Origin of the sequence: Robiginitalea aestuariiviva (assembly GCF_029537735.1) — a bacterium.
GTDB lineage: Bacteria > Bacteroidota > Bacteroidia > Flavobacteriales > Flavobacteriaceae > Robiginitalea > Robiginitalea aestuariiviva.
On record NZ_JARPUQ010000001.1, the window covers coordinates 172919 to 288261 of the forward strand.

At 56.7% G+C, this 115343-nt stretch carries 105 protein-coding genes and 2 riboswitches (2 of these 107 running past the window's edge); of the genes, 35 read left to right on the forward strand and 70 right to left on the reverse strand.

The annotated features are described in order from the left end of the window. From OZ410_RS00830 to OZ410_RS00840, 3 genes are all read left to right on the forward strand, one after another. On the forward strand, positions 1-477 hold the 3' portion of the coding sequence (locus tag OZ410_RS00830) for a hypothetical protein (RefSeq protein ID WP_277706013.1). It extends 33 nt beyond the left edge of the window; the window shows 477 of its 510 coding nt (coding positions 34-510); its start codon lies beyond the left edge, outside the window; the stop codon is at positions 475-477. Positions 478-594: 117 nt separating this feature from the next. Further along, the gene (locus tag OZ410_RS00835) at positions 595-2301 is read left to right on the forward strand and encodes a GMC oxidoreductase (RefSeq protein ID WP_277706014.1); all 1707 of its coding nucleotides are present in this window, start codon (positions 595-597) and stop codon (positions 2299-2301) included. Then, on the forward strand, positions 2301-2894 hold the full coding sequence (locus tag OZ410_RS00840; RefSeq protein ID WP_277706015.1) for a gluconate 2-dehydrogenase subunit 3 family protein: 594 nt from the start codon (positions 2301-2303) through the stop codon (positions 2892-2894). Before OZ410_RS00835 ends, OZ410_RS00840 begins: the two co-directional genes overlap by 1 nt. A gap of 67 nt (positions 2895-2961) precedes the next feature. On the opposite strand, the gene OZ410_RS00845 is transcribed toward OZ410_RS00840, so the two are convergent. Continuing rightward, the gene (locus OZ410_RS00845) at positions 2962-5175 is read right to left on the reverse strand and encodes a xanthine dehydrogenase family protein molybdopterin-binding subunit (RefSeq protein WP_277706016.1); all 2214 of its coding nucleotides are present in this window, start codon (positions 5173-5175) and stop codon (positions 2962-2964) included. A 35-nt stretch (positions 5176-5210) separates the two neighbouring features. Next, positions 5211-5678, reverse strand: coding sequence for a (2Fe-2S)-binding protein (locus OZ410_RS00850; protein ID WP_277706017.1), 468 nt, complete (start codon positions 5676-5678; stop codon positions 5211-5213). 203 nt (positions 5679-5881) lie between these two features. On the opposite strand from OZ410_RS00850, the gene OZ410_RS00855 reads away from it, so the two are divergent. From OZ410_RS00855 to OZ410_RS00865, 3 genes are all read left to right on the forward strand, one after another. After that, positions 5882-7180 carry an NAD(P)/FAD-dependent oxidoreductase gene (locus tag OZ410_RS00855; RefSeq protein ID WP_277706018.1) on the forward strand — a complete coding sequence of 433 codons (1299 nt, stop codon included), beginning with the start codon at positions 5882-5884 and terminating at the stop codon, positions 7178-7180. 111 nt (positions 7181-7291) lie between these two features. After that, a complete protein-coding gene (locus tag OZ410_RS00860; RefSeq protein WP_277706019.1) occupies positions 7292-8581 on the forward strand; it encodes a prolyl oligopeptidase family serine peptidase in 1290 nt (429 codons plus the stop codon). A 40-nt stretch (positions 8582-8621) separates the two neighbouring features. Next, a complete protein-coding gene (locus OZ410_RS00865) occupies positions 8622-9482 on the forward strand; it encodes a DMT family transporter (RefSeq protein WP_277706020.1) in 861 nt (286 codons plus the stop codon). A 93-nt stretch (positions 9483-9575) separates the two neighbouring features. Here the strand turns inward: OZ410_RS00865 and OZ410_RS00870 are convergent, their stop codons facing one another. Next, a complete protein-coding gene (locus OZ410_RS00870) occupies positions 9576-10457 on the reverse strand; it encodes an MBL fold metallo-hydrolase (RefSeq protein ID WP_277706021.1) in 882 nt (293 codons plus the stop codon). Between the two features lie 142 nt (positions 10458-10599). On the opposite strand from OZ410_RS00870, the gene OZ410_RS00875 reads away from it, so the two are divergent. Further along, a complete protein-coding gene (locus tag OZ410_RS00875; RefSeq protein ID WP_277706022.1) occupies positions 10600-11106 on the forward strand; it encodes a (2Fe-2S)-binding protein in 507 nt (168 codons plus the stop codon). Further along, on the forward strand, positions 11096-13252 hold the full coding sequence (locus OZ410_RS00880; protein ID WP_277706023.1) for a xanthine dehydrogenase family protein molybdopterin-binding subunit: 2157 nt from the start codon (positions 11096-11098) through the stop codon (positions 13250-13252). Before OZ410_RS00875 ends, OZ410_RS00880 begins: the two co-directional genes overlap by 11 nt. A 12-nt stretch (positions 13253-13264) precedes the next feature. On the opposite strand, the gene OZ410_RS00885 is transcribed toward OZ410_RS00880, so the two are convergent. The 14 genes from OZ410_RS00885 to mraZ form a co-directional block, all read right to left on the reverse strand. Further along, on the reverse strand, positions 13265-13714 hold the full coding sequence (locus OZ410_RS00885; protein ID WP_277706024.1) for a GatB/YqeY domain-containing protein: 450 nt from the start codon (positions 13712-13714) through the stop codon (positions 13265-13267). A gap of 88 nt (positions 13715-13802) precedes the next feature. Then, complete coding sequence (gene ftsZ / locus OZ410_RS00890) at positions 13803-15719, reverse strand: cell division protein FtsZ (protein WP_277706025.1); 1917 nt, start codon at positions 15717-15719, stop codon at positions 13803-13805. 50 nt (positions 15720-15769) lie between these two features. Beyond that, positions 15770-17101, reverse strand: a complete 1332-nt coding sequence (gene ftsA, locus OZ410_RS00895; protein WP_277706026.1) for a cell division protein FtsA — start codon at positions 17099-17101, stop codon at positions 15770-15772. 6 nt (positions 17102-17107) lie between these two features. Beyond that, a complete protein-coding gene (locus OZ410_RS00900; protein WP_277706027.1) occupies positions 17108-17827 on the reverse strand; it encodes a cell division protein FtsQ/DivIB in 720 nt (239 codons plus the stop codon). Further along, positions 17808-19169 (reverse strand): UDP-N-acetylmuramate--L-alanine ligase, encoded by a 1362-nt coding sequence (gene murC / locus OZ410_RS00905; RefSeq protein ID WP_277706028.1) that lies wholly within the window; start codon positions 19167-19169, stop codon positions 17808-17810. Before murC ends, OZ410_RS00900 begins: the two co-directional genes overlap by 20 nt. Then, positions 19159-20259: an undecaprenyldiphospho-muramoylpentapeptide beta-N-acetylglucosaminyltransferase gene (murG, locus tag OZ410_RS00910; protein ID WP_277706029.1), complete on the reverse strand. Its 1101-nt coding sequence runs from the start codon at positions 20257-20259 to the stop codon at positions 19159-19161. Before murG ends, murC begins: the two co-directional genes overlap by 11 nt. Further along, positions 20246-21445, reverse strand: a complete 1200-nt coding sequence (locus OZ410_RS00915; protein WP_277706030.1) for an FtsW/RodA/SpoVE family cell cycle protein — start codon at positions 21443-21445, stop codon at positions 20246-20248. The genes murG and OZ410_RS00915 overlap by 14 nt, the downstream gene beginning before the upstream one ends. A gap of 2 nt (positions 21446-21447) precedes the next feature. Further along, the gene (gene murD, locus OZ410_RS00920) at positions 21448-22836 is read right to left on the reverse strand and encodes a UDP-N-acetylmuramoyl-L-alanine--D-glutamate ligase (protein ID WP_277706031.1); all 1389 of its coding nucleotides are present in this window, start codon (positions 22834-22836) and stop codon (positions 21448-21450) included. Further along, complete coding sequence (gene mraY, locus OZ410_RS00925) at positions 22837-24060, reverse strand: phospho-N-acetylmuramoyl-pentapeptide-transferase (RefSeq protein ID WP_277706032.1); 1224 nt, start codon at positions 24058-24060, stop codon at positions 22837-22839. Positions 24061-24084: 24 nt separating this feature from the next. Further along, entirely contained in the window at positions 24085-25578 is a 1494-nt protein-coding gene (locus tag OZ410_RS00930) for a UDP-N-acetylmuramoyl-L-alanyl-D-glutamate--2,6-diaminopimelate ligase (protein WP_277706033.1), read from the reverse strand. Then, positions 25575-27581, reverse strand: a complete 2007-nt coding sequence (locus OZ410_RS00935) for a penicillin-binding protein (RefSeq protein WP_277706034.1) — start codon at positions 27579-27581, stop codon at positions 25575-25577. The genes OZ410_RS00930 and OZ410_RS00935 overlap by 4 nt, the downstream gene beginning before the upstream one ends. 3 nt (positions 27582-27584) lie before the next feature. Then, positions 27585-27902: an FtsL-like putative cell division protein gene (locus OZ410_RS00940; protein WP_277706035.1), complete on the reverse strand. Its 318-nt coding sequence runs from the start codon at positions 27900-27902 to the stop codon at positions 27585-27587. A gap of 13 nt (positions 27903-27915) precedes the next feature. Continuing rightward, entirely contained in the window at positions 27916-28830 is a 915-nt protein-coding gene (rsmH, locus tag OZ410_RS00945; RefSeq protein ID WP_277706036.1) for a 16S rRNA (cytosine(1402)-N(4))-methyltransferase RsmH, read from the reverse strand. Further along, positions 28808-29272: a division/cell wall cluster transcriptional repressor MraZ gene (gene mraZ, locus OZ410_RS00950; RefSeq protein ID WP_277706037.1), complete on the reverse strand. Its 465-nt coding sequence runs from the start codon at positions 29270-29272 to the stop codon at positions 28808-28810. The genes rsmH and mraZ overlap by 23 nt, the downstream gene beginning before the upstream one ends. Positions 29273-29543: 271 nt before the next feature. Between mraZ and OZ410_RS00955 the strand changes: the two genes are divergently transcribed. The 7 genes from OZ410_RS00955 (at position 29544) to glgP (ending at position 37426) form a co-directional block, all read left to right on the forward strand. Next, a complete protein-coding gene (locus OZ410_RS00955) occupies positions 29544-30308 on the forward strand; it encodes an alpha/beta fold hydrolase (protein ID WP_277706038.1) in 765 nt (254 codons plus the stop codon). Between the two features lie 30 nt (positions 30309-30338). Then, positions 30339-30962, forward strand: coding sequence for a ribosome biogenesis GTP-binding protein YihA/YsxC (gene yihA, locus OZ410_RS00960; protein ID WP_277706039.1), 624 nt, complete (start codon positions 30339-30341; stop codon positions 30960-30962). Continuing rightward, on the forward strand, positions 30959-31999 hold the full coding sequence (locus OZ410_RS00965; RefSeq protein WP_277706040.1) for a TRM11 family SAM-dependent methyltransferase: 1041 nt from the start codon (positions 30959-30961) through the stop codon (positions 31997-31999). The genes yihA and OZ410_RS00965 overlap by 4 nt, the downstream gene beginning before the upstream one ends. A gap of 206 nt (positions 32000-32205) precedes the next feature. Then, the gene (locus OZ410_RS00970) at positions 32206-32925 is read left to right on the forward strand and encodes a pirin family protein (protein ID WP_277706041.1); all 720 of its coding nucleotides are present in this window, start codon (positions 32206-32208) and stop codon (positions 32923-32925) included. Positions 32926-33043: 118 nt separating this feature from the next. Then, on the forward strand, positions 33044-33829 hold the full coding sequence (locus OZ410_RS00975; RefSeq protein WP_277706042.1) for a universal stress protein: 786 nt from the start codon (positions 33044-33046) through the stop codon (positions 33827-33829). Positions 33830-33839: 10 nt separating this feature from the next. Continuing rightward, entirely contained in the window at positions 33840-35681 is a 1842-nt protein-coding gene (locus OZ410_RS00980) for an SLC13 family permease (RefSeq protein ID WP_277706043.1), read from the forward strand. A 92-nt stretch (positions 35682-35773) separates the two neighbouring features. After that, positions 35774-37426: an alpha-glucan family phosphorylase gene (glgP, locus tag OZ410_RS00985; RefSeq protein ID WP_277706044.1), complete on the forward strand. Its 1653-nt coding sequence runs from the start codon at positions 35774-35776 to the stop codon at positions 37424-37426. On the opposite strand, the gene OZ410_RS00990 is transcribed toward glgP, so the two are convergent. From OZ410_RS00990 to gldB, 3 genes are read right to left on the reverse strand one after another with little or no spacing between them, the layout of a single operon-like run. Continuing rightward, on the reverse strand, positions 37423-38745 hold the full coding sequence (locus OZ410_RS00990; RefSeq protein WP_277706045.1) for an ATP-dependent 6-phosphofructokinase: 1323 nt from the start codon (positions 38743-38745) through the stop codon (positions 37423-37425). The genes glgP and OZ410_RS00990 overlap by 4 nt on opposite strands. Before the next feature lie 27 nt (positions 38746-38772). Continuing rightward, positions 38773-39114 (reverse strand): gliding motility protein GldC, encoded by a 342-nt coding sequence (gene gldC / locus OZ410_RS00995; RefSeq protein ID WP_277706046.1) that lies wholly within the window; start codon positions 39112-39114, stop codon positions 38773-38775. A gap of 1 nt (position 39115) precedes the next feature. Then, positions 39116-40087: a gliding motility lipoprotein GldB gene (gldB, locus tag OZ410_RS01000; protein WP_277706047.1), complete on the reverse strand. Its 972-nt coding sequence runs from the start codon at positions 40085-40087 to the stop codon at positions 39116-39118. 76 nt (positions 40088-40163) lie between these two features. On the opposite strand from gldB, the gene nadE reads away from it, so the two are divergent. Next, positions 40164-40961 (forward strand): NAD(+) synthase, encoded by a 798-nt coding sequence (gene nadE / locus OZ410_RS01005; RefSeq protein ID WP_277706048.1) that lies wholly within the window; start codon positions 40164-40166, stop codon positions 40959-40961. 178 nt (positions 40962-41139) lie between these two features. Next, complete coding sequence (locus OZ410_RS01010; RefSeq protein ID WP_277706049.1) at positions 41140-41769, forward strand: response regulator; 630 nt, start codon at positions 41140-41142, stop codon at positions 41767-41769. Between the two features lie 51 nt (positions 41770-41820). Here the strand turns inward: OZ410_RS01010 and dnaG are convergent, their stop codons facing one another. Beyond that, entirely contained in the window at positions 41821-43797 is a 1977-nt protein-coding gene (gene dnaG, locus OZ410_RS01015) for a DNA primase (RefSeq protein WP_277706050.1), read from the reverse strand. Positions 43798-43913: 116 nt separating this feature from the next. On the opposite strand from dnaG, the gene OZ410_RS01020 reads away from it, so the two are divergent. Beyond that, positions 43914-44165, forward strand: coding sequence for a zinc ribbon domain-containing protein (locus tag OZ410_RS01020; protein WP_277706051.1), 252 nt, complete (start codon positions 43914-43916; stop codon positions 44163-44165). A 54-nt stretch (positions 44166-44219) separates the two neighbouring features. Here OZ410_RS01020 and OZ410_RS01025 read toward each other — a convergent pair whose 3' ends face one another. The 4 genes from OZ410_RS01025 to OZ410_RS01040 all read right to left on the reverse strand — a co-directional run bounded on the left by OZ410_RS01025 (position 44220) and on the right by OZ410_RS01040 (position 47831). Continuing rightward, positions 44220-45284 carry a hypothetical protein gene (locus OZ410_RS01025; protein ID WP_277706052.1) on the reverse strand — a complete coding sequence of 355 codons (1065 nt, stop codon included), beginning with the start codon at positions 45282-45284 and terminating at the stop codon, positions 44220-44222. A gap of 47 nt (positions 45285-45331) precedes the next feature. Then, positions 45332-46120, reverse strand: a complete 789-nt coding sequence (locus OZ410_RS01030; protein WP_277706053.1) for a hypothetical protein — start codon at positions 46118-46120, stop codon at positions 45332-45334. After that, on the reverse strand, positions 46107-46667 hold the full coding sequence (locus tag OZ410_RS01035; protein ID WP_277706054.1) for an RNA polymerase sigma factor: 561 nt from the start codon (positions 46665-46667) through the stop codon (positions 46107-46109). Before OZ410_RS01035 ends, OZ410_RS01030 begins: the two co-directional genes overlap by 14 nt. 186 nt (positions 46668-46853) lie before the next feature. After that, entirely contained in the window at positions 46854-47831 is a 978-nt protein-coding gene (locus OZ410_RS01040; RefSeq protein WP_277706055.1) for a polyprenyl synthetase family protein, read from the reverse strand. 134 nt (positions 47832-47965) lie between these two features. Between OZ410_RS01040 and OZ410_RS01045 the strand changes: the two genes are divergently transcribed. Continuing rightward, positions 47966-48856, forward strand: a complete 891-nt coding sequence (locus tag OZ410_RS01045; protein WP_277706056.1) for a hypothetical protein — start codon at positions 47966-47968, stop codon at positions 48854-48856. A gap of 24 nt (positions 48857-48880) precedes the next feature. Here OZ410_RS01045 and rlmN read toward each other — a convergent pair whose 3' ends face one another. Together rlmN and queA are read right to left on the reverse strand one after the other, a co-directional pair. Next, the gene (gene rlmN, locus OZ410_RS01050; protein ID WP_277706057.1) at positions 48881-49939 is read right to left on the reverse strand and encodes a dual-specificity RNA methyltransferase RlmN; all 1059 of its coding nucleotides are present in this window, start codon (positions 49937-49939) and stop codon (positions 48881-48883) included. 42 nt (positions 49940-49981) lie between these two features. Beyond that, on the reverse strand, positions 49982-51031 hold the full coding sequence (queA, locus tag OZ410_RS01055) for a tRNA preQ1(34) S-adenosylmethionine ribosyltransferase-isomerase QueA (protein WP_277706058.1): 1050 nt from the start codon (positions 51029-51031) through the stop codon (positions 49982-49984). Between the two features lie 148 nt (positions 51032-51179). On the opposite strand from queA, the gene OZ410_RS01060 reads away from it, so the two are divergent. Further along, positions 51180-51644: an META domain-containing protein gene (locus tag OZ410_RS01060; RefSeq protein ID WP_277706059.1), complete on the forward strand. Its 465-nt coding sequence runs from the start codon at positions 51180-51182 to the stop codon at positions 51642-51644. Between the two features lie 19 nt (positions 51645-51663). Further along, positions 51664-52017, forward strand: a complete 354-nt coding sequence (locus tag OZ410_RS01065) for a VOC family protein (protein WP_277706060.1) — start codon at positions 51664-51666, stop codon at positions 52015-52017. A 79-nt stretch (positions 52018-52096) separates the two neighbouring features. Here OZ410_RS01065 and OZ410_RS01070 read toward each other — a convergent pair whose 3' ends face one another. From OZ410_RS01070 to rsgA, 6 genes are all read right to left on the reverse strand, one after another. Then, entirely contained in the window at positions 52097-53326 is a 1230-nt protein-coding gene (locus tag OZ410_RS01070; RefSeq protein ID WP_277706061.1) for a 3-phosphoshikimate 1-carboxyvinyltransferase, read from the reverse strand. Between the two features lie 37 nt (positions 53327-53363). Beyond that, on the reverse strand, positions 53364-53690 hold the full coding sequence (locus OZ410_RS01075; RefSeq protein ID WP_277706062.1) for a nucleotide pyrophosphohydrolase: 327 nt from the start codon (positions 53688-53690) through the stop codon (positions 53364-53366). Continuing rightward, a complete protein-coding gene (locus tag OZ410_RS01080) occupies positions 53656-55698 on the reverse strand; it encodes a transglutaminase domain-containing protein (RefSeq protein ID WP_277706063.1) in 2043 nt (680 codons plus the stop codon). Before OZ410_RS01080 ends, OZ410_RS01075 begins: the two co-directional genes overlap by 35 nt. 5 nt (positions 55699-55703) lie before the next feature. Further along, on the reverse strand, positions 55704-57635 hold the full coding sequence (locus tag OZ410_RS01085; protein ID WP_277706064.1) for a DUF3857 domain-containing transglutaminase family protein: 1932 nt from the start codon (positions 57633-57635) through the stop codon (positions 55704-55706). A gap of 78 nt (positions 57636-57713) precedes the next feature. After that, positions 57714-58166: a D-aminoacyl-tRNA deacylase gene (gene dtd / locus OZ410_RS01090; protein WP_277706065.1), complete on the reverse strand. Its 453-nt coding sequence runs from the start codon at positions 58164-58166 to the stop codon at positions 57714-57716. A 10-nt stretch (positions 58167-58176) separates the two neighbouring features. Beyond that, the gene (gene rsgA / locus OZ410_RS01095) at positions 58177-59106 is read right to left on the reverse strand and encodes a ribosome small subunit-dependent GTPase A (protein ID WP_277706066.1); all 930 of its coding nucleotides are present in this window, start codon (positions 59104-59106) and stop codon (positions 58177-58179) included. Positions 59107-59193: 87 nt separating this feature from the next. Between rsgA and OZ410_RS01100 the strand changes: the two genes are divergently transcribed. After that, on the forward strand, positions 59194-59634 hold the full coding sequence (locus tag OZ410_RS01100; RefSeq protein ID WP_277706067.1) for a hypothetical protein: 441 nt from the start codon (positions 59194-59196) through the stop codon (positions 59632-59634). Between the two features lie 65 nt (positions 59635-59699). On the opposite strand, the gene OZ410_RS01105 is transcribed toward OZ410_RS01100, so the two are convergent. Continuing rightward, a complete protein-coding gene (locus OZ410_RS01105) occupies positions 59700-60377 on the reverse strand; it encodes a head GIN domain-containing protein (protein ID WP_277706068.1) in 678 nt (225 codons plus the stop codon). A gap of 145 nt (positions 60378-60522) precedes the next feature. On the opposite strand from OZ410_RS01105, the gene OZ410_RS01110 reads away from it, so the two are divergent. Further along, positions 60523-61173 carry a hypothetical protein gene (locus OZ410_RS01110; protein ID WP_277706069.1) on the forward strand — a complete coding sequence of 217 codons (651 nt, stop codon included), beginning with the start codon at positions 60523-60525 and terminating at the stop codon, positions 61171-61173. Positions 61174-61248: 75 nt separating this feature from the next. Here the strand turns inward: OZ410_RS01110 and OZ410_RS01115 are convergent, their stop codons facing one another. The 4 genes from OZ410_RS01115 to OZ410_RS01130 are packed head-to-tail and all read right to left on the reverse strand — an operon-like array spanning position 61249 to position 65209. Next, positions 61249-62331, reverse strand: a complete 1083-nt coding sequence (locus OZ410_RS01115) for a bifunctional 3-deoxy-7-phosphoheptulonate synthase/chorismate mutase type II (protein ID WP_277706070.1) — start codon at positions 62329-62331, stop codon at positions 61249-61251. A 3-nt stretch (positions 62332-62334) separates the two neighbouring features. Further along, entirely contained in the window at positions 62335-63201 is an 867-nt protein-coding gene (locus OZ410_RS01120) for a prephenate dehydrogenase (RefSeq protein WP_277706071.1), read from the reverse strand. Beyond that, on the reverse strand, positions 63198-64382 hold the full coding sequence (locus OZ410_RS01125; RefSeq protein ID WP_277706072.1) for a pyridoxal phosphate-dependent aminotransferase: 1185 nt from the start codon (positions 64380-64382) through the stop codon (positions 63198-63200). The genes OZ410_RS01120 and OZ410_RS01125 overlap by 4 nt, the downstream gene beginning before the upstream one ends. Next, positions 64379-65209 carry a prephenate dehydratase gene (locus tag OZ410_RS01130; protein WP_277706073.1) on the reverse strand — a complete coding sequence of 277 codons (831 nt, stop codon included), beginning with the start codon at positions 65207-65209 and terminating at the stop codon, positions 64379-64381. Before OZ410_RS01130 ends, OZ410_RS01125 begins: the two co-directional genes overlap by 4 nt. Before the next feature lie 359 nt (positions 65210-65568). On the opposite strand from OZ410_RS01130, the gene gldA reads away from it, so the two are divergent. Then, a complete protein-coding gene (gene gldA, locus OZ410_RS01135) occupies positions 65569-66477 on the forward strand; it encodes a gliding motility-associated ABC transporter ATP-binding subunit GldA (protein ID WP_277706074.1) in 909 nt (302 codons plus the stop codon). Between the two features lie 3 nt (positions 66478-66480). Here gldA and OZ410_RS01140 read toward each other — a convergent pair whose 3' ends face one another. The 18 genes from OZ410_RS01140 to metK all read right to left on the reverse strand — a co-directional run bounded on the left by OZ410_RS01140 (position 66481) and on the right by metK (position 89006). Continuing rightward, positions 66481-67191 (reverse strand): SIMPL domain-containing protein, encoded by a 711-nt coding sequence (locus tag OZ410_RS01140; RefSeq protein WP_277706075.1) that lies wholly within the window; start codon positions 67189-67191, stop codon positions 66481-66483. Between the two features lie 72 nt (positions 67192-67263). Continuing rightward, positions 67264-68028: an SOS response-associated peptidase gene (locus OZ410_RS01145; protein WP_277706076.1), complete on the reverse strand. Its 765-nt coding sequence runs from the start codon at positions 68026-68028 to the stop codon at positions 67264-67266. Between the two features lie 97 nt (positions 68029-68125). Further along, positions 68126-68827: an SIMPL domain-containing protein gene (locus tag OZ410_RS01150; protein WP_277706077.1), complete on the reverse strand. Its 702-nt coding sequence runs from the start codon at positions 68825-68827 to the stop codon at positions 68126-68128. 238 nt (positions 68828-69065) lie between these two features. Next, positions 69066-70142 carry a serine hydrolase domain-containing protein gene (locus tag OZ410_RS01155; RefSeq protein ID WP_277706078.1) on the reverse strand — a complete coding sequence of 359 codons (1077 nt, stop codon included), beginning with the start codon at positions 70140-70142 and terminating at the stop codon, positions 69066-69068. Then, positions 70139-70897, reverse strand: a complete 759-nt coding sequence (locus tag OZ410_RS01160) for a head GIN domain-containing protein (RefSeq protein WP_277706079.1) — start codon at positions 70895-70897, stop codon at positions 70139-70141. Before OZ410_RS01160 ends, OZ410_RS01155 begins: the two co-directional genes overlap by 4 nt. After that, entirely contained in the window at positions 70894-71988 is a 1095-nt protein-coding gene (locus OZ410_RS01165; protein ID WP_277706080.1) for an acyloxyacyl hydrolase, read from the reverse strand. Before OZ410_RS01165 ends, OZ410_RS01160 begins: the two co-directional genes overlap by 4 nt. Before the next feature lie 41 nt (positions 71989-72029). Then, positions 72030-72980: a methylenetetrahydrofolate reductase [NAD(P)H] gene (metF, locus tag OZ410_RS01170; RefSeq protein WP_277706081.1), complete on the reverse strand. Its 951-nt coding sequence runs from the start codon at positions 72978-72980 to the stop codon at positions 72030-72032. Positions 72981-72995: 15 nt separating this feature from the next. Beyond that, complete coding sequence (gene metH / locus OZ410_RS01175; protein WP_277706082.1) at positions 72996-75686, reverse strand: methionine synthase; 2691 nt, start codon at positions 75684-75686, stop codon at positions 72996-72998. Positions 75687-75690: 4 nt separating this feature from the next. Then, a complete protein-coding gene (locus OZ410_RS01180) occupies positions 75691-76710 on the reverse strand; it encodes a homocysteine S-methyltransferase family protein (RefSeq protein WP_277707153.1) in 1020 nt (339 codons plus the stop codon). A 102-nt stretch (positions 76711-76812) separates the two neighbouring features. Next, positions 76813-76922: riboswitch (SAM riboswitch) on the reverse strand. Between the two features lie 138 nt (positions 76923-77060). Beyond that, the gene (locus tag OZ410_RS01185) at positions 77061-78122 is read right to left on the reverse strand and encodes an NAD(P)/FAD-dependent oxidoreductase (protein ID WP_277706083.1); all 1062 of its coding nucleotides are present in this window, start codon (positions 78120-78122) and stop codon (positions 77061-77063) included. Continuing rightward, positions 78119-78712: a precorrin-2 dehydrogenase/sirohydrochlorin ferrochelatase family protein gene (locus tag OZ410_RS01190; protein WP_277706084.1), complete on the reverse strand. Its 594-nt coding sequence runs from the start codon at positions 78710-78712 to the stop codon at positions 78119-78121. Before OZ410_RS01190 ends, OZ410_RS01185 begins: the two co-directional genes overlap by 4 nt. Then, the gene (cobA, locus tag OZ410_RS01195; RefSeq protein ID WP_277706085.1) at positions 78709-79497 is read right to left on the reverse strand and encodes a uroporphyrinogen-III C-methyltransferase; all 789 of its coding nucleotides are present in this window, start codon (positions 79495-79497) and stop codon (positions 78709-78711) included. Before cobA ends, OZ410_RS01190 begins: the two co-directional genes overlap by 4 nt. Further along, positions 79487-81580 carry a HEPN domain-containing protein gene (locus OZ410_RS01200; RefSeq protein ID WP_277706086.1) on the reverse strand — a complete coding sequence of 698 codons (2094 nt, stop codon included), beginning with the start codon at positions 81578-81580 and terminating at the stop codon, positions 79487-79489. Before OZ410_RS01200 ends, cobA begins: the two co-directional genes overlap by 11 nt. Before the next feature lie 69 nt (positions 81581-81649). Continuing rightward, on the reverse strand, positions 81650-82273 hold the full coding sequence (locus OZ410_RS01205) for a phosphoadenosine phosphosulfate reductase domain-containing protein (protein ID WP_277706087.1): 624 nt from the start codon (positions 82271-82273) through the stop codon (positions 81650-81652). Positions 82274-82435: 162 nt separating this feature from the next. Next, on the reverse strand, positions 82436-82843 hold the full coding sequence (locus tag OZ410_RS01210; RefSeq protein WP_277706088.1) for an RrF2 family transcriptional regulator: 408 nt from the start codon (positions 82841-82843) through the stop codon (positions 82436-82438). A gap of 27 nt (positions 82844-82870) precedes the next feature. Further along, positions 82871-84052 carry a trans-sulfuration enzyme family protein gene (locus OZ410_RS01215; protein ID WP_277706089.1) on the reverse strand — a complete coding sequence of 394 codons (1182 nt, stop codon included), beginning with the start codon at positions 84050-84052 and terminating at the stop codon, positions 82871-82873. A 19-nt stretch (positions 84053-84071) separates the two neighbouring features. After that, entirely contained in the window at positions 84072-87485 is a 3414-nt protein-coding gene (gene thrA / locus OZ410_RS01220; RefSeq protein WP_420917738.1) for a bifunctional aspartate kinase/homoserine dehydrogenase I, read from the reverse strand. Positions 87486-87564: 79 nt separating this feature from the next. After that, positions 87565-87675: riboswitch (SAM riboswitch) on the reverse strand. Between the two features lie 74 nt (positions 87676-87749). Continuing rightward, positions 87750-89006: a methionine adenosyltransferase gene (gene metK, locus OZ410_RS01225; protein ID WP_277706091.1), complete on the reverse strand. Its 1257-nt coding sequence runs from the start codon at positions 89004-89006 to the stop codon at positions 87750-87752. A 307-nt stretch (positions 89007-89313) separates the two neighbouring features. Here metK and OZ410_RS01230 point away from each other — a divergent pair, with 307 nt between their 5' ends. After that, entirely contained in the window at positions 89314-89928 is a 615-nt protein-coding gene (locus OZ410_RS01230) for a deoxynucleoside kinase (RefSeq protein ID WP_277706092.1), read from the forward strand. 7 nt (positions 89929-89935) lie between these two features. Here the strand turns inward: OZ410_RS01230 and OZ410_RS01235 are convergent, their stop codons facing one another. From OZ410_RS01235 to OZ410_RS01250, 4 genes are all read right to left on the reverse strand, one after another. Then, on the reverse strand, positions 89936-90937 hold the full coding sequence (locus tag OZ410_RS01235) for an App1 family protein (RefSeq protein WP_277706093.1): 1002 nt from the start codon (positions 90935-90937) through the stop codon (positions 89936-89938). A gap of 144 nt (positions 90938-91081) precedes the next feature. Further along, positions 91082-93478, reverse strand: a complete 2397-nt coding sequence (locus OZ410_RS01240) for a sodium-translocating pyrophosphatase (RefSeq protein WP_277706094.1) — start codon at positions 93476-93478, stop codon at positions 91082-91084. A gap of 99 nt (positions 93479-93577) precedes the next feature. Next, positions 93578-96073, reverse strand: coding sequence for a DUF5686 and carboxypeptidase-like regulatory domain-containing protein (locus OZ410_RS01245; protein WP_277707154.1), 2496 nt, complete (start codon positions 96071-96073; stop codon positions 93578-93580). 164 nt (positions 96074-96237) lie between these two features. Further along, the gene (locus tag OZ410_RS01250; protein WP_277706095.1) at positions 96238-97284 is read right to left on the reverse strand and encodes a pyruvate dehydrogenase complex E1 component subunit beta; all 1047 of its coding nucleotides are present in this window, start codon (positions 97282-97284) and stop codon (positions 96238-96240) included. Between the two features lie 114 nt (positions 97285-97398). Between OZ410_RS01250 and OZ410_RS01255 the strand changes: the two genes are divergently transcribed. From OZ410_RS01255 to OZ410_RS01280, 6 genes are all read left to right on the forward strand, one after another. Beyond that, complete coding sequence (locus OZ410_RS01255; RefSeq protein ID WP_277706096.1) at positions 97399-98145, forward strand: electron transfer flavoprotein subunit beta/FixA family protein; 747 nt, start codon at positions 97399-97401, stop codon at positions 98143-98145. Positions 98146-98169: 24 nt separating this feature from the next. Beyond that, on the forward strand, positions 98170-99138 hold the full coding sequence (locus tag OZ410_RS01260; RefSeq protein ID WP_277706097.1) for an electron transfer flavoprotein subunit alpha/FixB family protein: 969 nt from the start codon (positions 98170-98172) through the stop codon (positions 99136-99138). 83 nt (positions 99139-99221) lie between these two features. Continuing rightward, complete coding sequence (locus OZ410_RS01265; protein WP_277706098.1) at positions 99222-99848, forward strand: bifunctional nuclease family protein; 627 nt, start codon at positions 99222-99224, stop codon at positions 99846-99848. A gap of 61 nt (positions 99849-99909) precedes the next feature. Next, positions 99910-101268 (forward strand): NupC/NupG family nucleoside CNT transporter, encoded by a 1359-nt coding sequence (locus tag OZ410_RS01270; protein WP_277707155.1) that lies wholly within the window; start codon positions 99910-99912, stop codon positions 101266-101268. A gap of 114 nt (positions 101269-101382) precedes the next feature. Further along, positions 101383-102207 (forward strand): thymidylate synthase, encoded by an 825-nt coding sequence (locus OZ410_RS01275; protein ID WP_277706099.1) that lies wholly within the window; start codon positions 101383-101385, stop codon positions 102205-102207. A gap of 15 nt (positions 102208-102222) precedes the next feature. Then, on the forward strand, positions 102223-103023 hold the full coding sequence (locus OZ410_RS01280) for an energy transducer TonB (protein ID WP_277706100.1): 801 nt from the start codon (positions 102223-102225) through the stop codon (positions 103021-103023). A gap of 49 nt (positions 103024-103072) precedes the next feature. Here the strand turns inward: OZ410_RS01280 and OZ410_RS01285 are convergent, their stop codons facing one another. Further along, entirely contained in the window at positions 103073-103372 is a 300-nt protein-coding gene (locus tag OZ410_RS01285) for an isoamylase early set domain-containing protein (RefSeq protein WP_277706101.1), read from the reverse strand. A gap of 162 nt (positions 103373-103534) precedes the next feature. Next, the gene (locus OZ410_RS01290; protein WP_277706102.1) at positions 103535-104644 is read right to left on the reverse strand and encodes an aminotransferase class V-fold PLP-dependent enzyme; all 1110 of its coding nucleotides are present in this window, start codon (positions 104642-104644) and stop codon (positions 103535-103537) included. 77 nt (positions 104645-104721) lie between these two features. On the opposite strand from OZ410_RS01290, the gene OZ410_RS01295 reads away from it, so the two are divergent. Further along, positions 104722-105234, forward strand: coding sequence for a dihydrofolate reductase (locus OZ410_RS01295; RefSeq protein WP_277706103.1), 513 nt, complete (start codon positions 104722-104724; stop codon positions 105232-105234). Here the strand turns inward: OZ410_RS01295 and murI are convergent. The 8 genes from murI to OZ410_RS01335 form a co-directional block, all read right to left on the reverse strand. Beyond that, the gene (gene murI, locus OZ410_RS01300) at positions 105231-106022 is read right to left on the reverse strand and encodes a glutamate racemase (protein WP_277706104.1); all 792 of its coding nucleotides are present in this window, start codon (positions 106020-106022) and stop codon (positions 105231-105233) included. The genes OZ410_RS01295 and murI overlap by 4 nt on opposite strands. 67 nt (positions 106023-106089) lie before the next feature. Next, positions 106090-106599 (reverse strand): OmpH/Skp family outer membrane protein, encoded by a 510-nt coding sequence (locus OZ410_RS01305; RefSeq protein ID WP_277706105.1) that lies wholly within the window; start codon positions 106597-106599, stop codon positions 106090-106092. Positions 106600-106647: 48 nt separating this feature from the next. After that, the gene (locus tag OZ410_RS01310; protein ID WP_277706106.1) at positions 106648-107475 is read right to left on the reverse strand and encodes an OmpH/Skp family outer membrane protein; all 828 of its coding nucleotides are present in this window, start codon (positions 107473-107475) and stop codon (positions 106648-106650) included. A 98-nt stretch (positions 107476-107573) separates the two neighbouring features. Continuing rightward, on the reverse strand, positions 107574-110186 hold the full coding sequence (locus OZ410_RS01315; RefSeq protein ID WP_277706107.1) for a BamA/OMP85 family outer membrane protein: 2613 nt from the start codon (positions 110184-110186) through the stop codon (positions 107574-107576). A gap of 22 nt (positions 110187-110208) precedes the next feature. Further along, on the reverse strand, positions 110209-110949 hold the full coding sequence (locus OZ410_RS01320) for an isoprenyl transferase (protein ID WP_277706108.1): 741 nt from the start codon (positions 110947-110949) through the stop codon (positions 110209-110211). 11 nt (positions 110950-110960) lie between these two features. Then, entirely contained in the window at positions 110961-111656 is a 696-nt protein-coding gene (porG, locus tag OZ410_RS01325; RefSeq protein WP_277706109.1) for a type IX secretion system protein PorG, read from the reverse strand. A 114-nt stretch (positions 111657-111770) separates the two neighbouring features. Then, positions 111771-112643 carry an NAD kinase gene (locus tag OZ410_RS01330; RefSeq protein WP_277706110.1) on the reverse strand — a complete coding sequence of 291 codons (873 nt, stop codon included), beginning with the start codon at positions 112641-112643 and terminating at the stop codon, positions 111771-111773. A 4-nt stretch (positions 112644-112647) separates the two neighbouring features. Next, the gene (locus OZ410_RS01335) at positions 112648-113304 is read right to left on the reverse strand and encodes a CBS domain-containing protein (protein WP_277706111.1); all 657 of its coding nucleotides are present in this window, start codon (positions 113302-113304) and stop codon (positions 112648-112650) included. Between the two features lie 94 nt (positions 113305-113398). Between OZ410_RS01335 and OZ410_RS01340 the strand changes: the two genes are divergently transcribed. From OZ410_RS01340 to OZ410_RS01350, 3 genes are all read left to right on the forward strand, one after another. Further along, the gene (locus tag OZ410_RS01340) at positions 113399-114112 is read left to right on the forward strand and encodes a pyridoxine 5'-phosphate synthase (protein ID WP_277706112.1); all 714 of its coding nucleotides are present in this window, start codon (positions 113399-113401) and stop codon (positions 114110-114112) included. Continuing rightward, a complete protein-coding gene (locus tag OZ410_RS01345; protein ID WP_277706113.1) occupies positions 114112-114882 on the forward strand; it encodes an alpha/beta fold hydrolase in 771 nt (256 codons plus the stop codon). Before OZ410_RS01340 ends, OZ410_RS01345 begins: the two co-directional genes overlap by 1 nt. A gap of 131 nt (positions 114883-115013) precedes the next feature. After that, positions 115014-115343 carry the 5' portion of an SGNH/GDSL hydrolase family protein gene (locus OZ410_RS01350; protein WP_277706114.1) on the forward strand. It continues 1173 nt past the right edge of the window, so the window shows 330 of its 1503 coding nt (coding positions 1-330); its start codon is at positions 115014-115016; the stop codon falls past the right edge of the window.

Genomic DNA, 115343 nt, shown 5'->3' on the forward strand with positions numbered 1-115343 from the left:
GGCCTGTTCGGCTCCGCCGCGGCACAACAGGGTTTTAAACTCGGATTTCACGGGTCCCTCCCCGTGAGCAGCGAAACCAACAATGCGGTTAGCCTGGCCCTGGGGCTGGATACCGGCTACCTTTTTGCCCTGGGCGAAGTGGTAGACCTGGGAGCCATGGCCGGCTTTATCCACGGTTTCCCGGAAAAATTTGACGTGGGCGGCATAGACCTGCCCAGCGTACAATTTGTTCCCCTGGCCGCCAGTGCGCGGGTATGGCCTTCCAATTCCTTTTCCTTTGGCGTAGACCTGGGGTATGCCCTGGGCCTGAGCGAGGGCAATGACGGGGGGCTGTATTACAAACCCATCCTGGGGTACCTCTTTGGGACGCAAACCGAGATTAACCTCTCCTATACCGGGATCGAGACCGGGGATGCCCCCTGGTCCACGGTCAACTTCGGCATCCTCTATACCTTTCCGGAGGACCGCTTCCACTAACCCCGTACCCGAACACGAACCCAAGCCAGGCTCTGTGGCAAACACAGGGCCTGGCTTTTTCTTTTCCCCCCGGGGCGCTTCGAAATTGTGTATCTTGTCCGGACCTAACCTTTTATTATGGCCCGATTCAATATCGATGCGAAACAAGACATGACCTACGACGCCATTGTAATCGGCTCCGGGATTAGCGGGGGCTTGGCGGCGAAAGAACTATGCGAACAGGGGTTGAAAACCCTGGTGCTGGAACGCGGGCGCATCGTGGAACACCTTGTGGACTACCCCACCATGCACGACGACCCCTGGGATATGGAACTCCGGGAAGCCCTGACCCCGGAAGAACAGACCAAACACTACAAAGGCATCCGCACGGGGTTTATCGGGAAGAGCACGGAGCACTTTTGGGCCAATGACCAGGAAAACCCCTATACGGAAACCAAACCCTTCCTTTGGGTACGCGCCCATCAGATGGGTGGCCGCAGCCTCTTATGGGGCAAACAGACCTACCGGTGGAGCGACCTGGATTTTGAGGCCAATGCCCGGGATGGCCATGGGGTAGACTGGCCCATCCGCTACAAGGACATTGAATCCTGGTACACTTATGTAGAAAAATTTGCAGGCATCAGCGGGGAAGCCCTGGGCCTGCCCCACCTGCCGGACAGCCACTTTTTGCCGCCCATGGAACTGAACTGTGTGGAACGGCATGTAAAGTCCCGGATTGAAAGCCAGTTCTCCGGGCGGCATATGATTATAGGGCGGGTAGCCCACCTGACCCAGCCCCTGAACGGGCGCGGGCAATGCCAGTACCGCAACCGCTGCAGCCGGGGGTGCCCGTACGGGGCCTATTTCAGCAGCAATGCCGTAACCCTCCCGGCGGCACAGGCCACAGGGAACCTGACCATCCGCCCGTATTCCATTGCCCAGTCCATTATCTACGACGAAGCCCAGGGCAAAGCCACCGGGGTGCGCATCATTGACGCCGAAACTTCAGAAGTCCTGGAATATCACGCCAGGGTGATCTTCTGTAACGCCTCGGCCTTGAGTTCCACCCAGATCCTGATGCAATCCACCTCCGGTCGATTTCCCAATGGCCTGGGGAATGACAGCGGGGAACTGGGCCACAACCTGATGGACCACACCTACCGCGTGGGTGCGGTGGGCCGTGTAGACGGGTTCGATGGGGAATACTACAGCGGGCGCAGGCCCAACGGGATTTATATCCCGAGGTACTGGAACCTGGACGAGGCCACCCGATCCGACAAATTTGTCCGCGGCTTCGGGTACCAGGGTGCCGGCAGCCGCGGGGGCGTACAGGCCGCTGCAAACCGGGAAGGCTTTGGCGCAGATTTTAAGGATGCCATCCTGAAACCGGGGCCCTGGGAATTCTTTATCACCGGGTTTGCCGAGTGTTTGCCCTACCATGAAAACCAGGTTACCCTGAATCCGGACCTGAAGGATAAATGGGGGCAGCCTACCCTGTCTATCGACTGTGAATTCAAGGAAAACGAGTTGGCGATGAACCGGCAAATCCGGGAAGACGCCGTAGAGATGCTGGAACAGGCGGGCCTGAAGGATGTGGAGGGCTTCGACAAGAAACACGAACCGGGGTATGGCATCCATGAAATGGGGACCGCCCGCATGGGGCGCGACCCGAAAACCTCTGTGCTGAATGGGAATAACCAGGTGCACGCCGTTAAGAATGTCTATGTAACGGACGGGGCCTGCATGACCTCCTCCTCCTGTGTGAACCCCTCCCTGACCTATATGGCACTGAGCGCCAGGGCTGCGCACCATGCCGTTTCCGAACTTAAAAAATTCAACCTCTGATGGACAGAAGAAAAGCCTTAAAAACCACCGGGTTGCTTGCCGGGGCCACGCTGGCCATGCCGGCCGCCCTTTCCCTGTTGCAGTCCTGCCAGGGGGAAGCGGGGCCCAGTTGGGAACCCCTCTTTTTTACGGGGGCGGAAGCCCGCCTGGTATCGGCCCTGGCCGACACCCTCCTGCCCCGAACCGATACCCCGGGCGCCCTGGATGTAAAAGTGGATATCTTTATAGACCGCCTGCTGGCGCGGGCGTACCCGCCGGAGGGGCAACAAACCATGCGGGAAGCCCTGGCCGGGTTTGACCAGCACTGCCAGGATACCGCGGGTGCCGTATTTGCAGACCTGGACAACGAAGCCCGGGGGCAGATTTTGCAGGCGGCAGAACAAACCGATGGCCAATTCGGAAAAAGCGTATGGGGTACTGCCGTGGGGGAGCAACAACCCATGGGCTTTTACCGCCCCTTTAAATCCACGGTCATCTGGGCCTACTTCAGCTCCGAAGAAATCGGGGAAAATGTGCTGAGTTATGATCCCATACCCGGGGCGTACCGCGGGTGCGTACCCCTGTCGGAGATCGGCAACCGCTGGAGTCTGTAACGACAAAACCCATCTAAAAAATCCCGCAGTCAGCTGCGGGATTTTTAGTTTCAGGCGCCAGGGCGGCTTATCCGATGATGCGCTGCTCCTGTTGGGAGCCCACAAAAGGCTGGCGGTAATAACGCGTACCGGTGGCGCGGTACATGGCATTGGCCAGTGCCCCTTGTACAGGGGGCAGAGAGGGTTCTCCGAGTCCTGTGGGGTCTATGCCGTTATCCACAAAGAAGGTTTCTATCTCCTCCGGGGCCTCGGAATTCCGGATCAGGCGGTAGGTGTCGTAATTGTTCTGCTCCGGCCGGCCGTCCTGGAAGGTCAGGGCGCTGTAGGTGGCATGCCCGATGCCGTCCACAATCCCGCCTTCAATCTGGTTGCGCGCACTTAAGGGGTTGATTACGATCCCGCAATCTACCGCGCACAGCACCTTTTTCACCCGGGGCTCATTACCTTCCATTTCCAGGTCAAGCACCTGGGCTACATAGGAATTGTGGCAATAGTAGGCAGCCACCCCACGAGATAAACCGCTGGGTGCCCCGGCATCCCAATTGGATTTCTCACGGGCCAGTTTCAATACGCCTGCATAGCGCTCGGGTTCGTAGTCGTTCTGCTTCGGATCGCCCACCGGATTGTTGATGGCGCGGTCAAAGAGCTCCAGCCGGAAGGCTATGGGGTCCTTGCCTGCAGCCTCGGCTACCTCGTCCAGAAAGGCGTTTTCCACCCCGGCGATAAAGTTGGAAGTGGGCGCCCTCCAGGCACCTGTGGTGACCTGGGTGGGCAGGGTATGGAACTCCGCCCGGTAGTGGTCTACCGCCCCTGCGGGGAAGCGGTTCTCGAAGACGCGCCCATCGTTGGTGCCTACACTGCGCACATGCCAGGCCAGCAGGTTGCCGTCGGCATCCAGGCCAGCCTTGTAACGGATTTTATAGCTGGGGCGGTACGTGCCCTGGCTCATGTCGTCTTCCCGGGTATACACCAGCTTAACGGGGGCCTGCATCTTTTTGGAAATCATGGCGGCTTCCACGGCAAAGGTGCCATAGAGCCGGCGGCCAAAGCCACCACCCATACGGGTCATCATGATATCGATTTTTTCCTTGGGCATTTCCAGCACGGAGGCCAGGGTATTCTCCAGGAACTCCGGGGTTTGAATCGGGCCGAGCAACTCCGCTTTCTCCGGGGTCACATGGGCGAAAAAGTTCATGGGCTCCATGGTGTTGTGGGCCAGGTAGGGGGCGCTGTAGGTCCGCTCTACTATGGTAGCCGCCCCGCGGAAGGCTCGATCCACATTGCCATCTTCCCGGGCGGGGGCCTCCGGGGCTTTGTTGAGCAGGTCTGAAAGGGCCTGCTCGTGGTAGGCGGAACTCTCCAGGAGTTCCGGGGCTTCCCACTCGGCTCGCAGCGCTTTTTTGGCCTGCATACACTGCCAGGTGCTTTCCCCGACAATGGCAACCATTTCCGGGATGGCACCCCCATCGGACCACTGCCGCTCTGCCCCTTCCGGGTAGGCGATCAGGTGGAAGGCGTCCCGGATTCCGGGCATCGCCTTCACGGCATCAAAATCCGCACTCTGAAAGGTCATTCCAAAAGCAGGCGGATGAACGATCATGGCGATGAGCATCCCCTCCCGTTGTACGTCCAGCCCAAACAGGGGCTTTCCGGTAACGATCTTGGGGCCGTCTACATTCTTGCGGTCCGTGCCGATAATGGTGAACTCCTCGGGGCTTTTCATATTGACTTCTTCCGGTACTTCCAGGGCAGCCGCGGCCGAAGCCATTTCCCCGTATCCGGCAGACTTGCCGCTGGCCTGGTGGGTGAGTACCCCGGCCGCAGTGGTAATTTCGGCTACCGGCACCTGCCAGGCCTGTGCCGCAGCGTTCTTCAGCATCTGCCGCGCCGTGGCCCCTGCCATTCGGAGGCTTTCCCATCCCTGGCGGATGGATTGGCTTCCCCCGGCGAGCTGTCGCGTAAAAATATCGGTGTTCAGGGGTGCCTGTTCCACGATTACCTTATCCCAGTCTGTATCCAGTTCGTCTGCAATGATCATGGGCATGGCCGTTTTTACATTCTGGCCAATCTCGGGGTTGGGAGACATGATGGTCACCATCCCGTTATCCCCTACCCGCAAAAAGCCATTGAGCTCAAACCACTCCTTAGGGAGGGCACTTACTTCTTCAGGGGTCATTTTACAGGAGGCCAGCCAGTTGAAACCGAGCAGTAAACCACCGCCAGCCATCCCGGTATTCCGGATAAAGGCACGTCTTCCTATTTTGGTTTTTACAAGTGTCATCTTTGCTTTTTTTTTAGGTGTTGTCAGGAAAGGCATCAGGCCATACTGCCCGAATCGGCCGCGCGCTTCACGGCTTTTTTGATCCGCACATAGGTGCCGCACCGGCAGATATTGCCGTTCATTGCCATCTCAATCTCAGCATCAGTCGGGCTCGGGTTTTGCTTCAGCAAGGCAGTGGCTGTCATGATCTGGCCGGCCTGGCAATACCCGCACTGGGGCACATCCTCTTCCAGCCAGGCTTGTTGAACAGGGTGATCTCCGTGCTCCGAAATGCCTTCAATCGTAGTGACTTCCTGGTTCCCCACGGAAGAAACCGGGAGGGAACAAGACCTGACGGCATTGCCGTTCAGGTGGACGGTACAGGCACCGCACTGTGCGATCCCGCAACCGTATTTGGTACCCACCAAACTCAGGTGGTCGCGCAAAACCCACAACAGGGGGGTTGTGGGGTCCACGTCCACTTCCCGGGTGGTACCGTTAATGTTCAGGGTGAAAGTTGCCATGGAAAAATTTTTGATAGAAGATAATGAATATCCCGCAAACTGGGTGGCGGCTGTATGGTTTTTAAGATTTCAGGGCCGTTTTGTGACAGGGGGCACCCCCTCCCCCCACCCATCCAAATAATGCACCGCCCCCGCAATCTGCCAGCAGGCATGGAAATTCACCCTTCCAAATTGTATCTTGCATGCCATAATCCCAGCTCCTTATGCCCCAGGAACCCCGCATTGTGATTGTCGGCGCCGGCTTTGGCGGAATCGAACTGGCCAAGGCCCTCAGAAAACTTCCGGTACAGGTCACCCTGATTGACCGCAACAACTACCACAACTTCCAGCCCTTACTTTACCAGGTGGCCACAGGCGGACTGGAACCCGACACCATTGCCTACCCGGTACGCCGGATTTTCCGCAGGCAACGCAACGTTGCCTGCCGTATGGCCGAGGTACACTCGGTAGACTGGGAACGCAGCCGGGTACACACCTCCATAGGGACCATCCCCTACGATTATCTGGTACTGGCCACGGGCAGCGCCACGAATTTCTTCAATTTTGAACCAGTAAAGGAGCAGTTGCTGACCCTGAAATCGGTACCGGATGCCCTGAATATCCGAAGCTATATTTACCAAAACCTGGAGAAAGCCCTGGCCAACTACAGCGGGGAGTCCCTGGAAGAAATCATGAATGTGGCCATTGTTGGCGGGGGCCCGGCCGGTATTGAAATGGCGGGCGCCCTGGCGGAAATGAAAATACACGTGATCCCCAGGGATTTTCCGGACCTGGACACCTCCCGGATGAGCATCAACCTATACCAGTCGGGGCCCAGGGTGCTTAACGCCATGTCCGAAGAAGCGTCGGCCAAGGCGCTAACCTATCTGCAGGAGCTTGGGGTACAGGTTAAGCTGAATTCCCGGGTGGCATCCTACCATGATGACCGGATTTACCTGGAAGACGGCACCTCCTTCCCCACGGACACGGTGTTGTGGACCGCAGGGGTAAGGGCCAACCCGGTCAAAGGCCTGCCTAAGCCCTGCGAGGGCAAGGGGCAGCGCATCCTGGTGGATACCTGTAACCGGGTGATAGGCGTCCCGGAAGTTTTTGCCATTGGCGATGTGGCTGCCTGCATTACCGAAGAAGATCCGCGGGGCCTCCCTATGATGGCTCCCGTGGCGCAGCAACAGGGCCGGCACCTGGCACAGAATTTCCGCCGCCTGTTGCGTAAAGAGGAACTCCTGCCATTTACCTACAACAATAAAGGGGTAATGGCCACCGTGGGGCGGGTGCGCGCCGTGGTGGACCTGCCGGGCTGGAAATTCCAGGGCGGTTTTGCGTGGTTTGTCTGGATGCTGGTCCATATCCTTTCCCTGGTAGGCTTTCGCAGCAAACTCTCTGCCCTGTATCACTGGGCCTTCAACTACATCAGTTATGACCGACCGCTGGGGCTGATTATCCGCCCATACCGCAGGGAGGAAACCTCAGGAATAAAGACAAACAGTCCAGAACGGGGCTAAGACCCAAAAAGCGTATCTTGGGGGTTGTTCCCGGCCTGAAGGGGTAACCTGCAAACGTTCCCTGGCTGAAGGTGAAGCATAGCCTGTTATTAATTCAAAACCGCCAATCCCATGAAATCTTTGTACTCCTCCCTTCTTTTCATCCTGTTGCTGACCACCAGCATCCTGCCAGCCCAAACCCAGGCGGAACCCTCAGGCGGGTATGCCCTTATTGTGGAAGGCTTCGACTGGGGGCCTGCCGTAAACAAAATCGTATTGGATTTTGAAGCTACCCTGGATTCTGTACCTCCCGGCTCCTTTAAGGTCCTGGCCTCGCGACAAACGGACCTGGCCGAACTTCCGGAAGCAACCATTTCCGGGGAAAGGGAAGTGCTGGGAGCGTATATTTCAGATGCATCCGGGAATCGTCTGCCACAGGGAAATTACCTGACACTGGTTCTGTCCGTAAATCCGCAGATGCGGTTGGCCTCCCCCTTCCATTATGCCCGAAACGAAAAAGTACGCGGGAATTTCTGGGTAGATTACCAGGTAGCGGTGACCCATATGCCCAGCCTGAGGACCTGGAAGCATAAAACGGGGAAAATCATGCCGCAGGCAGACCGCTTTAACCTGGACGGGCGTTTTGAGTACGCCCCCGGAAAGACCCTGTCCTATGCAGCTTATACGCCTGCCCCCGGCAATAAAAAGCCGCTGATTATCTGGCTCCATGGCGGGGGTGAGGGGGGCACTGACCCCACCATTGCCCTGCTGGGCAACCGGGCGGCCCATTATGCCTCCCCTGAAATCCAAAACATTTTTGGAGGGGCCTATGTGCTGGCACCCCAATCGCCCACTTTCTGGATGAACCGGGAAGGTGGCGGCTATACCCGGGGGGATGCCGAAGACATTTACCACGTGGGGCTCATGGCCCTGATCAGGGACTTTGTAGCGCGCCATCCCGGAATCGATACAGACCGGATCTACGTGGGCGGATGCAGTAACGGGGGGTATATGAGCCTGAAGCTCCTGCTGGAACATCCGGATTATTTTGCCGCGGGGTATATCAGTGCCCTGGCCTACCATTCGGAGTTTGTGAGCGATGCCCAAATCCGGAGTATCCGTAACGTACCTATCTGGTTTATACATTCCAAGGACGACCCGGTAACCGTCCCGCAGCAAACGGTTGTCCCTATATATAACCGGCTTATGGCTGCCGGGGCTCGGAATGTGCATTTCTCCTATTACGACCATGTTACGGACATCACCGGCCAGTACGGGGGCGAGGACTTCCACTACAGCGGGCACTGGTCCTGGATCTATTCCCATGCGAATACAGCCACCCTGGACTACGACGGGAAGCCGGTTACCCTGAAGGGGACCCCCGTGACGGTCATGCAGTGGCTGGCAGCCCAGAAGAACTGATTCGGATCGTACTACAGAAATCCCCCGGAGGGATAAGCCTATGGATAAAGGTGTAAAACGGGCCATAGGGTATATGCTGCTGAGTACGGCGGCCTTTGCCGTTATGAATGCCCTGCTGAAGTACCTGAACCACATCCCCGCCCTGGAACTTGTTTTTTTCCGCTCCATAGGCTCTGCCTGTATTGCAACCTCCTTCCTGCTGCGGCAACGCATCCCCTTGCTGGGGCAAACCCGGGGATTACTCCTGCTCCGGGCCGCCCTGGGGGTTACAGCCATGTCCTTGTTTTTTACGTCCCTGAAATACCTGCCCCTGGGGTTGGCGGTCTCCCTGCGGTATACGGCCCCTTTATACGCTGTGGTTTTTGCCTGGTTCCTGCTTCGCGAACGCTTCAGGTTGTTGCAAGGGATATTCCTGCTTCTCGCTTTTGCAGGGGTACTGATTATCCGCGGGTTTTCCCCGGAAGTAGATCCGTTAGGGCTCCTCCTTATCCTGCTGGCCGCCATGTTCAGCGGGATGGTCTACATTGCCATCCGCAAGATCGGCCCCCGGGAACACCCGGTGGTAGTGGTGAATTATTTTATGGTGCTTGCCACCGCAGTGGGCGGGATCGCTACCCTCTGGAACTGGAAGGCCCCGAACAACGGATGGGAATGGGGGTTGCTAGGCTGCCTTGGGATATTCGGGTACTTTGGGCAACTCTTTATGACCCGGGCCTTCCAAACCGGGAAAACCTACCAGGTAGCCCCCTTCAAATACGCAGAGGTGGTCTATGCCCTGCTGATCGGGATTTTCTTTTTCGGGGAACAGTATTCCCTTATCAGTTCCCTGGGGGTGGGGTGCATCCTGGTCGGGCTGGCGCTGTATGCCGCCACGGGCAATCGGAAACCTCAAAACGTTTGATGCCGGGAATGGAATGGCATTGCCGGGGGTACCCCCCCAACTTCAAATTAAACACACCCCCTGCAAAGGGCAATCACACGCCTTACGGGCCCCTTAATCCACAGAAGAATACACAGCTTCCAGCAGGCGCTGGGCATTGATAAAACCTTTATCGTACTGGGCATCCCATTCCGAGGTCAGGCCCATTTGCTGAACTTCTTCAAGGGTTTTTCCGGCATCCTTAGCCTGCTTTACCCGCATCCGGATGGTATCGATCATATCCCGGAAAGCCTGTAGTTCGGCCCGGCCGGCAACCCCGCCGTGCCCCCGGATGATTTTGGTCTGGTCGTCCACAATAAACAGGGCCATATTCATATTCTGCACCAACCCGTCTATGTCCCCACCCGAGGCAATATCGATAAAGGGGTAACCGCTGATAAAATTGTCCCCCATATGGATCACATTGGCCTCCGGAAAATAGACATAGGAATCCCCGTCGGTATGGGAGGGGTTTACGTGCATGATATGCATGCTGTGGCCTGCATCCAGATAGACGGTCATCTCCTCGTTAAAGGTAATCCGGGACAACGCCTCAAAGGGGGCGGGCTGGGTTTCCCGATCGGTGCCGGCCCATTGGACCGAGCCCATCCGTTTGCGGACATTCTCGTGGGCGATCAGGGTAGCCCCCTGCTGGGCCATGGGCGCATTGCCACCGGCGTGGTCTCCGTGCCAGTGCGTATTGACCACATACCGCAGTGGCTTATCCGTCAGGGCACGGATGGCCCCCAGGATTTTATCCGATAGGGGGGCAAACTGGTCGTCGATCAGGTAGGCAAACTGGTCGCCTATGGCCAGCCCCATATTCCCTCCGGAGCCATAAAGCACATACAGGTTATCGGCCAGACGCTCAGAGGTGATTTCCACGGCGTCCCAATTCCGCTGGGCCTGGGTGAGCAGCCCCACGCAAAGCATCAGGCCAAAGAGTATTTTTTTCATGTTGTATCTTTTTGTCGGAAGCAAAAGATACGAAAAAGTTCAGCCGCCTGAACCGGGAAAAGCAACGGGGCCAGGATACAGGCTTTCCCGATTTTCCATAACTTTAATGAACCTAAGGTAGCCGCTTTAAACTTCTCCCCATATGCCCGTGAAAGTTACGCTTACCGTGAACAAAACCGTTCACCACCTGGAACTTGAGGATCCGGAAATGCCCCTATTGTGGGCCATTCGTGACCTGCTGGGCCTGAAGGCCACAAAATTCGGATGTGGCAAGGCCGCCTGCGGGGCCTGTACGCTGCTGGTGGATGGCGTCCCCGTCCGCTCTTGCAGTTATCCGGCCCGTTTGGGCAAAGGAAAAACCATTACCACCCTGGAAGGCTTGGGTACACAAGCGGAGCCTCACCCCGTCCAGCAGGCCTGGATCGAGGAAATCGTACCCCAGTGCGGGTACTGCCAACCCGGCTTTATGATGGCGGCCGCAGCCCTGCTGAAGCGCGTCTCCAACCCCACGGACGACGACATAGACCAAAACATCCTGAACGTTTGCCGATGCGGCACGCACACCCGCATCCGCAAAGCAATCCATAAGGCCGCTACCCTGGCACAAACCGGGCAGGCCCAACCCAATACCCCGGAAGATGGCGCATAAAGGCAAACTTTCCCGACGCAAATTCCTGATACGCACCGGCCTGGGGACCGCCGGGGTCCTGGCCCTGGGCACCTACCTGGCCCGAAACCCGATCCGGCGTTCGGTTTTGCAAACGCTCAGTACCATGGACCTCACCTATGTGGGAGACACAGACGACCCGCTCATTTGGTTTGAACTCACAGCGGATAACCACGTCCTGCTGCTATCGCCCAAGGTGGAAATGGGGCAGGGCATCTTTACGGGCATGGCGCAACTGGCCGCAGAAGAACTGGAAATCCCCCTGGAACGGCTGCGGGTGGTACACGCTGCCACGGCAACCGGTAATATCGACGGGCTAAGTACAGGGGGCAGCACTTCCATTGCCGGGCTGTGGGAACCCCTTCGGGAGCTGGCGGCTACATTCCGGGAAATGCTGCGGACGGAAGCAGCCCGAAAACTGGGCGCTCCCCTGTCTGGGGTGCAGCTCAAAAACGGAGTCTTTCAATATGGGGATTCCCAGCTGACTTTTGCCGATACAGCAGCAGGCGTTACCGACTGGAACCTTCCGGAAACCCCAGCCTTAAAAGCCGCTGACGCTTTCCGGCATATCGGGAAACCCGTAGCGCGGGTAGACCTGGCACCCAAAGTGTACGGGGATCCTATCTTTGGCCTGGATGCGGAAATGCCGGGTATGCTTTACGGGGCCGTATTGCGGCCCACCCATATCGGGGCCAGGCTTTTGAAGGCCGACACCCAAAAGGCCGCAGGGATGCCGGGGGTGGTACAGGTAGTGGAAGCGGAAGATTTTGTAGGGGTGGTGGCCCGCTCCTACGCGCAGGCCGAACGGGCCAAGGCCCAGATCGAAGCCGAATGGGAAGCTCCTGTACACCTGCAGCAAGCCGATATCGAGGCCCGGATGACCGTAGGCAATGGCAAGCATACCATCATCCAGAAAGAAGGCGGCCCCATGGAAGGTCCAGAAGGGGAAACCCTGGAATTCCGCACCCCCATCGGGGCCCATGCCCAACTGGAACCCAACGGGGCTCTGGCCCATGTAGAGGAAGGCCGGGCCACGGTGGTTATTTCCACACAGGTGGTGGGTCTTACCCGGAAGGAAGTAGCCGAACGCCTGGGGATGAACCCCGAGCAGGTCAATATCATTCCGGCCTATCTGGGCGGGGGCTTTGGCCGCAGGCTGCACACCCCGCATGCCGTCCCGGCCGCCGTAATGTCGAAGGCTGTGGGCAGGCCGGTCAAATACATCTTCAGCCGGCAGGAAGAATTCCAGCACGACATGTTCCGCCCTCCTACCCACCACCGGATGAAGGGGCGCCTGGGTGCAGATGGCCGCCTGGAACACCTGGAACACCATTTTGTAAGCGGGGACGTGGGTAACAATTCCGCCCTGATGATTCCCGGGGTGCCCACCATCCTGGGCGCAGATATTGGCGCGGTACGCGGTGGGCTGTTGCAGTATACCGGCGTGCCCAACCTGCGGGCTGTTTACTATCATGTAGACCTCCCTTTTGCCACCAGTTGGTGGCGCAGCCTGGGGTTATTGGCCAACACTTTTGCCATTGAAAGTTTTGTGGACCATATGGCCGCAAAAGCCGGACAGGATGCCCTGACCTTCCGCCTGCAGCATATCCCGCAGGACGACGCCCTTGGGGCGCGGCTGCGGGCCGTCCTGGAACGGGCGGCAAAGGCTTCGGCATATACGGAAACCGTCCGGGCCGGGAGGGCCATGGGCCTGGCCGCTTCTGTGGATGCCGGTACCCCCTGCGCCCAGGTAGTGGAACTTTCCCTGGAGGAGGGGAAAATCAGGATTCACAAGGTTACCTGTGTGCTGGACCCCGGGCTGGCCGTGAACCCGGACCAGGTTAGGGCCCAATGCGAAGGCAGCATCCATATGGGACTCAGTGCAGCCCTGTATGAAGAAATGCAGGTGGTGGACGGGGCGTTAACCCCTGTTATCTACGGCCCCTATCGCATGCTGCTGATGAAGGACGCCCCCCGGGAAATTGAAGTGATTCTCCTGCAGGGGAAAGAAACCCCCGGGCCGGTTGGGGAACCCCCCCTGGGCCCTATAGGGGCTGCGGTGGCCAATGCCCTGTTCCGCCTCACAGGCAAACGCCCGGTGCGGATGCCGCTGGCCAAATCGATCTAATCAGGAAAGCCATCAGGAAAGCTGGGCGCGCACTGCGGCCGAAATAGCCTTCCCATCGGCCTTCCCGGCCAGTTCTTTGGTGAGCACCCCCATCACCTTGCCCATATCCTTCATGCTTTCTGCCCCCAGGGCAGTAATGGTTTTGGATACGGCAGCCTGGATTTCCGCCTCCGAAAGTTGCTCGGGGAGAAAGCGCTCCAGCACAGCTACCTGGGCCAGTTCCGGTTCGGCCAGGTCTGCCCGGCCCTGCTCGTTGTATATGGCTGCACTGTCCTTGCGTTGTTTCACCAGTTTCTGGACCAGGGCTATTTCCTCGGATTCGCCCAGGGCTGCCCCCCCGCCCTTTTCGGTTTTGGCCAGCAGCAGGGCGGATTTAATCGCCCGAAGGGATTCCAGCGCCACAGCATCCTTGGCTTTCATGGCGGTTTTCATTTCGTCCATAACACGGTCTTGCAAACTCATCGCTCGGGAATTTTAAGATGTATACAAAGATAAAAAGAAACCCCCGAAGACGGTGCTCCGGGGGTTTGCCTCGACGCCGGTAAGGCTATCAGTCCACGTTGTCGTGCAGGAAGGAATTGTTGGTGCGCAGACGCATTTCGTCATTGGCATCCTCGCTCAGGCTGGTACGGGAAACCTTCCCGTCCTCCTTTTCCGGGGCGGAGAGGTCCACCCCCTGCCGCTTGTACGCCGGCTCCTTCTCTATATCCTCGATATTGGATCGGTTGTGCTGGAATTTATAGTTGAAGTCCTTCAGCTTGCGACGGCGTTCGTCTGCCCGCTCCCGCAGGATTTCGCTGATCGGACGGTCCGTGGGGTCTGCCGTCTCCGGGGTTTCCACAGGCTTGGGAGCTTCCACGGTCTTCTTTTCAAATACGAGCTCGTCGTCCACCAATTTGGGGTCGTATTGCTCTGCCTTGGACTTGGCGCCGGTCAGGTGGCGCTCCAGTTCCATGTACTCGTCCAGGCTGTAACGGGTTTCGCCTTCCTTCTTGTATTCCAGCACGGGAGTGATCTCTACATGCTCCTTCACCTCCATCTCCCGAAGGTCGTCGTTCAGGTCGAAGGTGATGGTGTGCTGCTGCTCGTCTTCTTCCTCTTCCGCTTCGGCGCTTGCCTGCAGGGGCATGTCAAAATGCAGGCTCATTTGGTCTTCCATAGCTTCCTCGGGGCGGACCACCACGGGGTCGATCACCTCGATATTGCGCAGCAACTCCCGGGAATCTACCATGATAAACTCCTCGGCCTCGCCGGGTGCAGCAACCACCTCTTCATAAAAGACATTGAAATTCCGGATGTAATTGGTGGTGGGGATCAGGTCCGGTTCTACCTCCAAAACATCGGCATCGTACACAGGCAGGTCTTCCAGGGCCGTTTCCTCCACCTCCAGGGTGTGAACCACCGTGGGTTCGGTCAGATCATGCTGGGCCTTCTGTTCGTCTTCCAGGGTATGGATAATCTTTTTGCTTTCCGTATTGACAATATCGTCCTGCTGGTCGGTGGTAAAGCCGGTGGCAATCACGGTCACCGCAATGGCCTCGCCCAGGTTTTCGTCTTCGCCAACCCCCATGATAATGTTGGCCCCATGCCCCGCTTCGGTCTGGATGTGGTCGTTGATTTCCCCGATCTCGTCGATGGTGATTTCCTGGGATCCGGATACGATCAGCAGCAGTACGTTTTTGGCCCCGGTAATTTTGTTATCGTTCAGCAGGGGCGAATCCAGGGCTTTCATAATGGCTTCCTGGGCGCGTGCAGACCCGGTTGCCGTAGCAGAGCCCATAATGGCCGTCCCGCTGTTGGACAGCACGGTCTTGGCATCGCGCAAGTCGATGTTCTGGGTGTAGTGGTGGGTTATCACCTCGGCAATCCCCCGGGCAGCCGTAGACAGGACTTCATCGGCCTTGGAGAACCCGGCTTTAAAGCCCAGGTTGCCGTATACCTCCCTCAGTTTATTGTTGTTGATCACAATCAGGGAATCCACATTGCCCCGCAGTTTTTCAATCCCGCGCTGGGCCTGCTGGCACCGCATCTTGCCTTCAAACTGGAAAGGGATGGTCACAATACCCACAGTGAGGATGTCCATTTCCTTGGCCTGGCGCGCAATAATGGGGGCCGCACCGGTACCGGTACCCCCGCCCATCCCGGCGGTGATAAAGACCATCTTGGTGTTGGCCACCAACATGTTTTTGATGTCCTCCATACTTTCCAGGGCAGCCTGCTCCCCTACTTCGGGGTTGGCTCCGGCCCCCAGCCCTTCGGTCAGGGATACCCCCAACTGAATCTTGTTGGGGACTGCGCTGTTCTGCAGGGCCTGGGCATCGGTATTGCAGATCACAAAATCCACCCCGTTGATCCCGGCCTGGAACATGTGGTTAATGGCATTGCTTCCTCCGCCGCCCACGCCGATGACCTTGATCACGTTGCTTTGGTTTTTTGGCAGGTCGAAGGTGATGTTCTCCATTTCCATGTGTTGTTCGTTTTAATGATTTTTCAGGTTGTGGGTATGCTATGATTTCTTTATTCCGCGTTGTCCAGGAACTCCTTGAGCTTGTCCGCCCATTTGTCCAGCACTGAACGGCGTTCTTTTTTGGTACGCGGCGCAGTGGTGGCTTCGCCCACGCCTTCCAACACCATTTCCGCTTCCGGCTGGCTGCCTTCGGCATCTTCAGGCCGCTTTTTGCCCTTGTCCTTATTGTGGACGGCATTCATCAGCAGGCCCACAGCCGTGGCATAGGTGGGGCTGGCAATCTCGGCTTCGGAATCCCCGGCCAGGTGTTCGTTCGGGTAGCCGATCCGGGTATCCATCCCGGTGATATACTCCACCAGCTGCTTGAGGTGTTTCAACTGGCTGCCGCCCCCGGTAAGGACAATGCCGGCAATCAGCTTTTTCTTTTGCTCCTCATGCCCGTAATTCTTGATTTCCATGTAGACCTGCTCAATGATCTCCACCACGCGGGCGTGGATGATCTTGGAGAGGTTCTTCAGCGTGATCTCTTTAGGCTCCCGGCCCCGAAGGCCCGGGATGGAGACGATCTCGTTATCCTTGTTTTCGCCCGGCCAGGCCGATCCGAATTTGATTTTGAGGAGTTCCGCCTGTTTTTCAATGATGGAGCACCCTTCTTTGATGTCTTCGGTAATGACGTTGCCGCCAAAGGGTATCACCGCCGTATGCCGGATAATGCCATCCTTAAAAATGGCCAGGTCCGTGGTGCCACCCCCGATATCGATCAGGGCCACCCCGGCCTCCTTCTCTTCCTGGCTCAATACGGCATTGGCAGAGGCCAGGGGTTCCAGGGTGATGTTGTCCAGGTCCAGCCCGGCGCTCTTAATACAGCGGCCAATGTTTTTGATGGAGGAAATCTGCCCTACCACCACGTGGAAGTTCGCTTCCAGGCGGCCGCCATACATCCCGATAGGCTGCTTGATCTCGGCCTGCCCGTCCACCTTGTATTCCTGGGGGAGTACATGGATAATTTCCTCCCCGGGCAGCATCACCAGCTTGTATACCTGGTCGCAGAGTTTTTCCAGGTCGTCCTCCCCGATCACCTCCTCGGAATTGGGGCGGGTAATGTAATCGCTGTGCTGCAGGGAACGGATATGCTGGCCGGCAATCCCCACGGTTACAGAATCGATCTTAAGGCCGGAATTGGATTCCGCCTGCTCAATGGCCTGCTGTATGGATTGTATGGTCTGGGTGATGTTGTTCACCACGCCCCGGTGTACCCCAAGGCTTTTGGAACGCCCGGTACCCACCACCTCGATCTTGCCGTACTCGTTCTTCTTCCCGATAATGGCCACAATCTTGGTGGTACCGATGTCCAGTCCTACCGAAAAATTCGCTTCTTCCATGGGTTCTTATATTTTAGTGCACACCACCTGGTTCTCAAATTCCAGGCTTACCATCTGGTAATGCGCCAGGGTTTTATCTTGGGCGGCCTTGGCGTAAAAGGCCTTGAAATTGTCGAACTTCTGGTCCAGGTCCTCGACCCCTCCCAGACGCACTACAAAGGGCTCCAACCGGAACTTCAGGCGGTAATCGTCTTCCTCTTCGATATGGATGCCAATCACGTTCTTGCTCAGGAAGGGATCCTCGTTGATATACTTCAGGATCACATATGCGTCTTCCAGGCTTTTCCCCGTAATCTTTCCCGTAATGATAGGGACCCGCGCAGAATGCAAGGGGGAAAGCGGCATCTGTTTTCCCTGGTCGTCCAGGTAAAAATCCCGCCCCCCGGCTACGCGGCCGATAGGATGCCTTTGCGTTATTTTCGCGTTAAGTTCACCGTCAATAGTGAGATAGACCTGGGCACTTTTCACCATTTCATGGCTCCTCAGAACCGATTCTATAGCATTCAAAACTATCGCATCTTTAGGGACGTTCTGGAGGGCCCCATATTTTTGTATTAACAATTTATTAACCGTAGCCTCGGTCATGTAAAGGGCTTCGGGCTCGGTGAATTCCACCCGTATGCCGCTAATACCCCGTTGCTCATTCCGCGCCTCAGCAAAGGCGTAAAGGCCTGTGATTCCTACACATAGACCAATGAGTTTCCATTTATTCCAATTCACTCGCATGGCTAAAGGCTTGTTTTATCGCTTCTACTTCCAACCCGATGTCGCCTGCCCCTATAGTGAGCAGGATTTCCGGCATTTGCGCCCGGATCGCATCGATCAATTCACTTTTGCCCACCCGTCTTTTCCGGGGGTTGTCAATCTGTTCCAGCAACCACTGGGAGGTGATTCCCTCCAGGGGCTCCTCCCGGGCCGGATAAATGTCCAGCAACCACACCCGGTCAAAGCGGGAGAGACTGCGGGCAAAATCGGCGCCGAAGTCCCGGGTCCGGGAATACAGGTGGGGCTGGAAGACCGCAAGGATTTCTTTTCCCGGGTGCATTTCCCGTATGGCCTGGTATACCGCATCGATTTCCGCCGGGTGATGGGCGTAATCGTCGATAAAGGTGAACTCCTGCGATCGCAGTTTATATGAAAATCGCCGCTGCACCCCTTTAAAGGTGCCCAATGCCTTTACCAGGCGGTCCGGCGGGGCCCCCACCTGGACCGCCATCGTAAAAGCGGCTAATCCATTCAACAAATTGTGCCTGCCGGGCTTCCCGAACCCTACAGAGGTAAAGGTCCCTTCCGGGGTGCGGATGTCGAACTCGTACTGTCCATTACGGGTCCGCAGGTTTTCGATGCAGTACTGGGCATCGTCTTCAATCCCGTAGGTAATCCCATGCAGGGGCAAACCGTTGCGCACCACCAGCCGGCCACCGGGCCGTACCCGGGCGGCAAAGGCGCCGAAAGCCTCGGTAAGGGCCTGGGCATTACCGTAAATATCCAGGTGGTCCGCATCCATGGAGGTCACACAGGCTACCTCCGGGGTCAGCCAGAGGAAGGACCGGTCAAATTCATCGGCTTCGACTACGGAAAAAGCAGTGCCTTCCATCAGGAAATTGCTGCCAAAATCTTCACTTACCCCCCCTAAAAAGGCCATTACTTCCAGGCCAGCTTCCCGGAGCAGGTGGGCCAGGATACAGGAGGTGGTGGTCTTTCCATGGGTCCCTGCCACGGCCAGGCAGCGGGTGGCTTCGCTGATCATCCCCAGCACCTGCGACCGTTTACGCACGGTAAAGGCGCCATCCAGGAAATAGCGGTATTCCGCATGGGCTGCCGGCACGGCAGGCGTATAGACCACCAGCGTCCCTTCCGGGTTACGGAATGCTGTGGGAATGGCTTGAATATCTTCGGTGTAATGGATGGCAGCCCCTTCGGCTTCCAGGGCCCGGGTCAGGGGAGTAGGCGTACGGTCATACCCGGCTACCTGCCGGCCCTCCTTAAGGAAGTAGCGCGCCAGGCCGGACATCCCGATTCCGCCTATGCCCAGGAAATAAACCCTATGTACGCCTTCAAGCTGCATCCGCTTCCACTATTTTTTGAATTTCGGCCCCGATATGACGGGTGGCTGCCGGTCGCCCAAGCTCCTGCATTCGTGCCCCCATGCGCAACATCCCCTGCGGGTCTTCCACCCAGGCGCGGAAACGTCCTTCAAAGCCGGTATCCAGTTCTGATTCCTTCATCATCAATGCTGCCCCGGCCGAAACCATGGCCTGTGCATTTTTGGTCTGGTGGTCCTCGGCCACATTGGGTGACGGGATAAACAGAACGGGTTTCCCGATCAGGCAGAGTTCGGAAACCGACCCCGCGCCGGCCCGGGAGATGATCATATCCGCTGAGGCGTAGGCGGCATCCATCTCTGAAATAAAGGCACGGACGGCCACGCCTTCGGCTTGCCGGTCCTGATACGTCTCGTAATAGCCTTTCCCGCATTGCCACAGCACCTGCAGGCCCATCTTTTTAAAGAGTGGCAAATGGGCATCGACCAGTTGGTTGATCCGGCGCGCCCCCAGGCTTCCGCCCAGTACCAGGAGGGTGGTACGCCCCGGTTGCAACCCAAAATGCGTCAGGGATTGTGAGCGCGGGGGCAATTCCCGGGCAAGGCGTTCGCGCACCGGGTTGCCGGTAAAGACCAGGGCCCGGGCCGGAAAAAACCGCTCCATGCCATCGTAGGCCACAAAGATGCGCCGGGCCTTGCCGGCCAGCCATTTGTTGGTGATCCCGGCATAGGAATTTTGCTCCTGCAACACATAAGGGATCCCCATGGCCGAAGCCATGCGCAGGGTGGGGCCGCTGGCAAAGCCGCCCGTGCCCACCACCAGGTGGGGCTTAAAACTGCGTATGATCTTCCAGGCTTGCATCAGGCTTACCAGTACTTTAATCGGAAAAAGCAGGTTCTTCCAGGTCAGTTTGCGAACCAGCCCGCTGATCCACAGCCCCCGGATGGGGTATCCTGCCTGGGGTACTTTTTCCATTTCCATTCTGCCCCGGGCCCCCACAAAGAGGATCTCAGCCCCGGGATAACGTCGTTTCAGTTCCTCGGCAATCGCAATTGCCGGATAAATATGGCCTCCGGTGCCGCCCCCGGAGAGTAAAAACCTATAATTGTCCACTCAGTATCTCCAATGGGTGTTCTTCATTCGTATCCGTCACTTCCGTTTCGGCCTCCTGTTGTTTGCGGCTGGCGGACAGGATCACCCCGATAGCCAGGCAGGTCATCCAGATAGAGGTACCCCCGCTGCTGATCAGGGGCAGGGTTTGCCCGGTAACCGGGAAAAGTTCCACTGCAACGGCCATATTGATCAGGGCCTGGAACACAATGGGCAGGCCTACGCCTATCACCAGGAGCTTCCCGAAAATGCTGGGGTGGGCATTGGCCACCACCACAATGCGGAACAGCAGCAACAGGTAAAAAAACATCAGGCTCAGCCCGCCTACCAGGCCGTATTCTTCAATAATGATGGCATAGATGAAATCCGAACTGCTTTGGGGCAGGAAGTGTTTCATCACGCTCTTGCCGGCGCCGTTGCCCACCAGTCCGCCGCTGGCAATGGCGATCTTGGCTTTTTCGATCTGGTAATCCCCTTCGGTATCCGCCCCGTCCCAGAAGCTTTCCACCCGGCTGATCCAGGTATCGACCCGGTTGGGGAATACCCCGGGCAGGGCCTTGGCGGTCAGCACAAAAAGGGCCAGGCAAACCACTCCTGAAGCCACAATACCCATCAGGTATTTGAGGGGGTACCCGCCCAAAAAACACAACATCAGCACCATACAAAACAGCATGGCTGCCGTGGAAAAGTTGGCTGGCAGGATCAGGGCAATCACGGCAAACACCGGCACCCAAAGGGGCCAGATGCTCTCTGTAAAGCGAATCTGCCGGTCTTTGATCTTGCTCAGGTAGCGGGCGGTGTAGATCATCAGCACCACGGCTGCCAGGTTGGAGGTCTGGAAGGTGACTCCCACCAGGGGGATGCGGATCCACCGGCTGGCATTGGCCCCTTCTATGGTCGTGCCCTGGGCCAGGGTATAGATCAGGAGCACCAGCACCACTGGGATGGCAATGATGGAAAGCCCTTTGAAGAAGTGGGTGGGGATCTTGTGTACCACATAGATAATCCCGAAGCCCAGCAACAGCAAAAGGGCGTGTTTGAGCAGGTGGCCAAAGGTGGTGCCGCTGCCCACCACATACACCAGGTTGCTGCTGGCGCTGTAGACGGGCAAAAAGGAAAACAGGGCCAGCAGGGCAACCACGCCCCATATGGCTTTATCTCCTTCCAGTTGTTGCAGCAGCCGCTTCATTCCTATAGCGCTTTTACGGCAGCCTTGAACTGGTTGCCGCGGTCTTCGTAATTCTCGAACAGGTCAAAACTCGCGCAGGCCGGGGAAAGCAGTACGGTGTCTCCCCGCTCCGCGATCTTGTACGCCACCTTTACGGCCTCGGACATGGCAACGGTTTCTACCAGCAGGTCTACGGCCCGGCCAAAGGCTTCCACAATGGGGGTGTTGTCTACCCCCAGGCAGATGATCGCCTTTACCTTTTCCCGTACCAGGGGCATCAGGGCGCTGTAGTCGTTGCCCTTGTCTACCCCGCCCACTATCCAGATGGTGGGCGCCTTCATGCTCTCCAGGGCAAAATAAGTGGCATTCACATTGGTAGCCTTGGAGTCGTTGATGTACTGCACATGGTGGATTTTCAGGACGGGCTCCAACCGGTGGGGCGCCCCCTGGAAATTGGCCACGCTCTGGCGGATGGTTTCTTTACGGATGCCCAGCAAACGGGCAACCGTGGCCGCAGCCATGGTATTTTTTACGTTGTGGCGGCCCTGCAGGGCCAGAGATTCGGTGCTCATGAGCAAGGTGTCGTTTTCTGTTTGATTTGTCTTAATTGCCAGGTGCTGCCCTTCCAGCCATGCGCCTTCGGGCAACGGTTGCTCCAGGGAACAGGCCCAGCATTTGGGGGCCAGCTCTGCGGGATGCAGGTTTTCGGACAACACGGGGTCGTCCAGGTCGTAAATAAGGTGGTCCGCTCCGGTCTGGTTTTCCGCCAGGCGCAACTTGGCCTGGATGTACCGCTCCATCTGGTAGCCGTAACGGTCCAGATGGTCCGGGGTAATGTTGGTGATCACCCCGATGTGGGGGCGGAAGGCCATGATGCCGTCCAACTGGAAGCTGCTTACTTCCAGTACGTAAACCGGGTGCGGGTCCTCGGCCACCATACGGGCAAAGCTGTTGCCGATGTTCCCGGCCAAACCCGCCTGCAATCCGCCCTGGGTTAGCAGGTGGTGGGTAAGCAGGGTAGTGGTGGTTTTCCCATTGCTCCCGGTAATGGCCACCAGGGTGGCATCGCAGAACCAGGAGGCAAATTCGATCTCGGAAATGACCGGCGTACCCTGGGCCACCAGGGCCTGCACCAGGGGTACGGTATCCGGGATGCCGGGCGATTTCACACAGAGGTCTGCCTTAAGGACGCGGGCCTCGGTATGCTGCCCCTCTTCCCAGGGGATGCCAGCATCCTCCAGTAGTTTCTTATACTCCGGGGCAATGGCGCCTTTGTCCGAGACAAAGACCTCATAGCCCTTTTGTTTCCCCAAAAGGGCCGCTCCGGTCCCACTCTCCCCAGAGCCCAGGACAATAAGCCGGCCGCCTTTTTTCAGGGCCTCCACCTTCCTATGTGTTTTGGGCTGTACCATCTATCGCACTTTCAGGGTTACGATGGTTACAATGGCGAGCAGGATGCCGATAATCCAGAAACGGGTCACGATCTTACTTTCGTGGTAGCCCATCTTCTGGTAGTGGTGGTGCAGGGGAGCCATCCGGAAAATGCGCCGGCCCTCCCCGGTTTTGCGTTTGGTGTACTTGAAATAACTGACCTGCAGCATGACTGACAGGGACTCTGCGAAGAAGATTCCACACAGAATTGGGATCAGCAATTCCTTCCGTACGATCAGGGCTATTACGGCAATGACCCCGCCAATGGTGAGGCTGCCCGTATCGCCCATAAAAATCTGGGCAGGAAAGGCGTTGTACCACAGAAAACCCACCAGAGCTCCCACAAAGGCGGCAATAAACACCACCAGTTCCCCGGCCCGGGGAATAAAGAAGATATCCAGGTAATCGGAGAAAATCACGTTCCCGGAAACCCAGGCAAAAATGCCCAGGGTCAGGACGATAATGGCCGAGGTGCCTGCGGCCAGCCCGTCGATACCGTCGGTGAGGTTGGCGCCGTTGGAAACAGCCGTGACAATAAAGATCACAATGGGGATGAAGATAAGCCAGGCGTATTGCTCGGCCCCTTCCCCCATCCAGGAGATCCAGCTGGCGTAATCGAGTTGGTTGTTTTTAAAGAAGGGCACGTTGGTTTTCAGGGATTTGACCTCGGCCCCTCCGGCCTCCCCGCCCATCACCACCTCCTGTGCCACGGGCGCTACGGCTTGTTCTCTCATGGTCACCTGGGGGTGGAAATACAGTACCGCCCCAACCATCAGCCCCAGCACCACCTGCCCGGTGACCTTGAACCGACCCTTGAGGCCTTTTTTGTTCTTGCGGAAAATCTTGATGTAGTCGTCAATAAACCCGATCACCCCCATCCAGATCATAGTCACGATCAAAAGGATGACGTAAATGTTATCCAGGCGGGCGAACAACAGGGTGGGAATCAGGGTGGAGCCGATAATCAGGATCCCGCCCATAGTGGGGGTCCCGGCCTTTTGCTGCTGTCCTTCCAGGCCCAAATCCCGTATGGTTTCCCCGATCTGCCGCCGGCGCAGGTACCCGATAACGCGTTTGCCGTATACCGTGGCCAGCACCAGGGACAACAGCACTGCCATGGCCGCCCGGAACGTCAGGAAGCGGAACAGGGTGGCTCCGGGGAACTGGTAGGCTTGCTCCAGGTATTCAAACAGGTAATACAGCATAGTGTTTCTTTCTTTTCGTTGGGGTTACCGTTTCGAGTTCCGGTTTCCGGCCTCTTCCGATGCCAGGTCCTCCAATACCTCCCGGACCCTCTTGAAATCGTCAAAATCCCTGCGGACCCCGGCGATTTCCTGATAGGTTTCGTGGCCTTTGCCGGCCACCAGGATGATGTCCCCCGGGGCCGCCAGTTTACAAGCCGTGCGAATGGCCTGGGCCCGGTCCGTGATAGACAGGACTTTTCGCACATGCTGGGGCTCTACCCCTTTTTCCATTTCGGCAATGATGGTTTCCGGGTCCTCGGACCTCGGGTTGTCCGAGGTGAAGATGGTGGTGTTACTCATTTCCGATGCGATATGACCCATTACCGGACGCTTAGACTTGTCGCGATCACCACCACACCCCACTACGGTGATGACGCTTTCATTTCCAGTCCTCAATGCGCCAATGGTCGTCAGCACATTTTTTAAGGCGTCCGGCGTATGGGCATAATCAACAATAGCCGTTATACGCTGCCCGGAGATAAAATACTGGAAGCGCCCGTCTACGGTTTGCAGGCCGCTGAGCAACTTCAGGATCTCCAGGGTTTCCAGCCCCAGGAGGCTGGCTGTGGCATAGATTGCCAGAATATTGTAGGCATTAAAGGACCCGATCAGTTTGGTCCACACCTCATTCTCCTGGATTTTCAGCAACTGCCCGTCCAGTTGTTGCTCCAGGATCTGCGCCCGGAAATCCGCATAGGACTTGAGCGCATAAGTATATTTTCGGGCGCGGGTGTTCTGGATCATGAACAACCCGTTTTTGTCGTCTGCATTGGTAAGCGCAAAGGCCGTGGGCGGCAGGTCGTCAAACAACCGCTTTTTGGTATCGCGGTAGGCTGCAAAGGTTTTGTGGTAGTCCAGGTGGTCGTGGGAAAGGTTGGTAAAGATGGCCCCGTGGAACCGCAGTCCGGCCGTACGCCCCTGGGCAATCCCGTGGGAACTTACTTCCATAAAACAATACTCCACCCCTTCCTGGCTCATCTCTGCCAGGTATTTGTTGATGGACAGGGCATCCGGGGTGGTATGGGTAGCCGGGTGTTCGGTTTCGTCCACCAAGACGCGGATCGTGGAAAGCAGGCCCACCTTGAAGCCCGCCGCCTTGAACAGCTGGTAGAGCAGGCTGGTAACCGTGGTTTTGCCGTTGGTACCCGTTACCCCGACCAGTTTGAGGTTGGCAGACGGGTTGCCATACTGGTTAGACGCCATTACGGCAAGCGCCTGTTGGGAATCGGCCACCTCCACATAGGTCACCCCTTCCTGAAGGGCCTCGGGCAGGGCTTCGCAGATCACGGCCCGGGCTCCGTTTTTTACGGCCGCATCGATAAAATCATGACCATCCGAAAGGGTGCCCCGGATCGCCACAAAGGCATCGGCACTGCCGGCTTTGCGGGAGTCGAAGCACAGCCCGCCCACCGGGATGGCGGTACTTCCGCTCACTGCCCGCAGGGCTACGCCGTATAAAAGGTCTTTCAGCGGCTTCATGACAATTCCAGTACGATGCGTTTCACTTTTTTCAGGTCTGTTCCCTTGGAAACGGACTGGCGACGGACCTTGCCGTTGCCGCGGATCTCCACCTCAACCCCCAGGTTTTCCAGGATGGAAAGGGCGTCCATCCCGCTCATCCCCCGTAGGTCCGGCAGGGTCTTTAGGGGTTCGCGAACTTTTTCGAAATAGGCCTGGTATTCCTGCTCCAGTTCCGGGGTTTCCAGCCCCAGGCGCTCCAGCCGCTCTTCAATGGGCTGGTTGGCGATGATTTTCTGGGCCACGGAGCGGAATACGGGCCCGGACACATCGGCCCCGTAATACCCCCGCGCCTTATCCGGCTCGTGAATCACCACAATACAGGAATACTGCGGGTTTTCTGCCGGGAAATACCCCGCAAACGTGGAGATATAGGCCAGTTTCTCAGGGTCCCGCTGGGCGTAATTCTTCTGGGCCGTGCCGGTCTTGCCCGCCATGGACAGATAGGGGGTCTCCAGACGGTGACCGGTACCGTGGGGCATGGCTACCACATTGCGCAGCAACTGCTGCACCTTGGCCACGGTTTGTTTGGAACAGACGGCAGGGTTCAGGACTTCCTTTTCGAAGCGGCGCACCGTCCGGTCCCATTCCCGTACTTCCTTGATCAGGCGCGGGCGCACCAGCTCCCCGCCGTTGGCAATGGCATTGTAAAAAGCCAGGGTCTGCAGGGGAGTCATGGACACCTCGTACCCGTGCGACATCCAGGCCAGGGAAATTCCGGACCAGCCCTTGTCTCCGGGGCTCCGCAGCACAGGCTGTCCTTCACCCTTGATGGGCAGGCCCAGGTCTTTGTGCAGCCCCATTTCCATCAGCCGGTTTACAAACTGCTGGGGATGTTCCTTATAGCCGTTGTGGATGATTTTGGCAAAGGCGGTGTTGGAGGAAACCTCGAAGGCCTTGCCCACGCTGATTTCCCCGTAGCCCCCGTGACGGGAATCCCGCACTACCCGGTCGTAGATGCGCCAGTACCCCTTCTCGGTATCCACTACGGTTGCCGTATCTACTATCCCGTCTTCCAATGCAGCCACCAGGGACATCAGCTTAAAGGTGGAGCCCGGCTCGTGGGATTCCCCAATGGCGTAATTCAGCCGCTCGTAATAGGTACCTTCAGAGGTGCGGCCCAGGTTGCTGATCGCTTTGATCTCGCCGGTAGCCACCTCCATGACGATCACGCTCCCATGTTCGGCCTGGTAGGCTTCCAGCTGCTGCAACAAGGCGTGGTGCGCAATATCCTGGATGTTGATGTCGATGGTGGAGATCACATCGTACCCGTCCTGGGGTTCAATGATGTTGTCCAGGCCAATGGGCTTCCACTGCCCTTTGGCTATACGTTGTTTAAGGCGCTTGCCCTCCATGCCGCGCAGGTAGTTCCCAAAGGCACCTTCCAGGCCTACCCGGGTGGCGTAGCCGTTTTCATCAAAACGCTCGTACCCCACGCTGCGCTCTGCAATCTTGCCCAACGGGTGTTCCCGTACCGTGCGCTGTTCAACGATCAGCCCCCCTTTGTACGGCCCTTTGCGGAAAAGCGGAAAGTCCCTGAGCGCAGTATATTCCGAATAATCGAGGCTGCGTGCCACCAGGGCGTACCGGTTCTGGTTGGCCCGGGCTTTGCGCAACAGTTTTTCATAATGGGTGGCCGGCTGCCCCAACAGCTTGCCCAGGGCAGCCGAAAGCGGCCCCACCCCTTCGCGGAAATCGGCATCTGAAACGGTTACCGCATCGAAGCGGATGGTGTATTTGGTCACCGAGGTAGCCAGCAGGCTGCCATCGTCCGAATAGAGGTTGCCCCGGTTCGGGGCAATGGTAAACATCTTTTCGGTGCGTTGCATGGCCAGTTCCCGGTATTTATCCCCGTCTACGGTCTGTATGTTCACCAGCTTGAAAACCACGGCCAGGGCAAACACAAAGAGGCCCCCGGCAACCAGGTACAAGCGGATCAGGATATGTTTTGGGGTAATGGCCAAGGTTTATTCGGTTGGGGTGACAATGAGTTTACGCGGCGGGGTCTGGGCTGGTAACAGGCCTACTTCCTGTACCCGCTGGCGGATGGCGGACTCCAGCTTGAGTTGCTGCACCCGGGAGCGGGTTTCCACAAACTCGCTTCGCAATTCCCGCACCTGATCGCTAAGCGCGGCAATCTGGTGGACCTTGCGGTCCGCTGCATGGGAACTGGCAATCATGGCCGTGGCCAGGGCGGAGAAAAAGAGGATGAACTTCCAGTTGCGGGAAGCATCGGCGCTAACCAAAAAGCGTCCTTTCAAAATGGCGAACAAACTCTGTTTCATGCGTTTTACTTTTTTATTTCGATTCCTGCCGTTCCGCTATGCGGAGTTTGGCACTTCGGGCTCTGGGGTTGATCCGGATCTCCTCCTCGGAAGGCACAATCAGTTTACCTACCGCCTTCAGGGGCCGGATAGGGTTTCCGTAGAAATCCTTGTCCACCTCCCCTTCAAACTTGCCTGCGCGGATAAAGCGCTTGGCCAGCCGGTCTTCCAGGGAATGGTAGCTGATCAGGCTCAGCCGCCCGCCCGTGCGAAGCAGTTCCGGGGTTTGTTCCAGGAATTCACGCAGCACTTGCAATTCCTGGTTTACCTCCATCCGGATAGCCTGGTATACCTGGGCCAATCCTTTATTTTCCTTTCCCCTGGGCATGCAGGGCTGTACCACCTCGCGCAAATCTGCCGTGGTACGCAGCGGCTCGTGCTCCCGCGCATTGATCAGCGCCCGTGCTACCTGGGCGGCGTTGCGCAGTTCCCCGTAATCGCGAAACAGGTCCCGCAACTGCTCAAAGGAATAGGTGCCCACAACGTCGCGTGCCGAGAGGCTCCCCCTGCGACTCATCCGCATATCCAGTTCCCCTTCCAGGCGAGTGGAAAACCCGCGCTCGGCCTGGTCGAACTGATGGGAGGATACCCCAAAATCCGCGAGGATTCCATCAACCTTCAGAATGCCATAGAACTTTAAAAACCGTTTCAGGTACCGGAAGTTTTCGTGGATCAGCATAAACCGATCATCTTCCGGGGCGTTGGCCAGGGCATCCTCATCCTGATCGAAGGCGATCAGCCTTCCGGCGGGACCCAACCTGCGGAGGATTTCCCTGCTGTGGCCGCCACCGCCAAAGGTGACATCCACATACACCCCGTCTTCGCGGATCGCGAGCCCGTCTACGGACTCCTGCAGCAGGACGGGGTTATGGTAAGGCGTCTCCGTCATCGCCCATCACCTCTTCGGCCAGGTCTGCAAAACCTTCAGCCGTTTCCTCCAGTACTTTTTCGTATCGGTCTTTATCCCAGATCTCCATAATATTTATGGCAGAAGAGAGTACCACTTCCCGGGCAATGCCCGCCACCTCTATCAGGTTCTTAGGGATAAGCAGGCGACCGGTAGCGTCGATCTCCACGATCTTCACCCCGGCGGTAAACCTGCGGATAAAATCATTGTTCTTTTTCTTGAACCGGTTCTTCCGATGCATTTGCTGCATCAGCTGGTTCCACTCGGACATGGGATACAATTCCAGACAGGGCTGAAACACAGAGCGCTTGATCACAAAGCCCTCATTGACCACAGGGGCCATCTGGTTTTTCAACGCCACAGGGATCATGACGCGCCCCTTGGCGTCGGCCTTACAATCGTATGTTCCCACAAATGTGATCACGGAAAAGTCTGGTTGATTCCTGTTATAAAACTCAAATATATAGAAATTATTACCACATTTTACCACAAATTACCACTTTGTGGATAAAATGCCGGATTTTAACGCCCTGAAGCACGTAACGTGCTGATTAATTGCATGCTCCGGGTGGGAAGACACCGCCTTCTCCACGCGCGCGGTCCGTGTGGAAAAACACACCGCACCCAGGCCCGCGCCAAGCCTTGCCATTAGGCGGAAATGCCTATATTTGCCACCTGACGACAAACCCCCGGGGATGGAAGAACACATCATTTCGGAAGGCGGTTACCGCTATATTGAGCAAGGCGAGGGCACCCCTATGATTATCCTGCATGGCCTTATGGGCGGCCTAAGCAATTTTCAGGGTGTTTCCCGGCACTTCCCCTCCCGCGGCTACAAGGTTTTGATCCCGGAACTGCCTATTTACGACATGCCCCTGATCAAGACCAACGTCAAGAACTTTGCGCGTTTCCTGGAGCGTTTTATTGAATTTAAAGGCCTGAAAGACGTTATCCTTCTCGGGAATTCCCTGGGTGGCCACATTGGCCTGCTGCACACCAAGATGTACCCGGAAATGGTTCGGGCCCTGGTAATTACCGGGAGTTCCGGGTTGTATGAAAGCGCCATGGGTGACGGATATCCCAAGCGGGGCGACTACGAATTCATCAAGAAAAAGGCAGAAGACGTTTTCTACGACCCCAAGGTTGCGACCAAGGAAATCGTGGACGAGGTATTTGCTACGGTGAATGACCGGATGAAACTGGTCAAAACCCTTTCCATCGCCAAAAGCGCCATCCGCCATAACATGTCCAAGGACCTGCCCAAGATGAAAACGCCCACATGTATTATCTGGGGCGAAAACGATACGGTTACCCCGCCGAAGGTGGCCGAGGAATTCCACCAGTTGTTGCCGGATTCCGACCTGTTCTGGATTCCCAAATGCGGGCACGCCCCCATGATGGAACACCCGGAGGATTTTAACAAGATCCTGGAAGGCTGGCTGCAGGCCCGGGGGTTCTGACCCGACCCCTCCCCTTAACCCCATACCGCCATGACGGTAAAAAGCGCCGAATTTGTTAAAAGCAGTACCCGTGCGGACCAGTGCCCCCAGGGTCACCTGCCGGAATACGCGTTTATCGGGCGCTCCAACGTGGGGAAGTCTTCCCTGATCAATATGCTTACGGATCGGAAGCATTTGGCTAAAACCTCGGGCAGGCCGGGGAAGACGCAATTGATCAATCATTTTCTGATCGACCGCCAGTGGCACCTGGTAGACCTGCCGGGCTATGGCTATGCCCGGGCCTCCAAAAAAGACAAAGCGGCCTTCCAGAAACTGATCCAGCATTACTTCCGGGAGCGCCCACAACTGATTTCGGCCTTTGTCCTGTTGGACCTGCGCCACCCGCCCCAACCCATAGACCTGGACTTCATGGCCTGGCTGAACAGCGAGGGTATCCCTTTCGGGATGGTCTTCACCAAGGGCGACAAACTCAAGGACGGTGCGCACCCCAGGCAGGTAGCTGCCTACCTGGAAGGGATGCGGGAAGCCGGTTGGGAAGAGACTCCCCCTTATTTTGTAACCTCCTCTACTTCGGGGTTGGGCAAAGAAGACCTATTGGGCTACATTGACCAGGTAAACCGGGAGTACCAGCAAGCCCGAAACCAAGGCCTATGACCCTATTGGTATTGCAACACCCCGGGTATAACCGGGTATTCTATAATGCGGCAGCCAACCTGGCCCTGGCCGAATTGGAACTGGCCTCCCGCCACCTGTCTGTGCCCTGCCGGCCCCCGGAAGCGGTGGAACATGCCGGGATCCGGTATCTTAAACTGGACCTGTACGGCGAACCCGTTGCCGCGGACTGGCAACTCCTTGGGGAACTTTCCTTTGCTTTCGCCTTTTATATGGACAAAGGTTCCCCGGAAGCCCCGTGCCTGCAGCCCGTGACGGTTCCATCTCCCGAATACCTGGACCCCAAGATCGGGTCCCTGCTGAAATACAAGGGTAAGACCAATGAGGATTTTACCCGGATGATGATCCGCCTGGCGCGTTGGAGCACCCGCCTTGGGGAGGATACCCCCTGCCGGTTATTGGATCCGGTGGCCGGAAGGGGCACCACCCTCTTTGAGGCTGGTGTGATGGGATGCGATGCCTTTGGAGTGGAACTGGACTCCAAGGCCGTACATGAAGGCGCTGTATTTTTTAAAAAATTCCTGGAACGGGAGCGTATCCGCCACTCGGCCGGGCAACGGCGGGTTGCAGGGGGCAGCAAGGCAGACGCCGTCTATATCCGGGAGTGGGAATACCACCCCCATGGCAAAGGGCAGGGCACCCGGAGCCTGGGCATGGTCCAGGGCGAAACCGGCCAGTGTAATGCCTATTTTAAAAAGAACTTCTTTTCCGTTATAGTGGGCGACCTGCCTTATGGTATAGCCCACACCTCCCGCAAATCCCGCCAGCAGAAAAGCGGCTCGCGAAACGTCCGGGATTTTGTGCAGGCCAGCCTGCCCGCCTGGGTGGAAGTCCTGGCCCCGGGCGGGGTAATCGCGCTTTCCTGGAATACCCTGGTCACGCCCCGAAAGGCCCTGGAGGCCGAATTGGAAACAGCAGGACTGGTCGTGCTCCGCGAACCCCCATACGATACGCTTGTACACCGGGTGGACCAGTCTATTGTCCGGGACGTGGTTCTGGCGCGAAAGCCAGGGGTGTAGCAAGGGGACGCCCCCCTGAATTCAAGATACCGGCATCGCCTGCAAAATCCTGGCAGCTCCTATTCCTGCAATGGGGTTTCGGGATAGCGCCCTACCTTGGTTGTGGGCGGGAGGGCGGGCCCTTTAACCTTTCCTTAGGCCACCTGTCCCCTTCCCTTTCCTACCTTTGCCTATCCAGACAACCCAATCCCGAACCCACTAAAAACATGAAAACCCTTTTCCACAAAGCCGATAGCCGGGGAGCGGCCAACCACGGCTGGCTCCAGAGCTACCACAGCTTCAGTTTCGCCAACTACTACAACCCGGAGCGCATGCAATTCGGGGCCCTGCGCGTACTCAACGACGACCGGGTAGCCCCGGGAATGGGCTTTGGCACCCACCCCCACCGCAATATGGAAATCATATCCATCCCCCTGGAGGGCGACCTGGAGCACCAGGACAATATGGGGAACACTACCGTGATCCGGGAAGGGGACATTCAGGTAATGAGTGCAGGGACCGGGGTAACCCATAGCGAATACAACAAAAACAAAGACCGGGAAGTAGCCTTCCTGCAGATCTGGGTGATCCCCCATACCGCCAATGTGGAGCCCCGATACGGCCAAATTTCCCTGGAGCCCGGGCAGACCCGGGGGCAATGGCACCCGGTAATCGGCCCGCACGGGGGGTTCGACGGGCTGTGGATCTATCAGGATGCCTGGTTCCATTTGGGGGAATTCAAGGCAGGCACCACCTCCGAATACACCCTGAAAAACCCGAAAAACGGGTTGTATGTTTTTGTGATCACAGGCAACGTTTCGGCAGGGGGCCAAACCCTGGACCAAAGGGATGCCCTGGGCGTATGGGACACTGGGTCCGTATCCTTTGAGTTCCTGAAAGATAGCAGGGTATTGCTGCTGGAAGTTCCTTTGGAACAAGGTGCCTGATACGGTCCGGAATGGGTTCTGGGTATCGGAAAATCTCCGGCCGGGGTTTGATATTTGTCATGATTTATTCGTAATCTAGAGCCTAATTTTATCGCTCACCTTTCAATCAGGAACTCAGATGGATCGCATTGCCAAAATACTTGTACCCTACGATTTCACCGAGGTTTCACGCCGCGCGCTGGATTATGCCGTTGCCTTTGCCGGGAACCGGCCGGACAAACACCTTGTGGTTTGCTTTATGCAGGAAACCGAAGACCAGCAGGTCCTTGAGGACGAATACGCAAAAATCAAAGCGGGGTTAACCAAGGCCTTTCGTGCCGAAATGTCGTGGGTAGCCTTTGCACCCCCTTCCGTAGACGGCCTGCTGAAGAAGTGCCAATGGGTACAACCGGACCTGATTGTTATGGGTACCTCGGGTTCCGAGGATCCCGAGGGCACCACCCACACCTCCCAAACCGTACTGGCTACGGAGTGCCCGGTACTGGTTATCCCCAAAGATGTAGGGGAAGAATTCCAACTTAAAACCATTGCCCTGGTTCTGGGGTCCAAGGAAATTGACGACCCCAAGGTACTGGGTACCCTGTTGGATATTGCCCGCACCTTTAATGCCAAGGTTCATGTGCTGACCATTGAAAACAAACCGGGAACCTACGGATATTCCGAGAGCGAGGAACGCAACGAAGAGTTGCTGGAATACTACCTGGAAAGTTTTTATTCCCACCACGTATTTATCGAAAACGAAGACGTGGTGAAGGGGATTTTCGACTATGTAGTTGAAAAGGAAATCGACATGCTGGCCATCCTGCCCCGCAACCACGCCCGAAAAGGCACGCCTTCCGAAGGCCGCCTGACCCGCCTGCTCACCCTGCAGACCCGGTCGCCCCTGCTGGCCGTAGAGCACTAAGTAACCGGTGATGTCCGTCCTTATCCTGATCCTGGGCCTGACGGTCCTGCTGTTCCTTTGGGGGAAATGGCCCCCGGATGTGGTGGCCCTGATGGCCATGATGGCCCTGTATTTCAGTGGCATCCTTACCCTTGGCGAGACCCTGAGCGGTTTCAGCAACCCCACCGTGATCATGATTGCCGCCCTTTTTATTATAGGTGAAGGGCTGGCACGAACCGGCTGGACCGCCCTGGCCGGGAAAAAATTTGTGGCCCTGGCCCGCAGGAGCGCCACCCGCCTCACGGTAATCCTGAGTGCGGGGTCCAGCCTCCTCTCCGGGCTGGTGAGCAATACGGGTACGGTGGCGGCCTTGCTGCCGGTGGCCGTGGCGGCTGCCTGGAGTGCGGGCACCTTCCCCTCCAAGGTCCTGATGCCGCTGGCCTTTGGCTCCAATACCGGTGGCCTGCTCACCCTTACAGGCACGCCCCCGAACATCATTGTGAGCAACGCCCTGGAAACCTCCGGACAGGAGGGGTTTGGCTTTTTCGAATTTGGCCTGATCGGGCTACCCCTGCTCCTGATTTCCCTCCTGTATTTCCGGTTTGTGGGGTTCCGGTTGCTACCGGGGAACCGCACCGCCAACCGCCCGGCCAGCATAGACACGGAAATGCACGGCTGGATAGAACGCTTCAGCATTGCTGAAAACGTATACCGCCTGCGCATCCGCTCCATGTCGCCCATGATCAGTACCCGGCTGGGCGCCTGGAGCCTGGAGGTTCAATACGGGGTACAGGTTTTGCGTCTGAGACGCCGCCACCCGCGCCTGCTGGAATCCGGTGCTGGGTTTGTGGAATTCCCGGACCCGGATACCGAACTCCGCTACCACGATGTGCTTACCGTTAAGGGAGACCCTGCCTCTGTGGACCGCCTCATGCAGGAAACCAAGCTGGGGTTGCTCCCGCAACCTTTCAACACCGAAGAACTACGCTCCGAATTCATTACCCAGGAGGTCGGGATGGCACAGATGCTCATCACCCCAAACTCCAGTTTTGTAGGACAACGGGTGGCCATGGGGGCCTACCTGAAAAAATATGGCATTCAGTTGCTGGGCGCCTCCCGCAACAATAAACCCCTGCCCGGCGCCGAAGTGGATATCCGTGCCGGGGATGCCTTCGTAATTCGGGGGTCCTGGGAAAATATGGAGCAACTCAAAAGCGTGTATCGGAATTTGGTAATTACCGGGAGTCCGGATGCCATGGCACGGGATGTGGAACAACTTACCCCGAGGTCCTGGATGGCCCTGGGAAGCCTGGTTTTACTGGTGGTACTCCTGGTACTGAATATCGTACCAGGCGCCATTGCCGCCCTGCTTTCGGCCGGGTTGGTGATGCTCACCGGCTGTGTCCCTATCAGCCAGGCGTACCGACGCATCAGCTGGACCAGTGTAATCATGATTGCAGCCATGATCCCCATGGGCCTGGCCCTGCAGAAAACCGGGCTGGCCTCGGATGCCGCCAACGCCCTGGTGGCCTCCCTGGGTCAAACCCACCCTACCCTGCTGTTGGCTGGGATCTTTTTGCTGACTACAGGCTTTAGCCAAACCATTAATAATTCGGCCACGGCCGTCCTGATGGCTCCTATCGCCCTTATGGCAGCAGCCTCCCTGGGGCTTTCCCCCCAACCCTTTCTGATTGCGGTGGCCGTGAGCGCCTCTACGGCCTTCCTGACCCCGGTGGGCACCACCACCAACGCCATGGTCATGTCCGCCGGCGGCTATCGCTTTACCGACTACCTGCGGGTGGGCTTTCCCCTGCTCCTCCTGTTTTTTACCGCCACCCTGATCCTGGTCCCATGGATCTGGCCCTACCGCTAACGGACAGGATTACCGGTGGTCGAAAGCCTCTCCAAGCATAGCCCTCGAATTGGGATTAATGTGTATTTTCGGGCGATAACTAAACCAAGCCTATGACCGCTAAAGCCTCCCCGTATCATCAATGGCACCACCCGTATAAACCGGCCGCGGCCTTTTCCACCAGAGTGGCCTATTTCAGCATGGAATTCGGGATCGACCAGGCCCTGAAAATCTATTCGGGCGGGCTGGGTTTCCTGGCGGGCTCCCACCTGCGCTCGGCCTTCGACCTGAAACAAAACCTGATTGGCGTGGGGATGCTGTGGAAATACGGGTACTACGACCAGACCCGCAATGCGGACCGCAGCATGCGCGCAGAACATATCCTGAAACGATACGATTTCTTGGAAGACACCGGCCTGGAGGTACAGGTAACCATCAACGACAACCCCCACGTAAAGGTGCGGGCTTATGTGCTTCGCCCGGAAATTTTCGGCACCGTGCCCCTATATCTGCTCTCCACGGACCTGCCGGAGAACGATCACCTTTCCCGCACCATTACCGACCGGCTATACGACCCCAATGACGAAACCCGGATATCCCAGAGTATTGTACTGGGGATTGGGGGGGCCAAGTTAGTGGAGATGCTGGGGGGCGCCCAGGTCTACCACCTCAACGAGGGACATGCCCTCCCGGCCTTTTACTACCTCAGGGACCGGGGCGTGGACTCCTCCCGCTTGGTCTTCACCACTCATACCCCGGAAAAAGGGGGCAACGAGGTACGCAACGGGTACCATCTGAACAACAGGGGATTTTTTGGCCGTACCCTCCCCCCTCCGCAATTGCAGCAGGAGCTGGTGGGCGACGAACTCAATTTTACCGTCTCTGCCTTGCGGCACAGTAAAAAAGCCAACGCCGTTTCCCGCCTGCACGCCAAGGTAGCCCAGGGGATGTGGGAGCCCTTTGGCCTTCAGGATAAAATCATCCCCATCACCAATGCCCAGCATCCGGGGTTCTGGACAGACCCGGCCCTGCGCAAGGCCTTCGAGAAAAAAAACCTCAAGGCCGTGGCCAAACGCAAACGCGAACTCAAAGCAGGCCTTTTCAACCGGGTGCTGGACCAGACCGGCAAGATGTTCGACCCCGAGGTGCTCACCGTGGTGTGGGCAAGGCGCTTTGCCGGCTATAAGCGGGCAGACCTGCTCTTGCGGGATTTTGAACGTTTTCAAAGGCTGATGAACCACTCCGGCCAAAAAATCCAGATTATCTGGGCCGGCAAGCCCTACCCGGAAGACTACGGAGCCATCCATGTCTTTAACCGCCTGGTGGAAGTGAGCTGGCAATTCCCCAACATGGCTGTCATGACAGGGTATGAAATGGAATTATCCCGTATGCTGAAGGAAGGTTCGGATGTCTGGCTGAACAACCCCAGGATTACCCGCGAGGCCTCGGGCACCAGCGGGATGACCGCCGCCATGAACGGGTCGGTAAACCTCACGGTTAACGACGGGTGGATCCCAGAATTCGGACGGCATGGGGAAAATGCCTTTATTCTGCCGGAGGCAGACCCCAACCAACCCCATCCGGTGCAGGACGATATGGATGCCCGCAACCTGTACCGCATCCTGGAGGAAGAGGTCCTGCCCATGTACTACCAGCATCCGGACGCATGGAATGCCCTGGTCATGCAGGGAATGGAGGATGTGGTTCCTGCCTTTTCCAGCCATCGGATGGCCACGGATTATTATAAAAAATTGTACAAGGGCTAGCCGATGGCATTGGGCTGCCCGGTGCTTTGAAGGGTAGCAAACCAAAATTCGCCTTCCAGGTCTATTTTTTTCCGGCGTCCCACTACAGCGGCAATGGGCAGGTAAACCAACTGATTGTTAACCAAACCTACCACAAAACGGGTCTTCCCCGCCATCGCGCCGTGCACGGCCTGGTAGGCCAGGCGGTTACAGAAGATACTGTCGCTGGCATTGGCCGGGGCCGAACGGATAATATAGCTGGGGTCGATGTACTTGATGGTCACTTCGGTCTGGCGCTCCCGGAAGTGGTCCGCAATGCGGTCCTTGAGCAGCACCCCGATATCCTGGTGTTTGATATTGCCGGAGGCGTCCCGCAGGGTCTGGTCCGTTTCGAACAGGTATTGCCCGGCGCCCTCGGCCACCACAATCACCGCGTGTTGCTTGCGGGCCAGGCGTTCTTCCAATTGTTGGAACAGGCCGTTTTCGCCCTCCAGGCGGAAGGGCATTTCGGGCACCAGCACAAAGTTCACCTCCGGCATCGCCATAGAGGCAGAAGCAGCAATAAAGCCGCTGTCGCGCCCCATGAGCTTGACCAGGGCAATCCCGTTATATGCCCCGGTTGCCTCATTGTGGGCATCCCGAATGATGGTCGATGCCACCGCATATGACGTTTCGAAGCCAAAGGATTTATCGATCAGGTCTATATCGTTGTCAATGGTTTTGGGGATCCCGGCCACGGCAATATTAAGGCCGCGTTTCTCAATTTCAGCACCAATAGCATCGGCCCCTTTCAGGGTGCCGTCTCCCCCGATGGTAAACAGCATATTCACCTTATGGGCCACCAGGGTGTCTACCATTTCCCCAACATCCTGGGCCCCCCGGGAAGACCCCAGGATGGTGCCCCCGAACTGGTGGATATCCCGCACTTTTTCCGGGTCCAGTTCCTGATAGGGATGCGGGCAATCCCGGGTGAGGCCTTCGAAGCCATAGGGAATTCCGAGAATGCGCTTTACTCCGTAGAAATAATAGAGTCCCATCACCAGGCCCCGGATCACGTTGTTGATCCCCGGGCACAACCCGCCGCAGGTTACGATGGCCGCCGTGGTCTCTTCCGGATTGAACAGGAGGGATTTCCTGGGGCCGGCCTTTTCCAGAGTCAGGGGCTGCCCTCCGCTCTCCTGCAGGTGCTTCCACTGTGCGGCGGTTACATCAAAAAGTACACGGTGGGAATCCTCTACAAAATTAAAAAGGTCATCCCCGCTCTCGCTGCTCAGCGGCAAAGGGGAAACATGGGATGGCGTTCCCAGTCGGCGGATATCAAATCGGTTGTCAGCACTCATCGTATAGTTCTTTTCCGGTTGGGGAGTTTATTTTTTGCCCCTCAATTCGAGTTTTTCCGCAAAATAGTCGCAGAAGTCCTTCATGGTCGCGGTCATTTTTTCGTCCTGGGTAGCCTTCATAAAGGTATCGGACAGGGCCACCAGGGTCTGGTGGAAAAAGATATTCATCTCATCCACCGGCATATCTTTGGTCCACAGGTCAATTTTCAGGGATTCGCGGTTGGCGCTGTCCCAGACCGATAGCAGCATGGCCTTGGCTTCTTCTTCGTGTATGCCCCCGTCCTGGGCAGACCAGTGGAGGGATTCCGGGACGCGGTTTTCATCCAGGGTAACTTTCAGCGTAATTTCGGAGGTATGCAGTTTGGACATCTTATTTGGGGGGTTTGTAGTTGGAGGCTTTAAACAGGGCTTCCCCGGGCATACGCAGGAGCTCCTGTAGGGAAACATCGTGGTTTTGGACAAAGGCCCGCACGATTTGCCACCCCATGTACCGGCCAATCCGACCAGGGGATTCGCGGTCCAGTTCCAACCGGAATTTACTGAAGGGGGCGGGTTCCAGAAAGCGCGGCCCCAGGGCCCGGTCTGTATTATACAGCAATTCCCGTTCAATAAAATAACGCCAGATCTGGGCTTCGTTGGTCCGTGCCCATTCCAGTTGCCCGGCCGAATAGCGGACCTTAATGGAATCCGGCACCAGCGGCAGCATCAGGTCTTTCAGGTAGAGTTCCTTCCCATAATACACCATCTGGGCTACAAAGGAGCGCTCCTGGGGGTAGGGAATTACCTGTTTGGCAAAGGCACTGGCCACATCGCTCACCAGGTATTCCGGCTGCAGGTCTGCTGCAATGTAGCGGTCCAGTCCCCCGTAAAAGCGGTGATTTTCCCCCAGGTAGTTGTCCAGGCCCAGCAACAAAAGGGTATCTGCCAGCAGGACCCGGTTCTGGTAATCCACATCTGTGGTCAGGGTGACCACATGGGGTACGGGCACGTCCGGGAAATAATAGCGTGCATGGCGGAAAAACCCTTCCAGCCCGGCCTGGTAGGGCCCGAAATCAGAGAAAACGGAATCTACGGCTTCCCGGAGTTCCACCTGGAGGGTATCCTGTTGCTTGGCCAGCCAGACGCTGTCCGGGTATTGTTCCGGGAACAGGTAGGGGTAGGTCTTTTTCAGGGCGGGCAGGCCCCCGGGTTGCATCGCGCCAAAAGCCTGGTCAAATCGGTCTACCTGCAGATCCAGGGGGATTTGCTGCACAGCTTCCAGTACACGGGGCGCCGGATCTGCACAGGAAAGGGCTAAAATGAGCAGGGCAAAAGGCAGGAGGGGTTTAAGTAATCTTCCCAAGGCTTCCTTATTAAGGGTACAGGTCTTATTTTTACAGGGTAAAGGTACTTGTTTTTCCCATCAAACCGAAGTCTACATGCAAAGCGAACGCATCATAGAACACATTGTAAACTGGCTGAAGGCATATGCCACTGAAGCGGGAATGAAAGGATTTGTTGTAGGGGTATCCGGGGGGATTGATTCCGCCCTGACCTCTACGCTCTGCGCCCTCACCGGCATGGAGGTACTCTGCCTGGAGATGCCCATCCACCAATCCAAAAACCAGGTTACCCGCGCGGCCAACCACATCTATTGGCTTAAGGGCAAGTACCCGAATGTGCGTTCGGAATGGATTAACCTCACCCCCGTTTTTGACGAATTGATCGGGGTGATGCCCCCCGTGGAGGACGAGGAAAGCCGCTTTATGTCCCTGGCCAACACCCGCGCACGCCTGCGGATGACCTCCCTGTATTACTTTGCTGCCCTGGAGAAAAAGCTGGTGGCCGGCACCGGGAATAAAGTAGAGGATTTCGGGGTGGGCTTTTATACCAAGTACGGAGATGGAGGGGTAGACCTGAGCCCCATTGCGGACTTGCTTAAAACCGAAGTCTACGCTCTAGCCAAACACCTGGGCGTGAACGACGAAATCCTGGAAGCCCCGCCAACCGATGGGCTCTGGGGGGATAACCGAACAGACGAAGACCAGATTGGCGCCAGCTATCCCGAACTGGAATGGGCCATGGCCATGGACGATGCCGGAAAGACTGCCGAAGACTTCAGCGGCAGGGAACAGGAAGTCTTCCGCATCTACAAGCACCTGAATACCGTTAATCGGCATAAAATGCTTCCCATCCCCGTGTGCGAGATTCCTAAAGCGCTGAAAAAGACATCTTAACTAAGATTCAGCACCTTAGCACGATTTTTAAACGTGTTATAGACACTTTATAGGATTTTTTTGGCAACTTTGTAAAGGATTTAATTATTTAAACCTTACTTTTCATGTCAGTAATTCAGCACAGGAACTTTTGTGCCTACTGACAGCTCGCACAAAAACCCCCGAAAACTACCTAAATATGATCCAAGTTCTCATTGCCGACAACCACCCGGTCGTAAGACTGGGGGTACGCAACGCCCTGCAAAGCGCGGAAGATATCCGCCTGATGGGTGATGTGGGCACAACTTCCGAACTCTTCAATGTGCTGCAGGACAAGCAGCCAGACGTCCTCCTGATGGAACTCGACATCCCGGAAATCAACGGTATTGCTGCCCTGCGGAAGCTTAAACAAGAATACCCAGATGTCCAGGTACTGATCTACAGCGGTCAATCCGAGGATGTGTACGCCTTAAGCACCATACGCAGCGGTGCCAGTGGCTATCTCTCTAAAACCGCCACGATGGACTACCTGCAGGATGCTATCCGCAAGGTGGCCCAGGGTGGGATGTTTATCACTAATGAACTGGCCCAGCGTCTTGCCTTTGACGAAGGCACCCAAAAGCCGCGTCGTTTCTTCCGTAAACTTTCTACCCGCGAGGTGGAAGTATTGAAGATGCTGGCCAGCGGTAAACGCAATAAGGAAGTGGCCCAGGGGCTTAACCTGAATGAAAAAACGGTTAGCACCTACAAAGCCCGCCTGATGAAAAAGCTGAATGTGGATAACATGGTAGACCTGTTGCAACAGGCCAAAGCCCTGGAACTCTACTAGACCCGCAACAACCCGTTCTTACGCCCGGCCCCTGGCCGGGTTTTTTTATGCTCAGCAGGGAATGATACGGTTCAGCTTCTGATTGAGCAGCTTGTTCAGCTGGAGGTAGTTCACAATCTCCTCCAGCACCTCCCGGTTGGTATCCGCAAGCTGGGACTCGGTGTCCTGGCGCAGGTGCTGAATCCGTTTGCGGATCAGGTGGCTGCGCAGGGAAAGGATGGTTTCGGTAACCAGCTGTGCCAGGCCGTCGCGTTTGGGACGGGGAAAGATATCCTTTCGCTCCCACTGATGCAACTCGTATTTCTCTTCATCCATCAGGATGGAGGAGATTTCCCGGGCAGCCTCGGGTTCCAATTCCTGCATAAACTGGTTGATGTCAAAAGCCTCATCGGCATTCATCCGGTCGATCAGGCGATAGTACACCTTGCGAAAGCCCTCGTGGCTGAGCTCAATCTCGTCCTGCTGCAGGTCCAGGTATACCTTCTCAAAGACGCGTGCCTCGTGCAGTTCCGGCTCCATAACCAGTTCCCCGGCTTCGTTTTCCTTCAGCAACATGTCTTCGAAGGTTTCGGTCTGTGTGCCGTAGAGCAGCAAGACCTCGATAAGTTTGCGCTCCAGCTCGTACTGCACGTCCACCTTTTGTTCCTGAGGTTCCGGGCGAACTACCTCCATCTCGGACCGCTCTGGTTTGCGGGCGGCGTCCTGCTGGCGTTTCCGTCCCATCTGGGCCAGGGTATTGAAAAGTACATCCTCTGAAATCCCCATCAGGGAGGCGCACTCCTGTACGTAGACCTCCCGTTTGATCCGGTCCGGGATACGGGAAATACTGGCCACGATATCCCGGATCATCTCGGCCCGCTTTATCGGATCCTGGGCCGCTTCTTCGGAAAGCAGCGCCGTTTTGAACTGTATAAAATCCCGGCTGTTTTCCTGCAGGTAGGCCTCTATGGCATCCCGGGAGTGTTTCCGCGCAAAACTGTCCGGGTCTTCCCCGGCAGGGAACGTACAAACGCGAACGTTCATCCCTTCCTCCAGGATCAGGTCCACCCCCCTCAGGGAGGCCCTGAGACCGGCAGCGTCCCCGTCAAACAGCACCGTGAAGTTCTGTGTGAGACGGCGCACGAGCCGAATCTGTTCCGGGGTCAGGGCTGTCCCGCTAGAGGCTACCACATTTTCAATCCCGGCCTGGTAAAGCTGGATCACATCCGTGTAGCCCTCCACCAGGTAGCACCGGTCTTCCCGGGCAATGGCCTGCTTGGCAATGGAGATGCCATAGAGCACCTTGCTCTTGTGGTAGATGTCGCTTTCCGGGGAATTCAGGTATTTGGCGGTCTTCTTGTCCGCACTCAAGGTACGCCCCCCAAAGCCCAACACCCGGCCACTAAGGGAATGGATGGGAAACAACACCCGGCCCTTAAAGCGGTCAAAGCGGCGTTCTTCCCGATCCCCTTCGGCGGGTTTTACAATAGTGAGGCCGGTTTTGTCCAGGAATTCCAGTTGGTAACCTTTCTCCAGGGCCGCTTTGGTGAAGACATCCCACTGGTCCGGGTTATACCCCAACTGGAAGGTGCGTATGGTATCGTCCGAAAACCCCCGTTCGCGGAAGTAACTCAGGCCAATGGCCTTCCCGGGTTCCGTATTCCAGAGGCAATCGCTGTAGAAATCCCGGGCATACTCGGTAACCAGCAGCATGCTTTCCCGCTCGCTGGCCTTCTCCTTTTCCTCTTCTGTGCGCTGGGTTTCCTCGACCTCGATCTGGTATTTTTTAGCCAGGTAGCGGATAGCCTCCGGGTAGGTGAGGTGTTCATGCTCCATCAGGAAGGCCACCACGTTACCTCCCTTCCCGCTGGAAAAATCCTTCCAGATCTGCTTCACCGGGGAGACCATAAAACTGGGAGTGCGCTCGTCTGTGAAAGGGCTTAACCCCTTAAAATTAGATCCGGATTTCTTCAGCTGTACAAAATCCCCGATCACCTCCTCCACGCGGGCGGTTTCATAAACTTTGTCTATGGTGCTTTTGGTAATCATGGGCCGGAACACTCGGGCCGATAAAAATAAGAAAACAGGCCCGACCCCCGAAAGCCTAAATGGGATTGAGCCGAAAAAAGCACCATTTTGTACCTTTAGGCAAAACCCCTTGTATTGTGATCCTCTTCTTCGGCACCCGCCCCGGCAAGCGAAGGGAGCTGCCTCTGGCCGCCCTGACCTGCCCCCATTGCGGGCAAACGGGAAGCCTGCAGGGGACGGTGGCCCCGCATTTTGTACATATCTTCTGGATACCGGTATATCGCCTGCGCCCCATGGTCTGGGTACAGTGCTCCCATTGTAAAAAAGGCTATGACGGTCGGGATCTGACCCTGGAAATGCAACAGGCTCTGAAGGACACCGGCATGTAATAAAAAAAGCGCCCTTTGGAAAGGACGCTCTGTATTACGCGGATCGGTAAGGGGCTACAGGTCAAACCGCAGCCCCAGGGAAACATTGTGCTGTTCCACCGCGGCATTTTCAAAAATGGGGTTCAGGTCGTATTTGGCGTAGAGCAGCACCCCTTCCACCCCAATGTAGGCACTCAGGCCGTACACAAAATCCGAGGTGTTGTAATCCCGCTTCAGTTTGTCCTTGACGCGTTCGCCATCGCGGGTGTACTTCAATTTCTGGCGCGCCCCCAGGTTGAGCCCGGCATACCCGCCAAACCCTATACGAAACTGGTTGCGCAGGGAATAGCGGATGCGGTCTTCATATTCCCGGAATCTGGAAGGCCCGAATTCCAGGTGAACCGGCACCACCAGGTTATCCATACGGAACTTGGCTTTTCGGAGTTCCACGTCAAAAGGCTGCAGGGTAGTCTGCCCGTTTTCCGAGACAAAAACCTGGTTGCCCTCGGGCTTCAGCCCATTGAACTGGAAGGAAACCCCGTAATGCAGGCGCATAAAGTTGCTCTCTTTGAAAACCCGGGTCCGCCAGGCCCAGCCAATCTCAAAAAACCGACTGCCGGCCACCTTATAGGGAGAATCCTCCAGGCCCTGCCCATCCGCAATGGCATTGTTCAGCCCAAAGGCCAGTACCATATCGGAATACGTCCTGCGATCGTAAGGCACGGGGCGGTCGGGGTCTTCCCAACGGATCCAGGAAGCCTCCCCCACCCCCAGGCTCAGTTCAATTCGCTCTACTTCTTTTGGAGGGGTCTTTTCCTGGGTGGCTACCACCCCTGCATTGCGCTCCAGCAAGGCAATTTCCCGGTCGATCATCTGTTGGCGGTCCTCGATGTTGAGCGCCCGCTTCCGGGCGGCTTCGGTTTTAAGGACCTGGGCCTGCTCGGCCGAAATTTCTCCGGCCTCCCGCCGGCGTTCAATCTCCAGCACTTCGGCCTTCAGGGCTTCCTTTTCGGCAGTAACCACCTGCTCGCGGGCGGCCTTCAGCTTTTCAATACGGTCTTGATAATCTTCCTGGGCAAACAGGGTGCCGGTCAAAAGGATAAAGAGCAAGGGGATAATCTTATGTACAATGTGGTTCATGTGTTCGTTTTTTTTTGATTTTGATTGATGGATGATTGATGAATAAACTACTGGTTGCGCTGGGCCATAGCCACACGCACTTTGTTAAAACGGGCCTTTAGGGTATTGAACAACTCCTCCCGGAAACTGCGGTCCAGTTCCGACTCCACCTGGCTTAGTAGGGCATTGGCATCCAGGGGGGCCTTGAGGTCGGTCAGGCGTTCCCGGGCCATGGCGGCCTGGGCCTCATGGAGCAGAGAATCGATGGTGGCGTCACTGACCGCGGTGCCGGAGGCTTCCAGCACCGCCACGCGTAATACGACGCTATCCAGTGCCAAAGCCAGGCGCTGCTCCAGTCCGGAATCTACTGCAATCCCAACCCGGGTTTCCTGTAAGTCAGTTATCCGAGCTGTATCCAACCCGGCATTGGGCTGGGATTGGGCCGGCCTTACAGGTGTTACCGATGCCAGATCTACCTGATCCGGAGAAGCCTGTTCCAAAGCCGGATCATTGCCCTGTTGGGCTTCCGCCCCGACCACTGCCGGATCCGTCTCGCGCAGTTCTTCGGGTTGCAGGGCGGGAGAGGTATTGGGTACAGGTTGGGTAACTTCGGGACGCGAGACCACCCGGGTAGGGAAAACCGGTTCCGGATCGGTCCGGTCTAAAAGGGCACGCCACCCAAAAAACAAGGCAATTGCCGCAGCAACCCCATAGTACCAGGGGCGGAGGCTGCGCCTGCCCCGCACAGGCTCCTGCCCCAACTGGGTGGCAATCCGCTCCCAGCTTCCCGGGGAAGGGGTAATCTTGCGGGCGCGCAGTTTTTCGCGCAGGTTTTTTTCGAATTCAACGGGTGCCATAATGTGTCTTTTGTTGGGCTTCCAGGTGGTCCTGCAAGCGTTTTCGAGCCTTAAACAGCTGGGATTTTGATGTGCTTTCCGAAATATTCAGCATGTCTGCGATTTCCGGGTGGGTGTATCCTTCTACAGCGTAGAGGACAAATACGGTCCGGTAGCCCTCGGGCAGGGCATCGATCATTTTTTCAATTTCCTGCAATTCCAGAAAATCGGCCGACTCCCATCCCTGTACTGGCGGTTCCGGCGGGGTTTCTTCGAACTCCACAAACTGCTTTTTCCGGAGGAAATCAATGGCCTGCCGTACCATGATCCGGCGTACCCAACCTTCAAAACTACCTTCAAAGCGATAGGAATCCAGGCCCTGAAACACCTTTACAAACCCACTGATCATGACGTCCTCTGCGAAATGCAGGTCTGGGATATACCGCCTGCAAACGGCTAACATGGTCGGCGCCAGGCTTTCGTAAAGGGCCTTTTGCGCTTCCCGCTGTCCGGCGCGGGCCTTCTCGACCAGCGTGCGTTCGTTGCGAAAAAGCGAAATGATCTTCACGGTTCTCCTGGGTTTCTATCTGTAAGACGCAGGTCGGAAAAAAAGGGTTGCCTGCCGGAGGAATTTTTTCTTTGCAGCCGCAAGAAACCTGCCAAAAATCCCCGACTGCAAGCCCCTTTCACGGGCGGGGTATACCTTGGCTTCCGGGGGTGGGGGGGGGCTTGCCCCAGGGTCGCAAGGAGGCGCCTATTGTTTGCGGTCCACCACGTAATTGACCATCAGCTCCAGGGCACTCCGGTAGGGGGATTCCGGAAAGGCCTGCAGCATCTGCAAGGCCTCGGCCTTGAATTCCTGCATTTTATCCACGGCGTATTCCAGCCCGCCGGAATCCTTGACAAAGGCGATAACCTCCCGGACACGGTTTCGGTCCTTGTTGTGGTTTTTGACCGAGTTGATGAGCCACTTACGCTGCGCCTCTGTGGCCTGATTCAGGGCATAGATCAGGGGGAGGGTCATTTTCTGTTCCTTGATATCAATGCCGGTAGGCTTGCCAATGCGTTCCTGTCCGTAGTCAAACAGGTCGTCTTTGATCTGGAAGGCCATGCCGCAGAGCTCACCGAACTTCCGGAAGGTTTCCACATGTTCGCTGTCCGGGCAAACCGAAGCCGCCCCCAGGCTACAACAGGCCGCAATCAGGGTGGCCGTTTTCTGCCGGATAATCTCAAAATACACCTCCTCGGTAATGTCCAGCCGGCGGGCTTTTTCGATCTGCAGCAACTCCCCTTCACTCATTTCGCGCACGGCTACCGATATGATCCGCAGCAGGTCAAAATCCCCATTGTCTATGGAAAGGAGCAGGCCTTTGGACAGGAGGTAATCCCCCACCAGCACGGCAATTTTGTTTTTCCAAAGCGCATTGATGGAAAAAAACCCGCGCCGCTTGTAGCTGTCGTCCACCACATCGTCGTGGACCAGGGTGGCCGTATGGATCAGCTCAATAACCGATGCCCCACGGTAGGTGCGCTCGTTTACGGCCCCGTCATTCAGGAGTTTAGCCGTTAGAAAGACAAACATGGGGCGCATCTGCTTCCCCTTTCGGTTCACGATATAATAGGTGATCCGATTGAGCAGGGGCACGCTGGACGACATGGACTGGTGGAACTTCTTTTCAAAAAGTTCCATTTCCCTTTCAATGGGCTGTCGAATCTGGGCGCTGATCTTCAAAAAGCGTGGTTTATGGTCTTGCCGTTGGGATTGTAAAATTACGGAAAATGCCTGGGAATCCGTTTGGGAAACCCATAGGACTGCGCTCAGTTTTCTTTCCGGTGCGTTATATTTGTCACCTAATATATCCGCACATGCGCTTCATTCCTGTCCTGATATTGGCTTTCCTGGTTTCCTGTTCCGAGGCCCCCAGGGATTTTCGGCAATTTGACCAAAACAGCTGGTCCGGCATTCTGGCGTTCCAAAACGGGCAGTACCCCGGGGCTCTGGCGCACTTTGAAATCGCCATGGCGACCCTTCCGGAGGAAAGTCCTGAACCGTATCTCTACGCCGCCGCAACTGCCCTGAAGCTACAACAGGAAGAAAAAGCCGGGACCATCCTGGCTAAGGCCCTGCAGCATACCCGAATCAGCCGCTCCGATTTTGAGAACTTTCAGCCCCTGGCCGAATTTTGGGGAACCCCGGTTATGGATGAATTCCTGGAGGCTTTTTCCATAGCGGAACGCAATGGCACCCTGGGGCCGGCTTCTACCCCCCTGCAACGGGAAATGGACAGCCTGGCCCTGATTGACCAAAACCTTCGCAATGGATTTTATGACCCACAGGCTATGCGCCGGATCGATTCCACCAATATGGTACGCCTGGCCCAGATTGTCGGTGAAATCGGGTGGCAGCAGAAGTTGTTTCCCATTCTCTGGAACCGCCGGCAGCATTACGGCTCCGACCACTGGTTCTGGACCTCTTTTACACCCGTAATAGAAAAGGAAATCGAAGCCGGGCGTGTACGCCCATCCTTTTGGGCGCAATTCGAGGACGAAAAGCTAATCCGTACCCAGCGGCAACAGCGTTACGGGATGTACCCCTATAACTATCAACAATTTCCGCTGGAACTCCCGGATCAGGTAGACAGCCTGCGGGCAGCGATAGGCCTCCCGCCCCTTTGGTATATGAATGAGGTGTACCAGGCTCCCCTGCCCCCGGGGTATCAGGGTACCCCGTCCACATCGCCGCTGATTACCGAATAAGGCTAAAGGAATTATGCGGGAGGGTTATTCCCCCGGTCCGGTAGATTTGTTGGCCAACTGGCCACAGGCCGCATCGATGTCCTTGCCCCGGGAACGCCGCACGGTTACCGTGACCCCGGCCCCTTCCAAAGCATCCACATAAGCCTGTATGCGGGATTCCCCTGCCTGTCGGAACATGCCATCGTCTATGGGGTTGTATTCAATAAGGTTGACCTTACAGGGTGCGGCCCGGCAAAAATCCAGCAAAGCGCGAATATCGGCATCCCCGTCGTTCACCCCGTCCCAGACCACATATTCGTAGGTCACCCGGCTGCGGGTCTTGTCGTACCAGTAGGCTATGGCTTCCCGCAATTCCGAGAGGGGCATGCGCTCATTAAAGGGCATGATGCGGGATCGGGTTTCCTCAATCGCGGAATGGAGGGAAACCGCCAGGTTAAACCTGGGGGCCTGATCTGCCATTTTCCGGATCAGCTTGGGCACCCCGGAGGTGGATACCGTGATGCGGCGGGGCGACATCCCCAATCCGTCTTCGGCCGTAATCCGGTCAATGGCCTTCATCACATTGGGGTAATTCATCAGGGGCTCCCCCATTCCCATAAACACGATATTGCTTAATGGGCGGCCAAAATAGAGACGGCTCTGGCGATCAATGACCATTACCTGATCGTAGATCTCATCCGGGTTGAGGTTGCGCATGCGCTTCAGGCGGGCCGTGGCGCAAAACCGGCAATCCAGGCTGCATCCCACCTGGCTGGAGACGCAGGCGGTGGTACGCGTTTCGGTGGGGATCAGCACAGACTCCACCACCAAACCGTCGTGGAGTTTCACAGCATTCTTAATGGTTCCATCCGCACTGCGCTGCATCTGGTCCACCGCAATATGGTTGATCACAAACCGCTCCTCCAGTTTTTCCCGAAGGGCCTTGGACAGGTTGGTCATCTCCTCAAAACGATGGGCCCCTTTCTGCCATAACCACTCATAGACCTGGTTGCCGCGGAAGGCTTTCTCACCCCGCTGCACAAAGAAGGCCCGGAGTTCTTCCAAACTCTGGGCCCTGATATCTATTTTGGTGGCTTCTGGCATAATGTTGCAGGTGGATGGGCCAATGGGCCGGATCCCCTTCCCTTAGAGGACCAGCATGGCATCCCCGTAGGAATAAAACCGGTACTGTTCCAGGATCGCTTCCTTGTAAGCCTTCTTCATCAGGTCATGTCCCATAAAGGCGGAAACCATCATCAGCAGGGTACTTTTGGGAAGGTGGAAATTAGTGATCATGCAATTGGCGATACTGAAATCATAGGGCGGGAAGATAAACTTATTGGTCCACCCCTCGTAAGTATTCAGCAAATGCTCCGAGGAGACCGCGCTTTCCAGCCCGCGCATTACGGTGGTACCCACGGCACAGACCTTACGTTTTCCGAGCTTGGCCCGGTTGACTACCTCTGTGGCTTTTTCGTCAATGATCAGCTCCTCGGAGTCCATCTTATGCTTGGAAAGGTCCTCCACCTCAACCGGGTTAAAGGTCCCCAACCCCACGTGGAGGGTAAGCTCAGCAAAATCAATCCCCTTGATCTCCAGGCGCTTTAACAGGTGCTTGGAAAAGTGCAGTCCGGCCGTTGGAGCCGCTACCGCGCCTTCATGTTTGGCGTAAATGGTCTGATAACGGCTTTCGTCTTCCGGCTCCGGGTCGCGTTTAATGTATTTGGGCAGGGGGGTTTGTCCCAGTTCCCGCAACTTGCGGCGGAAGTCCGTATAGGAGCCATCGTACAGGAACCGCAGGGTACGCCCCCGGGAAGTAGTGTTATCAATCACTTCGGCCACCAGGGATTCGTCTTCACCGAAGTAAAGCTTGTTCCCGATGCGGATTTTACGGGCCGGGTCTACCAGCACGTCCCACAGCCGTTGCTCTTCGTTCAGTTCCCGGAGCAGGAAGACCTCAATCCGGGCCCCGGTTTTTTCCTTATTCCCATACAGGCGGGCAGGAAATACTTTGGTGTTATTGAGCACCATCACATCGCCTTCATCAAAGTAGTCGATCAGGTCCTTAAAATACTTGTGCTCGATCTTGCCGGTTTCCCGGTGGATGACCATCAATTTGGATTCATCCCGGCTTTCGGCAGGGTATTCGGCCAGGAGTTCTTTGGGCAACTCAAAGTTGAAGTGCGAAAGTTTCATGAAGGGCGGTGGGTTTTGTGTTTTGCGGGGGCAAATATACGATCCCGGGCAGGGGGTTGTCAAGTAATGAGCGGATAAACTGAAAATCACTTGCATAAAAACCCCGGGGGCGCTTCTTGGCTTTCGGGGCATTCCCTATCTTTAAGCTATGTGCAATCCCCATTTAAAACCCATACGGTCCGGGCTGGTTTGGCTGCTTTTGCCCTTGCTTTACCTGGCTTTCGCCTGCGGCAGCAGCCGCGAGGCCGTTTCTGTACCCCTCACCGGTACAGTCTGGTTGCTGGAGAACATGCCCGGGCAGGCCCTGGAAATCGCCGCGTTGTTCCCCGGCCAAAAACCCTACCTCCGTTTTGAAGAAGACTCCGGGAAAGTCGCGGGCAACAGTGGCTGCAACGGGTACTCGGCCCCATACCGGCTGGAAGGGTCCCGCTTATCCTTCGGCCCCCCGGACCCGGCAACCCTGATGTACTGCGGGGAGGGCGAACGCCACTTTAAGAATGCGCTGCAGCAGATAGATCGCTGGGGCATTACCCCAAACGGCAAACTCTTTCTGCAACAAGGGGATTCCCTCCTGCTGGTATTTGCCCCTCAGGCCGTGGACCAGCCCCAGTAAACTCGCTAATCGGAACCCCATGACCAACAACCATATTGACTACATCGAATTCCCGGCACCAGATCTGGAGGCTACCAAAACATTTTACCATTCGTGTTTCGGGTGGGTCTTCACCGATTACGGGCCGGAGTATACCGCCTTTGAAGAAAGCGGGGTTTCCGGCGGGTTTCGCCTGAGCAAGGAACCGGTAGCGGATGGGGTACTGGTTGTCCTCTACCACAACAACCTGGAGATTGTACAGAATAAAATAAGGGCAGCAGGAGGCGAAATCACGGTCCCAACCTTCTCCTTTCCCGGGGGGCAGCGCTTCCATTTCCGGGACCCGGCGGGAAACATGCTGGCAGTGTGGTCGGAAGACCCAGCGGCCATTTGACGCCCCCTCCCCGGGGGGAAAATAAGGCCACGCCCTGCATAGGCCTTGCACCTGCAGGTTGATCCCTCCCGGCAGGCGGTTACAGGGGTTCTGCGTGGAAATGGAGCAGGGCCAGATCTTCCCAAAAATCCGGATAGGACTTCGATACCACCCCGGCATCTTCAATGATCAGGTCCGTTTTCAGGGCCAGGGGGGCAAAGGCCATGGCCATGCGGTGGTCATTATAGGTGCCAATGCGCTGCATGGGTACAATACGGCGGCTGGGCTGCAGGTGGAGGGAGTGGTCCGTTACCCGGATTTCGGCCCCCAGTTTGGTGAGTTCATTTTCCAAAGCCACCAGCCGGTCCGTCTCCTTGATCTTCAGGGTATGCAGGCCAGTGAGTTCGCAGCCCAACCCCAGTCCGAAACAACAGGCAGCCAGGGTCTGGGCCAGGTCGGGGGCTTCAATCAGGTTGGCCTCCAGCACAGGCACGGTCGGGTCTCCCGTGCGTACCAACTCCATATAATCATTTTCAAAACGGGTGGACACCCCCAGGGGGGCAAACAGCTCCGGCAATACGCTGTCTCCCTGCAGGGAATCCTTCCGATAGGCGCGTAAGCGGATGCGGCTTCCGGTTTCGGCCAGGGCCACAATGCTGAAATAATAAGAAGCCGAACTCCAGTCGGATTCCACCACGCATTTTTGAGCGTGCAGCGAGGCCACCGGTTCTACCCGGATCCGGTTGCCCTCGAAGCGATTGGGGATCCCCAGGCTGCTCAACAGCCCCAGGGTCATGCGGATATACGGGACCGAAGTAATGGTCCCCTGAAGGGTGAGCTCCAGGCCATTGGGCAGGGAAGCCCCCACCAGCAATAAGGCCGAGATATACTGGCTGCTTACGTCGGCAGGCAGGGTAACGGCATTTTGTTGCAGCCGCTGCCCGGAAATCTTCAGGGGCGGACACCCTTCCGCCTCCAGGTATTCGATCCGCGCACCCAGGGCGCGCAGGGCATCTACCAGAATACGGATAGGCCGCTGCTTCATACGGGCAGAACCGGTCAGGGTAACCTCTACCCCCTCCCGACTGGCAAAATAAGCTGTGAGGAAGCGCATGGCCGTGCCGGCATGGTGGATATCTACTATCCCTTCGCGGCGCGAACGGCCCAACTCCATAACACGGGCATCGTCCGAATTAGACAGGTTCTCAATTTGCAGGTTAGGGTACAGGGCTTGCAGCAGCAGCAGGCGGTTGGATTCACTTTTGGAACCCGTTATGTTGATTTCACACTCCAGTTGCTCTTTGCGGGGGCCGGTAAGCTTAATGTCCAAAGCCTTTGTTTTTGGTTGGGTAAGGGCCAAAGATAGGCTATTTCAGCTTTTCGTTTTGCTGGTGCCTATCGTGGTCGCGGCGGGTTTTAAGCTCGAGTTTGCGGGCAAAGGCGGCCTCCAGGTCAATGCCGGTCTGGTTGGCCAGGCAGAGGACCACAAAGACCACATCGGCCAGTTCCTCGCCCAGGTCTTTATCCTTATCCGAGGGCTTTTCACTTTGTTCCCCGTAGCGCCGGGCGATGATCCGGGCCACCTCCCCCACCTCCTCGGTGAGCTGGGCCATATTGGTAAGCTCGTTGAAGTAACGTACCCCATGGGCTTTGATCCAATTATCTACGGCCTCCTGTGCGTTCTTGATTTCCATCGGAACCTGTTTTTGTCAAAACTACTTGTTCCGATTGTTTCTGCACAAAATTTTTGAACAATTCCCGCAGGCCGGGGTAGTACGTAGCCGGCACCACCGCCTGGTTAATACTCAGTTCCACCACCATTTGCAGGGAATGCCCATTCTGCCCAATATGATAGCTAAAGCCCCCCACCTCGTCCGGCAGGGTCATGGCGGCAGATTCGGGCAGGGAGGTAACCTCATATCCTTCGGGCAGGGCTATATTGACATTATACCGCTCCTGCCAGGGGAAGGCAAAATCCACCGGGTATTCCCGGGATTCCCGCTTAAAGGGATTTTCGTCCGAGGAAAGGTGCAACAGGGGACTGAAGAAAATTTTGTCGCCGGTAATGGCCAGGGGCTCTTCCATTTCGAATTCGATCTGTTCGGCAATGGCTTTCCCGATAACATTGGCATTCTTGCGGTCGTAAGAGATGATTTCCATACCCTCATACCGGTTCTCATAGTTTTCCAGGTATTCTTCCTCTTCCATAACCCCGTACTGACTCCGGAAGTTATACGCCCGGTAATCGGTGTACTGGGTACGCAGTTTACCACTTACCTGCCCGTCTGCATCCAGTTGGAAGTTCACAAAATGGACGCGTTTGGATGGGGCGTTGGGAAATACGGAAAGGCTGCGCGAACGCCCGTCTTCGGAAACGGAACGCCCAAACCAGTTCAGGGCGCGTACCGGCAGCAGGTTGGGCTTGGTGTATTTACTGGTGGCATCCATCAGTACATAGCCCTGGTCCAGGACCACCTGGGCCACTACATAGTTAAAACCCCTTTGGGTGGGGAGGCTGGGTACGCCGTGGTCGCGGGTACTCAGCAGCACGGGGCGGGCATCCAGGCCGGCCTCCCGGAGCATGGCCACCAGCATCAGGTTAATGTCGCCTACATTCCCGGTCTGTTCTTCGTATGCCTTGCGCACGCCCTGGTCTGTGACATACCCGTACAAGCCGTTCCAGTTCATATGCTGCTGTACATGGAAAAAGATGGCAGACAACTTCTTGATCGGATCGGTTTCGCCCCCCACCAGCTGCTCCAGGGATTTCTTAAAGTAGTTGGAACGGTTAAGCTGGTACCCGAAATTGTCGTTCTGGTAGATGCGCTCCACCACCTGGTCCCAGGTGGTGCTGAAATTCTCCCTGGGGCTTTCGGGGTACTGCACATACAAGAGTTCATAATTCACGGCAGAGCGGTAGTTGTCCATATCATTCACAAAGGGCTCTTCCACCAGTGCCGGTACATCCTTCATCTCATAGGAAATGGTGTTGATCTGGTAATCCACTGCCCCGGATTGAAAACCTTGGGTCCGATCATCGTAACGCCCCGTATCCTTATAAGTAAAATTAATCTTGCCGCTGCGCTTGCCGTATTCGGGCTGCAACAGCAGGTAGCCCTTGAATTGGGGCTTAAAAACGATATACTCCGGGATTTCCACCCGCACTTCCTGAAACTCGATCGGGATGTCATACTGCATCTCGATTTCGTCTATGCTGTAGGCAAAGGGGGAATGCACCGTGTAGCTGTATTCAATCACGCTCCCTTCACGCACATTGGGCATGGTGAATTTTGCGCGCTCATAGTAATCGTTAACCTCCTCGCTGAACTGGTCGCTTTTACGGAGTTTGTCCTCGACTACCTTGCCGTCTACCAGGTTGTAGGTGGCCCCTTTGATAGAACTCATGCCTTCCTTATCTCCCCCATTGCGGTACAGGGATTCGCTTACCGTGGCATAATCGTAGCCATCCTTGGTGTAGATTTTAACGCGCTCGTGCACCTCCCGGAACTGGTGGAAGCCGTCATTTTCGATGTATTTGTAATAGATGTAGACATTCCGGTACACCACGGAAGCAGCTACAGAGGCGGCTGCCGGGTCTGCGGTACGGGCCACCAGGGCCTCGTCCACTTTGCCGAATTTCACATCCTGGGCCCATAGGAGGGACCCCGTTATAAGGGCGATGAAGGTAGTCAGGTATTTCATGGTGGTTATTTGGTGGTATCGGATTCTATCAAAATCATTTGCAACCGGTCCGAGCGGCTTATTTTCCGGCAGAAATCCCGGTAGGCGTCATATTGGTCCGGGGCATACTCCCCAGCCTGCAGCAATACCTTGCGCTGGTAGGAGACGCTATGGGATTCCGGCTCATAGGACACCTGCAACCGGTAGTGGCCAAAAGGGGTTTCAAAGGCCGTCTCCCCCGGAAGGGCTTCCGGTCGATATCCTTTGGGAAGCGCTATCTCATAGGCTTCCTGGTCTTCAAAACCGCGTTGCACCATAAAAGGGAGTTTGCGATCCCGGTGGCGGTCCGGCACCAGGTTCAGGCGGTTCAGGGCATTGGGAGCAAAAAGCAGGCGATCCCCTGCTTTTTTGGCGTACTGGCCCGTTTCAATGTCCATACGCTGGGTAAACTGCACGGCGTCTTTATCATTTTCATAAGCCAGGCCGGACACCTCCAGATTCTCCAGATAACCCCAGCGCCTGCGGTAGTAAGAAAGCTGGTCGATTGCTCCAAGGTCTTCCAGGCCATACTGGGAATCGTACTGGGTGCCCGTGGCGCGGATTTCCACCTCCCCCTGCAGGGCACCTTCCGCGCTCAGGGCCAGGCGGGCCCTGGTCACCTGCCCGTTCTGCAGGCCCTTATAAGAGGGGGTTCGCACCAGGCGCCCCCCGTTTTCGTCAATCAGGTGTACCAGGCGGTCGTCCGTAAAATCGCCCAGAAACCCAAAAGGGATGGTCTGGGAAGTACAATCCACCCAATGCAGCTTCCCGCCCTGCGGGATGGCCAAAATCACGTGGTTCCCCTGGGATAGGTCGGCAAACCCGGGTTCAAAATCGGATTTATAGGACCCGGCTTCCACATGGACGTAATAGGAGGGGACCCCTACGGCGCTAAGTAAAGCCCGCGTATAATTAGACAGTCCCTTACAATCCCCGTATTTCACGCGATCCACCTCCAGGGCACTGATGGGTCGGATCCCCCCTATGCCCACCTGTACGCTGATGTAGCGCGTATTTTCCTGAACATACCGATAGATACGGCGCGCCCGCTCCAGGGTATCCCGGGTATCGGCCACCAAATGCAATACTTCATTCCTGGTGCTTTCGGGCAGGGCATCCCGCCCCTGCAGCATATGCGTGTACATCCACCGACCCACATCTTCCCAGGTATCTACCTGCCCTTCTATGCCTTCGTAACCAAAATGCAGGGGGCGTACCATCACTTTGGGTACCACCTCAGAAAAGGGGGGGCTCATGCTTTCGTCCCGCATGGCCGGAATGTTGCGCCCGGAATAGCGAAACCCGTTGAAAAAGGTTTCCTTTTCAATCTCATATCCCTCCAGTAATACCTCCCGCACTTCAGGCACCAGGTCCGGCCGGTCGTATCGCAATTCAAAATGGCTTTCCTGGGTACTCACCCGGTAACCGCTAAGGAAATACCAGTTGGGCAACGGGGCCGTGTTCTCATTTTCCACCGTATACCGGACTACCAGGGTGTACGGATAGGAAACCGGGGTGTGGTCCAGGTACAGGCTGCGCGAATCCGAATACAGGGTACCCCCGTCCACTGCACTTACATCCATGAAATCCCGTTGCCTGAATTTCCGGTTTTCCCGGCCCATGGCATCGTATTCCACGGCTTCAATATCCCGGATTTTACGGCTGTCGTTGTAGCCCACTACAGCCCGGGCGTGCCGGTCGCCCCGGCTGTTGAATACGGTAACGGCCCGTTCCATGTCCACCTCCATGCGAAAGAGGTCCCGCAGCTTCACGGTCATTTTTTCATACCGCACCACGGCATCGGCCTGGGCCTTCAGGTCATCCGGGATCAACACGGCCTGGTATCGGGATTCCTGGGCCTGGCCCAGGGAGGCAAACAAGAGGAAAATCCCGGGGAGGAACGTAAAAATTCGGTTCATTAATGGGTAATCGCGGCTGGTCTTGCTCCTAAATATGGAACATTTCTTACAAAAACGGAATCTTTTTCGATAAAAATCCTATTCCCGCCGCCGGCTATCCATGGTAATGGTTACGGGGCCGTCATTGGTCAGGGCTACTTTCATGTCGGCCCCGAATACCCCTTCCCCTACCGGTTTGCCCAGTAAACCGGACAATTGTTCCACAAAGCGGGTGTAGAGGGGAACCGCTTCCCCGGGGCGGGCCGCCCGGATATAGGAAGGGCGGTGCCCTTTTTTGGTAGCAGCCAGCAAAGTGAACTGGCTCACGGCAATGGCCTGCCCGCCCGTGTCCAGCAGGGAGCGGTTCATCACCCCTTCGGCATCGTTGAAAATTCGCATATGGGCCACCTTATGGGCCAGCCATTCGGCTTCCTCCGGCGTGTCGCCCACCTCTACGCCAAGTAACACCAACAACCCGGGACCTATCTCGGCCACCCGCTGGCCTTCCACGGTCACAGACGCTTCCAGTACACGTTGGATTACAGCTCTCATAATTCGCAGCTTAGCGGTAGGTTTCGTCTTCCCCCAGGAGGATTTGCAGGTAGGAGTGGTACCGGCTCTCGGCTATGCGCCCCTCCTCCAGGGCCTGTTTTACGGCACATTTGGGTTCGTCCACATGCAGGCAGTTGTTAAACTTGCACTCGGATTTCAGGGCAAAGAATTCCGGGAAGTAATCCCCGATTTCCTCCTTCTCCATATCGACCAGGCCAAACCCTTTAATCCCGGGGGTATCGATAATGCGGGCGTCAAAGGACAGGTCGTACATCTCGGCAAAGGTGGTGGTATGCTGCCCCTGCCGGTGTTGTTCGGAGGTTTCCATAGTGCGCAGCTGCAACTCCGGGGCAATCCGGTTGATCAGGGTGGATTTTCCCACCCCTGAATGCCCGGCAAACATGGAGGTCTTCCCCTTCATGAGTGCTGCCACCTGGTCTGTGCCTACGCCGGTTTTAGCGGAAATCTCCAGGCAGGTATACCCGATGCCGGCATAGAGGTCCATCAGGTGGTGGGTGGCCTCCCCGGAAACCGAGTCAAAGGTATCCGCCTTGTTGAATAACAACACACTAGGGATGCCATAGGCCTCGGCCGTGGCCAGGAAACGGTCGATAAAAACGGTAAAGGTGGTGGGGTTTTCCAGGGTGATCAGCAGGAAAACCTGGTCAATATTGGCCGCGATGATATGGGTCTGCTTGGAGAGCTTTACCGCCTTGCGTACCATGTAATTCTTACGGGGCAGGATTTCCTCGATTTGCCCCACGTTTTCCCCCGCCACGGATTCCAGGCGGAACTTTACCTGGTCACCCACGGCAATGGGGTTGGTGCTTTTGATGTCCTGTATGCGGAATTTTCCCTTGATGCGGCAATCGTAGCGTTGCCCATCCTCGGCTTTTACCTGGTACCAGCTTCCGGTAGATTTATATACGGTTCCCTGCATTGGTTTTCTTGGCGCTTCGCAAATTACGGATAATACCGTAACATTACAGGAAAGACCGGTATAGTCGATAACTTAAAAACAATCCTTATGAAAAACATTGCATTACTCGCCATGCTATTACTGGCCCCAGCTCTGGCTGTTCAGGCGCAGACCTACAAAGTGATTACCAGTGTGGAATCCATTGTGCCAAACGGCCTTGGGCGTTCCCGTATCATTAACGCCATGGAGGAAAAGGACTATCAGGAATTCACCAGCGTGCAAACCGAAGAAGACAACACCCGGAACAAATCAGACCGGGGCGAAATCCGGGTGAAAAATTTTGAGGAAACCAAATTGCTCAACTTTTTTAACCTGACAGGTATCCGTTTTCAAAATATTGCCGCCAATGACGCTTTGCTCTCATCCATGATCAACGACATGGTAGCCAACGGCTGGGAACTTGCCTTTGTTACCAGCGCAGTGGAAAGCGATGGCGGGAAAGGTGATGGTCAGGGCATATTTATTACCCGTTATATATTCCGGAAATAGCATATTTCTCAATAAAAAAGCCCCGTGAACTTTCCGGGGCTTTTTAATACTTTACGGATTTCGAATCAATCCCGAATATAAATCCGCCCGCCAAAGATGCGATCCTTGGTAACCTGAGCTGGGTTACCGTATACCACTACATCCCCCCCGGCGCGGATCTCGATATCCACCCGTTCGGAGGCATATAATTCGGCTTCCCCCCCGGCAGATACCCGGATATCGCTGGAATCTGTACGCAATTCGCGTCCCTCGAAGATTCCGCCCGTATTGATCCGGATCACCTGGCTGGTCGCCAGGCCGCTGGCCTGCACTATTCCACCGGTAACCGCGCGGATGTCTGCATGGCGTACCTGCATCCCGATTTCAATGCGGGCCCCTTCCTGGGCGCGCAGTTCAATGCGGTCCTGCTCCAGGAGTTCATTGCAAACCACCCGGGCCCCTTCATTGGCGTCTATGACTTCCAGGTCCGTGTAATAGACTTCAATAAAAGTATCCTCCCCGGTAAACTTGCGATCCAGTTCCATCCGGAGTTTCAGGACACCGTCCCGGTTCACAAACTGGATGTCTTCCGTATTTTCCCCTTTGATCAGGATACGGTTCTGGTCGGAACGGATCAGGTTGACTTCAATCAGGTCGAATACCTTGATTTCATGGAAGGCGCCCACTTCGCGGTCAATGGTGCGCTGGGCCATAGCCAGGGGGGCCAGGGCCCAAATAAAGCAGAAGGTCAGAAAATATTTCATGAGGTTCGTTTTGTGTTCTCTTGTAAAGAAGACTTTAGAACCTATTTGTTACAGTTTATTTCCCCTATCAAAATTTAACCTATTTTGGGAGCAGTTTCCCCTGTACGTCAAACCAAAGAAAAATCACTAGAAACAAGAATTACCCATGATGAAAAAAATTTTCCTGTTACTGCTTTGCAGCCCTTTCCTTTCACTTTCACAAACCAGCCTTTACGAAAATCCGGATTTTGACCAGATCGCACAGGGGCACCGCATCATTGCCATTGTGCCTTTTAAAACCCAGGTGAAACTGCGCCCGAAACAAATGAAGGATATGACGGACGAACAACTCGATCGGCTGGAACGCTCCGAAGGGGAAGGTATCCAGAGTGCCATGTATTCCTGGTTCCTGAAGCGCAAAAAACGCGGCAGCCTGCAAACCCTGGAGCTCCAGGACCCGCGCACCACCAATGCCATCCTTGCGAAATCGGACATCGACTATGACAACATCCTGGAGTATACGCCCCAGGAACTGGCCAACCTCCTGGAGGTGGATGCCGTGATTTCCGGGGATTATGAAACGGACAAACCCATGTCTGAGGGGGCTTCCGTAGCCCTGGGCCTGCTGGTGGGCTTCTGGGGCGCCACCAACAATGCCATCATCAATATGAGCGTGCACAACGCAGCAGACGGGGTACTGCTCTGGAACTACAACAAGAAAGTGCGCGGCAGCATTGGCAGCAGCCCGGATGACCTGGTGAATATCCTGATGCGGAAGGCCTCCAGGCGGCTGGCTTACACCAAAAATTCGGAGTAGGCGCTAAACGCCTTACCTAATAAAAAAAGCCCGGGATTCCTCCCGGGCTTTCCTTTTTTGGCACCTGTTGTTCCGTCAGGACTTGATGACTTTTTCCTGGTGGTTAATGGATTCCTGGTGGATGGCCTTGAACATCCGCAGGACAAACTCCTCGCTCAGTCCATGGCTTTCCCCCTCCAGGATCATACTGCCCAAAATGGCATTCCAGCGACCGGTCTGGAGCACGGCCACGTTACGCTGCTTTTTCAGGCCCCCGATGGCATCGGAGATTTGCATCCGCTTGCCCAGGATCTCAATCAGCTGGTTGTCGATCACATCGATCTGGGCCCGCAGGTTGCTGAGCTTGCTGTTGTATTCGGCTTCCTCGTCCGATTCCTTCCGGATCCTGAGGTCTTGCATAATCTGTACCAGGCGCTCCGGGGTAACCTGCTGGGCGGCATCGCTCCAGGCGTTGTCCGGATCCGTATGGGTCTCGATCATCAGCCCGTCAAAATTCAGATCCAGGGCAGTCTGGGACACATCGAAGATCAGGTCCCGACGGCCTGTAATGTGGGAGGGGTCATTGATCAGAGGCAGGTCCGGGAAGCGGGTCTGCAATTCAATGGCCAGCTGCCATTCCGGGATATTCCGGTATTTGGTTTTCTGGTAGGTGGAAAACCCGCGGTGGATCACTCCCAGGTTCTTGATGTTGGCGGAGTATAGCCGCTCCACGGCCCCCAGCCAGAGGGAAAGGTCCGGGTTTACGGGGTTTTTGATCAGGACAATTTTGTCCGTTCCCTCCAGGGCATCGGCAATCTCCTGCACAATAAACGGGCTCACGGTAGAACGCGCTCCAATCCACAACAGGTCAATGTCGTGCTCCAGGGCCAGGTCCACATGGGCCTTGTTGGCTACTTCGGTGGCCGTTTTCAGGCCGGTTTCGGCCTTCACCTTTTGTAACCACTTCAGGCCAATGGCCCCTACCCCTTCAAAGTTTCCGGGGCGGGTCCGGGGTTTCCAGATCCCGGCCCGGTAGTAATTCACGTCCGTATCCTTGAGCTGGTGTGCAATGGCCATCACCTGCTGTTCGGTCTCCGCGCTACAGGGCCCTGCAATCACCAGGGGGTGCGACAGGCCCATATCGTCCAGCCATTTGCGCATTTGCTTCGAATTTTCCATAATCTAGTCTGCTTTATTGTTCAATGGTATTCCTTTTAAAATGTCCCGGATGCGGTTGGTATGGTCCATCTCCCGGTAGAGGGCCTCGTACTGATCGGCCGCTAATTTATCGCGGAAATCCCGGAGGTTGGCAATGTATTCATCCAGGGTTTCCAATACGTTTTCCTTATTCTGCTCAAATATGGGGGTCCACATGGCCGGGGAACTCTTGGCCAGGCGAACCGTGCTTTCAAAACCACTCCCCGCCATATCGAAAATATCGCGTTCATTCTTTTCCTTCTCGATCACCGTTTTCCCCAACATAAAGGAGCTGATGTGTGAGAGGTGGGAAACATAGGCGATATGCCGGTCGTGAGCCTCGGGGTTCATGTAGCGGATGCGCATCCCGATCTTCCCGAAGAGTTCCAGGGCGCGTTCCTGGATTTGGAAGGCGGTTTGTTCCACTTCGCAAATGATGTTGACCTTGCCGTGGAACAACCCTGATACCGCTGCTTCCGGCCCGGTAAATTCCGTTCCCGCAATGGGGTGGCATGCCAGGAAGTTACGGCGTTTGGGGTGCCCGGCTACCGCCCGGCAGATGGGCACCTTGGTAGAGCCGGCATCGACCACAAGGGTGTGCTCGCCTACCGCATCCAGCAGGCCGGGCAGGGTTTCCGTAATGTGGTTCACCGGGATACTCACCACCACCAGGTCGGCCGCTTGCAGGTCTTCCGCGCCGGCCTCCCCGTCCACGAGCTTCAGGGCGATGGCCTTGGCAAGGTGGTCCGGGTTGCGGTCCTGCCCCAGTATCCGCGCCCCGGGAACCGCCATGCGGATGTCCCTGGCCAGGGATCCCCCAATAAGTCCTATGCCCAGAATGACTGCATTCATGCTTTGTTGTTTTTTTGGGTTTTGACCCCGGCCCCGGCCAGGCGGTCAATAGCCTCCCGGATCCGCTCCTCCGGCACGCAGAGGGAAAATCGCACATAGCCTTCCCCGGCGTCCCCGAAAATGGTGCCCGGGGCAATGAAGATATAGTGCCGGTGCAGCAGGTGGTCAATATAGGTTTCGGCATCCGGGCTTCCTTCCGGTAAGCGGGCCCAGACAAACATCCCTACCGCCTGTGGATCGTACCGGCAGCCCAGCAGGTCGGCCAGCTCATACATGGCCTTTCGCCGGCTCCCATACACCGCATCCAGGCGGTCAAACCACTGCGGCCCGCTTTTCATGGCGGCTACCGCCCCTTTCTGTATCCCGTAAAACATCCCGGAATCCATATTGCTTTTCACCTTGAGCACGGAGGCAATCAGGGGGGCGGCCCCCAGGACCATCCCCACCCGCCAGCCGGCCATGTTAAAGGTCTTGCTCAGGGAGTTGAGTTCCAGTACATGCCCGCTGTCTGCATCGGCCTCCAGGATGCTCAGGCGCTCCCGGCTCAGCACAAAACTGTAGGGGTTGTCATTCACCAGCAGGATGTTGTGGCGGCGGGCAAAAGCCACCAGAGCTTCCAGTTGCTCCCTCGAGGCACGGGCTCCGGTAGGCATGTGCGGATAGCTGATCCACATAAGTTTGACCCCATCGAGCCCGGCGGCTTCCAGCGCTTCCAGGTCCGGGAACCAACCGTGGGACTCACTTAGGGTATAGAATTCCGGATGGGCGCCCACCAGGCGCGTAACCGAGGCATAGGTAGGATACCCGGGGTTTGGGATCAGGACCCTGTCCCCGGGGTTCAGGAAGGCCATGCTGATGTGCATGATCCCCTCTTTGGAGCCCATCAGGGGGAGAATTTCCGTATCCGGGTTCAGGTCCACCCCGAATTTACTGGCGTAAAAGGCCGCAATGGTTTGCCGCAGTTCGGGCAGGCCCTGGTAGCTTTGGTACTGGTGCGCGCCGGCATGGTCCACCGCCTCCCGCAAGGTGTGCAGTACCTCCGGGGCCGGGGCCAGGTCCGGGCTGCCGATACCCATATTGATCACCGGGTGGCCCTGGGCCATCATGCCCCGGACTTCCCGGAGTTTGGTGGAGAAATAGTACTCCTTTACGTGCTGGAGTCTTTCGGCTTCCTGTATCATTGCCTTGCATTTTTGTATTCGCCCAGTACCCGGAAATCTTCGGTCATGATCTGCAGAAGTGCTTTTGCCTTTTCAAAGGAATCATACGCCTCAAAGGTCACGTCCACAAAGAAGGAATACTTCCAGGGGGTTTCAATGACGGGCAGGGACTGGATTTTGGTCAGGTTCAGGTTGCAGTCGCTCATCACGTTAAGCACCGTGGCCAGGCTGCCGCGTTTGTGGTCCGTGAGGAAACGCACGGAAGCCTTGTTAATTTCGGCCCTGGGCAATTCCTTGTTTATGGTCTTCAGGACAATAAAGCGGGTGGCATTGTTTTTTATGGTCTGGATTTCACGGGCCAGGATATCCAGGTCGTAGAGTTCTGCGGCAATTTCCGGGGCTATGGCTGCAATCCCCTCCAGGCCATTCTGACGGATATTCCGGGCGGTTTCGGCCGTGTCCACATCCTCTACCAGTTTTACCTGCGGCAGGGTTTTCAGGTACTCCCGGCACTGCAACAGGGCCATAGGATGGCTGCGAACCTCCCGCAGGTCGGAAAGCTGCTGCCCAGGCAGGGCCATCAGGTTGTGGTGTACGTTCAGGTAGTGTTCCCCAATGATGTGCAGGCCGTTCTCGCAGACCAGGGCATAGTTGGGGATAATGGAGCCCGCAATGGAGTTCTCGATGGCCATCACGGCCTTGTCTGCCCGGCCCTCCATAAGGGTATCGACCATACCGTGAAAGGACAGGCATTCCACCAGCTCGATCTCGCGGCTGAAATACTCCGAGGCCACCTTGTGGTGGTTGGACCCCAGTACTCCCTGAATGGCTACGCGCAATGGCTTCATCTTCTGTTTTGTTTCAGCGGCCTGCCGCAGGCCTAAAAAAAAAGTCCCGTTTGAAACGGGACCCTGTGATATCTGGTTGCATACCAACTACAACGGTCCCGTACCCCTTTTAAAAAAGAAGTAGAAATACAAACCGCTATAAAAGAAAGTCGGACGCATAGGTGTCTTATCTGGCGCCTAAGGTAAATATTAAATTGAATTTCCGATACTTCTGCCAACATTTTTCAAAAAAAAAGAGGAATGGGAACTTTCGTTGCGAAATCAAAAGCCATTTTTACCATTCTTTATGAAATCCGAACTCTTCAAATCCCGGGGCAGGCTTTCCCGGGCTTTGTGTATTTTTACCAAAAACCCGGCATATGTCCATCCGCGTTTCGCAAATCAGTAAATCCTTCGGGGCCCAAAAGGCTCTGGACCAGGTGAGTTTTTCCATCGAAAAAGGGGAAGTTGTCGGTTTTCTGGGTCCCAACGGCGCCGGGAAATCCACCCTGATGAAAATCCTTACCACCTACTACCAGGCAGACTCGGGTAGTGCCGCCGTAAACGGCTATGACGTGGTAGCCAATCCCAGGGACGTACAGCGGAGCCTGGGCTACCTCCCCGAACACAATCCTCTGTACCTGGACCTTTATGTGCGGGAATACCTGAATTTTTGCCGCCGCGTATTCGGGGTGGGCAAGGATCGCGTGGAAGCCGTGATCGGACAAACCGGCCTGCACCCCGAAGCCCGAAAAAAGATCGGGCAGCTTTCCAAAGGATACCGGCAGCGGGTGGGGCTGGCGGCCGCCCTGCTGCACGACCCCGAAGTACTGATCCTGGACGAACCCACCACCGGCCTGGACCCCAACCAACTCCTGGAAATCCGCAAACTGATCCGGGATATTGCCAAGGACAAGACCATTTTGCTCTCTACCCATATTATGAAGGAAGTGGAGGCGGTTTGCGACCGGGTATTGATCATCAACAAAGGACAACTGGTGGCGGACACCACCCTGGAGGCCCTGCGGGAAGGGGAAACCCAGGTGATTGAAGTGGAATTTGACTACCGGGTGGAAGAAGCCCTGCTGCAGCGACTGGACCACGTGGCCCAGGTGCGCAACACCGGGGGATTTGTGTATGAAATCCACTTTTCCACCTCCGTGGACATGCGGCCGGCCGTCTTTGATTTTGCCCACGATAATGAGCTGAAAACCCTGCAGCTCTCCCGTAAAACCCGGAACCTGGAGAGCCTCTTTACGGAACTCACCACGGCCGGGGAAACCCTGTAGAATTTAGTCGACCAACTGGTAATCGATGGTGGAAACCACCCGGATCTTTTTGATGTGGGGGGAATTGGCGTCCAGGTTTTCTATGGTAAAAATCCCCTGGCGGGCAGCGCGTATGGGCCCCACCTGGCTCCCGGAATCCCGGGCAAATTTGGCCGCAACCTCCCGGGCATTGCGCGTGGCTTCTTCAATCATTTCGGGTTTCAGGGAATTGAGCCCGGTGAAGATGTACTCCACGGGCTGCCATTCGTTTTTGGAAGCAAAGAGGATCCCTTCCGACAGCAGTTGCAGGCTGGCATTGAGGGCTTGCTGCAATTTGGGGATATCCGTAGTGCGCACGGTAATTTCAGATTTGGCCAGGTAGCGGTTCACCGCATATTGCGCATTGTTGTTATAGATATTGGCCTGGGCATCGCTGATGTTCACCACCCCCATCCGCACCTCTGTGGTGTCAAAACCCTGGTCCATAAAAAAGGTATAAACCTGTTCGTTCTGCCGGCTGATCCGCCCCTGCAGGGTTTGCAGGTCATTTCCGGTCAGGACAATATTGATGGGCCATACGGCCAGGTCTGCCGGCACTTCCCGTTCGGACAACCCCTTCACGCTTACCAGGCGGTCCCATTGCTTGCCTTTCAGGTAGGTGTTGCCGATAAAATAACCGCCCAGGGTCAGGCCCAGGGCTAAAAACAAGGCGGGAAGTACGAATGTGGATTTCATTGGAAAAATATCAGGGCCGGGGCACCGGCAGGTTCACTTTTATCTACGCGCCCAAAGGGCCTCCCGGATCTCTCACCCCTCCAATTCAGGGTAAACCACCTTGTCGCTTACTTCGGGGACATTTCCCGTGTAGGCTTTCCCGCGAAGGCGACCCACCGTATGGGCTTTCAGACCCTCCTCCGGGAAGGACCGGATCAGGCCCTCAATCGCCTGCTGGTCTGCAGGTTCCCGTATGGGTTCCAGCCACTGGTCTACTCTGTTTTCCGGCAGGATCAGGGGCATGCGGGGGCCCGCCAGTTTGGGGTTGTTGTGGATGCGCGCCATCATAGGGTTACCCTCCGTGGTTACTATACTGAAGGTGGTCAGGATTTCCCCGGTTTCGGGATTGGCCCAGTCACTGTACAGGCAGGCCAGGGCCATGGGCTCCCCGTCTGCGGGGTAAATGAAATACGGATACGCCTTCCCCCCGTGGTGGTGGTGTTCGTAGAACCCATCCACATAAAGCAGGCAGCGATGGTTCCGGGCCGCGGTGCGGAAGGAGGGCTTTTCGAACACGGTCTCCCCCCGGGCGTTCAGGGTCTGGTTCCAGAGTTTCTGCTGCTGGGCGTGGTCCCGTACCCAATGGGGCACCAGGCCCCAGGTGGCCACGCAGGGGAAATCTGGTTGCTGGTCCGTATAGATCAGCATCCTGGGGTGGCTGAAGCCCGAAGCGTGAAACAGGGGCAGGTCCGTTTGCGGCAGCAAAGATTCCCGGATCTCGGCCGCAGCCTCGGCATCGCCCCGATGCAGGGCCCGTTTCAGCTGGGCCGTCTTACTGGCTTTGATGTCGTAGCACATGGGTGGGTGTAAATGGGCGGGGACGATCCCCGCCCCGGATAACAATTTACCGGTTTTGCCTGCAACCCGCAAGCAGCCGGCCTTCAGGCTAAGGCTCCTACTCCAACAGGAACTTCACCTGTACGTTTACCTCCACTTTGATCTTGCGAAACTCGGCATCAATGGCTTCGTAGGAAGATTTTTCCCTGCCCATATCATCGGAGGCGGCGCGCATGGCCATGACCGGGCCATAGACCGGACCATAGTTCCCGCTATCGGAAATATAAACCGCCTTCCCGACCTTTTGCTCTACGGCCCCGGCCATGATCTCGGCCAGGTTGCGGGCTTTCAGTACGGCCAGGGCCTTGAGTTCGGTCTGCAACTGCTCCATTTTGGAGTATTCCGACCGCTGCATCCGCACATTGGAAACCCCCAGTTGTTCCAGTTCGTATAGCACGCAACCCGCGGTGGCGGCGTCGTATACCAGGAGTTCAAAGCCCTTTTGTTTGAGCACTTTTTGCCCCTTCAGGAAATAGGACTGAAAATTGCTGGAAAGGCCGGACATGGTCAGCTGTTTTCCGGTATCGATATCGCATTTTTCAAGGGCGCGGACCATGCGGGTTTCCAGTTTTTCCAGGGAGACCCGGTCCTTGGCATCTGCTTCCTGAAGCTGGATGGCCAGGTAAATGCGGTCCGGGGTAACCAGGGAATCTGCAGACGCCTGGGTTTCCAGGAAGGGGGTATCCAGAAAATTCTTGTTTTGGGCAAAACCCGTAGTCAGGGCTGCCAGGGTCAGGAGGGAGAGGATGTACTTTTTCATAGGGATGTCGTTTCGGTTCCGTTTGTATCGGAGGTTTAAAGGTACAGGATCGCCTTGCTAAATCCGAACCCAGATGCGCCAAAACTACCTTTGATTTTGCCAAGGGGTATCTGGAAGCGTAAAACTGCTGGGGAGTTGCAGGGCGGAAGGTTATTTTGAAATTGGGTGGGAGGGCGGGGGGACCCCTTCCCCAACAACGTTAATAAAAAGGCCCATTACCGGAAAAAAGAAACAGCCCTTATGCCCCATCCGGATCCTCCAGGATCCGATCGATCACCATATCCAGATACGCCTGTATCCCGGGGTCGGTACAATTCACCAGGATACCAATTGCGGTCTGGTACTCCGGATACACATAGAAGTTACTGTAGCCGCCTACTCCGTTGCCAACATGCCCGTAATATGCACGGCCAGCCGCATCCCGGCTTACCTGCCATCCCAGCCCGTACCATGTGGGATTTCCTCCTACCTCCTGGGATTGCAGAAAATCAGCTTTGAGGTCTTCGGGAATGGCAGCTCCCTGAAGGTAGGCCTTCCCCAGGCGGCAAAGGTCTGCAACGGTAGACAAATACCCGCCCCCGGCCAGTTTATAGCGGTTGTCTACTTCTAGGGCCCTGCGAAAGCCTGCCCGGCTCCGGGTGTAGAATCCGGCCTGGCCCGCTACGGGATAGACAGGGTCCTCCGGGGTGGTATGCTCCATCCCCAGGGGGCGCAGCACTTCCTGTTCCACCAGCCGCTCAAAGGGAAGTCCGGCTGCCCGCTCCATGGCCAGGGACAGCAGGACAAAATCGAAACTGTTGTAATTAAACCCGGTTCCCGGCTCAAATTCCAGGGGGTCATCCCGGAATACCTCTAACCCCTGGGCAATGGACATGGGGCGGTTCAGGGCGTATTCCTTGCCCCGGTAAGCGCGCAAACCCGCGGTATGGGCCGCCAGATGCCGAAGGGTGATACCTGTCTGGGGGTATTCCGGTACATAGCGGGCAAGGGGATCGTCCAGGGAAAGGATCCCCTGCCCCACCAGGCGGGCCAGGGCTGTGGCGGTAATGGGTTTGGACACGCTGGCTATCCGAAAAACCGTGTGTTCCGGATCTACCGGGAGGCCTTCCTCCAGGTTTGCCAGGCCATACCCCTTAAAAACCGGGGGGCGGTTCCCCCGGCATACCCCAATGGCCAATCCTGGAACATGCCCGCCCGGCGGCAGGGCGGCCAGCATGGCATCCACTTCCGGGGCGGGCCCGGGCAATGGCGCTTCCCGCGGCCCGGCAGCCACACCAAAAAAAGGCAATATCCGCTCCCAGAACCCTTTCATCATTCCCCAACAAATACGAGCCTGCCGCGGAACAATTCGGTTACCTCCACCTCGGGCGGGCGGTTATAGCTGCGCACATCGCCATAGCCGCGAATCTGCCCTTCAATGCGGGTGGTGGGAAAGACCTCCACGGCATTGCTGCCCCGGTGGCTAACCCGAACGGTCGCAGCCTGTAAGCCGGCCGCTTCTACCCGGGAGTCCCCGGCAGCCACGGTAACCCCCAGGAAATCCACGGCCCCGCGCAGCTGGAAATAGGCGATGCCATTGGCCACCACACTCACCCGCCCCCCGGAAAATTCCAGGTCAAAGGTTCCATCTGTGGTAGCGGTAGCCGGGTTGTTGAAACTCTCGGAAACCAGGCTAAGGTTACTGAAGTTCAGCGGGCCTGCGCTTTCTATGGGTAGGCCGGTACTGCTTCGGATTTCCTGTAATTCCGGCACGGTTACGTAAAAGGTTGTCTCCCCGTACGGGCGAAAAAGGTTACAGGCATTTTCATTGCGCAGTTCAAGGGTGCCATCCACCACCGCCGCACTAATTTCAGGCAACAGGTTTTTGCCGCTTTCCAGGCGCACTTCCTGCACATCGCCCTGGCGGACCACCAGGCGGATGCGCTCGTACACCACAATTCGGTCAAAAGGCGGCAGGTCCCAGACCTGCGCTACCGGATCCCCGGCACCCTGGAAACAGTCGGGGGTATTTTTCCCGCAGCCATAGGGCAGGCACAAGGCCAGCATCAGGAGGTAAAATATCTTTTTCATAAGCGAATACCTATTCCGATTTCCAAAGCCTCTGCCTTGGCGGCATGGGATTTCAGGGTAATGGCCGCAAACCATCGGGAGCCGAAATACCGTTTCATCCCAATTCGGTTATAGACCCGCCCCTCAAAATCAAAGGGGTAATACACATAATAACCCAGCTGGGTAACCACGCTCAGATTGTTGACAAACAACTCGTGGCCCAGGAATATCCCGGCGCGTTTGTAGTCCGCATCCGGGGAAACCTCCAATTCCGGAAAGGCGGCCGCCTGATAGCGGATCAGCTCCTTCAGGAAATTGGAAAAATACAGGTCTGTCCCCAGTTGCAAGGCACTGAATCGGCCCAGGCGTTTGTCTGCATAGGCCGAGAGGATGTAGAATGGAAATTGGCCTGACCCCACAATATCGCTCTCGTTCACCCCGCCCCGGAATACCAGGTTCAGCCGCAGGGGTTCTCCCCCAAACGTTTCAGAAGGCGGCAGGTAGGGGCGCTCCACCTGGTCCAGGTTATACAGCACCCCGGCGGTAAGCCCGAAAGTATTGGTGGAGGTATTGGGCGCCCGCACATTGGCATTCGAATAATGCACCAGCGCCAGGCCGGCCCTAACCCCCCAGGGTCCCCAGAGGCGTTCCCGGTAATACTGCAGCATCAGGTAGGTGGAACTGAGCAGGTGGCTGCCGTAGGCATTGTTCCTAAAATTATCTTCGGCATCGTAGGGGTTGGTATTGTAAGCCACCCCCTGGCCTATGCGCAATTGCAGGCGCCGCTGGAGAAAATAAAAATTATAGTGCAGGTACAGCCCCAGATTGTCGCCCAGGGTCTCATCGGCCATGTGTTGGTAGATGAAGGAAACCCCGGTATCCGGGTAATTAAACCGGCCCTGCCAGTCTTCTGCCCCGAAGGTTTGGGTATTCCACCCCAGGATAAGCCCGGCGGGATGCCCCTGGATCAGGTGGGAAATGTCGGGGTTGTGCAACAGGATGGACCCGTAAAACGGGCTGACATCCAGGGTCCGGGAAGGGGATTCTCCCTGTGCCTTTAATGAGGTTACACAAAGGAGGCCGAAAACAAGTAGGAAATATCCGCGGCTCATGCAGGGCAAAGGTACTTCTTTTTATTCCACAGGTAGCGGTATCAGAAGACGGCCTGCGCAATGGCCTTGATGTTGTCGGATTTCCCCATGGAGTAATAATGGAGTACGGGTACCCCTGCGGCTTTCAGTTCCCGGGATTGCTCAATGGCCCATTCGATGCCCACCTGGCGTACGGCAGCATTATCCTTACAGGCTTCTACCGCCTCAATAAGCGCTTCGGGCAGGTCCGTACGGAATACCTGGGGCAGCAATTGCAGGTGCTTCTTCACGGCAATGGGCTTGATGCCCGGTATAATGGGAACCGCAATACCGGCTTCCCGGCACTGACGGGTGAATTCAAAGAATTTCTGGTTGTCGAAAAACATTTGGGTCACGATGTAATCCGCTCCCAGGTCTACCTTGTGCTTCAGCCACTTCAGGTCGGTGCGCAGGGAGGGGGCCTCCATGTGCTTTTCCGGGTACCCTGCCACGCCAATACAGAAGTCCGGGGTATTGTTGGTTTCCACCACGTCGTGGAGGTAATTCCCCTGGTTCAGGTCCGCAATCTGGGATACCAGTTCGGAGGCATAGGTATGCCCTCCCTGGGTGGGTTCAAAATACTTTTGCCCTTTCATGGCATCTCCCCTAAGGGCCATCACATTGTCGATGCCCAGGTACTGGCAATCCACCAGCAGGTATTCCGTTTCTTCCCGGGTAAACCCGCCGCAAAGTACATGGGGGATGGTATCCACATTATATTTGTGCATAATGGCGGCGCAGATGCCCAGGGTACCCGGGCGCATCCGGGTCACCTTTTTGTCGAACAGCCCGTCCCGGTCAATAAAGACGTATTCCTCCCGGGAGGTCGTAACATCAATAAAGGGGGGGTTAAACTCCATAAGTGGGTCAATATTGCTGTAGAGCTCTTCGATGTTCTTCCCCTTCACCGGAGGGATCACTTCAAAGGAAAACTGGGTTTCCTTGGCCGCTTGTATATGCTGGGTGACTTTCATGACATGCAGGTTCGTTTATTCGGTATCCGCCAGGTTGGGGCGCAACCATTTTTCAGCTTCTTCCAGGGGGATGCCCCGGCGTTGGGCATAATCCTCCAATTGGTCGGGTTTGATCTTACCCACCCCGAAATAACGGGCCTGGGGGTGTGCAAAGTAATACCCGCTTACACTGGCCGCCGGCCACATGGCCAGGCTTTCGGTGAGGCGAACCCCTATGCGCTCCTCTACCTGGAGCACGTCCCAGAGGGTTTGCTTTTCCAGGTGGTCCGGGCAGGCCGGGTAACCGGGTGCCGGGCGGATGCCCTGATACGCTTCCCGGATCAACCCGGCGTTGTCCAGGGTTTCCCCGGGGGCATACCCCCAGTACCGGGTGCGCACCTCCCGGTGCAGGTATTCGGCAGCCGCCTCGGCCAGCCGGTCGGCCAGGGCTTTTACCATAATGCTGCGGTAATCGTCCAGTTCTTCCAGGTAACGGGTAGCCAGTTTGTCTGCCCCAAAACCAGCCGTCACGCAAAAACAGCCCATGTAATCCTGCAGCCCGCTTTCGGCCGGGGCAATGAAATCGGCCAGGGCCAGGTTGGGCACCCCTTCCTTTTTGCGTCCCTGCTGGCGCAGGGTCAAAAGCCTCCGGGGTTCATGACCGGGAGGATGAATCTCAATATCGTCCGCCCCCACGCGGTTGGCGGGAAACAGCCCAAACACCGCACGCGCCGTCAGGCTGCGTTCGCGGATCAGCTGGCGCAACATGGTGCGCGCATCCTCATACAAGCCTTTGGCCTGCTCCCCCACTACCGCATCCTCCAGGATATCGGGGAATTTTCCGTGCAGGTCCCAGGAGCGGAAAAACGGGGTCCAGTCAATATAGGGCTCCAGCTTACGCAGGTCCAGCGGGTCCAGGCACTCAACGCCCAGGTGTCGGGGTACGGTAATATCTGTCTCTTCCCAGGAAATGGCCAAGGCATTGGCCCGGGCCTCCTCCAGGGACAGGTAGGCCTTCTCCCGCCCGCGTTTCAGGTAGCCGGCCCGCAGCTCCTGATAGGTGTTCCTGACATTTTGAGCATAGGCCTGCCCGCTTTCGGGTTGCAGCAATTCCCCGGCCACCGTCACGGCACGGCTGGCATCCGGCACATGCACCACGGCCCCCCTATAGGCCGGGTCGATTTTTACCGCGGTATGCGCGCGGCTTGTGGTAGCCCCTCCGATCAACAAGGGCAGGCGAAACTCCTGCCGTTCCATTTCAGATGCCAAAAAGACCATCTCGTCCAGGGAAGGCGTAATCAGGCCGCTCAGGCCGATCATATCCACCTGATGTTCCCGGGCCTGCTGCAGGATACGCTCCGGGGGTACCATGACCCCCAGGTCCACAATGTCGTAATTGTTGCAGGCCAGCACCACGCTTACAATATTCTTTCCGATGTCGTGCACATCACCTTTTACCGTGGCCAGCAGAATCTTTCCTGCGCTTTTGCCCCCCTGGGCATCCTCGGCATTGGCGGCTTCGATATAGGGGGTCAGGTAGGCCACGGCCTTTTTCATCACCCGGGCCGATTTGACCACCTGGGGCAGGAACATCTTTCCGCTCCCGAACAGGTCGCCAACCACGTTCATGCCGGTCATCAGGTGCCCCTCAATCACTTCAATCGGGCGTGCCGCCTGTTGCCGGGCCTCTTCCACATCGGCCTCAATATACTGGTCGATCCCCTTTACCAGGGCCCGGGTAATCCGGTCCTGCAAGGGGGCTTCCCGCCAGCTCAGGTCCTCGCTTCGTTCCCGCACCCGCCCCTCTACGGTCTGGGCAAATTCCAGCAGGCGTTCGGTAGCGTCCTCCCTGCGGTTTAGCAATACGTCCTCCACATGAGTCAGCAGGTCGCCGGGGATGTCGTCATAAACCTCCAGCATGGTGGGATTTACAATCCCCATGTTCATCCCGGCCTGTATGGCGTGGTAGAGGAAGGCGGAGTGCATGGCTTCCCGCACCGCATTGTTGCCCCGGAAACTGAAGGAAACATTGCTCACCCCCCCGCTTACGCTGCAGTGGGGCAGGTTTTGGCGCACCCAACGGGTAGCTTCGATAAAGTCCACGGCATTGCGGCGGTGTTCTTCCATCCCGGTGGCCACGGGAAAAATATTCAGGTCAAAAATGATGTCTTCCGGCGGGAATTGTACTTTTTCGGTCAGCAGGCGGTACGAGCGCGCTGCGATCTCGATGCGCCGCTCATAGGTGTCCGCCTGCCCGGTTTCGTCAAAGGCCATGACAATCACGGCAGCCCCGTACATGCGTATTTTGCGCGCTTGTTCCAGGAAAGCCTCCTCGCCTTCTTTCAGGGAAATGGAATTCACCACGCATTTACCCTGTACCACCTGCAGGCCAGCCTCCAGGATTTCCCATTTGGAACTGTCGATCATTACCGGTACCCGGGCAATGTCGGGTTCGGCCATCATCAGGTTCAGGAAGGTCACCATGGCCTGCTTCCCGTCTATCATCCCGTCGTCCATGTTGACGTCGATGATCTGGGCCCCGCCTTCCACCTGCTCGCGCGCAATGTCCAGGGCAGCCTCGAACTGCCCTTCCTTGATCAGCCGCAGGAATTTCCGGGAACCGGCCACATTGGTACGTTCCCCCACATTCACGAAATTGCTTTCCGGGGTGATCACCAGGGCCTCCAGGCCGGAGAGTTTCAGGTATTTGGGCGTGTGTTCAGGCAAGGGTTTACGGATTTTGTACAGGCTGATGTGGGGCCTGGAAAGGCCGGGGTTTAAACGTCCTCGCCAGGGCGGCAATGGCCCGGATATGTTCGGGGGTGGTCCCGCAACACCCCCCAAGGATATTGACCAGGCCGCGTTCCAGGTACTCCCGGAGCTGTTCCTGCATTTGTTCCGGGCTTTGGTCGTACTCGCCGAAGGCGTTGGGCAGGCCGGCATTGGGGTGGGCAGACACCGCCTGGGGCGCCCGCTGGGCCAGGATTTCCAGGTAGGGTACCAGTTGCTCGGCCCCCAGGGCGCAATTCAGGCCCACGGACAGGAGGGGAATGTGGGATACCGAGATCAGGAAGGCCTCCGGGGTTTGTCCCGAAAGGGTCCGGCCGGAAGCGTCGGTTATGGTCCCGCTTACCATCACCGGGATGTCAATGCCCCGTTCGGCTTTAACCTCTTCAATGGCAAAGAGGGCGGCCTTGGCGTTCAGGGTGTCGAATACGGTTTCTACCAGCAGCAGGTCTGCCCCGCCATCCAGCAGGCCTTCCACCTGTTCCCGGTACGCCTGGCGCAGGGCCTCGAAGGTAATAGCCCGGTAGCCCGGATCGTTTACGTCCGGCGACATACTGGCCGTCTTGTTGGTGGGCCCCATGCTCCCGGCCACAAAGCGGGGTCGGGACGGGTCTTTTTGGGTAAAGGCATCGGCCTGGGCCCGGGCAATTTCAGCCGAAGCCCGGTTCAGTTCATAGGCCAGGGCTTCCATCCCGTAGTCGGCCATACCGATGGAAGTGGAGGAAAACGTATTGGTCTCAATAATATCAGCCCCGGCTTCCAGGTATTTCCGGTGCACCTCGGCAATAGCCCCGGGCTGGGTGAGGGAGAGCAGGTCGTTGTTGCCCTGCAGGGGTTGGGGCCAGTCCTTAAAGCGGTCTCCTCGGAAGTCCGCTTCCGTGAAGTTATAGCGCTGCAACATGGTCCCCATGGCGCCGTCAAGCACCAGGATGCGATCGTTCAGGATGGAATACAGGTCCGCCATATCATACATTTGGGTCCGTGCCATACCCCCGAAACCTTTCGGAAGGTAGAAACTGAATTGCAAAACATCGAGTAAAAATGGGAAATGGCCTGGAAAGCCGGTTGGTTATCTGTCCGGCGTACCGGATAGAATGTAGCACCTTCTCCGGCCCAGTGGCCCGAGGGTTGCTAAGGCTTCGCAGGGTCTATTCCCTCCACCTTTCTCGATAACAATGCAGCCTGGCAATGAACTGGCGCAAAGTAACGGCACCTGCCCGGCAAAAACAAACCTCAGCCCCGATTTTTACGATGCCCAAGGCCTCAAAACCCCTACTGATCTGCAGCCCTTGTGTATAGGGGTGGTGGGCTGCCCTATTTCAGCGCCTGTACCACCTCCTTTTTTGCTTCCTTCCGGCTGCCGTCAAAACCGTTGATGCCGCCCACAGTGGTGTACTTCATAACAAAACGCTTCCCCGGACGGGCCACCTGGTAGGCACTTTGACACATTACCGCAGCCTCGTGGAATCCCGACAGGATCAGTTTGAGCTTTCCGGGGTAGGTATTGACATCCCCAATGGCGTACACCCCGGGGATATTGGTCTGATAGTCGTAGGCATTGTTCACGCGGATCGCATTCTTTTCGATCTCCAGCCCCCAGTTCCCGATGGGCCCGAGCTTGGGCGACAGTCCGAAGAGGGGGATAAAGCTATCGGCCTCCACATAGACCTCCCCCCGTTTAGGGTCGTTATGGGCCACCACTACCGCTTCCAGGTGTTCGTCCCCATAGAGGCGGCTTACCTGGGCTTCGGTAAGCAGGCGAATACGGCCTTCGGCAGCCAGGGCAGCGGCCTTATCCACCGAATCCTGTGCCCCCCGGAATTCGTTCCGGCGGTGGACCAGGTGCACCTCGGCCGCAATCCCGACCAGGTGGATGGCCCAATCGAGGGCGGAATCCCCACCCCCGGCAATGACCACTTTTTTCCCGCGATAGGCCTCCGGGTCTTTGATCATATAGGCCACCCCCTTATCCTCAAAAAGTTGCAGGTCCGGAATCTGGGGTTTGCGCGGCTCAAAAGAGCCCAGCCCGCCAGCGATCACCACCACAGGGGCCCGGTGCGCTGTCCCCTTATCCGTGGTTACTATAAATTGGTCTTCGGCATCCCGATCCAGGGTTTCGGCCCGCTCCCCCAGGGTAAACCCGGGGCTGAAAGGACGAATCTGCTCCAGCAGGCGCTCCACCAGGTCGCCCGCCAGGATTTCCGGATAGGCGGGAATGTCGTAAATCGGTTTTTTGGGGTAGATTTCCGCACATTGCCCCCCGGGTTGCGGCAGGGCGTCTATCAGGTGGCAGCGCAGGCCCAGCAGGCCGGCTTCAAATACGGTAAACAGGCCGGTAGGGCCTGCACCTATAATTAGCAAGTCGGTTTGTATCATCTTAGGTTTTCCTCGTTTTGGGCCACCAGCCGGCTGGTTACCCGGTTCATCTCTTTTACTTTGGCCTGAAAGTCTCCCTGAAGGGTCCTGCGGTAGGCATGGAGGTTTTGTACCAGCTCGCTGATGTCGTCCGGGAGGATGGCCTCGAAAAACTCCCGGAGCCGCTTGGCCGTGGTAGGCGATTGCCCGTTGGTACTGATCGCGATTTTAACCTGTCCTTTGGTTACTATTCCCCCCATATAAAAATCGCAGAAAGGCGGGTTATCGGCCACGTTCACCAGGATATGCCGCTGCCGGCAATCCCGGTAAACCTGCGTATTGACCTCGGGCCGGTCGGTGGTGGCAATGACCAGGTGTTTGCCCTGCAGGTAGCCGGGGTGGTATTCACCAAAGACCAGGTTGGCCCGGTACCCCTCGGCCAGGGTCCGGGTGTCCTCCCGGAAGAACGGGGCCACCAGGGTTACCCGGGCGTCCGGGCTGGATTTGGTCAAAAAGCGAAGTTTTTCCTCCGCTACGTATCCTCCGCCCACAATTAAAATCTCCAGCTGTTGGGCCTTCAGGAAGATGGGATAAAGCGTATTTCGTTTCATATAGATTCAAGGGTTTGGGGCATCCGGAAGGTAGAGGGCCATACCTCCGGCACGGGATGCCGGCTTTTCCGATATTTTTTCACTACGGTACCGGCCACGATTACAGCGGGGTTTTGCAGCCCGGCTGCTTCAACCTGCCGGGCGATGGTGGCCACAGTGCCTACCACCATACGCGAAGCCGGGGTACTGCCTTCCTGAATCACCGCAACGGGGAGCCCGGACTTCCCGCAATCCGAAAAACAGGCCATGATCTCGGCAATTTTGGACATCCCCATCAGGATGACCACCGTGGCAGAGGAACGCGCTGCAAGTGCAATGTCAGCACTCATGCGGTGGGCCCGGGTGGTTCCCGTCAAAACCCAAAAACTTTCGGCTTCTCCCCTCAGGGTCATGGGGATATGTTGCAGGGCAGGGACCGCCAGGCTGGAGGACAGGCCGGGAACCACTTCCACAGCCATGCCATGGGATACCGCATGATCCAGCTCTTCAGATCCCCGGCCAAACACAAAGGGGTCACCGCCCTTGAGGCGCACCACGTGTAAGCCCTGCCGGCCACGGTGGGCAATCAGGTCGTGAATCTGGGGCTGCCTGTAAGCCACACACCCTTTTCGTTTGCCCACAAACAGGTGTTCGGCCTGGGGGGCGTAGGCCAGGAGTTCCTTTGCCACCAGGGCATCGTAGAGCACCACATCAGCCGTACCCAGCAGGCGTACCGCCTTCAGGGTGATCAGCTCCGGATCGCCCGGGCCAGCCCCAATCAGGGTGAGTTTGCCCCTACCCGGCATAGCGTAGGTTGTTTTGGCGGAAGGTTTCTGCCAGGTCCAGAAAAGCGGCCGCTTGCTTCAGGTAGCGCGAGGCGAAATCCGCCTCCGGGGCGTGCTGCTGAATCGCCAAAACCGAATCGCGGAAAGGTTGAACCCCGAAGGGTTTGTCCTGGCCGGTGAAATGTAAATCAAAGTCTTCCAGGATACCGGCATGGGTATTGGTCGTAACCCCTTCCCCGGTAAGCAGGGCCTTGGCGGTATGGATCTGGGCACTGTAAGCATGGTACAGTGCTGCCGCCCACTTTTCTCCGGCCAGGGCCTGCCGGGCCTCTTCGAGCTTTTCCCGCCCTTCCAGCAGCAAGGTGGCCACCAGGTCAATCACCACCCCGGCGCATTCCCCCACGCCAATGGCTTTCTCGTATTTCTCCCGCGCGCCCCAGTCGATAAAGTCCTCATCGGTCAGGGTAGCCGTATCTGCCAGCGATTTCAACAGGGCATAGAAATACTGTTGCCCCCGGGCCTGGTAATAGGTGTGGTAGGCCTGCCCCTGCCCGTGGGCCTGATAGTCGTCCAGGATACGGCGTAAGGCATCCGGGCCCCTCCGGGAGGGGACTTTGATCACCTTATCTGCAAATAAACCTTGCCCCCCACCCAGGTTACCCCCGCCCAGGAGCACCTGCAGGGCCGGCGCAACCCGCTTATCCGGGGTGCGAATGGACATTCCCTGAAATCCGATGTGCGCCATGGTGTGCTGCCCGCAGGCATTCATACACCCGGAAATCTTGATGACCACATCAGGATTGGATTGAAAATGGGGGTATTCGGCTTTTAACAGGCGCTCCAGTTCCGCGGCAATACCCGTACTGCTGGCAATCCCCAGGTTACAGGTGTCGGTGCCCGGGCAGGCGGTGATATCCGCAGCACTCTGGTAGCCCGGTTCAGCCAGGCCCAGAGCCTTAAGGCGCTCATAAAAATAGGGCAGCCAGCGTTCCTTTACATAGGGAAGCAGGATATTCTGCCTCAGGGTCAGCCGCAGCTCCCCGGCTGCATAGCGGGAAGCAAGGGCCGCAAGAGCCCGGGCCTGTTCTGTGGAGAAATTCCCGAGCTTGACCTTTAAGCCCACGGCCACATATCCGGGTTGCCGCTGGGGTAATACATTATTCTGCTTCCAGGCCTGGTAGGCACTGGGATTTTCCACTGTCGGGATTTCCGGTGCCTGCACCGCGGGCACCGGTTTGGGATACGTTTCCGTATCGATGGGATATACGGGATACGGCAGGGCAGGCCATTCTTCCCGGATGCGCTCCCGGAAGGCTTCCAGCCCCATTTCCTTCAGGAGGAATTTCATCCGGGCCTTGGCCCGGCTTTTCCGTTCCCCATGACGGTCAAAAACACGGAGGACGGCTTCCATAAGGGGAATGATCCGGTCTGCTTCCAGGAATTCGTACAGCACATCCGCATGCCTGGGCTGTGCCCCCAGCCCACCGCCAATCAACACTTTAAATCCGCGCTGGCGCCCCTGTATACGTGCCAGGAAGCCCAGGTCGTGCATATAGGAAAGACCGGTATCGGCATCGCTTCCGGAAAAAGAGACCTTGAATTTCCGGCCGAGTTCCTGCCCCACAGGATTGCGAAGGAAATATTCAAACACCGCCTGGGCATAGGGCGAAACGTCAAAGGCTTCCTGCGGGTCAATACCGGCCGTTTCACTGGCCGTTACATTGCGGACCGTATTGCCGCAGGCTTCCCGAAGGGTTACCTGGTCTCTTTCCAGTTCAGCCCAAAGCTCCGGGGTGCGGTCCAGGTCTACATAATGGATCTGCAGGTCCTGCCGGGTAGTAATATGCAATTTCCCAGTGGAGTATTCATCCGATACCTGGGCAATGCGCTCCAGTTGAGTGGCCCGGAGTTTGCCATAGGGGATTTTGATGCGGATCATCTGCACCCCCGGCTGCCGTTGCCCGTAAACCCCGCGGGCCAGGCGCAGACTCCGGAATTTTTCCGGGTCCAGCTGCCCTTCCCGGAACAGGCGTATTTTGCGTTCGAGCTCCAGGATATCCCGTTCCACTACGGGGTTTTCGATTTCAGTTCGGAAGCTATTCATTCTATCTTTCCTATAGATTATATAGATTTATAAATAAAAGTATACCGTTATTCCCTCTCCCCTGATAACCTAGGTGTGCAGGCCGCACTCCCGGTGGGCCAGCACCTTTGTGGGGTCGTAATATTTATGTTCGTTGGGAAGGCCATGGCGGGACAGGTAGCCATCCAACCGGGCATCGCTCCAGTAGTAAAAAGGCGAAACCTTCAATACCCCATCGGCACTCAGACTCATGATATCCAGGGAATCCCGGTGGGCGGTCTGCCCTTTGCGCAAGTTGGTAAACCACACGTCTGGTTTGTGTTCCTGCATGGCACGGCGGAAAGGCTCCAGCTTTACCTGTTCGGTAAATTCCGCATGCCTGGGGTCCTCAATATCGGGTATCCCAAGCGTGGCATCCCGGTGGGCCGCCGTTTGTTTGGGGATATACGGCCGAATTTTCAAATCCAGCCGGCGTATCAATTCCTCCGCGTGGCGGTACGTCTGGGGAGTGTTATAGCCGGTGTCGCACCAAATCACAGGCATGTTTTCCTCAACCTCGGTTACGGCATGCAGCAGGGCCACTTCATACGGGCGAAAGTTCGTGGTGATTACCGGTCGTTCAGCCCGTTCCACAGCCCAGGAAATGATCTCTTCCGGGGGGATACCCTTGAGGTGCTGGTTCAGGTGACGGATGTGTGCAGGATCCCAGGACATAATATTCCTATTAATTTACTAGAGTATTCAAAACTACACTTCTTTTTCGGATGTAACTCAACAAAATCGTTAAAAATCACATAAACCCTATTGTTTTAGTAGATTTATAAGAAACAGACTGAGTTTTTATAAGATCGGCAACCCCGGAAGCTCATTAAGGGTTTATAGGATATCGGCCAGGGAGTTGTTGCGGTAGACCTCTAAAGCGCTGTCCCGCACCTGCAGCATGAGCTTGTTTACAGAGCAACGCGATTCGTCCGGACAGTCCGCACACTTCTCATAGAAATTCAGGCTTACGCAGGGCACCATGGCAATGGGCCCTTCCAATACCCGCATTACACTGGTCATTGGGATATCCGCCGGGTCCTTGATCAGGTAGTATCCCCCGCCCTTGCCCTTGCGCGACCCCAGGAAGCCGTTTTTGCGAAGGGTAAGCAGGATGCTCTCCAGGAATTTCTGGGATATGTTTTCGGCCTTGGCGATCTCCGCGATCTGCACGGGTTGCCGATCCGGTTGGGAAGCCAGGTAGGAAAGTGCTTTAAGGCCGTATTTGGTCTTCTTGGACAGCATAGTACGAAGATAGGAAAAATGGAGATGCTAGCCGCCGATGCTATCCAGGGCCTGCCCCAGGTCCGCACAGATATCTTCGGGGTGCTCCAGGCCCACAGAAATCCGTACCATCCCGTCCGTAATCCCGCTTTCCGCCCGTTCGGCAGGGCTCAGCTTGCTGTGGGTGGTAGAGGCCGGGTGGGTCACGATACTGCGCGTATCCCCCAGGTTGGCCGAGAGGGACAACAGCCGGATGTGGTCAAAAAAGGTGCGCCCCCCATCCACGCCCCCTTCTACCTCGAAGGCCACCACACAGCCGCCGGCCTTCATCTGCTTTTTGGCCAGGGCAAATTGGGGGTGACTCTTCAGGAAGGGGTATTTCACCCAGTTAACCCTGGGGTGAGCCGAAAGAAATTCCGCCACCTTCAGGGCATTCTCGCAATGCCGGTCTACGCGTACCGCAAGGGTTTCCATGCTTTTTGACAGCAGCCAGGCATTAAAGGGGGAGAGGGCCGGGCCGGTAATACGGGCAAACCGGTAAATCCGGTCGATCAGGCCTGCAGGGCCCACAGTTATCCCGGCCAGCACCCGCCCCTGCCCGTCCATTAGCTTGGTGCCGGAGTGGATCACCAGGTCTGCCCCGAAGCGGATGGGTTGCTGCAGGTAGGGCGTGGCAAAGCAATTGTCTATCACCAGCAGCAGCCCGTGCTTGCGGGCGATCTGCCCCAAAGCCTCCAGGTCCAGGACATCCACTGCGGGGTTAGTGGGGCTTTCGGCATAGAGGATGCGCGTATTGGGCTGGATAAGTCCCTCGATCTCCTCCAGGCGGTCGTGGCGGAAATAGGAATGTCCGATGTTCCATTTGGGGAAGATCTGGGTCAGCAGGGTATGGGTCGACCCGAATACGGACCGGCTGGCCACCACGTGGTCCCCGCTGTCCAGCAGGGCCGCAAAGGTGGAGAACACCGCCGCCATTCCGGAGGCAAAGGCAAACCCGGCCTCGGCGCCTTCCATCTGGCAGACCTTCTGGATCCACTCGGAAGTATTCGGGTTGGAATAGCGGGAGTAGATGGTGCGGTCCTTTTCCTCCGCGAAGGAGGCGCGCATATCCTCGGCATCCTCAAAAACAAAGCTCGAACTCAGGTACATGGGCGCAGAGTGCTCCATAAAGTCGGTTCGGGGAATCTGGGTGCGGATGGCGTCGGTCTCGGTGCGGTGTTGCTTTTTCATGCCTGATAATTGGTTACGGTTACACGTTATGCCCCTGCTGGGCAATGCGGAGGATATCGCCGAATACCCCTCGGGCGGTTACGGCGGCTCCGGCTCCGGCCCCCTGAATCACCAGGGGGTGCTCCCCATAGGATTCGGTATAGATCTCGATCAGGGAATCTGCCCCCTTCACCTGCCCCAGGGGGCTGTCTGCAGGCACTTCGATCAATTTAACTTCCAGGACGCCCCGGTCTTGTTGCAGGTCCCCGGAGAGGTCCCCCACATACCGGAGCACATGCCCGGGCTGCAGCCGGCGGCGGCGCGCTTCAAATTCCCGGTCCAGGCTTGCGGCCTGTTCCAGGAATTGCTCCCGGCTGCCCCCGCGCATCCCTTCGGGGATCAGGTTTTCCACGGCAACATCTTCAAATTCATTCTGCAGGTCCAGCTCGCGCGCCAGGATCAGCAGCTTGCGGCCCACATCGTTCCCGGAAAGGTCTTCGCGGGGGTCGGGTTCGGTATACCCTTTCTCCACGGCTTCCCTCAGAATCTTGCTAAAAGGGGCCCCGGACGCGGAGAAGGTATTGAAAATATAGCTCAGGGAACCGGAGAAGACCCCCCGGATGCGGGTAATATTCTCCCCGGAAAGGTGCAGCAGGGCAATGGTATCGATCAGGGGGAGACCCGCCCCAACATTGGTTTCGTACCGGTATTGTTTCTGCCTTCCGGCCAGGGCCCGCCTCAGGTTGCGGTAAAATTCATATCCCAGGGTATTGGCAATCTTGTTGGAGGAAACCAGGTCAAACCCATGCGCCACAAAATCCAGGTAGCGGGAAACAAAGGTTTCACTGGCCGTATTGTCCACGGCAATCAGGTTTTCCAGGTGGTGGGCCCTGGCAAAGTCAAAGACCTCTTGCAGCTGGTACCCGTCCGGGGCATCCTGCAGGCGGTTTTGCCAATTGGCTCCCGCCCCGTCCCGATCCAGTAAGAGCCGGCGCGAACCGGCCAGGGCGAATATGTTCAGGCGAATGCCCTGGCGGCGCTCAATGCTTTCGGCCGAGGCCAGCAGCTGGTCTACCAGGGTACCCCCTACCTGCCCCACCCCGAAGATGGCCAGGTTCACCTTCTTGCTGATGCCGAAAATCTGCCCGTGGATCACATTCAGGGCTTTGAGCATATCCGCCTTTTGAACCACCAGGCTCACGTTTTTCCCCGTTACGGCATTGTTGAACAACAGGGGAACTACCTGGTTGCGGATCAACGCGTTGTAGGGCTTGTGGAAGGTGCTCAGGTCCTGGCCAACAATCGAGATGACAGCCACATCCGAGGTGATATGGATACGGTTGATGTCGCGCCTGCGGAAATCCTCTTCGAACTCCGCCTCCAGGGCAGCCCTGGCCCGTTCAGCCATATTGGCCTTCACCACCAGGCCGATGCCCCGCTCGGAGGAACCCTGTGAAATAATGCCCACGCTTACCCCGCTCTGGCCCAGGGCCCGGAAGATCCGGGCATCCACGCCCACCTTCCCAAGCAGCCCCCGCCCCTCCAGGTGGATCAGGGCCTCCTGTTCAATGACGGACAGGGAACGGATGCCTTCGGGGCTGGGCCGGGCACTGATCAGGGTCCCTTCGTTGTCGCCGTCAAAGGTGTTGAGGATGCGCAAAGGGATGTTCTTTTCCAGCAGGGGGATAATGGTCTTGGCGTGGAGGATGGTAGCCCCGAAATTGGCCAGTTCATTGGCCTCGCTGTACGATAGTTGCCCGATGCGGCGCGCGTCCGGCACCAGGTCCGGATTGGCCGTAAAAATGCCATTGACATGGGTGTAGTTCTGCAGCTCCTCCGCATTCAGGTAATTGGCCAGCAGGGAGGCGGTATAGTTACTGCCGTTGCGCCCCAGGGTAGTGGTCTCCCCCTGGGCGTTAGATGCGATAAAGCCGGTTACCACCGGAACGGCATCCGGGGGCAATTCCCTGAACACCGCATCGGCGCGCTGGCGGGAGGCTTCATCGTCTACACGGGCGTTGCCAAAGGTGGAATCCGTAACCAGCAGTTCCCGCGCATCCGCCATAACGGCCTTCACCCCGCGCTGCTGCAAAAGGCCGGTTACCAGGCGGGCCGAAAGCAATTCGCCCTGCGCCAGGACCAGGTCCTTGGTTTTAGGGCTGAAATCCCCCAGCAGGCGGACCCCCTCCAGCAATTGGGCCAGGGTTTGGAAGGCATCGTCCGGGATGGCCCCGTTAAAGGTGTGCCGCTGGTAGGCTTCGAAGGCTTCCAGGGCTTCCTGAAACGGTTTGCCTGCAGCCGCCTTTTCCAGCAAGGCCTCCAGTTGGTCGGTAGCCTTTTCCCGGGCGGATAGCACCACCAGCAGGCGCTCGCCCCGGGCCGCTTTGTCCGAAATAATTTTTAGTACCCTTTCCAGACCCTCCCCGTTGGCCAGGGATTTCCCGCCGAACTTCAGCACCTTCAGGCCCTGGGCCTGCCCTTCGGGTTGGAAAATGGGGCGCAGCAGCTCCTCCATCTGCTCAAATTCGATCAGGAAGGCATCGTGCCCGTGCACGGATTGGATCTCCCCGTAGGTGACCTTGCTGCTGGCCTGGGCCAGTTGCTTATAGGTCTCCTTGTTCTCACTGGCGGTAAAGAAGAGGTCAGAATCTACCCCGATAATGTGGATGTGGGTACCGGATTGTTCCAGGGCCTGGAAAACCCCATCCCCGCGCCGGGTGATATCGATGGTTTTCAGCAACTGGTTGGTCAGTTTATAGGCTGCCAGCTGGAAGCGTTCTTGCAATTTCTTGCCGTGGTGCAGCAGCCAGCTCTCCACATTAAAGACCTGCAACTCCTCATTGGTGCTGCGCTTAAAGCGCTGTTTAAAGGACTCCGGGGTACGGTAACAAAGCATGGCATGCATACGGGCATCGTGCACCGGTTGCTTGGAATTGACCAGGAATTGCTCCTGGATCTGGCAGTTGGCAATAAGCCAGTCCGTGGATTTCCAATCGGAGGCCACCGGGATCAGGTGCCGGGCCAGGTCCGGGCGCAGGGCAGCCATTTCCCAGGCAATGCCCCCCCCAAGGGACCCTCCTACCAGGGCAAATAGCTCTGTAATTCCCAGCGTATCCAGGCCCTGCAGGAAGATGCGGGCAATATCCCCCGCCACAAAATCCTTGTAATTTTCAATCAGGTAGCCATCGTATCCGTTGCCGGGTACGTTAAAACACAACACCGTGTAATGCCCGGTATCGATACATTTACCGGGGCCGACCAGGGATGTCCACCAGCCGTCCGGCCCGGCCACGTTCGAATTCCCGGTAAGGGCGTGGTTCACCAATACCACGGGCGCCTCCCCCAGGGGTTGCCCGAATATCTCGTAGGAAAGGGAAATAGGCTGGGTCACCCCGCTCAGGGTGGTATAGGTTTCCAGTTGGATCTGTTGCAAAGGCTTCGCTTCCATAAACATGCAGGCCGGGCCACGGGGCCTCGGATATTTTAAAATACAAAAAGCGTTATGAAGAGAAGCAAAAGGGGCGATAGCCGGGTTGTTATCTGCCCCGGCCATGGCCGGGTTAGAACGTAGCACCTTCTTCAGGCAGGCTGAAGGGTTGCTAAGGCTTCACAGGGTCTATTCCCTCCGCCTTTCTTGATAACGGGTCAGTAAAACAGTGAACGTTTCGGGACAAATATAGGGATGCCGGGAAAAAATCCCCCATCCGCCCTGGAATTTTTACAGCCCAAAGGCCGTTTTTACCGCTTCCACGGCGTCGAGTTTTTCCCAGGTAAAGAGTTCCACCTCCCGTTCGACCCGCCCGTTATAGGGCGATTCGAACACCTTGGATACCGTGCGGGGTGCCTTACCCAAATGCCCATAGGCGGCGGTCTCCCGGTAAATGGGGTTGCGCAGCTTCAGGCGTTGTTCAATGGCAAAGGGGCGGAAATCGAAAAGCTCTGCCACTTTCCGGGCAATGTCCCCGTCCGAAAGGCCGACGCGGGCCGTGCCATAGGTGTTGACGTATATGGAGGTGGGTTCCACCACCCCAATAGCATAGCTCACCTGCACCAGGATCTCGTCCGCCACCCCGGCGGCTACCAGGTTTTTGGCGGCATGGCGTGCGGCATAGGCTGCGCTGCGGTCTACCTTGCTGGGGTCTTTCCCGCTGAAGGCCCCGCCCCCATGGGCGCCTTTACCCCCATAGGTATCCACCACAATCTTGCGCCCGGTGAGGCCGGTGTCCCCGTGGGGGCCCCCAATCACAAATTTACCGGTAGGGTTGATGTGGTAGGTGATGTCTTCCCCAAACAACTGCTGCAGGCGCTCGGGCAGTTGCCCGATGACCCGCGGCATCAGCAGGGCTTTCATGTCTGCCTCGATTTTGCGGAGCATTGCGGCCTCATCCGCATCGAAGGGGTCGTGCTGGGTGGAAATCACGATGGTATCCACCCGTGCAGGCTGGTGGTCGTCTGTGTATTCCACGGTCACCTGGGCCTTGGCATCCGGGCGCAGGTAGGCCATCCCGGTTCCCTCCCGCCGCATGGCGGCCAGTTCCTGCAAGATGATATGGGCCAGCTCCAGGGCCACGGGCATATAGTTGTCGGTCTCCCGGCTGGCATACCCGAACATCATCCCCTGGTCTCCGGCGCCCTGCAGTTCCTTGGCCCCGCGGTCCACCCCCCGGTTGATGTCCGGCGATTGCTCGTGGATCAGGGAAATCACCCCGCAGGAATCCCCGCTGAACTGGTATTCCCCCTTGGTATACCCAATCTCGTTGATCACCTCGCGGGCAATCTGCTGCAGGTCTACGTAGGTATGGCTCTTGACTTCCCCCGCCAGCACCACTTGCCCGGTGGTAACCAGGGTTTCGCAGGCCACTTTGCTCTCCGGGTCAAAGGCCAGGAAATTATCGAGCAGGGCATCGCTGATCTGGTCCGCAATTTTATCGGGATGGCCCTCGCTAACGGATTCCGAGGTGAACAGGTACGACATGGTATAAACTTTTAGGGACAGCTGACTGTTTACAGGTGCTTTACAGTCCCGCGGTCCCCAAAGGGGGAGGCGGTAAAAACTGCTTTAGCATTTTTGGCGGCTGGCGTTTGGCCGGCCCGAGGTTGCAATCAGTCAAATCTTTCCTCGCGTTTTGCGCAGGCAAAGGTACGTAAATCAATGAAAAGAAAAACGCGGAAAACGGCCTTTTTTACCGGCCGAAATGCCCCGGAAGCCCTTTCAGGGTCCACCCGAACTTTGTATCTTTAACCCCACTTTTTTCAATGGACCAACCTTAACACCTCACACCATGCACATTGCGGTTGCGGGCAACATCGGCGCCGGAAAAACCACCCTGACCCGGTTGCTTTCCAAACATTATAAATGGGAGGCACACTTCGAAGATGTGGTGGACAACCCCTACCTGGACGATTTCTATACCCAGATGGAGCGGTGGAGCTTCAACCTGCAGATCTACTTCCTGAACAACCGTTACCGGCAGATCCTGAAAATCCGGGAAAGCGGTAAAAACGTAATCCAGGACCGGACCATTTACGAGGATGCCCACATCTTTGCCCCCAACCTCCATGCCATGGGGCTGATGACCAACCGGGATTTCCAGAATTACATCAGCCTGTTCGAGCTGATGGAGACCCTGGTGCAGCCGCCGGACCTGCTCATCTACCTGCGCAGCTCCATCCCCAACCTGGTGAACCAGATCCACAAGCGGGGGCGGGAGTATGAGAATTCCATTTCCATCGATTACCTGAGCCGCCTCAACGAGCGGTACGAGGCCTGGGTACACGGGTACGAAAAAGGGAATTTACTGGTTATAGACGTAGATAACCTGGACTTTGTGGATAACCCCGAACACCTGGGGGAAGTGATCAATAAAATCGACGCCGAGATCCACGGCCTGTTCTGACCCTACCCTACAAGAGTCCCAACCCGCGGGCATGCTCCAGCACCTCCTCGGACTGGTGCACCAAACATACCGGCACCTCCTGTTCGCCTGCAATCAGGTTGCGCACCCTGCGCATCCGGCCTCCGTGGCGCACGCTTCTCAGGTAGATGGCCCGGATGCGACCCGGGAAACGGCGCGCCAGCTCCAGGTAAATGTCCGCATCCCGTTCCCCGCTGTCCCCGATCAAAATGAACGGCAGGTCCCTGTAGGTTTTCAGGATGTTTTCAATTTCGTGCTGTTTGTGGGGCGCCCCGCCCCGCCGGCGCGACAAAAAGCTGGCCATGGAACGCAGCAGGATGGGGCCGGCCGGGAAAGCATTGCGGGAGAGGAAATACTCCAGGTACCTATAGAGGTTCCAGGGGCTGTGGCTCACGTAAAAAATGGGGTTGCGGGCCTGGCCGCCCGCCCCGGCGTGCAAACGGTGGTACAGTTCGGGCGCCCCGTGCAGGGGAATGCGGCTTTCCGCCCGTTTGAACAGGGTATTGGCAATAACCTGCCACTTCAGGTAAGAGGTAACCCCCGTATGCAGGATGGTATCGTCTATATCCGTAACTACGCCATAAGCTGCGGATTCAGGCGGCACCAGCAACCGCCCTTCAAAGCGATTTTCCCGCAGGATGGGCCGGCTGAGGCCTTCGGGGTCGTAGGCCACGGTATAGGGCACCCAGCCCTCTTCATCGGCCAGGGCCCCGAGGCCATCCACCGCCTGGTCCAGCAGGTAGTATCCGTCCCCGTCCGTGCGCAGGTCAAAACCCCGGCCATCCGGAAGGGTCAGTTTCAGGGGGGTATTGCGGACCTCATCCGTCTCGAAGCGTTTCCAGCTGCTGATCAGCAGGGAAAGCGTTCCTTTCTGGGCCAGGTCTATGGCTTCATCCTCCAGGGCCCGCCCGCGGGCATAGAGGTGCGTTGGCGTCCCGTAACTGCGGAACGCCAGGATTTGCAACGGATCTTTTCGGCCCAGCCAGCCCATAGGTATTTTGTTTACCGGGGTAATCCCCGGGCCCCTGAAGATACCCAGGCCAGGCGAACCGGACAAACGCGGACCCGGATTTAGCCCAAAAACAAACCCCCGGCCCTTGCGGACCGGGGGTTGTATATCGCAGTCAAACAGCACCTATTGCTGCTGCTCGATCTTTACTTCCTTCTCTACGCGGATCTTGGCGCCGGAAGTCTCGCCCATGGCTTCTACCTGAGCTTTTACGGCTTCGAGATCTCCGGTCAGGGTCTCTTGCTGAACGCTTTCTTCCCCGTTCTCAGTAGTGGTGGTGGTAACCATGGCGGTATAGGTACCGTCCTGGTTCTGCTCCATTTTTACCTCAACGCGCTTCTGCACTTCCACCGCCTGCTTTTCGGCATAGGCCATGGCCGTATCGGAAGACAGGGCAATACTCGGGGCGATCACCAGGGCAACCACGGAGATAAGCTTCAGCAGGATGTTCAGGGAAGGCCCGGAGGTATCCTTGAAGGGATCCCCTACGGTGTCTCCTACTACCGCAGCCTTGTGGGCATCGGATCCTTTACGGCCCTGCTCTTCGATCATTTTCTTGGCGTTGTCCCAAGCCCCACCGGCATTGGACTGGAAGATGGCCATCAGCACCCCGGCAGAGGTTACCCCGGCCAGCAGGCCGCCCAGCATTTCAGCCCCGCCGATGAAGCCAACGGCTACAGGCACGGCAATGGCCAGCAGGCCGGGCAGCACCATTTCCTTGATGGAAGCCGTGGTGGAGATTTCCACGCATTTATCGTATTCGGCCTTGCCGTCTGCAGCGTCGAACACCTTGCGGTCGGCTTCGGAGGCCTTGCTCATATCGGAATCGTACTTGCGCATCACCTCCAGGGCGCTTTTCAGTTCGGGGATGTCCCGGAACTGGCGGCGCACCTCCTCGATCATGGACATGGCCGCGCGGCCCACAGCGTTCATGGAGAGGGCGGAGAAGACAAAAGGCAGCATGGCCCCTACCAGCAACCCGGACATGATATCCGGCTGGGATACGTCAATGGCGGTTACGTTGGCAGTCTTCATAAAGGCGGCAAACAGCGCCAGGGCGGTCAGGGCCGCAGAGGCGATGGCAAAGCCTTTTCCGATAGCGGCAGTGGTGTTCCCCACGGCATCCAGTTTATCGGTTCGCTCCCGCACCTCGGAAGGCAGTTCGGCCATCTCGGCAATACCCCCGGCGTTGTCGGAGATCGGCCCGTAGGCGTCTACAGCCAGCTGGATACCGGTATTGGCCAGCATCCCAACGGCCGCAATCGCAATTCCGTAGAGCCCCGCAAAGTAGTGGGATACCAGGATAGCCCCGGCAATCAGCAGGATCGGGATGGCGGTGGACATCATGCCCACACCCAGCCCGGCAATAATGTTGGTGGCCGATCCGGTTTCGGACTGGCGCACAATGCTGCTCACCGGCTTGGTGCCGGTACCCGTGTAGTATTCGGTAACCTTACCTACCAGCAGGCCGGCAATCAGACCGGCAATGGTAGCCCAGAAAACCCCCATGGAGGTGAACACCTTCCCGCCTTCGGTCCAGGACTCCGGCAGCATGTTGGTAATCAGGAAATAGGAAACGATCAGGGTCAGGAGGGCAGAACCAAACTCCCCGATGTTCAGGGCTTTGTGCGGAGACCCGCCATCCTTAACTTTTACAAAGAAGGTCCCGATAATGGACATTACGATACCCGCACCGGCCAGCGCAAGCGGCAGGTACACCGCGCCCAGGCCGTCAAAGGCAGCCTGGAATTCGGGGATGCCTACAAAGGTGGCGCCCAGTACCATGGTTCCGATAATGGAGCCCACGTAAGACTCAAACAGGTCGGCACCCATCCCGGCTACGTCCCCAACGTTGTCCCCAACGTTATCGGCAATAGTGGCCGGGTTCAGGGGGTGGTCTTCGGGGATACCCGCTTCCACCTTACCTACCAGGTCGGCCCCCACGTCGGCAGCCTTGGTGTAGATCCCCCCGCCCACACGGGCAAAGAGGGCAATGGATGAGGCGCCCAGGGAGAAACCGGACAATACGTTCAGGACTTCGGAAATAGCCCAGCCCTGGCCGCTGTATATCACAAACAAACCGCTCAGGCCCAGTACCCCGAGGCCCACAACGCCCATCCCCATTACGGAGCCGCCGGCAAAGGCAACTTCCAGGGCTTTACCCAGGGAATTCCGGGCGGCGTTGGTGGTGCGGACATTGGCTTTAGTGGCTACCTTCATCCCGATAAAACCGGCCAAAGCGGAACACACGGCCCCTACCACAAAGGATACGGCCACCATTCCGTTGGAACCGGCTTCGCTCTGCCCCTTAAAGAAGAGCAGTACGGCCACCGCCAAAACAAAAATCGAAAGGATCTTGTATTCGGCCTTGAGGAAGGACATGGCCCCATCGGCAATGTTCTTGGCGATACGCGCCATTTTGGCGTCGCCTACTTCCTGCTTGGACACCCATGCGTTGCGCACGAACACATAGAGCAGCCCCAAAAGGCCGAATGCCCACAAATAATTCACGATTTGTTCCATTATGTCAGTTATTTAGAGAGTTGAAACGGGTGCAAAAGTAGTAAAAGGGTTTAAACTATAAAAAGGTTTTTTCCGCCCCTTCCGCCTGTGGGTTCGCCCCTAGAAATGGAAGCCGAAAGCCCCGGTAACGCTGAAGGGGCGGGCCTCCGGACGGGAAAGGTAATTCCCCCGGAAATTGAAGTCGATACGAAAGACCTTGAAGATGTTGCCCACCCCTACGGAGTACTCCCAATAGACCTTCTGGTCCGGGGCCTGAAGGGGGATATTGGCCGGGCTGCTCAGCTGGCGGTTGGCATCCGAAAGCTCGCCCCAGGCCCCGCGCAGCCCTACAATCTCCCGGAGGTTCCAGTTGCGCAACAGAGGCAGGCGGGAAAACAGCCGGCCGTTGAAATTGTGCTCCAGGTGGGCTGCCACATAGGTGTCGGTCACAAACTCGTAGAAGTCCAGGTTGGGGAAGGTGGAATAGATGGAGAACAGGGTTTGGTTTCCGGGCACCACGCTCAGCAGGCCCAGGGGCACCTCTCCGAAGGTTTTGCCTGCCTCCAGGGTAGTGCGCAGCCGGCCCAGCCCCCCCAGTTGCCAGGGCTGGGTGTAGGAGAACTGCCATTTGGAATAGTCAAAATCGCTCTGCAGGAACCCCTGCAGGCCCCGGGTGTATTGCAGGAACAGGTTGCTGTAAGTGTCGTTTACGTCCCGCCGTTCTACCCCGTACCCAATGGTTTCCCGCCCCGGGGTATACACCAGGGTGGTAATCAGGTCGAATTGCCGGATACTGGACGCTATTCCCCCCGGGGCTTCCGGGTCCAGGTAATCCAGGCTGAAGGCGTCGGGCAGGGCCGAGCGTAGGGTGCGGAAGGACCCGCCAATGCGCAGTCGCAGGTTCCGAACCGGCTCCATCTCCAGGGCAGCCGTCGATAGGTTAATACTGGTCAGGCGGTTGTTGTTCCCCACCGTAAGCACCGAACCGGAGGCGGCGCTTCGGCCCAGTACGTCCGTGGTGGCCGTCAGGTTCAGGCCCATCTGTTCCACATCCCTGCGGTTCCCCCCGGAGAGGATCAGCCGGAGCTTACGGTCCAGCAGAAACTTCCCGGACAACCCGTATTTCACCTTGTGGTCGGCAAACCCATAGGCCAGGTAGCCCTCCAGCCGCCAGGGGTCGTTCTGTCCGAAATAGGTACGGGCCCCACCCCGCACCCTCCAGCCTTCGGCATCGTTGTAGCCCACCACGCTGTAGATGTCGCCCAGATCCAGGTTCCATTTGTCGATCTCCACATAGCCGGATCCCAGGATGCTCACCAGGTTGTAGTAGCTGCGGAAGCGGGGCACAGTCTTGAGCGTATCCAGCATGCTGTATACCCCTTGCTCGTCCTTGTTCAGGGCTTCCAGGCGGTTGGTGGCCCAGAAACTGTCCGGCCGTTGGTAAACCTCCGGATGAAAGGGGTCTGCCTCGGCCTTGTAGAATTCCCTGGGGCGGGGCTGGTCAAAGGCGTAGTGGTCATATACGGTAGTGCGTTTGCCGTACACCCCCCGGGATTCCTCCTTTTTATTAAAGGCAAAATCGCTGAGCATGTAATCCCGTTTCAGCAGGAATACGGAATCGGAGAGCACCTCGAATTCCTGTTCGATGTAGATCTCCTTCACCCAGTTGATATTGGCACTTCGGGTAAGTTGAAGGTTGATCTTCTTGACCGCAAAGGTGGTGTCGTTTACCCAGAAATCCCCCTTGAAGGTGAGCTCGTTCTTGCGGCGGGGGTAATACAGGATATTATAACACCATTTATCCTCCAGAAAGGCGCTGTCCGCCAGCACGTAATTGTAGGTATCCACCCCGGTGCGGGAAAGCGGGCTGGTAAAGCTCTTGTCGAAAAACTTCAGGTAGTTGTCGTAGATGTCGTAATCCGAATAGAGGTCCTGTACAAAGGCCAGGATCGCCTGGTTGTTGCTAAATCCCGAATTCTTATTGCCCAGCACCTCTTGTTTTTCCAGGTCCATGGCATTGTCCCCATACACCCGGGTGAATTTTTCATTCAAGAAGATAGGCAGGTACGTCTTGCCGGTAATGCGGGAGGTATCCAGGTCCTGGAAGACAAACTCCATCCCCTTAAAGACCCGGCTCTGCATCAGGGCACTGTCTATGGTGTTCAGGTCAAACTCGATCTTCTCGTAGGCGTCGTAGGTATACTGCTCATACTTGCGCAAACCGTTGGTGCGCTTTTTCGCCCAGATCTTGCGCAGAATATCCACCGCGGGATTGTTCTTCTTGGACTGCCTGCCCACGTAGACCACCACCTCGTCCAGTTGCTCCCCCTCCTCCAGCACAATTCGCAGTTCCAGGTTTACACGGCCCTCAAGGGTTACTTCGCGGGTGGCGTAGCCTACAAAGGACACGGAAAGGGTCTGGAAGGTCTGGTCGGATTCCAGATAAAAACGGCCATTGTCGTTGGATATAGTACCCTGGCTGGATCCGGGGAAGACAATGTTGGCAAAGGGTACGGGCTCGCCCTCCTGGTCCACCACAATACCCCCGGCCTTGGTCTGGGCCAGCAGGGCCATCCCTCCGAAGAGAAAAACCACAATGGTAAGCCACATGCGCATAGGCATCAGATTATCCCCGTGACCCGCTGCTGCGAGTTGCATCAGGCGAAACCGGGGCATGAGTTTTCGGGTTACAGGTAGTGGTCTGTCGGATACTGCGGGTTTAAATAACACCGCCGGCAACGGGGCCGGCGGTACTAAGATACGGTTTGTGCCCGGGGGGCCTACTTGTATAACACTTTTTTAACCGCCTTTATGACATCGCCGCTGTTGGGCAGCCATTCTTCCAGCAGTACGGGAGAATAAGGCGCAGGCGTATCTGCGGTGTTGATCTTCACCACCGGGGCATCCAGGTAGTCAAAGGCTTCGTTCTGCACATGGTAGGTGATCTCGGTGGCCACGTTGCCAAAAGGCCAGGCCTCTTCCACCACCACCAGGCGATTGGTCTTTTTCACGGAAGCCAGGACAGTGGCATAATCCAGGGGACGGACCGTGCGCAGGTCGATCACTTCACAGGAAATACCCTCCTCGGCCAACTGCTCGGCAGCCGTATACACTTCTTTGATGATTTTTCCGAAAGACACAATGGTCACATCGGTGCCTTCGCGCCTGATTTCGGCCACGCCCAGCGGGATGGTGTACTCCCCTTCCGGCACTTCGCCCTTGTCTCCGTACATCTGCTCGGATTCCATGAAGATCACGGGATCGTCATCGCGGATGGCAGATTTTAACAGGCCCTTGGCGTCGTAGGGGTTGGACGGTACCACCACCTTCAGGCCAGGGCAGTTGGCAAACCAGCTCTCGAAGGCCTGGGAGTGCGTGGCGGCCAGCTGGCCGGCAGAGGCCGTGGGCCCCCGGAATACGATCGGGATATTGAATTGCCCGCCGGACATCTGCCGCATCTTGGCGGCATTGTTGATAATCTGGTCAATCCCCACCAGGGAGAAGTTGAAGGTCATGAATTCGATAATCGGGCGGTTGCCGATCATGGCGGATCCCACGCCGATCCCGGCGAAACCGAGCTCCGAAATGGGGGTGTCCAGCACGCGGTCCGGGCCAAATTCGTCCAACATCCCCTTAGAAGCTTTATAGGCGCCATTGTATTCGGCTACTTCCTCGCCCATCAGGTAAATGGACTCGTCCGTCCGCATTTCTTCGGACATGGCTTCTGCGATGGCTTCCCTGAATTGTATCGTCCTCATTGGGTCTTTGTTTTTGGGGCCCGGGAGGTTCTGCCCCGGGTGCGCACAAAAATAGAAATTCTCCAGCAACTTCCCCGAGCCGATCTTTCAAAAAAATCGGGAAATTTTATTATGCATGCATAGTATTTTTGAAATTAATTGGCTATCTTAGCGGCCCGCGTTACTACAAAAAAACAAGCATCTATGAAGATACTCGTCTGTATCAGCAATGTTCCTGATACTACCTCCAAAATCAACTTCACGGCCGACAACACGGCTTTCGATACCAATGGGGTGCAGTTTGTGATCAACCCCAACGACGAATTTGGCCTTACCCGCGCCATGTGGATGAAGGAAAAACAAGGCGCTGCCGTGCACGTGGTCACCGTTGGCGGCCCGGGCGTAGAGCCCACCATGCGCAAGGCCCTTGCCATTGGGGCGGACGAGGCCATCCGCGTGGATGCCACCCCTACCGATGGCCTTTTTGTAGCCCGCCAGCTGGCCGAAGTGGTTAAAAGTGGCGGCTATGACCTGGTGATTGCCGGGCGGGAGTCCATCGACTACAATGGCGGCATGGTCCCCGGAATGCTGGCCGCCATGCTGGGAATGAATTTCGTGAACACCTGCATTGGCCTGGAAGTGGACGGCACCTCTGCAAAGGCCGTACGCGAAATTGACGGGGGCAAGGAAACCCTGGAAACCAGTCTGCCCCTGGTCATCGGGGGGCAAAAAGGCCTGGTGGAGGAAAGCGACCTTCGCATCCCGAACATGCGCGGCATCATGATGGCCCGCCAGAAAAAACTAACCGTGGTTCCTGCCGCAGAAGCGACCCAGGGGACGGCGGACAAAACCTTTGACAAACCGGCCCCCAAAGGCCAGGTTAAACTGGTAGACCCTGCAAATATCGGGGAGCTGGTGGAGCTCCTCCACAAGGAAGCCAAAGTCATATAACGCATATCCAAAAGCGAAAATCCAATGTCAGTACTCGTATATACCGAAACCGAAAACGGATCCTTTAAGAAAAATGCCTGGGAAGTAGCCAGCTATGGCGCCCAGCTCGCCAAGGCCATGGGAACCGATGCCGTAGCTGTGGCCGTAAACGCCGCGGATGCCTCCCCCCTGGGGAAATACGGCATTGCCCGCGTACTGCAGGTTAGCGAACCCCGCCTGGAAACCTTTAACGCCCGGGCCGTGGCGTCCCTGCTGGAACAGGCTGCCGCCCATACCGGGGCCCGCGTGGTTGTGGTAAGCTCCAGTGCAGATGCCAAATTTGCCGCCCCCCTGCTGGCTGGTGCCCTCCAAGCCGGGTACGCCCCCAATGTGGTAGGCCTGCCGGACAGCACCCAGCCCCTGGTGGTGCGGCGTACCGTATTTAGCAACAAGGGGTTTGCCCATACCGAACTCCAGGGCGAACGCGCCATCATTGGCGTTTCCAATAATGCCTTCGGGATGGTGGAAGCCGAAGGGGCTGCCACGGCCGAAGCTTTTACCCCGGAATTCGGGGAAGGCACCTTTGCCACCAAAGCCGTTTCCGTAGACAAAGCCACCGACAAGATCGCCATTGCCGATGCAGACATCGTAGTCTCCGGCGGACGCGGCCTGAAAGGCCCCGAAAACTGGGGCATGGTAGAAGAGCTTGCCGAGGTGCTGGGCGCTGCCACAGCCTGTTCCAAACCCGTTTCCGACATGGGATGGAGACCCCACAGCGAGCACGTGGGGCAGACCGGGAAACCTGTGGCCAGCAACCTGTATATCGCTATAGGAATCTCCGGCGCCATACAGCACCTGGCGGGGGTAAATGCCTCTAAGGTAAAGGTGGTGATCAACAACGATCCGGAGGCCCCTTTCTTCAAAGCGGCCGACTACGGAGTGGTGGGAGACGCCTTCGAAGTGGTCCCCGAACTCATCGAAAAATTAAAGGATTTTAAGGCCCAAAACGCCTAATTTTTGTTAATTTGTCCTTTTGAAGGGCTGTTAAATGACCAGACAACCCTGGTGTTTAACAGCCTTTCGCTTTTACCCAGCCTATGAGCCTTGTACGGTTACAAATAAAGGGAATTTCCTATAGCCAGACCCAAAATGGCGCCTATGCCCTTATCCTGAATGAGATGGACGGGGACCGCAAGCTGCCCATTGTGATTGGGGCTTTCGAAGCCCAATCCATCGCCATTGCCCTGGAGAAGGAAATCAAACCGCCCAGGCCCCTCACCCACGACCTGTTCAAGAATTTTGCGGATCGTTTCGATATTGTGATCAAACAGGTTATCATCCATAAACTGGTGGACGGGGTCTTCTACTCCAGCATCATCTGCGAGCGGGACAAGATCGAAGAGATCATCGATGCCCGTACCAGCGATGCCATTGCCCTGGCCCTGCGGTTTGAAGCCCCCATCTTCACCTACAAAACCATCCTGGACAAGGCCGGGATCTACCTGAAATTCTCTTCCAAGGAAAAGGACAAGGAGGGGGACGACAGCATTGTGGTGGACGAAATCCTGCAGGAAAGCGAGGCCGTGGAAATTGACGCGGGGGCAGACGCGCCCTACCGGGAAATGACCCTGGAAGACCTGCACCAGGAGCTGGACAAGGCCGTGGCCAGCGAAGACTATGAAAAAGCGGCCAAGATCCGGGACGAAATCTCCAAACGCAAGTAATAACGTGAGCCACCCCCGTAACCTACGCCGGCCCGCCGGCGCCCTGCTTTCCGGCGTTTTAATGCTTTTACCGGGTCTGGCAGCCGCACAGGACGCCTCCATTATTCCCAACCAGGGGTTTACCCTGGATTCCCTGATGCGCGGGGCCCTGGGCATGCTTGTGATCTTGTTGCTGGCCTGGGCCTTCAGTGCCCGCCGTAAGCAGATCAACTGGAAAACCGTGGGCATCGGGTTGGGGCTGCAACTGCTGCTGGCCATCGGGATTTTGAAAGTCCCCGCCGTCCAATGGTTCTTCAATGTCCTGGGGAGTTTTTTTAACAGCATCCTGGAATTCACGGCAGCCGGAAGTACGTTTTTATTCGGCAACCTCATGGACCTGGAGAATGCGAATATCGGGTATGTATTTGCCTTCCAGATCCTGCCTACTATCATCTTTTTTTCGGCCCTCACCTCTGTACTGTATTACCTGGGCATCATCCAGGTAGTGGTCAAGGCCATGGCCTGGTTGCTCACCCGTTTTCTTGGAATCTCCGGCCCGGAGAGCCTGAGCGTGGCCGGCAATATCTTCCTGGGGCAGACCGAAGCCCCCCTGCTGATCAAGGCCTACCTGGAAAAGATGAACCGCTCTGAAATGCTGCTGGTTATGGTAGGCGGCATGGCCACGGTAGCCGGGGGTGTCCTGGCTGCGTACATCGGCTTCCTTGGGGGCAGTGACCCCGCCCTGCGCCTGGAGTTTGCCCGCCACCTGATCGCCGCCTCCGTAATGGCGGCTCCCGGGGCCATTGTGGTTTCCAAAATGCTGCAGCCCCAGACCGAACCCATAGATGTCACCATAGAGGTGAGCTCCGAAAAGATCGGGAGCAACCTGCTGGACGCCATTGCCAATGGTACCACCGAAGGGCTGAAACTGGCCGTGAATGTGGGCGCCATGCTGCTGGTTTTCGTAGCCTTTATCGCCATGCTGAACGGCATCCTGGACCTGGTTGGGGGCGCCACCTCCCTGAACGGGTGGATTGCCGAACACTCCCCCTACGACAGCCTTTCCCTGGAAGCCATCCTGGGGGTGGTCTTTGCCCCCCTGATGTGGCTGATCGGGGTGGACTCCGCAGACATCCTTCAGATGGGGCAACTGCTGGGGATCAAACTGGCCGCCAGCGAATTTGTGGGCTACATCCAGCTGGCCGAACTTAAGGACGTGACTTCCGGCACCCACCTGGGCTACCAGAAGTCCATCATCATGGCCACCTATATGCTCTGCGGCTTTGCCAATTTTGCTTCCATCGGCATCCAGATCGGAGGCATTGGTTCCCTGGCGCCCGGGCAGCGAAAAACCCTCTCCGAATTCGGGATGAAGGCCGTTTTGGGCGGCACCCTGGCTTCCCTTTTGTCGGCTACCATGGCGGGGATGATCCTGGGTTGATAAGTTCTTGAAAAGTAGGCATGGGGCCGGTTGGCCGGCACCCTTCGGTTTTCCTATTTTTGATTCCCGAGGCCGGGCCGGGCGCCCATGTATGGCCATAGCACCCTATTTCGCATGAAACAATATCACGACCTGCTGCAACACGTCCTGGAACACGGACAAGCCAAAACCGACCGCACCGGCACAGGAACCCTGAGCGTCTTTGGGTACCAGATGCGCTTTAACCTGGCCGAGGGTTTCCCCATGGTCACCACCAAGAAATTGCACCTGAAATCCATTGTTCACGAATTGCTGTGGTTCCTGAGCGGGGATACCAACATCGGGTATCTCCAGGAAAACGGCGTGCGCATCTGGAACGAATGGGCCGATGAAAACGGAGACCTGGGCCCCGTGTACGGCCGCCAATGGCGCAACTGGAACAACGAGGATATTGACCAGATCCGGGAGGTGATCGATACCATCCGCAACAACCCGGACAGCCGCCGGATGCTGGTGGCCGCCTGGAACCCCTCCGTCCTGCCGGACACCTCGGTCTCCTTTGCGGAGAACGTGGCCCGCGGCAAGGCCGCCCTGCCGCCCTGCCATGCGTTTTTTCAATTCTATGTAAGTAACGGGAAGCTCTCCTGCCAGCTCTACCAGCGCTCCGCAGACATTTTCCTGGGGGTCCCTTTCAACATTGCCTCCTATGCCCTGCTCACCCTGATGATGGCTCAGGTATGCGACCTGGAACCCGGGGAATTCATCCATACCTTCGGGGATGCCCATATCTACAACAACCATATGGAGCAAATCCGCCTGCAGCTGAGCCGGGACCCCCGGCCGCTGCCCACCATGAAACTCAACCCGGAGGTGCGCGACCTTTTTGCCTTCCGCTTCGAGGACTTTACCCTTGAAAACTACGACCCCCACCCGCATATTAAAGGGGCAGTGGCCGTCTGAGTCTTGCGATTGCCAATGACCCTATCCAACGTATTTCTGATCCTGGGCATGGGCCTTTTCCTATCCCAGGGGGTTCACGCCCAGGAAATGGAAAACAGGGCGGAACGCCTCCTGCTATCCGGATGCCCCCAGGGGGAACCCGATTGCGTTTACCAAAGGCTGCAAACACAGATACAGCCTGTCCTAAAGGCTAACGCCAGCCTCCTGAAGGACTCGGTTGGCGTGATTGTCCGGTTCCGGGTGGACCAGGCCGGGCAGCTGGACGGGTTGCGCCTGTCGCTGCAGAGGCAGACGCGAAAGGCCTGGGATGCGATAAACCCGATAATGGAAGACAGCCTAAACGTTTTGACACCCATTGCTGTGAGCAACCCAGAGCGCGGCCCGTATCCGGCATGGCACAATTTTTCCTTCGAATTTGCGCGGGTGAACGATACCGTATGGAAACCCATCCCAAGTGAGGACGTATATTCCGGCGGTGTTGTGGAACGGCCGCCCCTTTTCCCGGACTGCCTCCGAACCGACTTCGAATCGGATATATCGTGTTTCCAGCAACGGATGCGGGCGCATATCGTCCAAAACTTCAGATACCCGAAAGACGCCCTGGGTGACGGCATACAGGGAAGGGTGGTAGTTCGCTTCACCATCGATGAAAAGGGGCGTGTCCAGGACCTGAGATGCGATTCCGGATATCCCGCCTTTCAGGAAGAAGGTATTCGGATTATGTCCAAATTACCCCGGTTTCAGCCCGGAATGCGCAATGGGCTGGCAGATGCCTGGGAATTTGCCCTCCCTTTAATGTTCCGGCTTTCCGAATAAAAAAAGGACCGGAAAACCGGTCCTTTTTCGCTTTGCAATACGCTTTGTTTTACAGCTCCAGTACCGCGTTTTCGGCACCGGCGAAATCGTTCCACTGGTAACGATCGGCAGCTTCGTCGTTTACATAGGTGCTACCATCCACCAGGTAACGGAACTCATAGCTCTGCTCCATGGGGAGGTCGAACGTACCCTTAAAGGTTCCGTTTTTAAGTTTTTTCAGCATGCTGCCTTTGGGGTTCCAGTTGTTGAAATCGCCTACTACAGCTACTTTTTTAGCCTCTTCGGCAGGTACGGTAAAGGTTACCTTGCACACCGGCTTGGATTTGAGATATTGTTTCTTGATTGCCATGATCAGGTGTTTTTAGTGATTTGTTACGTCCCGATTTACGGGACAAAGCAACACATAAAAGCACTAAAAGACAATTCGTTACCCCAGTTTTATCAATTTCGTAAAATTCCGTTTACAATGCCGGCATGTTGCCATTTTAGCCCCGGGAAGTTTGCAAGGGCGTTAACGCTTCAGGACTTCCAGGACGCGGTCCAGGTCTTCGGGTGTATTGTAGGCGTGAAAGCTCAGGCGAATCCCACCGCCCCGGGGGGAACACGCCACTCCTTCCTGCCCAAGGCTTTGGTACCACCCTCCATGGTCCGGGATATTGAAGATTCCGCTATGTTCTTTCCGGCCAGCAATCACAGGGTCCAGCAAGCCGGCTTCCTCAAGGCGACTGGCCACATACCCCCAAAGGTTGCGGTTATAGGCGGCCACCTGTTCCAAACCTATATCCTGCAGGAGTCCCAGCCCACACCACAGGCTGCCAAAATTCAGGGTGTCCAGGTGGCCCGGTTCCAGGTTGCGGGCCAGGGAAACCTTCCCCTTGCGATTCAGGTCCGCCCCCACCGAATTGAATCCGGTACTCCCCACCTGCAGGCGGGATTCCACCCCTTCGCCCAACAGGAAAAAACCGTTACCGTTGCCGCCCAGCATCCATTTATAGCCACTGGCCCCCAACAGGTCTATCCCGCTGGCATCAAAATCCAGGGGCAGGGCCCCCAGGTATTGGGTCGCATCCACAACAATCAACAGGTCCGGGAATTCCGCCTTCAGGCCGGTGAGGAATTCCGGGCGGATCAACAGGCCGTTTACCCACTGCACCAGGCTCAGGGCCAGTACCTCTGCAGGCTCTGATTTAAGTGTTTCGAGCAAGCGCTCCTCCACCCGGGCATCGGCCGGAATTTCCCGACAATGGAAGCCCCGGGTTTCAAAAGGCCAGTTCAGGGAGGGATAGTCCCCTTCCAGTAACACCACGCGGGAGGCTTTGGGCAAACCTTCCAGCAGCAGGTTCAGCCCCAGGGAAAAATTCGGCACCAGGGCCACGCGCTCCGGGGCGCAGCCAAAGCATTCGCCAATGCGCCCGCGGGTCTGCCCAAGGATGGGCATGGCTTCCAGCTTAAAAGCGCTTCCCCCCACCAGGAAGTCCAGGTCGTACTCCTGCCTCCAGGTCATTACCTCCTCGTGCATCAGGCCCCAGGCCGCCGTATTCAGGTAGGTGGTTTGGGCCAGGGCGGGAAATCCCTTAAAAAAGCGCTGTGGTATACCCTTGGGGTCCGATTTCAAATCCATTATCTTTATCCCTTAAAGATACGCATATCGGGCCACCCCAGGGAGGCCAGGTGCAGAATATGCCAAAAACCGGAACGATGGGGGAAAAACAACGGGGTGCACTGATTCTGATCGCGGCGGCTGGGCAGGCCAATGAACTGGGAAAGGAAGGGGAACTGCCCTGGCACCTCCCGGACGACTTCCGCCGGTTTAAAGCCCTGACCACGGGTCACCCCATGATCATGGGGCGCAAGACCTTCGAAACCTTCCCCAAGCCCCTGCCCAACCGCAGACACATCATTATTACCCGCAGGGAAGACTACCGGGCAGACCACCCGGATTGCGAGGTGGTCCATTCTCTGGACGCGGCCCTGGAGGCCACTGCAAAAGCCGAAAAACGCTTTGTAATCGGAGGTGGGGAAATCTACGCCCTGGCCCTGCCACAGGCCACCGAAATTGAATTAACCCGGGTACACGGCACCTTCGAAGCCGATACCCGCTTCCCGGAAATCGACCCGGACCTTTGGACCTTGAAAAAGGCAACATACCACCCCACGGACGGGCGGCACAAGCACGCCTTTACCTATCAGACCTTTAGCCGGAAACCTTAAAAATCGAGAGCAGCTACTGTCCCTGGCGGGCCGCCCAGGCGGGCGCGCATCCGATCCAGGAGCACGGGGTCCGCATTGGTCCAAAACCGGTGCTCCCCGGTTTCTTCCCTGGGTCCTAAAAGGTCTTCCCGTTCCAGGACGGCAAGGGCCTGGCGGGCTACGGGGAGGCCGCAATCCACAATCCGCACCTGCGGGGGTAATACGGTTTGAAGGATTGGGGTCAGGAAAGGGTAATGGGTGCATCCCAGCACCAGGTGGTCCATGCCCTGGTCTACCATCGGTTGCAGCATGGCACGTAGCTTTTCACCTAACTCCGGTTGCTCCAGGGTGCCGGCTTCGATGCGGGCCACCAGGTCTTCCCCCTCCTGTTCCAAAATACGGATTTGGGCACCATAGCTGCGGGAGGTGCGGGCGAAAAGTTCGCTGGCCAGGGTGCCCCGCGTTGCCAGCACGCCAATGGTGCCGGAAGCCGATTGCAGGGCCGCGGGTTTAATGGCCGGTTCAATGCCGATAAACGGGATGGGAAATTGCCGCCGGAGTTCGGCTATGGCATTGGTGGTAGCTGTATTGCAGGCCACGATCACCATTTTGGCCCCGAAGTCCATTAGCTTCCGGGTGCACACCAGGCTGCGCTGCAGGATGGCTTCCGGGGGTTTTTCCCCATAGGGCGCATGGGCGCTGTCCGCCAGGTATACGGTATCCTCCCAGGGCAGCAAGGCGGTAACCTCCTTCCAGACGGTAAGCCCGCCTACGCCCGAATCGAAAATGCCTATGGGTCCTGCCTTCATTTGAAACCCTGGTGATTACCAACAAAAAACCGCCCTGTTACGGGCGGTTTATATCCGTGGGATGCGATTAGAATCCCAATTCCTTTTTCACGTCCGGCAACAGGTCCTTGCCTGTGGCCACGATTACCCCGGAACCCGGCGTAGCGTCCAGCACATAGTCAAAGCCCTGGGCAGCGGCTACCTTTTCAATGGCCGCTTTGGCTTTTACAGAGATGGGCTCAAAGAGCTCGGCCTGCTTCTTGGCCAGCTCCTGCTGGGCAGCCTGCTGGGCCTCACCGATATTGCGCTCGTATCCCTGCAGTTCCAGGGCGCGCTTCTGGTTTTCCTCCTGGGTCATGGCACTGGCCTCGTTGTTGTACTGGGTCAGTTTATTCTGCAGTTCGTTCAGGGAACCCTGGATGTCTGCCCGATAGGTCTCCTCCAGCTTCTTCAGTTCCGCCTGGGCAGCTTTCATCTCCGGCATCTGCGACAAAAGCTCCTGCACATTAATATGGGCTGTTTTGCTCTGTGCCTGCACCCCGGAGGATGCCGCAATAAACAGGACAACCGCTACAGCTACCTTAACTACTTGTTTCATGATGTCTACTTTGATTAATTTGAGTTACTAATTATGGTTTTGGATCTGTTAGTTCTCGATCACGGAATCCTTCGCTTTTTCGATTTCCCTGGCCCGCTCATCTTCCTTGGCTTTGCGGCGCGCCTCCCGCTCCTCTAGCAGTTTCTTGCGACGCTCCTCATAAGCCTTTTTGCGCTCCTCACGAAGCCGGAGTTGTTCGTCCCGGCGCTCATCCGCGGCCTGCACCCGGGCCTGCTCGGCCTGTTGTGCCCGCTCCTGACGCTGTTGAAGGGCTTCGGAGACCGGCTCGTCGGTTTCGCCTTCGTATGCGTCCAACCGTTGGTTTCTCGGTTTTGCAGGCGGCGTACTCACCTTGCGCGTCCGGGCGATGCTCCGCAGCACCAAGTCGCTGATATCGTGCCGGTTTTCGGAGTACAACATTACAACATCCGCAGATTTATCGAAAATAAAATCATACTTTTTATTGGCTCCAATCTTCTGTACTTCATTGAATACCTGGTCCTGTATCGGCTGGATCAGCCGCTGCTTTTGCAGCACCAGATCCCCCCGGGGTCCAAAGCGGTTCTGTTGGTAATCCGACAGCTCCTTTTCCAGGATTTCAATTTCTTCTTCCCGCTCCGCGATCAGCTCGTCCGTTAGCAACACCCGTTCCGCCTGCAGGTCCTTTTTCTGTTGTTCGATGGCCCGTTTGCGCGATTCGATCTCGGACTGCCACTGTACCACTTTGTTGTCCAGTTGTTCGCTGGCCTCGCGGTACTCCTCTACATTTTCGAGGATATATTCCATATCCACGTAGGCAATTCGAACGCCCCGCTGGGCCGAACTCCATCCGCATATGCCCAACAGCAGGAGGAAGGTTGCTATACTTTGCTTCATCACAGAACGCTATTTACTGATAGAAAATATCGTGCCAAAATTATTAAATCTTTTAAAATGAAGGATTTAACATTTTTGACCGTCAGGAGGAACCGGTCTTAGAACTGCTGCCCGATCACGAAGTGCGTCTGCCATCCGCTCGGACCTGTACCCGCCGAAGAGGGCCTCAGGTCCTCGTCGAACCCATATCCGAAGTCGATCCCCAATAGACCAAAGGCAGGCATGAAAATACGCAGGCCCACCCCGGCCGATCTTTTTATTTGAAACGGATTAAACTCCTGAAAATTGTTGAAGGAGTTCCCCGCTTCCAAAAAGGTCAGGGCATAAATAGAGGCTGTAGGCTTCAGGGTAAGGGGATACCGAAGCTCCATGGAGTACTTGTTATAGACAATCCCGCCCTCGGGTTGCTGGGTAATGGGGTCTACCGGCGTCAGGGAGTTGTTGTCGTACCCCCTAAGCTGTATGGTCTCCCGCCCGTCCAGGGTAAAGTTCCGGCCCAGGCCGTCTCCCCCCAGGAAAAAGCGCTCAAAGGGAACGTTGCCCACCTCCTGGTTGTAGGCCCCCAGGAACCCGAATTCGGTGTTGGTCCGCAGGGTCAGCTTCCCGACGATTGGGGTATACCAGTCTGCACGGAATTTAAACTTGTAATACTCCAGCCAGCGGAAGCGCTCCTGGTCCAGCTCTTCCAGGCGGGTCTGCAGTTCGGCATCCCGGGCTTCGCCGCTTACCCCCAGGCGGGCGCGCTCAATTTGCTCCGTGATAATGTCTTCGGTTTCCCCCTTCAGGGCCGCGTAATCCTTGTCGCTGAACAGGGAATAGGGCGGGGTAAATTTAGCGGTGAATTCCACCCGGCTCCCCGTTTGCGGGAAAATGGGGTTGGGCCCGGAAGAGTTCCGGGAGATCCCCAGGGAATAGGCCAGGGAATTGGAACGGCCGTTCCCGAAATTGAACAGCCCGGTCCGGTAATTCTGGAAGTCATACAGCTGGTAACTCAGGGAGTGGCTCAGCACAAAGAAGTCGTCCGGCCATTGCACCCGCTTGGCCAGCCCTGCAGAGATCCCGGTAATGGAAAACTGCTGGTTCTTGTCTACCTCTACCCGGCCGTTTCGGCCAAAGGAAGCCAGGAATTGCTGAGTACGGGAGAGGGAAAGGTTAAAGCGAACCGGTTTGCGGCCGCCCAGCCAGGGCTCTGAAAAGTTCAGGCTGTATACCCGGAAGGTCCGGCTGGCCTGCAACCTCAGGGCAAAAGTCTGGCCGTCTCCCATGGGTACAGGCTTATAGGCTTCCCCCTTGAATAGGTTCTGAATAGAAAAGTTATTAAAGGACAATCCAAGGGTCCCGATAAAACCGCCACCTCCGTAGCCCCCCTGCAACTCAATCTGGCTGGCACCGGATTCCACCAGGTCGAATTTCAGGTCCACCGTACCCGCGTTGGGGTCCGGATTCTGGATTTCAGGCTTAATCTGCTCCGCGTCAAAGAAGCCCAGCTGCCCCAATTCCCGGATGGTCCGGATTATGGCGTCTTTGCTGTACTGCAATCCCGGCTTGGTGCGGATGTCCCGGTAGATAACGTGGTCGTTGGTCTTGTTGTTCCCGGCCACGGTTACGCGATTCAGGAAGGTCTCTTTCCCTTCAATGATGCGAATCTCGAAGTTAATGGTGTCGTTTTCCGCAGAGACTTCCACCGGGTTGATCTGGGAGAAGAGGTACCCGTTGTTCTGGTAGAGGTTGGTGAGGTCCTGGGCATCCGGCTTGGTGTCGTCCGCAATGCGTTTGCGCAGTAAAACCCCGTTATAGGTATCGCCTTTTTTGATCCCGAGGATCTGGGCCAACTGCCGGTCTGTATACACGGAATTGCCCACAAAATCGATATCCCCGAAATAGTAGCGGTCGCCTTCTTCCACCTTGATGCGCACCTCGATGTTCTTGTCGTCCAGGCGGTGGATGGTATCGGAGAGTACACGGGCGTCCCGGTAGCCGTTCTCGGCGTATTTGTCCACCAGGGACCCCAGGTCTTCTTCGTAATCCGCTTCAATGTATTTGGACTTCTTCCAGAAGCGGCCGAACAATTTCTTCTTGGTGTTCTTCAGCGCCTTACGCAGGCGGGCGTCGGAGAGCTTTTCATTGCCTTCAAAGACCACATCCTTCACCTTAACCCGGTCGCCCCGTTTGATGTTCACCACCATATTAAGGGCATTGGTTTCACTGGTGTCCACCGAGGTGGCAATCTGGGCCTGGGCATTCAGAAAGCCCTGCTTCCGGTATTTATTCTCCAGGTAGTTCTTGGTATTCGCAATCAGGCTTTCGGTGATCTTTTTCCCTTTCTTCAGGTCTGTATCGTCCATCAGGTCCTGTACCTGGCGCTTTGGCACCCCGTAAAAGGTGACATTATTCAGGGAAGGACGCTCCCGGATGTCGAGCTCCAGAAAGATGCGGTCCCCCTCAATGCGGTTGATGTAAAAGGTCACATCGCTGAAGAGGTCCAGGTTCCACAGCTTTTTGATCACTTCGCTAATCTGGTCTCCCGGAATGGTAATGGGCTGACCTTCGCGCAGGCCGGTATAGGTAATAACCGTCTGTTCGTTGTAACTCTGCAGCCCTGAAACCGTTAGCCCGCCCAGGATATAAGTCTTGCCGTCCTGGTAGTTGATCTCTTGGGCTGAAGCGGGAAGGGAAAGGGTAAGAAAAAAGGTGAACAGGAACGTTTTCAATGTGGCGTATACCCGTGCACCCTTAGTTAAGTTGTTCGCTAATTTTTCCAAATCGTCGTTCTCGGTTCTGATAACTTTTTAAGGCCTCCAACAAGTGCTCCTCATTGAAATCAGGCCAAAAAACGTCTGTAAAGTACAATTCAGCATACGCAATCTGCCAAAGCAAAAAATTGCTGATCCGGTACTCTCCGCTGGTCCGGATTAGCAAGTCAACGTCGGGCAAACCGCGCGTGTAAAGATGATCATTAATAATGGATTCATCAATTTTTTCAGGGGAAATTATGCTATTTTTAACTTTGGTTCCCAGGGCTTTTACAGCCGAGGTAATTTCCTCCCGAGCCCCGTAACTCAGGGCTAAAGTCAGGGTCATCCCATCGTTGTTTTCGGTGCGCTTGATCACCTCCCGAAGCTCCTGCACTGCCTTCCCGGGCAGGCTCTCCACACAGCCAATGGCGTTCAGCCGGATATTGTTCTCGGTAAGGGTCTTGAGTTCCTTGCGGAGGGAAGTAACCAGCAGGCGCATCAGGGTATCGACTTCCATTTTGGGGCGCTTCCAGTTTTCGGTACTGAAGGCGTAAAGGGTCAGGTACCCGATCTGCAGTTTGGCTGCAGTTTCTACGGTCTGGCGCACGGCCTGTACCCCATTTTGGTGCCCGAAAACGCGAAGTTTACCGCGCTCCTTGGCCCAACGGCCGTTGCCGTCCATGATGATGGCCAGGTGCTGCGGCAGGCGGCCGCTTTTGATTTCTTCCAGTTTGCTCATGTTGCGCTTTGCTATTCAAAAGCATCGCAGCAAGGCTTGCGCCCGAAGGTGAAGGTCAGGGTAACGCCAGAAAACACATACCAGTCGTCACTGAAGACATTCCCGAACGGGCCGTCTGAAAACGGTTCATAATTGGTCCCTTCAGGGTTGCTGGCGTCCAGGTTGTCCGTAAAGGTGTACCGGGCACCGACTTCCGCTCCCAGGATCAGGAACTGGTTCAGACGATACTTCGCCCCTGCGACCATTGGGATGGCAAATGCACCGTCCCGTTGGTTGGTCTGTTGCTGGAACCCGGCGTCGAAATAATCAAAGTCGTACCTGAAATAGGTAACGCCCGTATATAAATACGGTGTAAACGCCGTGCCCAGCTGGTGGAGGTTATACTCCACGAAATTGAATTCCAGGCCTCCGGAAAACTCTAAAATACGGTTTTCCATGCGGAGGCCCCGCTGTTGTCTTGACGGAAGATCGGATTTTTGGTCGTCCGCAGTAAACGTGCCGTACATCATATGGGCCCTCCAGGCGTACCGCTTGCTGCGGTTCCACTTAAAGACCGCCCCAAAGGCCGGGCCGGAAGGCGCCACGTAGGTCATCCTGCCGATATCCCCTATGTTGTTGGCTCCTCCACCGAACAAACCCAGCTCATAGGTTTGCCCCTGCAATGCGTTAAATAGCAGCAGGAAAAGCGCGGAACAAAGAATCCTCATCAATTCCGAAAGTTTGCAAATATAGCAATTTCATGCCCCGTTCGGGCACGAATGGCGCTTCATTTATTTCTTTTGTTTAACAGGATTTAAGGCCTTTTATTGCCCGTGGCCGCCTCAATTGCGCCGATCTTCGCCCCAGAGGAGTTTGTTGCGGATGGTCTTGAAAAAACTCTCAGAGGCGTATTCCACCATCCGGATGGTAAAAGGGGCCTTCTTCACGATGATTTCCGTACCCCGGTCTACACTGGTAATACGGGAATCCAAAGAGAGTAGGTGCTGAGATTCGCGCCCGGAGACCTTCAGGCGGATTTCCGTATCGTCCGAAATCACCAGGGGGCGGGCATTTAAGTTATGTGGGGCAATGGGTGTGATTACCAGGGACTGGGCCGTGGGCATGATTACCGGGCCGCCGCAGCTGAGCGAATACCCGGTAGACCCGGTAGGCGTAGCCACAATAAGCCCGTCCGCCCAGTAGGAGGTCAGGTACTCCCCGTTCAGGTACGTTTCTACCGTAATCATGGAAGTGGTATCCTTGCGGCTTACCGTAACCTCGTTCAGGGCAAAGTTCAGGCGGTCGCCCCCGGGCACCTCCCCTTCCATATCCGCGCAAACCAGGCTGCGGCGCACCAGGGTATATCGGCCCGCCAGGAATTCCCGCACCAGGGTGCGGACCTGTTCCTTGCGGAAGGTAGACAGGAATCCCAGCCGCCCGGTGTTGACCCCGACAATGGGGATGCCCAGGTCCCGGATATAGGTAATAGCCCGCAGGATCGTTCCGTCCCCTCCGAAACTCACAAACAGATCGAAGCCCGCATGCAGGCCGTAATCCGGCCCAAAACGGTCATACCGATCCCCAAAGCCTAAAAAGTCGGCAAAATCCGCCTCCATGGCCACCTGGGCCCCGGCTTCCTTAAGGGCATCCAAAAGTTCGGACACCGGCGGGCGCACTTCTTCATTGAAAGGCTGGCCGTAGATCGCGACCTTCATAGGGTCAGACGTTTAAGTATTTGTCCAGGTAGCCGGAACGTTCCCGGAGTTCCTCCAGAAACTGGTCGTCCACACTGCCAAACAGGATGGAATAGCGATAGCGGCGGAAGGTTTGCAGCACCTCGTTGATGTTGGTATCGCTCATCTTCAGGGTAACCTGCACCACCTCGTTGCGGATTTCGGTAATGAACGCACCCAGCAATTTGGTGTTGTTCCCCTCGACAATCTGAGCGATTTCGCTGAAACTGTAGTCACGGGCGGCCCGGGCCACGACCAGGATTACCCCGGGTTCCGTAAAGAAAGGCATGTCCGTGAAAATCCCGACCACATCGTTCAGGTCGTAATAGCCCAGCACACTACCCTGGGTGTCCACCACAGGGATCAGGTTGGCCTCATTGCGCGTAAACACTTCCAGGACATCGAGCCAGGAAGCCTCAGGCGGGACGGAAAATTGCTCCAGCTGATACCGGAACTCGGATACAAGGCTGGTTTCCTGGAAGGAATCCAGGTCTGCCTCCCCCAGCAACCCCAGGAATTCACCTTTTTCGGTAACGGCCACATGGGAGTAGGTGGAGTGGGTAAAGAAGTGGATAGCCTCTTTAAGGGAATCCTCTACTTCGAAGACGGGGATGGTGGCGTTGATGTGTTCCTGCATTTCCATAGCACGGGCTGCGTTGCAAATTACTAATTTTTAAAGGACAAAAGGCATGCCGAATTCGTATTTTTGGGCTCCGAAAACTGCAAAAACCCCAATCATGGTTCGACTGAGCGTAAACGTGAACAAGATCGCCACCCTCCGCAATGCCCGGGGCGGCAATATGCCAAACCTGGTCCAGTCCGCAAAAGACATCGAGGTTTTTGGCGCCCAGGGGATCACTATCCACCCCCGCCCGGACGAGCGGCACATCCGCTATCAGGATGCCCGCGACCTGAAGGCCGTAGTGACCACCGAACTCAATATAGAAGGCAACCCCGTACCCGCCTTTACGGACCTGGTCCTGGAAGTGGTCCCGGACCAGGTAACCCTGGTCCCGGATGCCCCGGACGCCATAACTTCCAACGCCGGGTGGGACACCCGTACCCATCAGAAACACCTGCGGGAAATCATCGAAGTCTTCCATAGGGCCGGCATCCGAACCTCTATCTTTGTGGATCCGGACCCGGAAATGGTACGCGCCGCCCGGGATACGGGCACGGACCGGGTGGAACTCTACACCGAGAGCTACGCACAGCACTACGGGAAAGACCCGGAAGCCGCCGTGGCCCCCTTCCGCAAGGCGGCCGAAGCCGCAGCCGGGGTAGGCCTGGGGCTCAATGCCGGCCACGACCTGAACCTGGACAACATCCGCTGGTTCCGCGAGCAGGTCCCCCACCTGATGGAGGTCTCCATCGGCCACGCCCTGATCTGTGAATCCCTGTACCTGGGTCTGGAAAATGTAATCCAGATGTACCTCCAACGCCTGAAATAATGGAACAGCTCTATGCCAAAACCCTGGGGCAGGGACCGGACCTTCTGATCCTTCACGGATTCCTGGGGATGTCCGACAACTGGAAGACCCTGGGCAGCCGCTTTGCAGAAGCCGGCTACCGGGTACACCTGCTGGACCAGCGCAACCACGGCCGCAGTTTCTGGTCGGAGGCCTTCGACTACCCACTGATGGCCCGGGATGTGGTGCGCTATATGGACCATAAGGGCATTGCAGACGCCCTCCTGTTGGGGCATTCCATGGGCGGAAAAACCGCCATGACCCTGGCCACCTCCTTCCCCGGGCGGGTAAACCGCCTGGTGGTGGCAGACATCGGGACGCGGCGCTACCCACCCCACCACCAGCATATCCTGGGGGCCCTGGAAGCCCTGCCGCTTTCCGAAATCGACTCCCGGGGCGATGCGGATACCGCCCTGGCCAAATCCCTCCCGGACTGGGGCGTACGGCAGTTTCTGCTGAAGAACCTGTATTGGAAAAATCCCGGGGAACTGGCGTTCCGGTTTAATCTGGAGGTGCTGAAGGACCGGATGGAAGAAATAGGGGCCGCCCTGCCGGAAGGAGCCCGTTTCGAGAAGGAATCCCTTTTTATCCGGGGCGGGGCCTCGGAGTACATCCGGGACGCAGATCTGCCGGGCATCCGCGCCCATTTCCCCAAAGCCAGGCTGGAAACCCTGGCCGGGGCAGGGCACTGGCTGCATGCGGAACAACCGGACGCCTTCCTGCAGCGGGTACTGGAATTTGCGAAATCCTGAAGAAACCCCCTTCATTATTATGCGTGCATAATTTTCAACCCCCCGTTATTGCGTGTGTCGCAATTTTGGTTAAATTTGATTCCGACCGTCTATCTGCGGTTTCTAGACTAAACAAACTCAAAACACATCCCATGAAAAAACTTCTGGCCTTGCTGGCATTTTCAGGTCTGCTACTGGCTTCCTGTAGCGATGACGACCCCATTGTAGACCCCGGGCCTCAGGATCCGGATCCCGTGGCCTATAGCAGCGGTTCTGCGGATTTTTCCACCTATGTATCCCTTGGAAACTCCCTTACGGCAGGCTATTCCGATGCCGCTCTTTTTGTGGACGGACAAACGGCCTCCTTCCCCAATATGCTGGCCGGTAGTTTTGCCGAAGCCGGCGGGGGCACCTTCACCATCCCCTTTATGGCCGACAACCTGGGCGGGATGACCCTGGGAGGCACCCCCATTGTGGGCAAC

Excerpts from the sequence above, each read along its gene's own strand:
- OZ410_RS00835 (WP_277706014.1), top strand. The coding sequence starts at position 595 with ATGGCCCGATTCAATATCGATGCGAAACAAGACATGACCTACGACGCC.
- OZ410_RS00840 (WP_277706015.1), top strand. The coding sequence starts at position 2,301 with ATGGACAGAAGAAAAGCCTTAAAAACCACCGGGTTGCTTGCCGGGGCC.
- OZ410_RS00845 (WP_277706016.1), bottom strand. The coding sequence starts at position 5,175 with ATGACACTTGTAAAAACCAAAATAGGAAGACGTGCCTTTATCCGGAAT.
- OZ410_RS00850 (WP_277706017.1), bottom strand. The coding sequence starts at position 5,678 with ATGGCAACTTTCACCCTGAACATTAACGGTACCACCCGGGAAGTGGAC.
- OZ410_RS00855 (WP_277706018.1), top strand. The coding sequence starts at position 5,882 with ATGCCCCAGGAACCCCGCATTGTGATTGTCGGCGCCGGCTTTGGCGGA.
- OZ410_RS00860 (WP_277706019.1), top strand. The coding sequence starts at position 7,292 with ATGAAATCTTTGTACTCCTCCCTTCTTTTCATCCTGTTGCTGACCACC.
- OZ410_RS00865 (WP_277706020.1), top strand. The coding sequence starts at position 8,622 with ATGGATAAAGGTGTAAAACGGGCCATAGGGTATATGCTGCTGAGTACG.
- OZ410_RS00870 (WP_277706021.1), bottom strand. The coding sequence starts at position 10,457 with ATGAAAAAAATACTCTTTGGCCTGATGCTTTGCGTGGGGCTGCTCACC.
- OZ410_RS00875 (WP_277706022.1), top strand. The coding sequence starts at position 10,600 with ATGCCCGTGAAAGTTACGCTTACCGTGAACAAAACCGTTCACCACCTG.
- OZ410_RS00880 (WP_277706023.1), top strand. The coding sequence starts at position 11,096 with ATGGCGCATAAAGGCAAACTTTCCCGACGCAAATTCCTGATACGCACC.
- OZ410_RS00885 (WP_277706024.1), bottom strand. The coding sequence starts at position 13,714 with ATGAGTTTGCAAGACCGTGTTATGGACGAAATGAAAACCGCCATGAAA.
- ftsZ (WP_277706025.1), bottom strand. The coding sequence starts at position 15,719 with ATGGAAATGGAGAACATCACCTTCGACCTGCCAAAAAACCAAAGCAAC.
- ftsA (WP_277706026.1), bottom strand. The coding sequence starts at position 17,101 with ATGGAAGAAGCGAATTTTTCGGTAGGACTGGACATCGGTACCACCAAG.
- OZ410_RS00900 (WP_277706027.1), bottom strand. The coding sequence starts at position 17,827 with ATGCGAGTGAATTGGAATAAATGGAAACTCATTGGTCTATGTGTAGGA.
- murC (WP_277706028.1), bottom strand. The coding sequence starts at position 19,169 with ATGCAGCTTGAAGGCGTACATAGGGTTTATTTCCTGGGCATAGGCGGA.
- OZ410_RS00915 (WP_277706030.1), bottom strand. The coding sequence starts at position 21,445 with ATGAAGCGGCTGCTGCAACAACTGGAAGGAGATAAAGCCATATGGGGC.
- murD (WP_277706031.1), bottom strand. The coding sequence starts at position 22,836 with ATGGTACAGCCCAAAACACATAGGAAGGTGGAGGCCCTGAAAAAAGGC.
- mraY (WP_277706032.1), bottom strand. The coding sequence starts at position 24,060 with ATGCTGTATTACCTGTTTGAATACCTGGAGCAAGCCTACCAGTTCCCC.
- OZ410_RS00930 (WP_277706033.1), bottom strand. The coding sequence starts at position 25,578 with ATGAAGCCGCTGAAAGACCTTTTATACGGCGTAGCCCTGCGGGCAGTG.
- OZ410_RS00940 (WP_277706035.1), bottom strand. The coding sequence starts at position 27,902 with ATGAAACAGAGTTTGTTCGCCATTTTGAAAGGACGCTTTTTGGTTAGC.
- rsmH (WP_277706036.1), bottom strand. The coding sequence starts at position 28,830 with ATGACGGAGACGCCTTACCATAACCCCGTCCTGCTGCAGGAGTCCGTA.
- OZ410_RS00955 (WP_277706038.1), top strand. The coding sequence starts at position 29,544 with ATGGAAGAACACATCATTTCGGAAGGCGGTTACCGCTATATTGAGCAA.
- yihA (WP_277706039.1), top strand. The coding sequence starts at position 30,339 with ATGACGGTAAAAAGCGCCGAATTTGTTAAAAGCAGTACCCGTGCGGAC.
- OZ410_RS00965 (WP_277706040.1), top strand. The coding sequence starts at position 30,959 with ATGACCCTATTGGTATTGCAACACCCCGGGTATAACCGGGTATTCTAT.
- OZ410_RS00970 (WP_277706041.1), top strand. The coding sequence starts at position 32,206 with ATGAAAACCCTTTTCCACAAAGCCGATAGCCGGGGAGCGGCCAACCAC.
- OZ410_RS00975 (WP_277706042.1), top strand. The coding sequence starts at position 33,044 with ATGGATCGCATTGCCAAAATACTTGTACCCTACGATTTCACCGAGGTT.
- OZ410_RS00980 (WP_277706043.1), top strand. The coding sequence starts at position 33,840 with ATGTCCGTCCTTATCCTGATCCTGGGCCTGACGGTCCTGCTGTTCCTT.
- glgP (WP_277706044.1), top strand. The coding sequence starts at position 35,774 with ATGACCGCTAAAGCCTCCCCGTATCATCAATGGCACCACCCGTATAAA.
- OZ410_RS00990 (WP_277706045.1), bottom strand. The coding sequence starts at position 38,745 with ATGAGTGCTGACAACCGATTTGATATCCGCCGACTGGGAACGCCATCC.
- gldC (WP_277706046.1), bottom strand. The coding sequence starts at position 39,114 with ATGTCCAAACTGCATACCTCCGAAATTACGCTGAAAGTTACCCTGGAT.
- nadE (WP_277706048.1), top strand. The coding sequence starts at position 40,164 with ATGCAAAGCGAACGCATCATAGAACACATTGTAAACTGGCTGAAGGCA.
- OZ410_RS01010 (WP_277706049.1), top strand. The coding sequence starts at position 41,140 with ATGATCCAAGTTCTCATTGCCGACAACCACCCGGTCGTAAGACTGGGG.
- dnaG (WP_277706050.1), bottom strand. The coding sequence starts at position 43,797 with ATGATTACCAAAAGCACCATAGACAAAGTTTATGAAACCGCCCGCGTG.
- OZ410_RS01025 (WP_277706052.1), bottom strand. The coding sequence starts at position 45,284 with ATGAACCACATTGTACATAAGATTATCCCCTTGCTCTTTATCCTTTTG.
- OZ410_RS01030 (WP_277706053.1), bottom strand. The coding sequence starts at position 46,120 with ATGGCACCCGTTGAATTCGAAAAAAACCTGCGCGAAAAACTGCGCGCC.
- OZ410_RS01045 (WP_277706056.1), top strand. The coding sequence starts at position 47,966 with ATGCGCTTCATTCCTGTCCTGATATTGGCTTTCCTGGTTTCCTGTTCC.
- rlmN (WP_277706057.1), bottom strand. The coding sequence starts at position 49,939 with ATGCCAGAAGCCACCAAAATAGATATCAGGGCCCAGAGTTTGGAAGAA.
- queA (WP_277706058.1), bottom strand. The coding sequence starts at position 51,031 with ATGAAACTTTCGCACTTCAACTTTGAGTTGCCCAAAGAACTCCTGGCC.
- OZ410_RS01060 (WP_277706059.1), top strand. The coding sequence starts at position 51,180 with ATGTGCAATCCCCATTTAAAACCCATACGGTCCGGGCTGGTTTGGCTG.
- OZ410_RS01065 (WP_277706060.1), top strand. The coding sequence starts at position 51,664 with ATGACCAACAACCATATTGACTACATCGAATTCCCGGCACCAGATCTG.
- OZ410_RS01075 (WP_277706062.1), bottom strand. The coding sequence starts at position 53,690 with ATGGAAATCAAGAACGCACAGGAGGCCGTAGATAATTGGATCAAAGCC.
- OZ410_RS01080 (WP_277706063.1), bottom strand. The coding sequence starts at position 55,698 with ATGAAATACCTGACTACCTTCATCGCCCTTATAACGGGGTCCCTCCTA.
- OZ410_RS01085 (WP_277706064.1), bottom strand. The coding sequence starts at position 57,635 with ATGAACCGAATTTTTACGTTCCTCCCCGGGATTTTCCTCTTGTTTGCC.
- dtd (WP_277706065.1), bottom strand. The coding sequence starts at position 58,166 with ATGAGAGCTGTAATCCAACGTGTACTGGAAGCGTCTGTGACCGTGGAA.
- rsgA (WP_277706066.1), bottom strand. The coding sequence starts at position 59,106 with ATGCAGGGAACCGTATATAAATCTACCGGAAGCTGGTACCAGGTAAAA.
- OZ410_RS01100 (WP_277706067.1), top strand. The coding sequence starts at position 59,194 with ATGAAAAACATTGCATTACTCGCCATGCTATTACTGGCCCCAGCTCTG.
- OZ410_RS01105 (WP_277706068.1), bottom strand. The coding sequence starts at position 60,377 with ATGAAATATTTTCTGACCTTCTGCTTTATTTGGGCCCTGGCCCCCCTG.
- OZ410_RS01110 (WP_277706069.1), top strand. The coding sequence starts at position 60,523 with ATGATGAAAAAAATTTTCCTGTTACTGCTTTGCAGCCCTTTCCTTTCA.
- OZ410_RS01115 (WP_277706070.1), bottom strand. The coding sequence starts at position 62,331 with ATGGAAAATTCGAAGCAAATGCGCAAATGGCTGGACGATATGGGCCTG.
- OZ410_RS01120 (WP_277706071.1), bottom strand. The coding sequence starts at position 63,201 with ATGAATGCAGTCATTCTGGGCATAGGACTTATTGGGGGATCCCTGGCC.
- OZ410_RS01125 (WP_277706072.1), bottom strand. The coding sequence starts at position 64,382 with ATGATACAGGAAGCCGAAAGACTCCAGCACGTAAAGGAGTACTATTTC.
- OZ410_RS01130 (WP_277706073.1), bottom strand. The coding sequence starts at position 65,209 with ATGAAGCCATTGCGCGTAGCCATTCAGGGAGTACTGGGGTCCAACCAC.
- gldA (WP_277706074.1), top strand. The coding sequence starts at position 65,569 with ATGTCCATCCGCGTTTCGCAAATCAGTAAATCCTTCGGGGCCCAAAAG.
- OZ410_RS01140 (WP_277706075.1), bottom strand. The coding sequence starts at position 67,191 with ATGAAATCCACATTCGTACTTCCCGCCTTGTTTTTAGCCCTGGGCCTG.
- OZ410_RS01145 (WP_277706076.1), bottom strand. The coding sequence starts at position 68,028 with ATGTGCTACGACATCAAAGCCAGTAAGACGGCCCAGCTGAAACGGGCC.
- OZ410_RS01150 (WP_277706077.1), bottom strand. The coding sequence starts at position 68,827 with ATGAAAAAGTACATCCTCTCCCTCCTGACCCTGGCAGCCCTGACTACG.
- OZ410_RS01155 (WP_277706078.1), bottom strand. The coding sequence starts at position 70,142 with ATGATGAAAGGGTTCTGGGAGCGGATATTGCCTTTTTTTGGTGTGGCT.
- OZ410_RS01160 (WP_277706079.1), bottom strand. The coding sequence starts at position 70,897 with ATGAAAAAGATATTTTACCTCCTGATGCTGGCCTTGTGCCTGCCCTAT.
- OZ410_RS01165 (WP_277706080.1), bottom strand. The coding sequence starts at position 71,988 with ATGAGCCGCGGATATTTCCTACTTGTTTTCGGCCTCCTTTGTGTAACC.
- metF (WP_277706081.1), bottom strand. The coding sequence starts at position 72,980 with ATGAAAGTCACCCAGCATATACAAGCGGCCAAGGAAACCCAGTTTTCC.
- OZ410_RS01180 (WP_277707153.1), bottom strand. The coding sequence starts at position 76,710 with ATGGCGGACCTGTATTCCATCCTGAACGATCGCATCCTGGTGCTTGAC.
- OZ410_RS01185 (WP_277706083.1), bottom strand. The coding sequence starts at position 78,122 with ATGATACAAACCGACTTGCTAATTATAGGTGCAGGCCCTACCGGCCTG.
- OZ410_RS01190 (WP_277706084.1), bottom strand. The coding sequence starts at position 78,712 with ATGAAACGAAATACGCTTTATCCCATCTTCCTGAAGGCCCAACAGCTG.
- cobA (WP_277706085.1), bottom strand. The coding sequence starts at position 79,497 with ATGCCGGGTAGGGGCAAACTCACCCTGATTGGGGCTGGCCCGGGCGAT.
- OZ410_RS01200 (WP_277706086.1), bottom strand. The coding sequence starts at position 81,580 with ATGAATAGCTTCCGAACTGAAATCGAAAACCCCGTAGTGGAACGGGAT.
- OZ410_RS01205 (WP_277706087.1), bottom strand. The coding sequence starts at position 82,273 with ATGTCCTGGGATCCTGCACACATCCGTCACCTGAACCAGCACCTCAAG.
- OZ410_RS01210 (WP_277706088.1), bottom strand. The coding sequence starts at position 82,843 with ATGCTGTCCAAGAAGACCAAATACGGCCTTAAAGCACTTTCCTACCTG.
- OZ410_RS01215 (WP_277706089.1), bottom strand. The coding sequence starts at position 84,052 with ATGAAAAAGCAACACCGCACCGAGACCGACGCCATCCGCACCCAGATT.
- thrA (WP_420917738.1), bottom strand. The coding sequence starts at position 87,485 with ATGTTTATGGAAGCGAAGCCTTTGCAACAGATCCAACTGGAAACCTAT.
- metK (WP_277706091.1), bottom strand. The coding sequence starts at position 89,006 with ATGTCGTACCTGTTCACCTCGGAATCCGTTAGCGAGGGCCATCCCGAT.
- OZ410_RS01230 (WP_277706092.1), top strand. The coding sequence starts at position 89,314 with ATGCACATTGCGGTTGCGGGCAACATCGGCGCCGGAAAAACCACCCTG.
- OZ410_RS01235 (WP_277706093.1), bottom strand. The coding sequence starts at position 90,937 with ATGGGCTGGCTGGGCCGAAAAGATCCGTTGCAAATCCTGGCGTTCCGC.
- OZ410_RS01240 (WP_277706094.1), bottom strand. The coding sequence starts at position 93,478 with ATGGAACAAATCGTGAATTATTTGTGGGCATTCGGCCTTTTGGGGCTG.
- OZ410_RS01245 (WP_277707154.1), bottom strand. The coding sequence starts at position 96,073 with ATGCGCATGTGGCTTACCATTGTGGTTTTTCTCTTCGGAGGGATGGCC.
- OZ410_RS01255 (WP_277706096.1), top strand. The coding sequence starts at position 97,399 with ATGAAGATACTCGTCTGTATCAGCAATGTTCCTGATACTACCTCCAAA.
- OZ410_RS01260 (WP_277706097.1), top strand. The coding sequence starts at position 98,170 with ATGTCAGTACTCGTATATACCGAAACCGAAAACGGATCCTTTAAGAAA.
- OZ410_RS01265 (WP_277706098.1), top strand. The coding sequence starts at position 99,222 with ATGAGCCTTGTACGGTTACAAATAAAGGGAATTTCCTATAGCCAGACC.
- OZ410_RS01270 (WP_277707155.1), top strand. The coding sequence starts at position 99,910 with ATGCTTTTACCGGGTCTGGCAGCCGCACAGGACGCCTCCATTATTCCC.
- OZ410_RS01275 (WP_277706099.1), top strand. The coding sequence starts at position 101,383 with ATGAAACAATATCACGACCTGCTGCAACACGTCCTGGAACACGGACAA.
- OZ410_RS01280 (WP_277706100.1), top strand. The coding sequence starts at position 102,223 with ATGACCCTATCCAACGTATTTCTGATCCTGGGCATGGGCCTTTTCCTA.
- OZ410_RS01285 (WP_277706101.1), bottom strand. The coding sequence starts at position 103,372 with ATGGCAATCAAGAAACAATATCTCAAATCCAAGCCGGTGTGCAAGGTA.
- OZ410_RS01290 (WP_277706102.1), bottom strand. The coding sequence starts at position 104,644 with ATGGATTTGAAATCGGACCCCAAGGGTATACCACAGCGCTTTTTTAAG.
- OZ410_RS01295 (WP_277706103.1), top strand. The coding sequence starts at position 104,722 with ATGGGGGAAAAACAACGGGGTGCACTGATTCTGATCGCGGCGGCTGGG.
- murI (WP_277706104.1), bottom strand. The coding sequence starts at position 106,022 with ATGAAGGCAGGACCCATAGGCATTTTCGATTCGGGCGTAGGCGGGCTT.
- OZ410_RS01305 (WP_277706105.1), bottom strand. The coding sequence starts at position 106,599 with ATGAAACAAGTAGTTAAGGTAGCTGTAGCGGTTGTCCTGTTTATTGCG.
- OZ410_RS01310 (WP_277706106.1), bottom strand. The coding sequence starts at position 107,475 with ATGAAGCAAAGTATAGCAACCTTCCTCCTGCTGTTGGGCATATGCGGA.
- OZ410_RS01320 (WP_277706108.1), bottom strand. The coding sequence starts at position 110,949 with ATGAGCAAACTGGAAGAAATCAAAAGCGGCCGCCTGCCGCAGCACCTG.
- porG (WP_277706109.1), bottom strand. The coding sequence starts at position 111,656 with ATGAGGATTCTTTGTTCCGCGCTTTTCCTGCTGCTATTTAACGCATTG.
- OZ410_RS01330 (WP_277706110.1), bottom strand. The coding sequence starts at position 112,643 with ATGAAGGTCGCGATCTACGGCCAGCCTTTCAATGAAGAAGTGCGCCCG.
- OZ410_RS01335 (WP_277706111.1), bottom strand. The coding sequence starts at position 113,304 with ATGGAAATGCAGGAACACATCAACGCCACCATCCCCGTCTTCGAAGTA.
- OZ410_RS01340 (WP_277706112.1), top strand. The coding sequence starts at position 113,399 with ATGGTTCGACTGAGCGTAAACGTGAACAAGATCGCCACCCTCCGCAAT.
- OZ410_RS01345 (WP_277706113.1), top strand. The coding sequence starts at position 114,112 with ATGGAACAGCTCTATGCCAAAACCCTGGGGCAGGGACCGGACCTTCTG.